Below are 94,134 nucleotides of genomic sequence, written 5' to 3'. Positions count from 1 at the left end.
GAATCAGCTTTCATAGGAATGTCTGATAAAATCAGACAGCAACGGCTAGAGTGAAAAATATTTTATAGACCATTATCTCTATTGCTACCGCCTTTTTTTAGCACTAATATCAAGCAATATCTGTGTTTTAGTTACCTATCATTACATAACTTATGAATTATCTGCTAGTAAATATTTTTACTTACAATGCTACGCTGTATTGTTACTATTGCAGTATTGGATTTGCGCAGTAATGCTTACTATAATAAAGCGAATTATTTTCCATCTTTATTATTTGTACAATTTTATCTCTTACGAGGAAGTATATTATGAAAAAGCTACTAACTACTACAGTTATGGCAGCATCACTATCAGTACTGAGCTTAACAAGTTGTAGTACTACTACTAGCGGTGGTGCTATCGGTGTCGATCGTCAGCAATTATTGCTAGTATCTAGCGAGCAAGTATTACAGCTTTCAGCGCAAAGCTATAACAAAAATATTCAAGAAGCACGGGCTAAAGGTGTACTTGATACTAATAAAGCTCAGCTTAATCGCTTAAAAGGCATCGCCAATCGCTTAGTAGGTCAAGTAGGCGTTTATCGTCCAGATGCAGCCAAATGGAATTGGGAAGTCCACACTATCAAGTCTGATCAGCTAAACGCTTTTGTTATGCCTGGTGGTAAGATCATGTTTTACTCTGGCATTATTGATAAATTAAATTTAACTGATGACGAAATTGCTGCCATTATGGGTCATGAGATGTCACATGCTTTACGTGAGCATTCACGTGAGCGCCTGTCGCGTGAGTATGCAACACAAACTGGTATTGGTGTAGCTGCTAGTGTATTCGGTCTCTCACAAGGTCAAGCACAACTGGCAAACTTAGCTGGTGACTTTGGCTTAAGTCGTCCACATAGTCGTACTCAAGAGAGTGAAGCGGATCAAATCGGTCTTGAGCTAATGGCCCGTGCCGGTTATAACCCACAAGCAGCTATTAGCTTATGGCAAAAGATGCAACGTGCCAGCCAAGGTGAGCCACCACAGTTTTTGAGCACTCACCCATCAAGTAGCAATCGTATTGCCCAGTTGCAAGCTTTGATGCCCAAGGTCACGCCGCTGTATCAAAAATCACGTCGCTAGTTGCTAACTATTTATGACTAATAGAGTAAACTGAGTAAGTCTAGCATTTGAGATATCCATAGAGTATGAATGACTGTTCATGCTCTATTTTTTTGCTTGAGTATTTTATATACTGAGGCATATCAATCAGCTATACGTAAAGTACAACCATTCCTAGCGTACTGCTACCTTACTTTAGCTCTATACTATTTAGGTTTTAGTATCTGTTATACTAAACGCTTAATTTTTTATAACTGTTTAGTGTTTAGATCATTGAGGTATAACTATGAATACGCCTACTGCTGCTGCTCTTGACTTAGTGCTACAGCAATTAAATCCTGAACACCTTGAATTGATTAATGAGTCAATGAATCATGCTGGCTATTTTGAAGGTAAAGAAAGCCATTTTAAGCTCACTATCGTCAGCGCAGTTTTTGATAATAAACGTCTAGTGGCACGTCATCAGCTGGTTTATGCTTCAGTCGCAGAATTATTAACTTCAAAAGGGGGTAATGTTCATGCGCTTGCTATTCATGCTTATACGCCTGCGGAGTGGCAGCGGCAAACTCAAAGCCCTACTAGCCCGCTATGTGCAGGTCAAAACTCATAATAGATATGACAAAATAATAGCATCTTTACTCTTAGTAGCTGCTAGCTAACCTCAATGCCTATAGAATTATCGCTTATAAACAACAGCTATTTTATTATTATACTTTTATCATTATATTTTTATATATTTCCAGCAGACTTCATATGGATTAGTGCATCATCGCTCTCATTCGTGAACTTTCATACTAAAGGATCAACACTTAATGAAACATTTGCACACTCTGTTGGCGTTATTGGTGATAGGCCTATTTATATATCAGAGCTACTTAGTGTTGAGCGCGCAGAAACGGCCGCCAAGAGTAATCAAAATTGCTAATCATATTCTTTACGCCTTAATTATTGCTTCAGGCGGCTGGATGCTGATGCAACTACTAAGTGTTAATGCTCCTATCCAATGGGTATTGGCCAAAATTGTTTTACTTATTGCTGCTATTAGCTCCAGTATAAAAGCCTTTAGTCCAAATGCCCTGCCGTCACAAACTAAAGTGGGGGTTTCTATCGCCACCATAGCTTATATAGGCATAGTAGTATTGGCTTATACCAAACCGGCTAACTTTTTTTAAATTACAAGTTTTAAGTTTTGGATCTAAATCAATCTATACTTAATGCTGTCGTGTTTTAGCATCGAGTTAGACTTCAAATGCTATATTTTTAGTATCACCAGCGCTTTAATTTTACTATCTTAAACACTTGTGCTAGATTATTAATATATTTCAAGCAAATACAATACCTTAGCCTTACGGAGCCCCTATGAAAAAACTTACAGCAGCAACGCTTTTGAGCGCAGCTAGTATATTTGGTCTCTCAGGCTGTGCAACTAGTGGCAATCTAACCCCACAATATGTACCGCCCAGCACTTATCAAAGCTATGACTGCCAAGCGCTCACTCAAGAGTACAATCGAGTCAATAGCTATGTTGAGGCTACACGTAATGAGCGCTCAACTTTATCATCCTCTGGGGTTGGCGTGGGTATCTCTGCAGGACGCTGGGGTATCTCCCCTAATATTAGCTTTGGCGTTGGCAAAAGCAACGATACTAAAGCACGCGATATTAAGTTATCACGGCTCTATGGTGAGCGTGATGCCATCATTCAATCTGCTCGTATTCAGCGCTGTAGCTTTGCCAATGGTATCAAGGTTTATGGTGAATAGAGTTAAACAATAGTCGATATTGAACGTTTAACATAAAAAAAAGCCAATACCTTAGTAAAGTATTGGCTTTTTTGTCGCTTAAATGCAGGCAATTAGCATCAAAAGCTATTTATGATGGCAAGCTTTGTATCCACTGTACGATCTGACCACTAGACAAAGCACCTGACTGCCGTGCTATTTCTTTACCGCCTCGAAAAGCCACCATCGTCGGTAAACTACGAATGTTATAGGGTGCTGCTGCTTGCTCATGTTTATCGGTTTGCAGCTTAGCCAGCACTACTTGCGGTAATTGACTCGCAGCCGTCTTAAACTGTGGTGCCATCATTAAGCATGGCTGACACCAGCTCGCCCAAAAGTCCACAATAGTTAGGACATCATTGTTTTGAATAACTTTATTGGCTGATTGCGTCGTTAGCTCATGCACGCTAGCTGTCAACAATGCCTCGCCGCATTTACCGCAGTTAGGATTAGCCGCTAGACGCTCAGCTGGTAACTGGTTAGTCGCTTGGCAATTATTGCAAACGATATGCAAGCTTTGCTCACTCATTGGGTAACTCCTATTTTAATTATTATTCAGTTCAGTTTATTATAAAGATTTATGGTTGTTAGCTTAAACTAGTTTCTGATGCACTCAGCAACTTTAAATAATAAGCTAGACATATCTAGACTAGCAATAGTAAAATGATTATTTATATCATATTAACTAAAGCTATAGAATCACTGCCCAAGTACATTGATAGGGACTTTTAGATAACGAGTTCCATTCGATTCAGGCTCAGGCAATTTACCAGCATCGATATTGACTTGTACTGAAGGGATTATTAATCGTGGCATCTCTAAAGTAGCATCGCGGCGCTCACGCATTTCTACAAACTCTTCTTCATTGATACCTTCTTTAACATGAATATTAGTCAATTTTTGTGCAGCAACTGTAGTAGTCGCACAGTGCTTACGACCTTGGCTAGGATAGTCATGGCATAGATAAATTACTGTATCATCAGCTAGGTCTAATATTTTTTGGATAGATTGATACAAAGTTCGAGCATCACCTCCTGGAAAGTCGCAACGAGCAGTGCCTACATCAGGGGCAAATAGCGTGTCACCCACAAAGACTGCTGTTTTACTGTCATCAGTAGCGATATAAGCCATATCAGCAGGCGTGTGTCCGGGCACATGCATAGCAGTGATAGTAATCTCACCTAAGACCAAAGTATCACCTTCTGCCGTTAAAATATCGAACTGACTGGCATCAGTGCGGAAACTAGTATCGAAGTTAAAAATTTGCTTAAATATTTTCTGTACTTGAGTGATATATTTACCCATCACCAATTCGCCACCTAAGGTTTGTTGCAAGTGGATGGCAGCAGATAAATGATCAGCATGCGCATGAGTCTCAATAATATAAACCAGCTGCCACTCTTGGCTACGCACGAATTCGATAACCTCATCGATTCCGGTGCTGCCAGTACTTCCTGACTTAGGATCAAAATCCAGTACAGGATCGATAACGGCGCATAGCTGCTTTGAGGTATCTGCTAATACGTGGGTAAAAGTCTCTGTGTCTTGATGTAAGAAAGAATGTACTTGCATGCTGTCCTCGCTGTAATCGAAACTTAGTGTTTAGTCTTAGGCTACTATCGCTAGCTTCTAATTATATTGATGGTCTGCCAATCTGCCAAGGTGTAATAGAGTTTGGCAGCTTTAGTTAAAGGTCAAACTCATAGTCAATATAACAACCTCTAAATACTTTATCAATTTATATAATGTAAATTTTGATAATTATATTGGGTATACTATATAATTAACTTTCAGCTCGCTCAGATTAGATAATAGCGGACGGTCAGCTACGGCAGTAATCGACTTGTAAATGTCCAAAACGCCCTAAATAACATAATAATTAGTATAAAATAATGATATTACTGTGACTACTTAAGGAGTCCGCTCTGACAACTACTACTTCATTAACGACCCCGTTGATCCCTACTGATACTGATAAAAGCGATAGCTTAGAATCAGCAAATATAGTTGACTTTGTTCCGTTAGATCTTGCTAAGCAAATGCAACAAGCTTCACAGCAAGCAAGCAAACTTCTGAAGTCATTATCACACCCTGATCGTTTGCTATTGCTGTGTCAACTAACCCAAGGTGAATATTGTGTTAGCGAGCTTGAGAGTTCAGTTGGTGTTGGACAGCCAAGTTTATCACAACAGCTTGGCATTCTACGTAAAGACAAGCTAGTAGCTACTCGTCGCGAAGGCAAAAAAATTTATTATAGTATCGCCAGTGATGATGCTTTAGCGGTATTGCAGCTCCTCTACGAGCGCTTTTGTTCAAAGTAAAATTGACAGCTAGCGGTGTGATTTGACCGCTGTTTTGTATGCTAAGCTTAACCTGATAACTGTTCAAGACGATGGTACTTTCTTATGACTAATGCTGCTAAGCGTCTGATACCGATTTGGTTGCGTCAATATCCACTTCCCGCCCTACCCACTGATTTGGTCGCCGGATTAGTGGTAGGGGTGTTAGTCATTCCACAAAGCTTGGGCTATGCGGTGTTAGCAGGTCTGCCGCCTGTTTATGGGCTGTATGCCGCTATAGTGCCCGTTATGGTTTATGCTTGGATTGGCTCCAGCAACGTACAGGCAGTGGGTCCTGTTGCCATCACCGCCATTATGACCGCTAGTGCTCTACATGCTTATGCGGACCAGGGGGCTCAGCAGTATGCATTAATGGCCAGTCTGCTAGCCTTAATGGTCGGTGCGCTGTTATGGATTGCAGGCTGGCTGAAACTTGGCTGGATTATGCAGTTCATTAGTCGCGGGGTCTCAGCTGGGTTTATTAGCGGTGCTGCGGTACTGATCTTCGTCAGCCAGCTCAAATACTTAACGGATATTCCAGTCGCTGGCAACAGCTTAGTTGGCTATATTTCGAGTATGATAAAGTATGCTCAGCAACTGCATTCATTAACGCTATTGATTGGGGTGGCGGCTTTTAGCTTGTTAGTCGCTAATCGCTATGCAAGCCAGTGGGTCTGGCGCTCGTGGCTATCGGTCAGCTACGCCAAATGGGCTGAGCGCTTGTTTCCTCTTATCCTACTCATCAGCGCGCTGTTACTGAGCTCAGTACTGCACTGGTCTGCTGCTGGGGTAGCCACTATTGGCGCTATTCCGCAGGGATTACCTAGTTTTACTTTGCCTTATACTCCAGACTTACGTGAGGCGCTGAATCTATGGCCAACAGCGGGTCTAATGGCATTGATTGTCTTTGTCTCCAGTAGCTCAGTTGCTAGTAACTATGCCCGCCTACGTGGTGAGATCTTCGACGCCAATCGCGAACTGACTGGCTTAGGACTGGCTAACCTAGCTGGTGGATTTTTTCAGAGCTTTGCGGTTGCTGGTGGATTTTCGCGTACCGCTATTAATGCTGACTCAGGGGCTAAAACCCCACTGGCCAGTCTAGTTACTATAATCGTGATGATTGCTGCTTTGATTGCTTTTGGCACAGCCCTTGCTCCCCTGCCTTATGCGATATTAGGCGCCACTATTATGGCCTCAATCATTGGACTGATTGATATTGCTACTTTTAAATCGGCTTGGCAGCGTGATCGTTTAGATGCTGCAAGCTTTATAGCTGCTTTTATTGGGGTGCTAATATTTGGCTTAAACACGGGCCTAGTGATCGGCTTGATGGTGTCTTTTGCTAGCTTGATTTTGCAGTCCAGCCAGCCACATGTAGCCGTCGTCGGGCAGCTGGCAGGTACTGGGCACTTTCGCAATATTAATCGTCATGATGTCATTACTTATCATAACTTAGTGATGCTACGCATTGATGAGAGTTTGTTTTTTGGTAATAGCGAATCAGTGCATCGTCACGTTATACAAGCGACGAAAAAGTATGCTGAGGCCAAGGAAATCATCTTAATTATGGCTGCTGTCAATCATATTGACCTCACCGCCCAAGAGATGCTGATCACCCTTAATCGAGAGCTTGCTGCGCAGAACAAGCGTCTACATTTTAGCTTTATTAAGGGGCCAGTAATGGACATTATTGAACATACGCCGTTGATCTCTAAACTATCTGGACAAGTGTATTTAAGCAATATGGACGCTGTTAATGCTCTAAAAGATATCTAAGCTATTTTGAACAGCTAATCACGGTTGTTTATCTGCTATAAAATAGCATTTTGATGAGCGATCATGAGCGAATCCTAAATTTAGTATCGCTCATCGCACCGGAAGATGAATGACTTAATATGACGCACTTGCTATAAGACACTTAATATAAACGACTCAATATAAACGATTTAGTATAAACAACTTAGCATAAGACAATAATTATAAGATAGGCGGCATCAAATATTCACTATAAAAGTAGCCTAGCCTATAACCAAGTTGTTAATTGAACTATATTCACCACGCTTAAGCTCAGTTATACTGTAAGCCTACAATTTCAAATTCTGTTTAGAGGTTAATACTCAAGTAACCGCTACTCAACACAAGCAACTGACATTACTTATGACTGATAATCTCACTATTTATAAACAAATCTATCCCATGCAATGCGCTAGAATTGCTGAGCTAGGCTATCGTTCAGTGATTAATATTCGTCCTGATGACGAGCATATCACTCAGCCAAGCAGCCAAGAGCTAGCCACTGCTACTAAGCAAGCAAACTTAGCCTACCATCATCTACCTTTTGACGATGAACGCTTAAGCTTACTTACTGTCGAACAGTTTGCCACTTATTATCATGCTTTTCCTAAGCCTATCTTGATGTTTTGTGGTACTGGCGCTCGCGCTAAACTGCTTTATCAAAGTGCATTGATGCAAGGTCTGCTCTAGGCTAAATCTATTACTGTTTTGAATCAATAATCCAAACCGAGGAATTTTTATGGCGCATAATATTAGTATCCAAGGACAAGTCACTCCTGAACAAGTTGCTATGCTGGCCGAAAATGGCTTTAAAACCATTATCAATAATCGCCCTGACGGCGAAGAGAGCAACCAGCCTACTAGCGCTGATATTGCTGCTGCTGCCGAAAAGGCCGGTATTGCTTATAAAGAGATTTCTTTTGCAGGAACTGGACTTACCCAGCCTCATGTTGAAGAGTTCGCTGACTTTTTTAATCAAGCCGAACAGCCAATCTTGATATTTTGCCGTACTGGTGCACGCTCAACAGGCATCTATGAAGCGGCCAAGCAGATGGATTTATTAGATGACTAATCTATTTAATGACTAAACTAAATAGTCTGTGCCTACTTTCTCTAACTACGCCTATCATAAATAATGATGGGCGTTTTTTATAGGCATTATATAAAACTGGCTTTTTTATGATCGTTGCCTCAAGAAGCGTTTTAGCCTTGATTGCAGTGGTTATCCTTGCTTGAACACTGGATTGCGGGGACTTGGCTGGGGGAGTTATCGAGGTAACAGGAACACCACCAGACTCTAGTCACCGCTCCAGTGGGTGAGCAAGATATGAGCGCAAAGCAAGATTAGCTACAAAAAAACCCCAAAAGTTGTATCCAACTTATGGGGTCAGTTAACGATATCGAGATGGTTTTTTAAAATAAGCTAACCCTGTTGAGAACTATTAATCTTACTGCATTACTAAGTATTCAAAAGCACTTAGTGCTGCTTTACTACCCTCGCCCATAGCAATATTAATCTGCTTAAACGGTACAGTAGTGACGTCGCCACAAGCAAAGATGCCTTTGCGATCGGTACGGCAGCGCTCATCAATCTCAATCTCACCAAAACGATTCATATCGACGAAACCTTTGATAAAGTCAGTATTAGGTATCAAGCCAATCTGAATAAATACCCCAGCTAAATCAACTTCTTTGATCTCGCTAGTTTTGCGGTTTTCATAGACGATAGAGCTAACTTTACCATCAGTGGCTTTGATTTCTTTGGTCGCCGCACTAGTAATGATTTCGATGTTGTTTTTTTCGCGGGCTTTATTGATTAACACCTGATCAGCTTTTAGTTCATCAGCATATTCAAATACCGTTACATGGTTGACGATACCCGCTAAATCTAGTGCTGCTTCGATACCGGAGTTACCACCACCAATCACTGAAACATCTTTACCTTTGAAGAAAGGGCCGTCGCAATGAGCGCAGTAAGCCACGCCTTTACCCGTGTTTTCTTCTTCGCCTGGAATATTAAGCTTACGCCATTGGGCACCAGTCGCTAGAATAATACTACGACTCTCAAAAGTCTCTCCGGTATTAAGATGAATGCTGTAGTTTTCGTCTTCGGTTTGATTAAGCGACTTAACATTGACGTGTTGCTTTATGGTGATGTTGTATTCACCCAAATGCTTGATCAAATTGTTCGATAAATCAGTACCATTAGTCAAAGGGACTGAGATCAAGTTTTCGATATCTTGAGTATCTTTAACTTGTCCACCGATACGATCAGCGACCATAGTGACTTTTAGGCCTTTACGAGCAGTATAAATCGCTGCTGCGACGCCAGCTGGTCCGGCACCAATGATAGTGACATCTTGCTGCTCAAGTTGCTCAGTATCTTCTGCGCTCGTTTCACCTAACAAATCTGGATACTGCTCTTGTAGTTTTGCGATTAGTTTAGAAGTGTCAATCATACCGTTAGCAAAAGGCTTACCGTTTAAGAATACCGCAGGCACACCTTGAATCTTATTGGCATCTACTTGCTCTTGAAACAATGCCCCATCAATCATCTCATTGCTAATACCTTCGTTCAATAAGGCAAACTGATTAAGTGCTTGTACTACTTCTGGGCAACTGTGGCATGACAAAGATACGTAAGTCTGAAACTGTAGCGGCTTGTTAAAACGCTTAACTAACTTTTGGATACCTTCATCCAGCTTTAGGGTGTGACCACCCGCTTGCAAAATAGCTAAGATCAATGACGTGAACTCATGGCCACCAGGGATACCACTAAACACAATGCCATTATCAACTAAAGTATCACCGATATGGCTACGCACAGCAAAACTAATAGGACTTGGCAAACTACTGTCGTTGGCTTCAGCATTAAAATTAATCTTGTCAGTAGTATTAGCGATACTAGTCAAAAACTCTATCAATTCAGCACGTTTAGCGTGTTCGCCTTTACCCAATACGAAGGTAATAGGACGAGTCATCTTTTCGCTATAGCTCTTAACTGCATCTAATAAGCTTTGGTCTATCATGGTAATTCCTATTTTATTATAGAGTAAATGTCATTAAAATTTTAAAAGGTAGTAAGTCAGTAGTTACTAAATATCAGCAGTTGCTCAATATAGGCAAGCTATTACCAGCTATTAATAGTTATCTACTAACTTTTGATACCTCTATTATCAAGGCTTTCATTATTTTGGGCAAGCTGAGAAATCCAAATATCAACTTTAGTAAAACTAATCATATAGTAATAAATATTTTGTATTTTAAATAGATACGGGGCTGTTATTAGTGTGTTGTAATAGCTTGCTGTAGATGGTTAGAGATAGTATCAAGGTGATTATTTCGCTACAATCAAAGGTAGCTACTTATTAAAAAGATGACCTAGCTCGACCAGTTTATTGTTGAAGTAGCTAATAGAACTCCATCTACATCATAAAGTGCTAGTACTTATACTAGTGCCACATAAAACAAGGATGACCTCATGAGAAAAACTGATACTTTTCACGATAATAAAGATATCATTGCCGAACTCAAACAAAAAGATAGCCACTTCGCGGTGCTGTTTGATGAGCATACTCTGCTTGATCAGCAAATTAATCAGCTTGAGAAAGATAGGGTTAAAAACGCCAGCCGTGATGATGAAATTGAACAAATGAAACGACGTAAATTAAAGCTCAAAGATGAGATTTATAAAATAATAGATAAAAATAAACTATAATCTCAATTCATTTAGAGCATAAAAATGCCCCATTAACTTAAGCTAATGGGGCATTTTTTAATATGCTAAACTTTACAGCGCAAAATGTGCTTTAACACGCTATAACTGGTTTAGATTTTACCAACTAAGTCTAGGCTTGGTTTTAGAGTTGCTTGACCAGCTTCCCATGCTGCTGGACATACTTCGCCGTCATTCTCACGCACATACTGTGCTGCTTTAACTTTACGTAGCATATCTTTTGCACTACGGCCGATGCCTAAGTCATGAATCTCTGCAACTTTAATAAGACCATCTGGATCCACTAAGAAAGTACCGCGCAATGCTGCGTTGTCTTCTTCGATCATGATGTTGAAACCGCGAGTGATTTTACCAGTGCCGTCACCAAGCATTGGGTAAGTTACTTTACCGATAGCGTCTGAAGAGTCATGCCATGCTTTATGGACAAAATGAGTATCTGTAGATACCGCATAGACTTCTACGCCTAAGCTTTTTAGCTCTTCGTAATGATTAGCCATGTCTTCTAATTCAGTAGGACACACAAAAGTAAAGTCATGTGGGTAGAACATAAAGATTGCCCAGCTACCTTTTACATCTTCTGAAGTAATAGTTTTGAATTCACCATTTACGAACGCTTCGGTTGAAAATTCTGGGATTTCTTGATTGATAATAGCTGCCATGATTAGATCCTTTATTATTAAGTTAATTGATTACCACTTGTCTAGTAGACTTGCTAATATTTACCTTAGTTAGCGGTTGGCCTAGCTAGGCTTACCAAACAGACTATACGCTAATTTTATGATTACTCTATTTAAAAGTTTCTATTCTGATGTTTGGTTTTATTAATGTTGTTAAAGCGTGTTGCTCATTATCTAATTATACGTAAACCATCTATGCCTACTGCTTTGTTCACTATAGAATAGAGAGACTATATAACCGCTAAAAAAAGTAAGTAAAAATCATAGTATTATTGGCTCTCTGTGTCACATTTTTAATTTTTGTTAAGTCTTACACTTATTATCTTTATCGAAAGCCCTTTATTAGAGGATTTATATGATCACTTTACGTCAGCTTGAATTTGCTTTAGCAGTCGCCAAACACCGTCACTTCAAACGCGCTGCTGAAGATTGTAATATCTCTCAATCTGCACTTAGCTTAGGCATAGCAGAGCTTGAAAAGCAGCTAGATACTCAAATTTTTGAGCGCAATAATAAGCAAGTACTGATCACCCCTATCGGACAAGACATCTTGACTCGAGCGCAGCGGGTATTTTCTGAGGTCAACGATTTGACCACTCGTGCTCATAGTCATCAGACGCCCTTGGCTTATCCTATGACTATAGGTATTATTCCAACGATTGCGCCTTACTTGCTACCTAAGGTGTTGCCTGCCTTACGCCAGCATTATCCAGAATTTCGTATGTCTATCATTGAACAGCAGACTGAACGTTTACTTGAGCAAGTACGCTACGGTCACATCGATACCGCTATCATTGCCTTACCTTATGCTATTGATGGGCTGCATAGCTTTGAGTTTTGGAGCGAGGATTTCTTTGCAGTATTTCCAAAAGACGATGACCATGCCAAACTTGAAACTATCGATTCTGACCAACTGGCTGCTGCTAACTTAATGCTACTCGGTGAAGGGCATTGTTTGACTGATCAGACCTTATCAGTTTGTCATTTTGATCGTGAACAAATGAAATCTAGCTTTTCTGATGCTAGTTTAAACACGCTTATTCAAATGGCTTTGGCCAATATGGGTACTACCTTAGCACCGCAAATGGCTCTCGAACAATTACATTTACAGAATCAAAATGCTGTAGCTATTCCGCTTGCCGAGAAAGGTCCTCATCGCCATATTGCCTTTGTTACTCGCTTAAACTATGCCCGTGTTGATGATGTCAATCTATTAGGCGAAGTCTTTAAGCAAGCGCTATACGATAGCGCTCATCCTCAATAGAGCAGTTAGGATGACTGATAACCATCCGTCACTAACATCGCTGAATACTGTTGGCTTAGAGAGTCACATAGAGAGACAAATGGTTAGCGACTTATATAAGCACTTTGTTCAGCACTTAGCGATTATCGATCCCTGTATTACCCCTGCCATTATTGAAACCCTGTGGCAGAGCATCATTGGCTATTATAGTGAACCGATTCGTGCTTATCATAATCTGACTCATCTTCAACAGTTATTCGAGCAATTTGAACAAGTAAAAGACAAGCTAAAACAGCCAAGTATTGTGGCTTTGGCACTTTATTATCACGATATGATTTATGATCCAAGCCGACAAGACAATGAGCTAAAAAGCGCGCTTTTTTTCAAGCAAGCCTATGCAAAGCTGTTGCCTAGCGACTTGATAGCGCGCATATATCAACTGATTATAATGACTGCCAGCCATGAGCTTAGCGATCAGACAGATACTGATGCCGCTTATTTATTGGATATGGATCTAAGTATTTTGGCGTCCGATTGGCTACAGTACGAGCATTATGCGCAAGCGATACGACGAGAATACGCCTACGTTACAAGCGCTGATTATCGTAGCGGTCGTACTTCAGTATTAGCAGGATTATTAACCCACCCTAGATTGTATTTGACTGATTATTATCAGCGTTTAGAGCAGCAAGCTCGACAAAACATTAGCCGTGAACTTGCGTTTTTTGCTGCCGTTTAATGAATGATTTACGATAGAGTAATTAAAAATCGCTTACTACCAATTAGTTGATAGTGATAACGTCCAGCTAATAGTGACAACGTCTTGAGACTTGCGCAACCTAATATATTATCAACAGCTAAAATAATCATTAATACAGGCGAAGCGTACTATCCAATCAAAGTAGGGTTAATCTAGCTTGCCAGCCTTACCGGCCAGCATCGTATGCCACTGCTTATACTCTGGCATCGCAGTCTCAACGGTTTGCCAAAACGCACGGCTATGATTAGCATGATGTAGATGGCATAACTCATGAACGATTACATACTCAGTGCATTCGATAGGAAAAGCTGGCAGATAGACCGACAGCCAAATACGATGGGCACGAGTATTGCAGCTACCCCAACGAGTATGCATTTTTTTGATGCGAGTCTCTTTAGCTTTAGCCTTAATGATAGGCTGCCATTTATCAAACAATTCTGGCATAACTTTAGCCAATTGCTGTCGATAGTAAACTAATTTTTCATGCTCATTAAGATTTAACGACTGTGCTTTGCCCCATAGTAAAATAGGGTGGGCAACTGTTGGATTCATAGAGGAGAGCTGCTGCTGGCGCTGATGACGTATAAGCAGCTGTTTATGCTGATCTAATGCCCAATCTACCCGCTTGTCTATAGCTTGCGCAACTTGCTTAGCACTAATAGCTACTGGTACTGAGACCGCTAACTGATAAGGTTTTAGACGAAAATTAATGTTCCTAACCTTCTTTTGACTTACTTTTAACTCTATATCTGCTGCTGCTAAACGCTCAATGAGAGCCGTTAGTAAGGACTCGCTCGATGCTGTTGTCATGACGTTTACCTCGAGCCCTTAATAAAGAATAATTAGAAACCAACGATGACTAAAAAATAGCTAGTAGTAAGCAATAGGAAACAATTAGTAAAAAGCAATTACTGTCAAATAATCAGCATAAAGCGCGCCTACTTACAGCGCTTGTAAATGATTATCGAAAGACATTTTATGTAATTGACTGTCTATTATAATTGCTCCTGCTGGCTTAGCATTTATCGCGCCATTTGCACACCTAATATTGACTGACAGAGTCGTTAGCTGCCCTTGCCCATCACTAACGATAAAACCTGGACGCCCCGCACTGGCATAAGTTTCGTCATTGGCACTGGTTTGACAGTCCAGTTCAGTATCGCTAGTCATAGTATTGCTAGATAACCCTGAACCTGATAGTAATGACGCTCCCGCACAATCTAACAAGCGCACATCATCAATCAGCTCGCGAGTGGTTAAGTCGTAGATCGCAGCACAGCCACCAATCGGAGTAGTGACGCATAGTAGATTATTTGTGCTATCAACAGCGACGCTAGCGATATATTGGTGAAAGCGTTGCCATTGATTGTTAGGCATAATTAACGGCTTAAATTCCCTATCACCACGCTGATGAGTGAGCACGAGCGGTACATTTATATGCTTTTCGCCTTGGAACTGGATACCTATTATTACTGTACCATCGTCATGCATAGCTAAGTGGCGAATGCTCATCTGCTTGTACTCAGGAACGATTTGCTCTAAAAGCACTCCATCATGGCGATTTAAATAAACTAATGAGGGGTGCATAGTGTCTAAATTGAGCTCTTCACGCGAGGCTTGCTCAGTTTTTATACCACCGTTAGCGATAATAAGAGTTTGGCTATCGGGATGAATAATCAGCTCGTGAGGACCGATACCATAAGAGTCAAACTCGGCTATTTTTTGATAATTATTATTAGCGTCATACACCCCAATCTTACCGTTTAAAGTAAGCGTATTGTTCTCAGTCACATACAGCTGCCTACCATCTAGACTATAACAAGCATGACCATAAAAATGCCGATCAGCTCCTGCCGTTATCGCGTGTTGCACTTGTCCAGTAGCAGTGTCCAACACCCAGAAACTTTCGCTAGGACGCCGCCCCATTACTACTACATCTCGACTAGAGTTATTAGTAGCATTAGCTTTATTAATACTACTAACAGCAGGTTGTACTACGATATCATGTACGCGTTCAGGCATAGTCGTCTGCCAGACGATTTGTCGCTCAGCATCAATACCTACTACCCCACAGCAGCTATCACTAGTAAGCGAGTTAATTTGTGGCATAGATGATACGCCACTCACCCAGCTAACTGGACGCGCTAGCATAGTGCTATGGATCGCGGTTAAATCCATACTGTCTTTATTGGGGCCACTTAGGCTAAGACTATCATAATTCTGATAAGCAGACGTCGCCTGTTGATAGGTGTATTGCAAACGCTTAAGCTGCGTCATATAGTCTGCTGGCGATGTTGCTGATAAAAACTTTGCTAAGGTTAACAGCTGAACATTAAGCCCAGTCCAGTAATCCTGTAAGCGCGCTTCTGGCAGACGTTGTTTACGATAACAATGATGAATGCCAACTAGAGCTACAGTACCCAGCATTATGCCTAGTACTGTACCTAAAGAGTTTTTTACAACGTTAGCCTCTAATGCTGGTCTGGTCTTAGAACGTCCATGCTTATTCATCGCTTTAACACCTTCAGTTATCGTCGCTAAAACTATCACTTAATTGCTAGGTGATAATTAGTATTTAATCACCATCATTACTATTAAAGCCAACCCGAATACCGAGAGTCGGAATCAACTGGCGTTTAATCAAACGAGTAATTTTAGTCAAACCGTCGAATAGTTGCTGCTGTGTTTTTTTATCCGCAGTCGCTAAATCCTCTGGCATTTGTGCTAATAAAGTTGTGGTGTCAGCCAATGCTGTTGCCAGCTCATTACCGACTTTACTATCATTATTACTGTTCAAGATGGCAGTCAATACCGGATCGGTTAATACTTTATTAAGCGTTGCTAGTTTGGCATTGATAATGGCTCGGCTTTGAGCAGCAGTAGCTGCTGGCAGGTGACCTTTAGCTTTTCCGGTTAAACCTAAAGGCTGATCGATAGCGTTAGTTTTCATAACTTCTAGCAATGACAGTAAGGAGTTAAACCATTGATTAAGACCTTGGTTACTAGTAGCCGTTTTATCAATAGCTAATAGCTGTGTGGCATTGTTCTGCCAGTCTTTTTCAATACTTTGTAAACGGGTACTTAACGCTTGGCTGGCACTAATCACATAAGCGCATTGGCCAGCATCTAAGCTGTCATTAGCATAGAGCACCTCTTCTAAACCTGGTACGCCTTGTACGATAGCGCTTTCATTCATCAACTGCTTAGCCGTCAAAGTTGGATTGGTGCTAATAAGATCAGCAACGCCACTATGTACTAGCCCACGCTCATCAGGATAATAATTGATATATAGATTGCTCATACTATCAGTTGCGGGACCAAAGTTAACCATCTCAGCACTAGCCCAAGCTTGAGCTAACACTAACCATTGATCACGCAGAGCTTGTAGTTCATCACTGCTGACAGGAGATTGTTTACAGTGCTGCTGAGCCAAATCATGCAGCACTGTGCTTTGTTTAGCGGCATCAGCATATGCTGGGATAACGATATTATTAGCGACGTGAGTCAGGTAAGCTTTTTGGCTTTCAGCACTAATAGCGACTGCCTTGATACTGACGCTCTGCTCACTGCTTGCTGGGTCATTTGCAGCTGTAGCAGCGGCACTTTGCTTGGCTACTTCTTGACTATTAACATCAGCTTTTTGATTGTCATCAGTCGGCTTAACACAGCTGATTAATAATCCAGCGCTGAGCGCGGATAGAGCCATCATTAAGGCGTGGTTCTTTTTCATAGTGTTCTCGGTAGTGGCCTAGTGGTTCTATTTATTGATAGCTAAAGCGGATAACTTTAACTCCATGAGCATAATCATTTATAGAATTACTTATTACTTGGTTACTTATTACTTAGCACTTAAGCGCTTTATAACGATTTCAAAAAGGCCTGTAACTCATCACGACCTTGCTTATCTAACTGCAAAACTTTTTGTTGTTGGCTTGCTGCTTCACCGCTATGCCAAAGCACTGCTTCCATTAGCGTGCGTGCGCGACCATCATGTAAGAATGTCGCTTGCGGATCCACTGTTTGCGCCAGACCGATGCCCCATAATGCTGGTGTGCGCCACTCATAAGAGTTGGCTAAGAACTCAACCTGTAAGTCTTTCGCCGGTAATTTACCAGCGATAGTCCGATCCGCTAAGCCGTCACCCATGTCATGCAGTAATAAATCGGTATAAGGGTAAATTACTTGTCCGTGTTGCTCAAGGTGATCATCGTCAGTTTTTGGCAACTGATATCTAGGGGTATGGCAGCTCTGACAACCCATATCATAAAAGCGTTTTTTGCCAGCTAATACTAATTGACTGTCGGCATCGCGGCGGTGTGGAACCGCAAGATTACGAGTATAAAACTCAACGAACTTCACCACTTCATCACTGACTTCAACGGCGGGTTTGCCATTACCTTGTTCATCAGCGCCAGTAGTCGCTTTTAGACAAGCGGTCTGCAAAGGCGTACAAGATTCTATCGGTCGAATATTAGAGGTTAAACCCATATCTTCATTAAAGGCACTTTGATTTTGGGTAATAAGTTTGGTTTGTCCAGCTTTCCAACCAAAACGTCCCAAGGCTTTTTGGCCGGTTTGTGGATCCATTACCCAGTTAAATTTGCCACTAATGTTATTGCTACTTTTATCAGCACTGACAGCTTGTTGTTTGATAGCAGCCTCAGGAATCTGATCTAATAGCCCAAGACCTATCATTGGTAAAGCAATACGTGGCGAAACCATCAGCTCGTCATCAAAAGCCCCGTAGCCAGGGTTCGTTAGCTTAAAGGTAGGTTGTCGCAGAGTTTCAATATGGCCATCAGCAAAAGTAACTGGTTTATCTGTCCATTGCACAGCAATACGAGCTTCAGCAGGAACGCCTTGGATAGCACGGTCTTGCAACTGACCACCATACATAGGATGCGCTACTTTTTCGATCATCGACTGCTGTAACTGCTGACGTTGCTCGTCAGTAGTGGCCGGCATAGCCAAACGAATCAGTAAGCTATCAGCATCATCTTCGCTAGTCATCGGCGCATGCCCACGACCATCTTTTACATGACAGGATTGGCAAGCAGCAACATTGAATAATGCTCCAATGCCATCACGACTGTCAGTACTAGCAGGGGCGATCACCCAAGGCTGCTTAAAGAACGCATTACCAATAAAGAAGTTACCTTTACGTGAAGCCGATAGGTTCGATGAAGGTTTTGAATAACTCTCAGAGCTGGTGATAGTAATACCAGTATCACCGCCTTGTTTAATCTCTTGCGGATCAAAAGTAGCTAGTTGCTGTAAGGGTACACCAGCCAGCGCTTCAATAGTTTGGCTACGCTCAATCGACAAAGCCGCAAACGAGCTTTTATCAGCGCTCGCTAAAGCCTCTTGCTTGGACGCGCTATCAGTTGGCTGACAAGCACTAATAGCTAGCACACACCCTAGCGCTAACGACAGCTTAGTATATTTATGGATTGATTGTTTTTTTGACATTAGGGTAGTCTTCATCATGTAACTGGGCGCTATGGATACTAGCTTAGGATGAGAGCTAAAGGAGTGCTTATCAGCCTGAGTAGATAAAGAAATAAAAGCTGACTGTAGCGCCTTTATAGAGCTCATAAAGATTACTTTAGCTTTACTATAGAACTATTAAAAGGGTAAAAGCACGCTACCAAATAGTATTGGCAACGTGCTTATTATACCTAAATCAGGCGGTCATGAAAATAATTCTCATTATCTAATAGCGACTTATCAGGCATTTATTAACCACAAATAAGATAGAAAATTAAGATCATTAATGAGCGAAGCTAGGTCAATAATACTGAGTTTATAATGGTGAGTTTATAATGGTGAGCCTGCATCAGCATCTAAGTTATCGATACCGATAGCACTAGCCGCATTTTCAATGCCTGCAGTCAGCTGCTGCAAACTACTAATACCATTCTCAATCCAGCCACGACGCTTATTTTGCTCCTCGCTTGAGATATTATGTTTGCTGGCCTGACCAACTGTAGCGATCATTTGATCAACTTTGATACCGTCTTTTTCAGCTTTTTCAACGATTACATTAAAGGCATTTTCTACGTTTTTGAAGTCTGCCGTCAGTTTATCAGCCGCATCTTTATGCTCAGTATCTATAAGATACTGCTTGATACCATAGCCACCAATTGACTTGCCAGCGACTGTCTTATAATTACCATTAAAGATATTTTGAATACCACGGGCATTATTAGCGTAGCTCAGATGAGTCAAATCACTAAAGCAGTCATGTTCATCTTCAGTCGAACCAGTGACAAAGGCGACTTGCATACGCTGAGAAGCCAATTCACCAAGAGCTAAACTACCCATTTGATACATAACCTGACGTACCGCATTGCCATTTTTACGCTCTATCATATCGCTACGTAAAGTATTTTCGCTTTCAGCCTGCCACTGAGCTTCCATGGCGCTTAAATCATCGACTAATAGTTGAGTTACCGCCTTCAAGTACTGACCACGGCGGGTACAAACATTGGCGTCTGTATTAGTAGTCTCACCGCTAGTGCACTGACCATCACTGGTAACATAATCAGTGAATGGACGCGTACCTGCCCCTTCACCAACACCATTAGTATCTTGACCCCATAACAGGAACTCAATCGCATGATAACCAGTAGTCACGTTAGCTTCGCTGCCACCAATCTCATTCATCTCGACTAATAGTTCAGGAGTAATAGTGCTAGTGTCTTGCTTTAGGCTGCCGACACTAATACTGTCACTATTGATAATATTATCTTGGCTATTATATTCACCCTCATAGCTGTCGCTCACATAATCAATTAACGCTTCATCAAGTGGCCACGCATTTACTTGCCCTTCCCAGCCATCGATATTGGCTATCTTACGCTTATCATTAGCAGTCACAAACCCCTCATCAAAACGAAAAACTTCTGTTTGTGAATAAGGTAGGCGTGCTGCTTTATAGGCCACTTTTGCTACTTCAAGATTAGCCTCAGTAGGCGTATCCACATATGTATTTATTGCGGTCTGTAAGAGCTTTGCCGTATCAAGAGAATCTTTATAGGCGGCGTGGGCCATATCAGCATAACTGATCAGTAATCTATCAATATTAGCTTGCTCAGCATTAGGTGTAGTTGCGCTATCCCCTACCTTTTGAGTCTGCGTTTGATTATCAGTCGCGACCGTATCATCAGCCTGCTTAGTACAGCCTGACAACAGCAAGATACCGGCAAGCGCCGCAGCTAAAGTTGTCGGCAAAATATTACGGTTGGGCGTAGTAGTGATAGTCATACATATCCTTGAAGAATTATAGAGAATAATTTAACACTCAGCTCATGATCATTGATGTTAATCATCCAAATTATAATGATATTGATAACGATTATCAACTATATATTAAAAGTCTGTAACTGGGCTCTCGGTGCCGTTGAATAGTCGACCGTAGCCAAGGCTATTTATGGAGGATCAAGCCGTACTAATCAATAGTAAAACCAAAAGACCGTTTAGAAAAAACAGAAAAAAAAGGCCAGCGCTATGCTGACCTTTTTTTAATTGCGTTTATTTATGGTAGTTTGATTATGACACTACTGTAAATAAAGCTGAATTAACGAACGCTCTGTGGAGAGTTAATCGTTAGCTCAACACGACGGTTTTGTTGACGACCGTTTTCAGTATTGTTATCAGCAACTGGACGTGACTCACCATAAGCTACTACATTAATACGGCTGCTTGGTACACCATTAGCAGTTAAGTAGTTAGCAACGGCATAAGCACGGTCACGCGATAGACCTTGGTTGTAAGCAGCAGCACCTTTACTATCAGTGTGACCTGCGATAGTGATAGTATTTTGGTTATACTCTTTCATAGTAGAAGCAAGTTTATTAAGCGTTGGTTTGAACGCTGAGTTTAAAGTAGCGTCATCGAATGAGAAAGTGATGCTACCAGGCATAACTAAATCGATATTACCGTTAGCGTTTGGCGTAACAGTTACACCTGTACCAGCCATTTGCTGTTCAAGCTGCTTAGCTTGACGTTCCATGTAGTAACCAACGCCAGTTCCTAGTGCTGCACCAATAGCGGCATCACGACCTGTTTTGTTACCACCTGTTGCTTTAGAAATAACTGCGCCGCCTGCTGCGCCTGCTAAAGTACCGATAGCAGTTTTGTTTAGACGCTGTTGTCCAGTACTAGGATCAGTAGTACAACCACTAAGGGCTAGGCCTGATGCTACCGCTAAAATCATAATTTGGTTACGCATAATTTTTCCTCTTAAGTGCAAAGTTAGCTTTATAATAAGTTTTGCTTGATGCTTGTTCTTTCTTTATGAAGGTTCTTTCATATCCGTCATTATTATCGCAATCTCAATCTATCTGTGTGTAATATTTTGTCACATCTATGTATGTAAAGTGCATGAAATCTTACAGCTAACGTGTTATTAAGGCTGTTGTAGATAATTATAGCGAGATCGGAGTAGCTAACAACAGCGCTAGTTGGTCTTTAGCTTTAAGGCAGATTAAATCATGGTTCATATTTGCTACTACAAGTCACCTTTAAGCAGATATTCTGTGGTTCGTTTCTGCTAAAATCAGCCAATCTATTTTAATAATAAATAACTATTAAACAGCCATTTAGAAAGCCATTGTAAAAAAAGGATTTTATATGAGCATCGCCTCTTCCGTTCGAAACTTGCATAAACGCTCACCGAAGCTTGGCAAAGCTGTGTCATTAGTCACTGCTGCAGGAGTCATCACTAGAAGCAGTTTTCGAGCGAGTGTGCCTTTATGGGTTATGGGCGCGACTAAGGTCATCACCGGTTCGCAAACTGCCGATGATCAAGTTATCAAAATCACCAATCGCTGGATCGGTAGCAATAACGACATGATAGACACTATGTTGCCGGATAGAGATTGGCGCATTAGTTTACCTGACGATGTCCATTCTGAAGGTAAATACCTGCTGATTAGCAATCATCAGTCTTGGGTTGATACTAGCATTGTGCAGTATATTAGTGCTAAACGCTTACCTTTGACTCGGTTTTTTACCAAATTTGAACTAATCTATATCCCTGTAGTTGGACAAGCCTTTTACTTTTTAGACTTTCCAATGATGCGCCGACACTCTAAAGAAGCGGTAGCTAAGAACCCAGCCCTAAAAGGTAAAGATATCATAGAGGCCAAACGCGCTTGTGCCTTACTGAAAAACAAGCCTTTTACTTTACTTAATTATCTAGAAGGTACGCGCTTTACCGCAGCTAAGCATGATAAGCAGCAGTCTCCTTATCGGCATCTACTAAAGCCACGCGCTGGTGGCCTAGCGCTAGCTATTAATGCCTTAGGAGAAAATATAGATGGTATCTTAGACATGACCATTGTTTATCCTGATGGAGTGCCTACTTATAGCGACTTGTGGAAAGGTAATATCAAGCGTTTGGGGGTTGATGTTCGGCATATTAAGATACCAAAAGACCTATTTGACAAAGTTGAATCAGGCAGCTATGAGGAAGATGAAGCTATCAAAACTCAGCTGTTTGACTGGTTAGACGATGCTTGGCAACAAAAAGATAAGTTGATTAGCAAGATGCTTACTGAGTTCGCAGACGACTCTACAGCTAAATAGACCTAAGGTTAGCGCTATTCACCTTCACTCTGCTATTTTGTGCTGAGGATTAGTGCTAGCAATGCTGAATGCTCACAGGGTTATTACTTCCCTGTGAGTCGCTTAATAATCAGTGCTAATAGGAGCAATACTGATAGCTGCTAGTAGGTAGAATCCAGTCGCTTCAGGCCGTAGATTTTACTAGCAACTCTGTGCAGAGTAGTGTTTTTTTAATATACAAACTTATTAATACTGTCCTATTCGTTTATAAGCACTGGCATATCTAGTTTTGTAGCGTTACTATTGTAGCCATAGCGCTTCATGTAGTCATAGTACTGCAATAGTAACATTCACTCAACTTAAGGTCTGACTGTGCCTGCCTCTTCTGCTCACTCGATTATTGACTCTAAGGATCTCCCTAAGCAGACAAGCGATCCGCTAACTAATAATCCTGTCGATTCCAGCGACAATGCTAAGCCTCCTCTAGCTCCTAAACCGAATTACCTTAAACTCAGCTATGATATTACGATGCTTATCGCTATCAGTATTGATCTGTTATTGATTAGCTTGGATGCTATTTTGATGAGCAACTTCAGTATTAAGGTTGCGAGTTGGCTGGCGCTTAGTGATGGACTCAACTGGTATCAGAATATGTTGCACATACCTTTACGTACTGCCGGTGGGTTTTTTACTATATTTTTGATTTTTGAGCTGCTAGTCCGTTGGGCTATTGCTATTAAACAACAAGTCTATTATCGTTGGTTTTTCTTTCCATTTATTCATTGGTATGAACTGCTTGGTTGTTTTCCACAGCTGCGTGCATTACGCTTATTTCGTGCGGTAATTATTGGTCGACGTCTATACCAATTAGGCTATCAAGTGTTGCCACAGCCTTGGATCGATCGTATAAAATTCTATATCAATTTGTTATTAGAAGAGCTCTCTGACCGCGTTATCTTGACTACTATTCATAACTATCGACAGCAGCTTACTGACTCCGCTATGCAAAAGTCGCTGATAGAAAATTTGGTTGATAGTAATCGCGATGATATGGAAGCCGTTTTGTTATCACTGTTACGCACGCAACTAGTCCCAGAGCTACAGAAGCTGTCAGGTAAATCACCAGCTGGTAATAAACTTGCTAGTGAGGTCGGTAATGCAATTGAAGATGGTATCGCTAATACCCCTGAGTTACATCGGTTATTACGCCTGATCCCTATCGCTGGTGGTTTGATTGAGTCACAATTGCAAAGTATCGGTCATAGTGTTGGTGAAAACGTGGTCTACTCGCTAAATGAACGCTTGCTGGATCCTGAGCTTGTTGATAGCCTGATAGTTAGCGTTGCGCACAGCATTGCTCATATTAATATTAACAATACGGCACTCGATACTTTGATAGCGAGTATTATCACCGATAGTTTGACCGAGTTTGAGGCACAAATAAAAGTACAGCAATGGAAATACCACGATATGCTTAAATTTTAGTTATCTGCTATTGTTTTAGCCGTCAATTGATTTAACATACTAGCGAAAACACCTTTAACAAATGATCGGCCTGATATAGCGTTAATAACCTAACTGAACTGGCTAAATTGGCCAAGCTGGCTGGTTATTAAAGCGCTACCAGTATTTTTAAGGACTGACTTTATGACGATTTTGGATACCGCCGAGCAAGCTACTCCTGCTTTGACTTTTTATGGCAAAATGCTTACTTTTTCTCGTCTGCAAATAACTACTAGCGATTTGAGCATTATTGATGCTCAATTGGGCGCTATGCTTAGCAACAAAACCAGTAATATCCCTGTCCTCATTGATAGCGATGTTGAGCAGGACTTGCCTGCTTTAGTAGAGCTCTTGTGGTCTTGGGGGCTACAGCCTATTGGCGTGGTAAAAGGACTATTAGAACAACAAGCCCGCAGCCAACGTTTGGCTGTATTCCCTGCTGATGGCAAACGCATCGAACGTATTTTACCTAGTAAAAAAACTGCTCTACAGACTCAAGTGGCTCAGCCTGCCGATAACACTACTGCTGTCGATAGTAGTACAGCCACTAGCGGCGCTGAACGGTTTACAGAGACAAATGCAAATACGCTAAATGCGGCGGTTATGACCCCAGAAACTCTAATAAGTGCAGAGCAAATCACTAGTCTTATCTATGATCAAATGTTGCGCTCAGGGCAAAGCCTGAACCATGTCGGTGGTGATTTGATCCTAACTAATAGTATCAATAGCGGTGCTGAAGCCATCACTGATAATAGTCTGCATGTCTATGGCCGCGCTCAAGGACGCTTAGTAGCAGGCGCTACTGGTGATAAGGATGCTCGTATATTCTGTCAAGCATTCAACCCTTCCTTAGTTTCTGTGGCAGGCACTTATTGCTTACGAGACAATTTACCAGCACATGTTATCGATAAGTCAGTACAAGTGCGCTTCATCGAAGGTGAAGGTTTAGTCTTCAAAGTTATGGAAGATATATAGCTTATAGCCTTTAGTGCCACATTGCTTAGCTGCTTAATCAATGTGACACGAGCTTTTACTTGGCGCTAAATCAAGTTCATTTGAGCACAATGTGCTACCACAAATTTTTAATGCAAACCTTAGTTATACAGATAGCTGATACCTGCAAAAAGGTAGTACAATAAAAATATTACTTTATGCTAATTATTTTATGCCGTTATTGATGAAAATTACTTATGTTGGGTAGTGACTAGCTATAAATTTTTGTTTATTTATGCTAGGCTTACGCTTTTAGAAAACATCTATACTGACTTTAGATTATCTGGCACTTAGCTATAATGAATGGCTGCCTTTTAGATAGCTATTCTTATAGAAAGCTGATGTTTATATTTAACTGTTTCACCGATTATTATATTGTCTTATTTAATAGACATCCCATTGATTAATAGGAGTGTGCCATCGTGGCGAAGATTGTTGTAATCACTTCAGGTAAGGGCGGTGTGGGCAAGACCACCACTAGCGCTTCTTTTGCCGCTGGTTTAGCACTACGTGGCTATAAAACAGTGGTTATCGATTTTGATGTTGGCCTCCGTAATCTAGACTTGATTATGGGTTGTGAAAATCGTATCGTTTATGACTTCGTTGACGTTATCAACGGTAATGCCCGTTTATCGCAAGCGTTAGTCAAAGACAAGCAATTAGAAAACTTATTTATTCTACCTGCTAGCCAGACCCGTGATAAAGATGCCTTAACTGACGAAGGGGTGTCAGAAGTCATGGCTGAGCTGTCAAAACAATTTGATTATATCATTTGTGATTCACCAGCTGGTATCGAACGCGGTGCACAATTAGCTATGTACCATGCTGATGAAGCTATTATTGTTACTAACCCTGAGATCTCATCAGTACGTGACTCTGATCGCATAATAGGTATCTTACAAAGCCGTACTAAAAAGGTCGAAGAAGGTCAAGGAACTATTCGTGAGCATCTTATCATTACCCGATATAATGCTGAACGTGCGGCGGCTAATGAGATGATGGACATTGATACTATCTCTAACGACATTCTAAAAGTACCCTTATTAGGTGTCGTTCCTGAGAGTCACTCTGTACTTGAGGCCTCAAACCATGGTGAACCAGTCATTCATTATACTGACTCAGTAGCTGGACAATGTTATGACGATATTGTCGCTCGTTTCCTAGGAGAAGAGAGACCACTGCGTCATATTGATGTTAAGAAAAAGAGTCTATTTCAGCGCTGGTTTGGAGGTTAATAATGAGTAAGAAAAAGGGATTTTGGAGTAATCTATTCGGTGCAGATGACACTAGCTCCGGTAGCGCTAATATGGCCACCGAACGTCTAAAGGTTATTGTCGCTAGTGAAAATCGTCTAAACAATCGCCTAACGGCTGATCGTATCGAAAAGATGAAACGTGAAATATTAGAAGTGGTTAATAAATATGTCAATGGCGTACAGATTGATGATGTTAATATTAATCACCGCTCTGAAGACAGCTTAGATGTATTAGAGATGAATATCAGCTTACCTGAACATAAAAAGTAACAGGCTAGCAGACCGCCTTTATAAGAAAAGCCCTACTCGTTATGTGTAGGGCTTTTTTTGTAGAGATTTTTAGCTGCAGCTTTCAGCCTTAACTATAAGCTAGCTGAGGCAAAACTCATTATTTCATGCGATTGATAAGCTTGTCTTTCATAAAGAACTGATGATATAGGGCAGCTCCTATGTGCAATACGGTAAAAGCTATAATCATCGGCCAAATAATATTAGTATGAATATCATTAAAGAATCGTGCAGCACTACGATCAGGAGTGACGAAGACGGGGATTTGAAACAGTCCAAAAATATCTACTGGACGACCACCATAAACCGACATCAATAATCCAGCTATGGGCATGGCAATCAATAACGCATAGAGAACGAAGTGATTTAACTGCGATACTAGCATTTGCCATTTAGGCATAGGTACAGGGGCTGGTGCTTTGGTCAATATACGATTGAGAACTCGTGCTATCATCCAACATAAGACGCTAATACCAAAAGCCTTGTGCAGTCCTATATATAGCTTAGTTTCGGTGTACTGGTATACTACCATTAGCAACCAAGTAACTAACAATAATAGAGCGCTGATCCAATGAAATATTCGACTGCTAACCGGCCACTTACTTGGCTGTATACTGGCATTGTTCATAAAATACCTTTTTATTAACTGGGCTTGTATTGGATAAAGGAATATTAAGCAGGTTTTTACTTAGAGGATTAGCCAACAGCCTTGTGACTATTTGGCTTAGGCATTGTAATCAATCAACTGCTGCAAGCAATTGATGAGCAATTTTATCCAAATCAGCTATTAGATAAGGCTGTTCATCAACCATTACCGTTTGGAATAAATAACTGAGTATATTCTCTTCTGTTAATTGTTGATAGTCGCCAGAGTTATTATCTAGCGCATTGCGCTCAATAGTAGGCTCTGAGCTTGTATAGCTTTGATAACTAGTATCAATAGTACTATCCGCAATACTATCCGCAGTAGACGTTTGCTGATAATTTTGTGGTAAGACTATATCTCGAACTTCAGAGATACACAACTGTATTTGGCGCAACTCTCCTGCAGTCTGTAAAGCAATGCGCTGCTTAGCAGTGTTACCTTCTAGAATAATTATTTTATCTACAGCTTGCTCAAGCATTTGCAGGTGAAAGACTGGTAGTTGTTGCTGTTGCCACCAATAACGATCAGTCCATTGCTGATGATTATTGATACTAAGAATAAGACTGCTGGGTATAAGCCAGTCAGGCTGATTCTGAGCAGGAATCAGGGTAACGTCTAACCTCCCTTTGTCAGTAGTCAATAGGCTGACGGCTTCAAATGAATGTTTTATGATCTGGTCCATAAGCTACTCACAATGAATTCAAAGGTTTCAATGGCTAAGGAGTTAACCAACAGTAATAAAGCTATCCTTGATAATCTAAGCTTACTTTATGACCTAGCAGTGACTTTATCTTTTCCAGCAGTAGTTTTTCTTGGAAAGGTTTGCCCATATAGTCATCGACACCAATCTTAAACGCACGCTGACGATGTTTTTCGCCCGTGCGTGAAGTGATCATAATAATATGAATATGTTGCAAGTGCTTGCTATGTCTCATTTGAGTGGTCACTTCAAAACCATCCATCCGTGGCATCTCAACATCTAACAATATCAAGTCTGGAGTAGTCTGTTGTAAAGTCTCTATAGCATCAACCCCGTCTTTAGCGATAAGTACTTTGATACCTTGACGCTCAAGGAAGCGTGAGGTAACTTTGCGTACCGTTACTGAGTCATCAACTACTAATATGGTAGGTTGTACTGTCATGCTAAGCTGATCAGCAGTAAGCACTAGATTTATCACTCGTCGCAACGGTGCATTTCTCATTAGCGCTATTAAGTCTAAGATGAACATTACTGAGCCATCACCCATGATAGTAGCCGCAGGTATACCAGCTATGTGTGATAGCTGACGGTCTAAAGGCTTAACTACTATTTCAATACGCGAGCCAGCAATCTGATCCACTTGTAGGGCAAGATTCTGTCCAGTGCGACTCTTAATGATAATCAAAGGTAAGCTAGTATTAGTAGTAACCAGCAGCTCATTAAACTTATTACCTGAGAGTATCTCGTTCAAATAACGAATGCGATAGTCGCGGTCTTCGATAGCTAGCGTCGCGGCTCCTGACTGATAGTAGTCATAAAGCTGCTCTGGATTGACTCTTACTATCCGCTCGATCTGTACTAGTGGAATAGCATAATAATGATCAGTTACTCGCACTACTAAAGCATCGCAGATGGCCACCGACAGAGGTACTCGCATAGTGAACTGCGAGCCCTGTCCAGGTTCAGATGATACGGATACTATGCCGCCTAGTTGACGAATCTCACTAATGACTACATCCATACCCACACCACGACCAGATATTTGGGTCAGTTTCTCAGTAGTGCTAAGCCCAGCATTAAAAATATACTGCATCACATCTAAGTCACTAAGCGTATCGTCGTTACTATCAATCAAGCCTTTGGCTATGGCTTTTTTACGTACTGCCTCAACGTCGATACCGCGACCATCATCAGTGAGATGAATGATCACTTCACTACCCTCGCGTAGTACCTCTAAAGTAATATGACCATTACGGTCTTTGCCAGCTTGTAAGCGCGTTTGCGTGTCTTCGATACCGTGATCAACTGCATTTCTGAGCATGTGCTCAAGCGGTGAAGTTATACGCTCAAGAATATTTCTATCCATTTCATCATCAGCATTGATGATAGTTAGATCGACAGATTTATTGAGCTCGTTGGCAGTTTGACGCACTATACGTTCAAGACGAGGGGTAAGACGTGTAAAAGGCACTATTTGCGACTTCATCAAGCCATCTTGCAGCTCAGTCTGGGTGCGCGATAACTGTAATAATAAGCTTTCACTATCACGAGTCTTTTCTAATAAAGTACTATTAATATCGACTAAATCCGAAGCCGATTCGCTTAAAGATTTAAACAATTGATTCAACGATGAATATTTATCCGACTCTAAAGGGTCAAAGTCTTTATTATCAAGCAGCTTTTCCTTGATCTGTGCCAGTATCTGCACTTCAAGCTCACCTTCCATACGGCGCAGCTGATCGGCCAAACGCTGAACGGTAGTACCCATCTCTTCGATACTAGTAGTCAAGCTGGTCATACCTATATCAATACGAGCACGGTTGATCGCTGATTCACCAGATAGATTAATCATCTGCTCGACCAAACTACTTGAGATACTAATCATCTCTGTACTACCATTGTTTTCGCCTTGCTCAGCAAAACCACCCGTCATTGCTGGCATCTGATCAATACTAGTAGCCGACTGTTGGGGCTTGCGCTTAGCTTTAGCAGCTATAATAGCGTCACGCTGCGCTTGCAATGAGTGATTAGGGATTTGCTTTAATCCCTCAGGATCGGCACTAAATTGTTTTAATACTTCAATCAATGCTGTTGGCCTATACGGATTAACTCGTTGCCTAAGAATAAAAATAGCGTCAACTATCCAGTCATAGCAAGCAGTAAGTAGCTGGGACAGCATCTTGGTAGTTGGCCGGCGCTGATTGGCCAGCTTTTCGTACACCGTCTCCATCTCGTGCGCCAAATCAGCAATACCATTGGCTGCTATCATACGAGCGCCCCCTTTGAGAGTATGCAAATTGCGCTGTAGTGATTGTAGAGCCTCAGTGTCTTGATCATCAGTCAAAAACTGCTGTAGCAAAAACTGCTGTAGATAGTTATTACTACTACTGATTAACTCATCAGCTTCTTCTAAATAAACCTCTAGAATATCAGGGTCGGGTTGTCCATTCGGCCATGAGTCAGCAATCAGCTGCTTGATACTGGTAGCATATTTTACCGTGTCTAGCCCTTGCCTATCCTTATCATTTACCATTAATGGCTCAATAGAGCACTGGCTTTTTGGCACTATAAGGTTTACTTCTGCTGGCTGTTCACTAGTAGCTTGCCCGACTTGCCTACTAATAGCATATAAGTTCTCAACTACTTGCGTATCAATCTTTAGCGACATACTGCCTGCTAAGGCATCGAGTAAACTGACCAGCTGCGCATGACCATTTAACAGGGCTTTACGCACCTGCGAATCAGTCGCTCTCATTGGCTGGTTATCAAGATAAGCGTACGCATTATCTAAAGCTGCGAGCAAAATGGTGAACTTCGGTGACTGTCCGGTCTTTGCGGTTAGTTGTACAATCTGCTGGCGCATCTGGCTAATGTAACTATGGATTCGCTGTAAATCATTAGCAGCACTTAGCGCATTTGCTGTTGGTTCTGATTGCGTAGTTGGTGCAGCATCTAACTGCCACTCAGCATCTAATAAAGCATCAATATCACCGTCTAATAAGTGAGTAATGTTTAATAGACGGTCATTGACTAGCGCCTCCTCCTCATAGTCATCGAGTATAGCTTGTAGAGAGGCCAAATCTTGATAGCCTTGTGGATCATCACTAACAGTATTGGCTTGCTGTTGTATGTTTTTATCGTAGCGACTCAAATAGCTGGTTATCAATGCCACCGATGGGGTAAGGGCCTGCAAATGCTGCGAAGTCATAGGTATATCACACTGTTGTAGCTGCTCTAAACTTTGCTCAATAGTAGCGCTGACCTCACTAATAGCTAGCAAAGCGCTAGAGCCAGAGGCCGCACGCAAAGTATGAAAGTCTCGGAAAATTTGATCGCTCACTTCAACCTGACTCTGCTGCTCATTAGCCTGCACAAAATCAGTGATCTGTTGTAATAAACTATGAGCCTCTTCGCTAAATACTTGGTAAAAGGCCTGCTCTTCCTTACTTTGCGGGGTGACTACTACAACTGCTTCCGCCATAATCTCGTTAACAGAATAAATCGTTTGTAGACTAGCATTATCATGGCTATCAGTCTGCTCATTAACGGTGATAATATCCATATCACTGACCAGTTGCGCCCTAGCTATTAGCCTTTGCTTACCCCAAGCATAGTAGCTAAAGTCTTGCGCTTTACTTTGGCTATAAGCATTAGCACAAGCGACCCATAGCAGCACGTCAGCTAGATAGTCTTCTCTATTTTCAGCAAAAGTAGTAAGCAGCTGTGGATAAGAGCCCAGCACATCCATAATTAACTGCTCAATATCTCTAGAAGCGCTAATACTCTGCGCTAATAACCGATTAAGCAGATGTTTAATTGATCCTGCCAGCTCGGCGCTAAAATTAGCACCAACCAGGCGTCCTGACTCTTTTAAGATATGAAAGCCACGACGAATATCTACCAGTTTTTTAAGTTCACTAGGGTCTTGACACCATAGCGTGAATAACGGCTGAATCTCAGCCAATACTTGCCCTAACAGCTCAGCAAGCTGGCCCGCCAAATGACTAATACTATCAGCATCGACACTCTGCGCAGACTGTTGTAGCGTATAGAAGTTTCGTCTAACTTCAGTCAATGCGGTTGTATCTTTTGGCTCTTCTGCCCAAATTGGGAAAAAATCCTGCAAGTCAGTGATGATCTCTGTAGCTTGAGCAATAAAGCTGTTACGACTAGTGTCATCTACTGGTGCCTTATGGATTGTTGCTTGCTCAGTATCGGACTCAGTAGCAGTTGTCTGCAACTCACCGCTGGCTACTACCTCACCACTATCACCATAACGCAAGACATCAGTAGCACTTTGATTTATCAACGACTTATCTAAATATTGAGAATCATCTATATAGTTATTATCATCTGGCGCAGCCAATCTTGCTGCTTCTAACTGTCCTATGGACGATAGCGTTTGGCTAATCTCAGTAATGGTACTATCGATAACCATCCGACGATAATATCCGCTCTGTACATAATAGATTAGTTCATTTCTGAGCAGCTGATGGGCAAAATAACCTAGACTTTTTGAGCGTGTTGTCAACAAATTGTGCTCAGCCACTGCTGCCAGCTGGCTCAGTTTACTGGCTAAATAGCTCAACCTTGGCAGATTGGCCATCATTAAAGTACTAGTAACATGTTGATAGTTCGCTGACATAGTTTCAGCAGCAACACTACTATGTTGCCAGCCATCGGATACTTGCGCTAGTTGCTGATCGAGTAGCGGCAGGAGCCATTCAAGCATCACAATTTTATTTGACTGGGTTTGCATAGGACTATCCTAACTTATTAAAACACTAATTATTGCCAGCTGTCTCTTTTAGCGACTGTATTTATGAACCAACAATACTGTTAATTTAACAACATTGACGACTTAACAAATAGCTCTAAGCGGTCGCATATTTGGTTGTTTAGCGCCTATATATACTGTCATAAAAGCTCTATTTTCTATCATTACAGTCTAGCTATTGTTCGATAACTTAAAGCCCGTAACCGACTGTTGCAATGTTCCTGCCATTTCATTCAACTCACCTACCGAACGGGCGGTCGCCATAGTGCCTGAAGAGATCTGTGAAATGATGTTTTGAATAACGTTCATGGTGCTGGAGATTTGACCAGCTGATTGCGCTTGCTGCTGTGCAGCATAGGAGATGTTCTGAATCAGATCGGACAGAGTATTAGAGACGCTTTGTACTTGTTCTAGGGCTTCACCTGTATCTTTTGCCAAACGCGCACCATGCACAACCTCTGAGGTTGTAGACTCCATCGACATCACTGCTTCACTGCTTCACTGCTTCACTGCTTCACTAATATCAGCTTGAATGGTTTTAACCAAAGTCTCGATCTGTTTTGTCGCTTTGGCTAAACGCTCAGCCAGACGCTGCACTTCGTCAGCAACTATCGCAAATCCTCGTCCAGCCTCGCCTGCCATCGATGCTTGAATAGCGGCATTCAGTGCCAAAACGTTGGTCTGATCGGCAATGTCGTTAATCGAGTGGACGATATCACCAATCTCTTGTGATGACTCACCTAAGCGTTTAACACGCTTCGAGGTCTCTTGAATCTGGTTACGAATAACGTTCATACCTTCGATTGAACGCTGTACTACTTCTGCTCCGTTATAAGCAATAGCAACAGAGCGCTCAGCGACAGTCGCTGATTCAGTAGCGTTAACCGTCAAATCCCCTTCTGCTAAATCCCCCAATTCATCTAGTAGGCGCAAAATAGCCATCTGGTTACGCTCATTTTCCTGTTGGATTTGGCGGGCACGTTCCGACTCTATTTCGGCCTCTTGACGACGACGTAAGGTTTCTGTTTCAATCAAATCCCGCTCACTACTACCCCGCTGTTTGAATAGTTGAGCTAAAGCATATACCGCGCACACCAAGCCTAATAAAAACACTACTGACGGTAGTACGACCGCTTGATTAAAATCACTTAGATACTGACTTACTGAATTTAGAGAATGGATCATCCATAGTAAGCAAGCCCCACTGACTAAGGCAAAAAAACCTAATAAAACTTTCCATTTATTATCGTTTTCTTCAGTAGCAAGCACAGGTTTATTAACCCTAAGTACAGCACTTTTCGTCATATCATTCATTGTGGTTATTCCTTTATATCGCCGCATCACTATAGCGTGGGTCTTGTGCTAATAAACTTGGCATAAAAATAAACCAACCCTGTTGGTCTTTTAGAAACTTGCCATGATTATAAAGAGCAAATGGCGAATGAATATCTATAGACTCAGCACAGTACTGTTGACGAGTAAACTGCTCAATACCCAACACTCGATCGACGATTAATCCGGAGAATAAGCTATGATGATCGATAACGATCACTTTACGTTGGTTCATTTTTGGCAACTGACTGGGTATTGATAATAATTTGCATAAGTCAGTCAGTGGCAACAAACGTCCACAAACATTAGCAACACCTAATAATCAAGGTTGCGCTAGCGGCATACGAGTGTACTCAGGCATTGTAAGCACCTCCGACACCTCCCTTATAGGGGCAACTAAGCGCTGACCACCAAGCTCAAATACCACCCCTCGCCAGTCATAATCTTGTCCGCTTTGACGGCCACTAAGACGTGCTTGAGCTAAGTCTGCTAGACGCAGTAGTTCAATGAACCCTCTAGAAGACACCCTTTACTCCATTACCATACGCATAATCCGCATCAATTCAGATTCATCAATAGGCTTAGTCAAATACTCTTTTGCGCCTTGACGTTTACCCCAAACTTGGTCAGTCTCTTGATTTTTGGTACTGATTATCACCACCGGAATATGGGCTGTAGTTTTGTCATGGGTTATTTTACGAGTAGCTTGAAAGCCATTCATCTCTGGCATCACCACATCCATCAAGATAGCGTCGGGCAAATGCTCAGTAGCCATTTGGTAACCTTGCTCACCATTAACTGCCTCCAAGACTTGATAGCTGTTTTTGCCAAGCATGTCACGAAATTTTGCTATTTCAGATGGTGAGTCGTCAATGACTAGAACCGTTGTCATGGGAATTCCTTAATTGTCGATGATATCTTTGAAGATATATAATTAAACAGCCCAAGGTATTTAATACCTGTCAATACTTAGGGGGTATTGAAGCTGGTAACCTTGGTGCTAGAAGAAGCAAACCGTTAACTATTGACAGTAATGATTGATCGCCTCAAACAGCTCGTCTCTACTAAAAGGTTTAGTCAAATATTCGTCAGAACCAACAATACGTCCACGAGCTTTATCGAATAGGCCATCTTTAGAAGACAGCATAATGACTGGCTTGCTGGCGTAAGCAGGGTTGTTCTTAATAACGGCGCAAGTTTGGTAGCCATCAAGACGTGGCATCATGATGTCGATAAAAATAAGGTCTGGATTAGTATCTACAATCTTTGCTAAGGCATCAAAGCCATCGACAGCCGTCACCACTTCACAGCCTGCTTTTTGTAGCAAAGTTTCAGCAGTACGGCGTATGGTTTTTGAATCGTCAATAACCATCACTTTTAAACCTTCAAAATTATTTTCCATTGTCTTTATCCTATGAACAATAGCTCATTTTTAATAGTATTTTTATTGACTATAAAAATTACTTATATTTGGTCAATAGCTTTTTTTCCGTAGCTTAAGACGAGTTGAAGCCGTTATTGTTAATAATATAGTTGCTGATCGTCACATTAATAATAGACTATAGTCCACTTATATCAACACAACTATAACATTTAATTGGTTCGTAATTTTAAGAGAAATTCTAAACTGATCATTCATATTATCTTAATATTCAAATACCTTAATAAAATAAGCCCCTCAATATTTGACCAATTGGCTTAATAGTAGTGGCGATTGCTAGTGACAAATCATTTCTACTTTGGGCAGTACTGACATAAACTGAGAAACTGAGAATATTTAATTGCAAATTGAAGTAGTCAGTTTGGTTTCACCCCTTGCGCTTTCCCTATATAATTAAATAACGTTTATGATAAGAGTAGTAGTGAAGATGAGAGTTAGTATGCTAGCTAGTAAAAAAACATCACCGCATCGCAAAAATAGCCTGCTGCTATTAAGCACGCTATTTATTGTCGGCTGTCAGCCAGCCGCTGATGAAGTTTCTACTACTGCTCCTAACAGTGAAACCTCGCCTATCGTCGCTGATGCTGAGACGGTGACTATGAGTCAAAATCATATTTTAAGTATCAAACCTTCACGTTATCAACCAAGTTTAGGGTTGCAAGGTGACATTGAACCCATAAAACAAGCTCGTCTTAAGTCAGCCCAAACGCTAATAGTGCAACAAGTATTAGTGACTGAGGGACAATGGGTGGATGCTGGAACGCCCCTATTCGTAGTACAGCGTCAGGCGCTTAAACAACCGGCTCAAAATAATGAGGTAACTGATGAAATAGGAGTCGGTCAGCCCTCGTCGTCTAAAGCAACCACCGCAGAGCTGATAACTGTCAAAGCGCCTATTACTGGCCGGGTAGATCGACTGAACATAGCAGCGGCTCAGCAAATAGAGGCTAATACTCCGTTGCTGCGTTTAGGGGATGATAATAATCTACAGTTCATCGCGACCGTGCCTATGCAAGCGCAGTCACAACTCTCTGTAGGCCAAAACGTCAACTTCACCAGAAAAGGTATGAATGATAAATTCACTGGACAAGTCAGTGAACTGCTAGTTAGTGATAGCCCTGATAAACTGAGAGTGTATGTGCATATCATCGATAATGAAGCCAGCCGTGGCAAACTCAAACCTAATGTAGCAGTGAATGGTCAGGTAGACTATGGACAGATAGAAGTAGGGACTATCGTTCCTGAAAGCGCTATTCATGATGTCGACTTGTCAGCGCTAAAAGTTGCCCCTTATCGACCTATCATGCCTTTGACAGCCAACGTCTGGATCATTCAACAAGACCAACGCCTCACTCGTCAACCAGTAGAAGTTATAGAATATGACCCTATCGCTAATCGCTATCTGATCGCTGGTATTAATAACGATAGCCTGATCTGCTTAGCAGAACTACCGCTGAAATCTGCTGGTAAAAAAGTCATCATTTCTTAACGCTGAGTCTATTATTATCAATAAAAGCAGCACTATTAATCGTCAAGCTATAGTGCTTAATAGCAGCAGCTGTAACATGGTGTAGAATTAGTAACAAACCAAGTCTTGTTTGCTGAGGTGTTAATTCGGCAAGATAGCAGTAACTCTGACTGTGGGATCAAAGCCTACAGCTGTATTAACAGCCAGATAGAAAAAAAACTACGATAAAAAAGCAAAAGATATAACCATAGCCAGTTGACTCATTAATTATTTTTATAGACGATACCGTTAATACTTATACTATTACTCACTACATTATAGGACCCCTTATGAGCAAGCAGATATTATTGATCGAAGATGATCCAGATTTAGCTGAATTGATCAGCGATTACTTAACTATGAATTACTATGACGTTCATCATGCTGGTCTTGGTCAAGAAGGTTTAGATATCTTAGATACCAAGGAGCGTGATATAGATCTAGTAGTTTTAGATTTGATGTTACCAGATATGGATGGTATGCAAGTTTGTCAGAAGGTTCGTGGCAATAAGAACAATATGACTAATAAAGTACCTATTATCATGCTAACGGCCAAAGGCGATACTACCGATCGCGTCCTAGGGCTAGAGATGGGTGCTGATGACTATATTTCTAAGCCTTTTGAGCCACGTGAACTGCTAGCACGTATTCGTGCTGTCATCCGCCGTCACGAGCAGCCTAATCAAGCAGAAAGCCATTCAGATAGCTTAACTTTTGGTCGTTTGAGTGTCTATCCTGATAGTCATGAAGTCACTATCGATGAGCAGCCAGTGCGCCTAACTACCCATCAGTTTCAGTTACTACATTATTTTGCCACTCATTCTGGCAAAGTGCTTAATCGTGAACAGTTATGGCAAGCGATGCCTAATGATGATAGCTCAGACAATATAGATCGCGCTATTGATGTGCACATCTCACGCCTGCGTGCGCTGATTGAAGATAATCCACGCCAACCAAAACGCATTATTACCGTACGTGGTGTCGGTTATCAGTTCGCTACTGATCAAGTTTAATAAATATTAAACTAAGGCTCAATAACCGCTATAATAAAGGTTATTAAGGACTAAAAATTGATCTGAGCTTATGATAATAGAGACTACTTAATGCAACAATTGGGGTTTCACTCTGTTTTTGCCAGACTATTTGCCAGCGTCATGCTGGCACTTATCTTATTTGCAGTAGCAATGGTATTGCTAACTCAATTGGTACATGACAAAGACGCTAGTATTCGCTCTGAAGTATTAGCGACTCAAATTTTAGGACAAATAGACCCTTTTTTACAAGAGCTCAATGTCTCAGTTAGTAAAGAAAATCGACTGCAAGCACGCTTTATGTTGGCAGTAGTGAAAAAAAGCTTCGATATCTTTGATGAGTCGCTACAAGCCAAAATGGGCTTATATGACAACCAAGGTAAGTTGTTGATGCAGACTGATAATAGCGATTTGCCATTAGAGCTGCCAGCAATGCCCTCTTTATTATCTCGCGTTTTTCCTTCCATTGTAGATACCCCGCCGACCCAACAAGCTCAGGTGTATAGTAGTACTGGCTACACTTTACTATACGAATCACGCTTGCCGCCCAAAAAGCCTGTGTTGTCTGCTGCACTAAATTTATTCACTGGTACCTTATTGCTCCTATTGATCATGTCGTGTGCGCTGTGGTGGATTGCCCGTTCGATGACTTGGCGTATCAATCAGATGAGTCAGCAGATGGGACAGTTAGGTGATGGCGACTTTAGCGTCCGAGTGAATGCTAGTGGTAATGATGAAATTGCCCTGCTAGCACGTGGTTTTAACCAAGCAGCGCAAAAGATTGAACACCTAATTAACGCTAATAACTTACTGTTAGCCCATGCCTCACATGAGCTGCGTACCCCTATTACTCGTATCCGCTTGCAAATCGAAATGATGGATATGCTTACTGAGCCACTGCCCAGCGATAATAAAGCAAAATTTGATAAACGGGCTCAAGCCATCAATCGTGACTTATCGGGTCTAAACGATTTGGTCGAGAGTATCTTGCTAGTCAGCCGTTTAGATGCGGGTCATGTGATGCAGCAAATAGAGACCTTAGACTTATACGACTTAGTCAATCAAGAGCGCCAACATTTCTCTGAGAGTACTTTGATTGGTGAGCATATCGTCATCGATGGTCAACCCGCTATGCTGACTCACCTGATTCGTAACTTATTGACTAATGCTATGCTGCATGGCGAGCCGCCAGTCACCATATTATTATATGGGGTGCAAAGTATCGATAAAGCCGATACTGTCCCTGATTACTTGATGCAGTCTTTATTATCTAACAGTTTGCTTGATTATAATAATTCAGATTATAGTCATTACGATGACTCGTTTACTGAAGCTGAGCCATCAAAACCTAGCGAATATGGGCAAGTTACTGATGTTGCTACTAGCAATAATCAACAGGCTAAAGATAACCGTGATAAGCTTAAGGCTGAGTCCCTAGAGTCTTCTATAGGCATCGATATACTGCCAGCACCTGTTATTTATTGCAATGGCGAGACTTTGACAGATGATATTGATATTATTGACAACAGCGATCACTCTGATGCTATTGACTATAGTAATGATGCTAGTGCCCAATCAGCTCTAGCCTCGCGATCAACAGCGTCACCGTCAACCTTGATAGATACGGTGATCTATGATGACGAGTCTATCAACAAAAACAACAGCTCAAATGACAGTATTAAGCCTAATCAAACTAATGATAAGTCGCTGGTGAAAGCACATAAAGCTGAAACTACCAAAGCACCAGAAGACACTACTAACATTCCTCGTAAAGAGAGCTTGTTTAAAAAGCACTTAAAAAAGTCCAAAGCTGAACCTATGCGCCCATTACCTAAATATGTAGTGCTGGCGGTAATTGACGAAGGTGAAGGGATTCCTGAAGCTAAACGAGAAGAAATCTTTAGCCCTTTTGTACGACTACAACAAAAGAAAAAAGGGTCGGGTCTGGGATTATCATTAGTCTCACAAATCGTCACTGCCCATCAAGGCCGTATTACAACTGATACTATCAATGGCTATACGCGGTTTTTGGTAGTATTACCGGTGCGGCACGATCCTGATTACAATTATAATGACCATGATAGCCATGACCTAACAGGCTAACCTATCCCTACTGCCAGTCACCAATCATCATATCCAAAACCCTACATAATATGCTATATTATTGCCCCCTATTATCTCGTTATTGAGAGTGACTGGTAAGCGGTTAGCTGAAACTTAGCTTAGGTTCACTGCACTATCAATAACTGTCCAAAAATCTACTGAATTTTGAGCCTGAAATGAGTGACATGATCGTCCTAAATGATGTGACTAAAAGCTTTATAAGTGATCGCTCCATAAAGGGTGCCGATGGTAAAGCGCATTGGTTTACTGCTGTTGAACCTACATCGCTAGCTATAAAGCAAGGTGAGATTTTTGGCTTGATGGGTTATTCGGGTGCTGGTAAGTCAACTTTGCTGCGCTTAATAAACATGCTTGAGCGTCCTGATAGTGGTGAAGTGATCATCGACGGTGTCGACTTGACTCAATTGTCTGCCAGTGATTTACGTATTGCTCGGCATAACATAGGGATGATCTTTCAGCAGTTCAACTTGATGTCCAATCGTACGGTATATGATAACGTGGCTTTTAATCTCACGGTCTCAGGCTATCCTAGTCGAGATATCAATAAACGAGTGATGCAGTGCTTAGAGATTGTTGATCTAATCGATCGGGCTGGTCACTTCCCGGCTCAATTGTCGGGTGGTCAAATGCAGCGTGTTGGTATTGCTCGCGCTATCGCTCCGAGTCCCAAAGTATTGCTAGCTGATGAGCCTACTAGTGCCCTTGATCCAGCGACTACTCGTAGTTTGCTGACTTGCTTGCGTGATATCAATGAGCAGTTGGGGGTCACTATAGTCATTGTCACTCATGAAATGAGCGTTATTCGGCGCTTGTGTCATCGTGCTGCCTTGCTTCATCAAGGACAGTTACTGGAAGTTGCCCCTATTCACGATGGCCTAATTCAAGCCACTACCTCAATCGGCAAAGCCCTAGTCGTTGAGGACTAATGAGCCAGGAGAAATAACGATGTTAACTGGCGCTGAACTATCCGCCTCGATAGAGAAACTGTTGACCTTGCGCAAAGAGATTTGGCAAGCAACCCTTGATACTTTTATTATGCTAGGTATCTCCACGACTGCTGCGATTCTTATCGGTGGTCTATTTGGGATATTCTTATTCTTATCTAGCGATAAGCAGTTTTTACAAAATAAAGCGCTATACGGTATACTGGGCGGTATTACCAACTTTATGCGTGCTTTTCCGTTTGTGATTTTGATGATCGCTATGAGTCCCTTTACTAAGGTCATCGTCGGTACGGGTATTGGTCCTTTTGCCGCCTCATTAGTACTGGCTATTGCTGGCTCGTTCTACTTTGCACGTTTGGTTGAGCAGAATTTACGTGAAGTCCCGCGTGGTATTATCGAAGCCACAGAGTCGATGGGTGCACGCCCCTTCACTATTATCAAAGTCCTCCTCAATGAGGCACGCTCAGGACTAGTACTGTCGGTAACTATTCTCTGTATTAGTCTGCTGTCTTATTCAGCAGCGGCAGGCATGATTGGGGGTGGCGGTCTTGGTGACTTGGCTATTCGCTATGGTTATTATCGTTATCAGACTGAGGTGATGGTATTTATCGTCATTATGTTGTCGGTGATGGTCATCTCTATTCAAGCCTTTGGTAATTGGCTAGCCACTCGTTTGGATAAACGTTAACTTGCGCTAGTGTTTCGCTACTAATGCATAATTCTTAACAGCTGTTGCCGATTAATACTAAGCAAAAAACCTTAATTTATGGCAGACTAGGCATAACTTTGTTATTCTTCAAGCATTTTGTTATATAGCGGCATTATGGCTCATGATTATGGTCATAATGTTGCTTTTTTAATGGCTAACTTATATGCATTTTAAGTAAGGCCTGTTTGTCCGTTATTAATCTTGATCAAAACTTTGTTATATTTACTCTATTTTCTTATTAAGGAACACCCATGAAATTAATAGATATTAGCCGTCAGTTGGCAACTGCTCTAGCAACTGTTGGCGTATCAGGTCTAGTACTTGTTGGTTGTAATAACTCATCAGCACCAGAAACTACTAAAGCACCCGTTACTGAAAGTGAAACTACAGTAGCCGCTACTAGCGACATCGATCCTGACCACAAAAAAATAATTATCGGTACTACTGAAGGTGACTTTGCTGATATGGTTCGTAACCAAGTCAAAGGCTCACTCGAAGCACAAGGCTATGAAGTTGAACTGATTACTTTTACTGACTATGTGCGTCCTAACTTAGCTTTGGCTGATGGCGACTTAGATATCAACATCTTCCAGCACAAGCCTTATTTAGATACTTTTAAAGCTGAGAACAAGCTTGATTTGATAGAATTATTCCAAGTCCCTACTGCGCCTCTTGGCGTCTATTCTGGTAAAAAAACCAAAATCGAAGAAGTATATAAAGGCATGAGTGTCTCTGCACCTAATGACCCGAGTAACTTTGCGCGCGCCTTAGTGATGATGAGTGAGCTAGGCTGGATCACACTAAAGGATGATATCGATCCTTTAACAGCGGCAAAGTCTGACATCGCTGATAACAGCAAATACGAAATCAAAATCGTTGAGTTAGAAGCCGCTCAGCTACCACGTGCTCGTGATGAAGTTGATTTTGCTATCATTAATGGTAACTATGCCACTGATGCTGGTATCAAATTGACTGAAGCTTTATATCAAGAGCCAAGCTTCGCTTATGTGAACTGGTCAGCAATAAAAGCAGCAGATGTTTCGAAAAAATGGGTTAAAGATGTCACTGAAGCTTATAACTCTGACACCTTTAAAAAGTATGCTAATGATACTTTCCCAGGCTACAAATTTCCAAAAATCTGGATGGGTAACGAGACCGCAGTTACAGCTACTGCTGCCAAGGCACCTGCTACTGCTGAAATTGCTGCTACACCAGCTAAGTAGAACTGCCTTACATTTTAGTGACTGAGATTTTAGCAGCTATACTTTTAGTAATAGAGTAGATACTTTTATAAAAATACCTTTATAAAAGTATCATTACAGCTAACCGCTACTAAAAACGCCCACTACCCATTGGTACTGGGCTTTTTTTTGTGCTGTGTTTAATACTAGTTAAATGCTTCGATAAACACTATCTATTACTGGCGAATGACGTTAACGCCTTGTTTGTCCTTTGTAGGGAAGTATCGCTAGCCCTTTAGTTTTATATAAATTCTTCTTATAGTGGATCAGTCGCATTTTTATTATAAAAAATGCTTTGCATAAGCAATAGCCTAAAATTAAAGCTAGCTATAAATTCGCAGCTACAACCATTTCGATCAATTGCTGGCTTTATAAAATCATAAGGATAATAAAATGAGTACTAAGACCTATAACATGCGCAGCGCCGGTCAAGCACAAATTCCAGTATTAGGCCTAGGCACTTGGCAATCAACAGGAGCTGACTGCGTTGAAGTGGTGAGTAAAGCCTTGCAAATGGGCTATGAGCATATCGATACGGCTCAAGCTTATGGTAATGAGAAAGAAGTCGGCCAAGGTATCAAGCAGTCAGGCGTTGGCCGTGATAAATTCTTTTTGACTACTAAAATATTTCCTGATGATTTAAAGTTTCAGCCCGAGAAGTTGTTAGCAGCAGCTAAAAGCTCCTTAGAAAATCTCGATACTGATTATCTAGATTTATTACTGTTGCATTGGCCTGATGATCGAGTGCCTTTGTCTGAGACTATTCCAATGTTGTGCGAGTTACAAAAACAAGGATTAACTCGTAATATTGGGGTTTCCAACTTTAATATTGCTCATCTACTCGAAGCTCAAAAATACGCTGATGTGCCAATTGTGGTCAACCAAGTCGAGTTTCATCCGTTTATTAAACAACATACTCTGCAGACCTTTTTAGCCAATCATCACATTTTGTTAGAAGCCTATTCGCCGTTGGCGCGTGGTGATGTTTTTGATAATGAAGTGATAAAAAGTATTGCTGATACTCATAATGTTACTCCAGCACAGATATCTTTGGCTTGGATCTTGTCAGATAAACACCGAGTAGCTATTCCAAAGACCGCTAATCCTGAGCATCTACAAGGCAATTTAGACGCTATTAAGGTACAGCTTAGTGCAGATGAACTGCAGCAAATCGATAGCCTTGCGCGTAGTGATGGGCGCAAGATTGAGCACCCAGACTATACTCCTGAATGGGACGATTGATGGTAACAGCCTGCTACTGCCAAAGTTTAGTACTGTAAATATTTTGATAAAATTTAGCTGATAAAAAAGCCACTGATAATATTATCAGTGGCTTTTTTGCGGCTTAGACTAACGGCTAACTTAGCTTAAGTGGTTTAAATAGCCTAACTATTGAGCCACTAAGCATTATTGTACAAGCGTCTTACTCTCATGAACTGGCTCGGCAGGATTGTACTGCTCAGAGGCAGCAATAGTAGTTTGGCGATTATTCTCTTTTAGTGATTTGGCGACTTCTGGTGGCATATAGTTCTCATCATGCTTAGCCAACACTTCACCTGCGACAAAAGTATCACCTTGCATTTTACCTGTAGCCACTACTCCAGAATTTTCAGCAAACAAATCCGGTAAAATACCTTGATAAGTAACGGGCACTGTTGATTTAAAGTCAGTAATAGCAAACTCTACATTTAATGGATTATCTGCTGCACGCTGCACACTACCCGCTACTACCATACCACCAGCACGAATACGCTTATCTTGTGGTGCGTCACCTTGGGCGATAGCAGTAGGATCAAAATAGTAATCAGTCTGCTGTCCAATAGCATACAGTACGAGTACTACTGCCACCGCCGCACCAGCCAGTGTAAAGAAAACCCACATGAGTTTTTTGCGCCGAACTGCGTTCATACTACTACCTCATTAATGCGTGACTACTGCACAGAAAATATCTTAGGCGTTACTAGTCGTTATAGTGCCAAGCACGCCTTTATGATAGCTATATGGTAACTTTTTTACTATAAATCAACAGCCTCTTACAAATACTACTAGTCTACTAAAAAAATCCTTAATTAATAATAAAATCAATAATTTGAGGGCTTGCTAGTAGTAGGTCTACGCTGTGCTTGCCTTGCTTGCTGAATCGTGAGCTGCTTGATAAGTGCTCGTCTTTGTTTACGACTATAGATAATGAAAATAAGCATCATACCAAAGGTAAGCGCCCAACATGACCAAACAAAAACACCATGCTTACCCATAGCAAAAAACTCAGATAAGCTATAAAAATAGGGTTGCATATTATACTCCTAAAACTTTATTCTTTTAGACGCTAGGCGACAATAACCTTGGCAATGATGCTATAGAAGCTTATTTATTTTGCTTACGGATGTACTCTTTTACCCAAGCTTTACCTTGATCACGATATAGAATCAAGGTATTAGTCCGATAAATCACTAAGGTCGCTACTAGTAAATAGCTGCCAATAATCATCAACAATAAGGGCATCCACATATCCGCAGACATCTTTGGCGCTTCGGTTAAAGTAAAAGTTGCGCCTTGGTGTAGAGTATTCCACCACTCAACTGAGTATTTGATAATGGGCAGATTCACCGCACCGACGATGGACAGTATAGCCGCCGCTTTACCACGGTTAGCGGTATGCTCAAAGGCGGCGAACAGTGCCATTACTCCAGCATATAGAAATGCTAAAATCAGCATAGAAGTCAGACGAGCATCCCAAACCCAATAGGTGCCCCAAGTTGGCTTAGCCCAAATAGAACCAGTAAACAGACTAATCACGCATAGTAAAAAGCCAATAGGCGCTAATGCTTGCGCCACTAAGTTGGCAGTCTTTATCTTCCAAACTAGATAAATGACTCCTAGTACTGCTAGGGCAAAATAGATGGAAATGGCGATGCTAGCCGCTGGCACATGGATAAAAATAATCCGATAGCTATTACCTTGTAAATAATCAGGTGGCGCAAAAGCTAAACCCCAAATGCTACCAATAGCTAGGCAGATAGCCGCTAAAATAGCGAGCCATTTGACCCAAGGGGCGAACATATGGAAGAATTGCTTAGTACCTACAGTGGTCAAGAAACCTTGCCAAATACGCTGCCATAGGCTGGGGGTTGATCTATTATTCAGGTTGGGCATGAGGATGGACCTATTGCACAGCGTGTGATTAAAAAAGATATAGTAAGGTGCCGTCTAAGTGGCTAATACTAATATCGACTTAACCTACCGGCGTTAAATACTGACAGGATATATAACTAATGATCTAACCAATCATTATAACAAAATTGGCGCTTTGCACCACGATGTTAATGCGTCCGCTAAGTGATAAGATGTTAAGAAAGTGCACATGCCTTAATTAAGCCATGACATTTTTAGGGTCAGCGCTATAACCCAAGGCATCACTAATACTGAGATAATACTACCGGCTAATAGCAAGGCTAAAATAGGTAATCCATTAAGACCAGTGGCAAATAAATCTACTGCGCCAGTGGCAAAAATCAGTACTGGTAGCTGCATTGGTAAGGCGATCAGTGGCACTAGTACGGCCCCGTTTTTCAGCGATAAGGTTAAGCTACTGGCTACTGCTGAGAGCATCAACAGCATAGGACTACCCACTATGATAGACAACATCAAAATACCGGCTTCAAACCAACTCAGCTGAAACAATGGCACCGCCAGCAAGCTCAGCAACGCCACAATACCGCTACTAAATAACCAATGAATAGCTAGACGAATAAGCACCCATAATGGCAACGACGCTTTGGCTACTACTAACTGCGCCAAAGTACCGTTATCGAGCGCCGGCTTAAACAAACCATCAACGCCCATCACTAATGACAATAGGGCGGCAATCCACACCGCTGACACTGCTAAACGCTTCAGTAGCTCAGGCTCACTACCGACTGCTAATGGAAACAAAGTAACAATGACCAGAAACAGTACTAAAGGATATAGCCACTGCACTGCGCCTTGCTGCTTGACTTGCCATTCGCGACGCCAAAGCTGCATAAAGCTGATACTACGTGGCTCAATACCCTGCACCGCTTTTAGCTCAGTCATATTATCGATATTGAGCACAGTTATTCTATTATCAGCAGTTGAGCTCTCTGCTAGTCGGCTATCTATCATAGTTTATCCTTGGAACTGCTACTGTTCACCCTAATCATGCCATGTACTCTGACAAATCAAGTACTTGGTTAGCCACGCCTACGGGTTGATGGCTAGTCATCACTATCGCTCCGCCTGCATCGGCAAACTCACGTAGCCGAGTCTCCATTCGGATCACCATATCAACATCAAGTGCCGTAAAAGGCTCATCGAGCAACCATAAGGGGGTGATTGCTGGAGTCAATAGATACAATCGAGCTAAAGTAATGCGCCGGGTTTGACCTGCTGACAAATGGCTTGAACTAATAGTTTCAAAGCCTTGCAACCCTACCCAATCTAGAGCCTCGTCAATATCAGCATGGCTAGGGCTAATACCATATAAATTCAGCAAAAACGTCAGGTTTTGTGCCACTGTCAAACTTGAGTTAATACCCAACTGGTGCGAAACGTATAAAGGCTGCACTGGTAGTCCTGCTAATCCTAAATAACTGACTTCGCCTATTAATACTGGCAATAGGCCTGCCAGCTGCATAAGCAAGGTCGTTTTGCCCGTACCATTTGCACCGATTAAATGACAGATATTACCAGTTGTTAAGCATAATTTGACTTGCTCACACAAAGGGATTTCCCCACGCTGAACGGTCAACTGCTCAAACTGTAGTATAGATGGCGCGCTAGTGACCATTGCAGATAGAGACATTACAGTTATCTAAACCTCTTATATTTTACTTGAGCGAGCAATAAATATTCACCATAAAAAGATACTATCTTGATGGCATAATACGCTATGCTCACTATCACATACAGTATAACAAATTGTCGATGACTATGACCCTAAAAGATACCCAAGACCTGACCCCAAAAGACAGCCCAGACTCTATGACGTCTAATTCTGTAAAGCTCTCAAATACCGATCAGCTCATTGAGGCACAAGTAGCCTTTATGCAGCACTGGTTACATCAACAAGCTCAGCCTTTAGCCCTACAAGCTTGGCAGTGGCTTGGCGAGCAACCGATGAGTCATTATGTCCGTGGAGAAGATTTACAGCACTTAATAAATGACTGGCTGTTGAGTCAACCGATGAGCAAAGTTGTGCGTGCTGATATTCGTGATATTTTGCAGCAAGTTATTTATCATCCAGCTAATGATACTGTGCCGTTGTCTGAACTGATTGACGATAGCCAAATCGATACCTTGGCCAATTATATTGGTAGTCATGAGCAGCAGCGCACTATGCTCATCCATACCTTGATAGGCAACGATACCTTTGCTGATTTACTGACCCAAACGCTCTATCATGCTATCAATGACTTTATGGAAAGTACTTTAGAAAAAGCTGGTGGCGTTGGTAAATTGATGAAAATGGGCCGCAGCTCTTTTGAAAAAGCCACCAATCGTAGTTTGGATGAAAAGCTGCAAACTTATCTCAATCGTAACATCAAAGATTTAGCTCGCCGTGCAGAAGTCAATGCTCAACAACATCTTTCCAATCAAGAGGTCGCTCGTCTGTTGACTAGCGGATGGGGGCGTATTAAGGATCAACCAGTCAGCCATATACAGACATATTTGAACGCCGATCCTGACACTGGAAGCATTCATCATATTGAAGCTAGTGTCCAGCAGAGCTATGAGCGCTTAAGAGTGTCGCCTTATTTGCATAGTTTAATCAATGCTGGAGTAGCGACTTGGTACGACAATCATCAAGCTGATACTTTTGCCAGCTTAGCGAGTAGCCTAAATGTCGATGAGCTAGCAGTGACACAATTGAGCACTGCACTGCTTCCTCTAGTACAAGACGCTATCAATAATCCTTGGGTCAGCGCCCATATTAGACAGATGCTGCAAGCCTTTTATAATCAGCCGACCATTAAAGAGAGTTTTAGTTTTCACAGCTGACATTACGGTTAAAGCTTTATCGATTAGCTAAAAAGCTATTGCCACAATAAGCCATACCATTATACTCAGTATCGCCCCAGAGCATTTGAGCGGTAGTAAACAAGCTTAGGCCCAAATATTTTTTTAGTTATACCAAAAAATAATAAGCGCCGGATAAGGGCGCTTTAGCTTGCTAGTTAACTGTTATTAAAATAAATTTCTTCCTAAAGCCCTTTATTAGCCAACGCTCTTAAAATGACAGACTAAAATTATGTTAAAAATTGCCTACTCTGAAGTTTTTCGTTATGCAGTACCTGAAAAGCATCGTTTTCCGATGCAGAAGTACACTATGATTCCAGAGCGTCTATTAGCAGAAGGAACCATCACTAGCGCTAACTTCTTCGCCCCTAAACGCTTGTCCGAAGAGGAGATCTTGACTACTCATACTGCTGAATATTGGTACAAACTAAAAACCCAAACCTTGAGTGCAAAAGAAGCGCGACCGATTGGCTTTGAGATGACCCCCAATTTAGTAGATCGTGGTCGACATATTGCTCATGCTACTTATGAATGTGCCTTATATGCCCAACAATATGGGGTAGCAATGAACGTCGCAGGCGGTACTCATCATGCCTTTGCCGATCACGGCGAAGGATTTTGTGTGTTCAACGATGTTTGTATCGCCAGCAATTTGCTATTAGATCGCGGGCAGGCGCAAAAAATACTAGTAGTAGATTTGGATGTCCATCAAGGCAACGGCAACGCCAGTATTATGGCCAACGAGCCCCGAGTATTTATCTTTAGTATTCACGGTGCCAAAAACTATCCATTTCGTAAGCAGATATCTGATCTAGATATTGAGCTGGAAAATGATACTGGTGATGAAGAATATTTGCGGATTTTAGCGCAGACTTTGCCCCGCTTGATAAAAGATGTCGCACCGGATATGATTTTTTATCAGTCTGCGGTCGATGTGTTAGCTACTGATAAATTGGGTAAGCTAGGATTAACCCAAAAAGGCTGTATGGCACGTGATGAGTATGTATTACGCCAAGCAAAAGCCGCTAATATTCCAGTAGCTATCGTCATGGGTGGCGGCTATTCAGAGGATATTGAAGATGTGGTTGAAGCGCATTGCAATACTTTTCGTATTGCCCAGCAGATTTTTTTTGATGAAGCACTTAGGGTCTATTGAACAGTTGATAGTGTTATCAATAACTAAATAAGGCAGTTTTTATATGGCAAAAATATTGATTGCTCTAGGTATTTTATTGTTAGTTATAGGCTGCATTTGGCTGATATTTCCTAGCGCATTTTCGTGGCTAGGCAACATGCCAGGAGATATTAAATACAAATCAGGCAATACTAGGATTTATTTCCCAATCGTCACTATGGTAGTGATAAGTGTAGTCGCCAGCATACTGTTAAATTTGTTTAAGCGTTGAGTGACTGGCCGTAGAGTACATTCTATACGGCGATTGCTAATTGATAACTACTATGCCACTACTGGCTAAAATCTCAACAATGTCACAATGCCACAATGCCATAAGCTAAACAACGCTTGCATGGCATCATGAGTATTCTCTTACTATAACAACGCTGTTATTCCCTGCCAGCCCGCTAATACCCCGTAATAACGAGGCAAATGCAAATATAAACATCAATAATAACTCTTCAGTGCTAGCACTGTCAGTTCTATTGCTAGCGGCTTAATTGATTTAACGTTGACGTAGGGTCTCGCCAATAATAGTAGCCAATTGCTGCGCTATTTTATCTTTGCTAGCTTTTTCAAGGGTTACTGCCTCATGTTCATAGCGCTTAGCAAAAAATACTTGCATAGCATTATCATCACTAGCAAAACCAATATCTTTGCGCGACACATCATTACAAGCGATTAGATCCAAATCTTTAGCCACCAACTTATCACGAGCATAACGCTCAACATCTTGCGTCTCGGCAGCAAAGCCCACTACAAATAGTTGTGGATGTGCCAAAGAGATAGTCGCTAAAATATCAGGATTTTTGACCAAACTTAGACTCATAGACTTTTGGGTCTTTTTGATTTTTTGCGGCGCAGCTTCTTCAGTACGGTAATCAGCAACAGCTGCTGTTGAGATAAAAATATCAGTAGCTAAGCTTTGCGGTTCAGCGGCTACTGGAGTATGTGTATCCGACTGCTCGTACTCATACTCATAATGGCAATCGCAGCTACCGTCTTGGTGAGAATGGTCATGCTGGTGTGCATGATTATGTTGGTGAGAATGCTCATGGCTATCATTATTATAAGAGCTGTTAGCCTGCATAGAGATATGGCTGCCAACGACACATTGCTGCGCAGCAATAAGCATATCTTCTGCGGACAGTACATCGATACGCGTAACGCCCAGTGGGGTCGGTAGAGCCACTTTACCACCAACGATTAAGATCACTTGTGCTCCTGCCTCAACACAAGCACGGGCTAATGCAAAGCCCATCTTTCCAGAAGAATGATTGGATAAATAGCGCACTGGATCGATAGCTTCGACAGTAGGTCCTGCGGTAATCACTATTGTTTTGTCTGCCAGTAGCTGGACGGTGGTTTGCTGCGCGCAAAACAAACGCACTGCATCCAGGAGCTGTTCAGGCTCAGGTAAGCGCCCTGCTCCTACGTCACCACAGGCCTGCTCACCACTAGCCGGATCGATAAGATAATAGTTCATATCACGTAGCGTCTGCACGTTTAGATTAACCGCTGGATGCGCCCACATCTGCTGGTTCATCGCTGGAGCAATAATCACTGGAGCGGTGGTAGCTAGACAGACGGTGGTTAGCAAATCATCTGCCATACCCATCGCTAGACGCGCTAAAGTGTTGGCCGAAGCTGGCGCTATGATAATTAAGTCTGCCCACTTAGCCAGTTCGATATGTCCCATCCCTGCTTCCGCTTGCTCGTCCAACAAAGAAGTGTGGACTTCGTTGCCAGTCAAAGCTTGCAAAGTTAGCGGGGTGATAAAAGCCTGCGCACCAGTAGTCATAATGACGCGCACCTCAAACCCAGCCTTAATCAAAAGGCGAGCAAAGATAGCAGATTTATAAGCGGCAATACCGCCTGTGATAGCGAGCACAATATTTTTCATAAGCGTGACATAACTATAATTAATAGAAGAGTAATAGAAAAAAGAGGGAAAGATAAAATTGCGCTTATAGTAACAATTATGAGATAAGTTAGGTAAGGTTTTACGCATTTATCTACTAAGACGGTGCATTTTTTCTATAACTAAGGGATGATAATGGCCATCAAAGACTGGCATGAGGATGATCGACCACGTGAAAAGCTATTAAAATTTGGGGCGCCTCATCTTACTGATGCGGAGATACTAGCCATATTTTTGCGTACTGGCACTCAAGCGCAATCCGCTATCGAATTAGCCCGCCATTTGATCAAACAGTTTGGCACTTTAGCTGAGCTGTTAGCAGCGCCCAAAGAAAGTGTGCTCGCCTGTCATGGCATTGGTCCTGCTAAATATGCGCAAATGCTAGCTTCGCTTGAGATGGGTACTCGTTATCTCAATAGTCAGCTCAAGACCGGCCAAGCCCTTGGACGTTCATCAGCAGTCAAAGACTATATTAGCACTCAATTGCGTAGTGAGTCTCGTGAAGTATTTGTAGTACTATGTTTAGATAACACCTTGAATTTACTTAACTTTGAGATTCTGTTTACTGGTGGCCTATCCTCCTGTTCAGTCTGTATCAAACATGTATTGCGCCATGCTCTTAATCATGGGGCCAGTCAGCTAATTATCGCTCATAATCACCCTCATACTGATGCTCAGCCTTCCACTGCTGACAACTTATTAACTTACGAATTAAAAAAAGCTTGTGATCTAATAGATCTATCATTGATTGACCATATCATTGTTGGACGTAATACTACTTTATCTTATGCCGAGAGCAGCTTGCCACCTTTTGATTAATATGTATTGACCCAGCTGTATTAACTACTAATAAGGAGCAACTGCTGATTAATACAAATAATAAGATCAGATAGACATTCTAGTTATAATATAGCTAGTAGAGTTGATACACACTTTCGACACAGAGTAGCATTTTCACTATTGCTAGTTAGCTCAACTAGTTTCATAGTAGTAGACATATTTATCAGTATTTCGTCTTAGTAAAGTATTATTTTGATAGCCATTAGTCTATAGTCAGCTATTGATCAGCCAATAACTATTAGCGAGTTTTATAAGCTAATAAATCATTATAAATAAACCATTATAAATAGCTCATTTAAAATTCATAACTAACTAAGTTTTGCTAAGGAGATCGTCATGGCGATTGGCTTATTTATTTTGGCAGTAATCATCCAGTTAGCCGTCGTTTTGGCCATCTTTTTGCTGTCGCTATCCAGAGTCACTGGCAGTATCGTAGCGCTAGTCACAGTAGTAGTCACCGCCATTATCAGTCCATGGTCGCTAATATTAGGTATTCCTATTGCGCTATTATGTTTAGTGCTATTGATCACTCCTCTGCGCCAATCTTTGCTCACTAAGCCAGTATACAAGACCTTAGGCAATGCGATGCCAAGTATGAGTGATACTGAACGCGAAGCCCTCGATGCAGGTACTAGCTGGTGGGAAAAAGAGCTATTTATGGGTGCGCCCGACTGGAATACTTTTGCTGCGTATCCTTATCCGCAACTCTCAGAAGAAGAGCAAAGCTTCCTCGACAATGAAGTGGAAACTTTATGCACTATGCTCGATGAATGGCAAATCCAACACCAAGATAAAGAGCTATCGCAAGAAGCTTGGCAGTTTATAAAAGCCAACGGCTTCTTGGGTTTGATTATTCCTAAAGAATATGGTGGTCTAGCCTTTACTTCTTATGCCCAGAGCCGGGTGATGAGTAAGATTGCCTCACGCTCGCCAACTGCTGCTGTCACTTGTATGGTTCCCAACTCTTTAGGACCTGGCGAGCTGTTGATGCACTACGGTACTGAGGCGCAAAAGCAGCGCTGGTTACCGGGATTAGCGATAGGCGATGAAGTCCCTTGTTTTGGTCTTACAGGACCGGAAGCCGGATCTGACGCTGGTGCCATTCCTGATACTGGTGTGGTCTGTTATGGGATGCACGAAGGTGCGGAAGTACTCGGACTACGGATGAATTTCTCTAAACGCTGGATCACTTTAGCACCTATCGCTACTGTGGTTGGTCTTGCCTTTAAGATGTATGACCCTGAAGCGCTGTTAGGAGATATCAATAAAACTGATTATGGTATTACTTGTGCTCTAGTCCCAGCTAACCACGAAGGGGTAATCACTGGACCGCGCCATAGTCCTAGTGGCTCACCTTTTATGAATGGTACAGTCGATGGTACTGATGTGTTTATACCCCTAGATTACATCATCGGTGGTGTTGAGAACGCCGGTCGCGGTTGGCGAATGCTGATGGAGTGTCTTGGTGTCGGTCGCGGTATTTCTCTACCCGCTCTATCTACTTCAGCGAGCGAAATGACTTATCTATCAGTTGGCGCATTTGCCAAAGTCCGTGAGCAGTTTAAGATTTCAGTAGGTAAGTTTGAAGGGGTGCAAGATGCTACTAGTCGCATTGCCAGTCAGACTTATATGCTAGAAGCTTTTCGCCACTTAGTCACTTGTGGATTGAACCAAGGCGGCACCCCTTCAGTGATGACCGCTATGGCCAAATACTACGCTACTGAGACTATGCGTGATTTAGTCAATGACGGTATGGATGTAGTCGGTGGTCGCGCTATTCAGATGGGGCCACGCAATTTCTTAGCAGTTCCTTATCAAGCAATTCCCGTATCTATTACCGTTGAAGGCGCTAATATTCTCACGCGCTCATTGATGATATTTGGTCAAGGTGCTATGCGCTGTCATCCTTATCTATTTGACGAGCTGCAACTGCTGCAAAGCGAAGATAAGAGCAGCGCGGTAAAGGAATTCGATACTTTATTCTTTAAACATTTAGGCTACACTTTTAATCGTGGCGCTAGAGCCTTTATTGCTGGTTATGTCGGAGGCAGCAATGATTATCCTAGCTTTGCCGACGGCTTTACTCGGCCCTACTATAAGCATATCAACCGCTTGAGTGCTAGCTTTGCACTAACTGCTGATATGGCCTTAGGTTTATTGGCAGGTGATCTTAAACGTAAAGAGATGCTCTCTGGCCGTTTAGCAGATATTCATGGACATTTATTTATTGCCACCGCTATTTTGCAGTTCTATCAGCATGGCAGTAAGTCTAAAGCCGAACGTTTACATGCTGAGGTCGCCCTACAGCACAGCTTATATACTATTCAAGAAGCCTTCATGGCCTTATTTGCTAACTTCCCTAATCGCATAGCAGCTACCGTAGTCAGCTTTGTCACTTTTCCCAGTGGTCGCATCTTTACCCCAGCCAGTGATGAGCTAAAATGTCAGCTTGGCGATACTTTTATGGATGACTTTGCAGAAAACCCATTCCGTGATTACCTCAAAACTATGGTCTATTACAATACTGAGCCTGATGATGTTACCGGACGCATGGAACATGCTTATCAGACGCTACTGGCAATGGAACCTTTATGGCAGAAGTTCAAAAAATCTGAACATAAAGGCAGCTTTGAGGGCTTAACTTTTGAAGATCATGTAGTACATGCCAGCCAAAGTGGCGAGATCACTGAAGCTGAGGCTGAGCAGCTCATTAGTTATAACGCTTTACGCTTTGATTCGCTATTAACTGACGTGTTCGATGAACATTTAGATCAAGTATTAGAACGCTTTAATCCACATAGCTTAGAGAACGCTGTAGATAGGCTTACTGACTACGCTGAACTTAAGAACAAAACTCAACTTAAAAACAATGTTCATCCAAAAACTAATGCCGCTGTTCAAAATAGTACGCTAGCTGGTCAAGCGCAGCAAACGACTACCGCAGGCAGCTCTACTAATAATGCGGCTGCGCCTATACAACAGCAGACAGGTGACGCCAATCCAGATCATGGCTATGAGACTGATGGCGATGTAAAAATGGTCGGCGAGCAAAGTACGGTTAAAGAAGTGACTCAGCAAGCTGATTTCAGCACTAATCAGCCTAAAAATGAAGCGTTTCATCATCGTACTCGTGATGCGGAATCAACGCTAAGCGAGCGCATGAGTTATAACCACAGTGAAAATCCTACCTCTGCTCAAATACCGAGCAATAATAGCAACACCGACGCTGCAACCAATGAAAAATGGCATGATGGTTTGCGCCGCGAGGAAGATCACCAAGCTTAGGTAAAGTTAACAGCCATGGCTAGATAACGGTTAAATATGGCAAAACTATTAAAGAGCAGTAAAAAGCAAGATTGTCGGCTATCGACAATCTTGCTTTTTTTATATATCCGCACATACTCTGCTGTTCTATTATCTTAGCCTTAAAGGTTTTATACCTTACTTGCTTAAACTTATTCATATATACATACACATATTAGTTTACTAATAAAGATAATCAGAATGTCTAACTATCTAATTTTATAGGTTTTAATCAACCACTCTATTTTAGCGGGTGGCTAGAATATTTTATTAACAGGGTAGTAATCCTCTTTAGCCAAAGCCTATCTATAAATAATATTCATAAAAAAATCTTGCAGTACCCCTAACAATTATTTTATATTGTCTGCGAAAATACGATGGTAAATGGCAACTAATAGAATGTTATAGACGTGACAGCAGCGATAGTAACGTTCGCATTGAATAAATGCGGCTTATACTAGCAAAAATTGCGTATACAAAAGGATGTAGAATATGTGGAAAGGAATGGGACTGACGGGCAAGATTATCCTCGCCATGGCGCTCGGTATCCTATTAGGTCTAATTATAAATCTTTTTAATCTCAATACCGAAGGTAGTTTTGTTTACACTTATTTGACTAATGGTTTTTTTGCTATTATCGGTGAACTATTTATCAACTCACTAAAAATGTTGGTAGTACCTTTAGTACTAGTTTCGTTAATTTGTGGGGTCTGCGGTATTGGTGATATTCGCCTGCTTGGTCGCATAGGTACTAAGACTTTCTTTATTTACATGGTAACTACTGCGCTGGCAATTACTACTGCTATCGGCCTTGGGGTACTGCTTGGCATCGGCAAAGGCATGAATATCCCTACAGAAGCAGCCTTTGAAGCGAAGTCAGCACCACCATTAATGGAAGTATTTGCTAACATTATTCCCTCCAACCCAATCAGTGCTATGGCTAATGGCGATATGCTGTCCATTATCTTTTTTGCGGTGTTATTGGGTATTAGTATCTTAATGGTTGGTAAACCCGCTACAGGCTTAGTAAAAAGCTTAGAGCTATTTAACGAAGTCATTTTAAAGATGGTCACTATTATCATGAACCTTGCTCCTTACGGGGTTTTTGTACTCTTGACTAATGCTATGGCAGACTTAGGGTTAGATTTGATCATCTCACTGCTAGGTTATGTAGCCGTGCTAGTGGCCTCATTGGCCTTTCACTTCTTCATTACTATGATGATTATCCTTAAGGTGTTCTCAGGGCTATCTGTCAAAACTTTTTTAGCTAAAATGCGCGAAGTTCAAATCTTTGCTTTTAGTACTTCAAGCTCAAATGCTACTATCCCGATTACCTTGCGCACAGTCACTAAGCGCATGGGGGTTGATAACTCAGTAGCCTCGTTTACAATACCTTTTGGCGCGACCATCAACATGGATGGTACTGCTATCATGCAAGGTACGGCGACCATTTTTATCGCTAATATTTATGGTGTTGATTTGGGTATTGCCGAATATCTGACTGTGATTCTGATGTCGGTATTGGCTTCTATTGGTACTGCTGGGGTACCAGGCGTTGGACTAATTATGTTATCGATGGTATTCGCACAAGTCGGTTTACCTGTTGAAGGTATCGCCCTTATTTTGGGTGTTGATCGTATCCTTGATATGCTACGTACCGCCGTTAACGTCGGTGGCGATGCTGTAGTTACGGCTATTGTGGCTAAATCCGAAGGTAAAATGAACTTAGCGATTTATAATGATCCTGAAGCAGGTACTAAAGAGGTCTTTGACGGTCATATCGATGAAGATAGCGAACGTGAATTCTCTGAAGTATTTACTGACGGCATAATGGGCAGTGAGTATGATAATATTGATCGCCGCGCTTAGATACTTAAACCTTAGTGCTTAATACTCAGTACTAGGAAGCTATTGCTAACCAAAACATTTCAGAATGAAGCATAAAAACCCTAGCTACTTTAAGCTAGGGTTTTTATTTGCCACTATCGTTATCGAGATACATTTTTTATCTATTATCGGCAATTATTTTTTGGACTTCTCAGCTGTTTATGTTGTAATAATGATATGAGACACCCTAAATGATAAATAATATTTCAGTACCACTCACAATGCATTTATAAAATTGGCAAAAACGTATTACTAACTTATAAATAACCAAACTACCGCAACAATATCGTTATAAATATTATTACAAACCTAGTGAACATCCCTGAACCGATTCGATGAAGGCGCAAAGGTACTGATATGAAGGTCATGCCAGCTAATAACTATTGCGTAATTCACACACAACTATTAATAAGCTTCTAAGAAGCTTATTAAAAAACTTACAATCAGGCTAAATTTAGGACAAGACTAGGATTATTCTAAATTCAGCTTGATAGGTGTACCTAGAGAGAAAAAGTTATGGAAATTACCTTAAACGGCTATTACACCCTGATATTTGCAACGCTAGTGCTGTTACTCGGCCGCTTTATGATTAAAAATATTAAGGTACTCGAAGACTTTAATATACCAGAGCCTGTAGTAGGTGGTCTAGTTGCAGCAATTATTGTTTATTCCCTCAATATTTTTTGGGGGTATACCTTCAACTTTCACCAAGGTCTACAGACTGCGACGATGCTGATGTTCTTCGCCTCTATCGGACTTAGTGCTGATTTTGGTAGGCTTAAAGCCGGTGGCACCCCATTATTAATTTTTCTCGCTGTAGTATCCGTATTTATTGTTTTACAGGATGTGGTCGGTGTCGGTATGGCAAGCGCACTTGGACTTGATCCTTTACTCGGCTTAGTGACGGGTTCTATTTCCCTAACTGGTGGCCATGGTACTGCAGGTGCATGGGGGGTAGTATTAGAAGAAGAGTACGGCGTTGTTGGTGCAACTACACTGGGTATCGCGGTTGCTACCTATGGTTTGGTAGCTGGCGGTATTGTTGGTGGTCCTGTTGCCCGCCGATTAATCAAAAACCTTGGTTTACAACCAACACCAGCTAATCCAAATCCGACTAAAGCTGAAAAAGTCGCTGGCGCGCAGTCATTATATAGCACCAAGCATGATGAAGATGGAGATCATCGAGAAGAAGAGATGTTTGAAAAGCCCGATAACATTCGTCTTATCACTGCCTCCTCTACTATTGAGACTTTAGCGCTATTCGCTGCCGCTTTGGCTATTGCCGACATCATGACCATCGTTGCAGAAGGCACTTGGTTTCAGCTACCAACGTTCGTTTGGGCACTAGCTGCTGGGGTGATTATTCGTAATTCACTCACTATCGTGTTTAACTTCGATATGTTTGACCGAGCGATTGACGTTATTGGTAATGCGTCTTTAAGTCTATTCCTTGCGATGGCATTATTATCTCTAAAACTATGGCAATTAACTGATTTAGCAGGTCCGGTATTAATTATATTACTAGTACAAACCATTGTTATGATCTTATATGCTTACTTCGTAACTTCTAGAATAATGGGCAAGGATTACGATGCTGCTGTATTGGCAGCGGGTCATTGTGGCTTTGGTATGGGTGCAACACCGACCGCTATTGCGAACATGCAGGCTGTCACCGATCGCTACTTACCTTCGCCAAAGGCGTTCTTAATTGTACCGATGGTTGGCGCTTTCTTCGTTGATATTATCAATGCTACGGTATTACAGATATTTACTAAAATACCGTTCTAATCATCAGCTAAAACGATTTCATTAATTTTAAAACCCCCAAGCCATGATGGCTTGGGGGTTTTATTTTGTAGATAAATAATGGGTTTAGTTATTGAGATATTTTAAAGAGTTAACCAAACACATATTTAGTGATCATAGCTAAACACACGACTACAATCATGGGTCGAATCAACTTACTACCGCCTTTCACCACCATATGTGAGCCAAAATAGGCGCCGATAGTTTGTCCGACCATCATCGCTAGCCCCACTTTCCACAGTACATTACCGCCTAAGATGAAGAATATTAGCGAGCCGATGTTAGTAGATAAGTTCAATACTTTTGCGGCCCCAGTGGCCTCAATAATTTGGCGACCACGCAAAGCTACATTACCTAGCGCAAAAAACATTCCGGTTCCAGGTCCCATATAACCATCATAAAAACCAATCAGTGGCGCAGCAACTTTTTGCCATTTACCCTCTGAGATACGCGGGGTAGTTTCTGCCTCACCTAACTTTGGCGCAAACAAGGTATAGATACCGATAGCAGCAATCAAAAAGGGTATTAGCTTTTCGAGCAAATCAGGAGGCGATAGCTGTACCGCGATTGAACCAATAATTGAGCCTATAAAAGCGGCAATAATGGCTACTTTGATACGCTGCGGCTTAACAACGCCTTTTTTGATCATAGTAATAGAGGCGGCTAGTGCCCCAGAAGCAGCTTGTAGCTTATTAGTACCTAAAGTTAATACTGGCGGAATATTGGCCAATAGCATTGCCGGAATAGTCAGCAGCCCACCGCCACCAGCAATCGCATCAATAAAACCAGCAAGTGCAGCTACTGCCGTTAGCATTAAAATAACTTCTAAAGAAAGTGATAAGTCCATAAAAATGGCCTTGTGAAGAAACACATGCTAGCAATAGCATATTGGTTATGAATGGCCTAGGTATCTGCGAGAAAAACAGCCGATAAAAGATAGGCAAAAAAAAGGATAGGTAATAAAAATGCTCTATTATAGAGTTAAAAAGGTGAAAAAAGCCAAAAAGGTGAAAAAGTCGCCTAGATTTATCTTAATTATATTTGCTCTATCACTAGACATAATCGTAGCACCGCTTTATATTCTATGAGGTTAGTGGTTAGCAATTTTGTATGTTACGCTATTTAAGCAGCAATCTATTGCTGCGTTAGTAACAGCAAAAGCGTGGTAAAGTGCTAGCTGGCCACTATAAAAATTTTAAGGAAAATATTTTATACCAGTTCATAATAAGGATGGCCCACCAGTAGTCATCACTAGCGATACTCTAATATCAGTGCCGCATTATTATTGTCTTTACTACTTGGTCGCTTGATAGACATGGTATGTCTTGTTTTCTAGCTTAAATTGATAGAATTATGCGCAACTTAAACCAATAGATCTAAGCATCAGCAAATGCTGAAACTTTTGCTTAGGTTCATTGAATACTTAGCAACTGAGGATAATATGGCACTACGAAGGTTCAAGGCATTTTTTGAATATGAAGCAGCGGGCGGAATTGTTCTAGCTATGGCTGCCGTTGCTGCCATGATTATTGCCAATACCCCTCTCAATGTTTGGTACGAGGCTTTTATTCATGCCCCAGTTGCTATCAAAATAGGTGCTTTTGAAATCGCAAAAGACGCCCATCATTGGATTAATGATGGTCTGATGGCGATTTTCTTTTTTTTAGTGGGTCTTGAGCTAAAACGTGAAGTGCTTATAGGCGAGCTATCTAATGTTAAGCAAATTATCTTACCCGCAGGCGCCGCCTTAGGGGGGATGATTTTTCCGGCTATTGTTTATATCATTTTTAACTATAATCACCCTGAATACTGGAAAGGTTGGGCCATTCCAGCAGCTACTGATATCGCCTTTGCTATCGGCATTCTAAGCTTGTTAGGCAATCGTGTGCCTAACTCTTTAAAAGTGTTCTTAGTATCAATTGCTATTTTTGATGATATTGGCGCTATTTTAATTATTGCCTTATTTTATACTAGTGATTTGTCTTTAGGCTCATTAGCGGTAGCTGGCTTATGTCTACCATTCTTGTACATACTCAATCGCCGTAACGTCACTAGCATTACCCCTTATATACTTATCGGTATTATCATGTGGATTGCGGTACTCAAATCTGGTATCCATGCCACTTTAGCCGGGGTGGTATTAGCGCTATTTATCCCGATGTTTGATCGTACTGATCCTGAGCACTCACCCTTAGAAGAGCTAGAGCATGACCTACAGAACACAGTTTCTTATGGAATTTTGCCCTTATTCGCTTTTGCTAACTCGGGTATCTCATTACAAGGTGCCGGCTTTGCTGATTTATTCCATTCAGTACCCTTAGGTATTGCCGCAGGCTTATTCATTGGTAAGCAGATGGGAGTTATGATCGCCTGTTGGATTATCTTCAAACTGGGCGTGTCCAAAATGCCTAACGGTATGAACTTTAAGCAAATCTACGGTGCCGCTTTATTATGCGGTGTTGGCTTCACTATGAGCTTATTCATTGGTGGCTTAGCATTCGAAGGTGGCGACTATGTGTTCGATGAGCGTTTAGGCATTATCATGGGTTCAATCGTTTCTGGTATCGCAGGTTATATCATGCTTAAAGTAACCCTAAAAGATGACATCAGTAATACCTCAGTAGATTTAACTCGTCATTAATATTTACATTGTTTTTGCAGAATTTGCATTACAGTAATAGATGGCTATGAGCATGCTTTTATTGAAGTTATGCCTGCTTAGTAGCCTCACCTTAATGAAAGACAGTTGTCATTATTATTGCGAATCATTAGCGCAAATTATTAGGGCTAATCAATAAAAACTACAGCTAGCGCTTAACGACTTAAACTTGATGATAAGAATACTTGATGAGTATAAATAACAAACGCACTGCCAAGGTCTGCAACGACCGAACCCATCATCAGCCCGTCTCTTGTTACCAGCGTCATGGGCGCACTACTACTATTGATGATCACAGTAATCTGCAAGTATTGCGGCGCATAAAACGTCATTTACTTCCTAAGAATTTTACTATCTCAGCTGATTTATTGGCTGAGATAGTAGCTGGCTATGATATCGGTGACCCTATTGCTGATCAACTGGCTATCGATGACGTGCGCTTTGCTAAGCCCTTACAGCAAGCGGCTAGTAATGGCAGTTTTGTTAGTAGCTTTACTGATGATCTCAATGCTAACCCCTCGTTTATGGCACTAGCCGAACAGTTCAGTCGTCACCCCGACTGGTACGATCCTAAGCTTGCTGAGATTGGCGCTATTGCTTATCGCCGCTATCCATTGATGCTAATTTGGTTATTGCGCAACGTAGCATTGATGGCCGGCTATAGTATTCCTGCCCTATCCTTACCACTTATCCAAACCGGTGCGCTGATGCATGATGCACTGCCACGGTTGATGCGCACTTATGCTTATATCTTGGCAGTATCTGAACATCCGCAGGCAAAAACTAGCGCTGAGCAAGCTCCTATTAGCCAAGTATTAGCTATAGGTTCTGAGGGCTGGCGTCAGTCTATTAAAGTCCGTCAAATCCATACTTTGGTACGCCAAAACTTGCTTAAAGGTCGGCTGACTGGAGCTGATGGCGTTATCTCTGATAGCTATCAACATCATAACGCTGATGGCAGTTGGAACACTGAGTATTGGGGTCTACCTATTAATCAGAGCGATATGATCGCCACTCACCTACAATTTTCACTATTGATTATGCGTGGTCTGCGTATCTTAGGGGCACGTATTAGTCCTGAGGAAGCGCAAGGTATCCTGCACCTATGGAATCTAGCCAGCTATTGGATGGGGGTTGATTTGCAGCGCCTGCCACAAAATGAGGCTGCCTGTTGGGAGTGGTTATACACTTACTTGTCGATTCAGCAGCTTGATTTTAAGATGGGTCAGCCACTAGCTAAAGCCTTGCATGACTTGCCACGCCAGCTGATGGGTGAGGACAACCGTCGTGGTCGCTTTGTAGAAATGGTCAATGCTAGCGTTACGCGCACTTTAGTCGGTGATGATATCGGTGACGGTCTTGATTTACCTAAGTCGAAGATACGCTACGGGGTATTGTCCTCAGTGCCTATACTATTCACTCTTGATACCGCTAGACAATATAATAGTACCGTTGCAGAAAAATTAGAACAATTTCGCGCTAAGCGTCAGGACAATATGAATTGGTGGCTAAAGAAAAACGATGATTACTATAAATAATCTTTAGCCGCTGTTTTTATGGCTCATTTTAGCTAGTAAAAGCCTATTCAATCTAGGAAAGGCAAAGATAAATAAAGTATTGATATAGAAAAGGCTTACTAGATAATGCTAGTTTTTTATACGATAATACCATTCGAGCTGACGATCAAACCCAGTCTCTAATAAGCTGGCCAGCACGCGCCCGGTCAAACCCCAAACTGTTTCCCCATCAACTTGCCAGCTGGGCGTCAATAGCGTAGCAATCTGTTCTGGCAGCTGATTTTGAGTACGATATTGCACCGTATATTCCACGGTCGGCTGAGTAATAAGCCGCTCAAAGTCGGCCCAAAAAATACGTGATATCTCACCAAGCTCCGGAACCAACACTAAGTCCGGTTCAATCAAGGCCACTATAGGACGGACACTCATCCCACTTTTGGAAGTTTGTATCGGTAATTGACCGATTATCTGTACTTTACTAGGCGGTAGCGCTGTCTCCTCACAAGCTTCACGTAAAGCAGTAACCACATTATTACCATCGCCAATCTCGTACCTACCACCAGCGCAGGAGACCTCACCAGCATGGCTATTCATATGTACAGCTCGGCGAGTCAACATTATTTTTGGGCGCAGCTCATGAGTGATAGCCACTAGGATAGAGGCATCGGCAATCGGAGTCTGATATAAGGTATTCAAAATACGTGCGCTTTGCGCTATGTCATTAGCTTGAGGCGATATCGATGTTGCGGTTGCTGCCAATAGCTCAAGCTGCATTCTCTCAGCCAGCTGTTTTAGCCTTGGCTGCTGAATATAGGCTGGCAGAGCCACTGCTAATTCATTAAAATCTGCAGAATACTGCGAGATTGTCATTAGAATCACCTTTTGTTTTTCAGTACTGGATTTTAGCGTATAAGTCTTTGCTATAGAGCACTCATCTTAGAGTGAAGCGGTCTTTATAGAGCTGCACTAGGTTTTTATGACTATTTATATGATAGTCTAAACCTTATGCTTAGACTAGCGGTTAACCTGCACAGTCATCAGTTACAAAATCACTACTGCTCCATACAGTAGCTATATTTTGCCTATAATGCGCTTATGATAGAAATATAAACCTTCTACTTATCTAGGATCTATACCCTAAAACTAAGCCTAGCAATAAGCGCTTATTTTTGCCTAAGTAAGGCATAATAATAGCAGCAAAAATTAGTTTATAGCTTTATCAGCGCTCAATGTTTAGCAAATCTGTGCTATCTTAAGCTAAATAGTATTAACTAAAAATAACCTGCACGCCTGTTAACATCCAATAATAAAATCTTATCCCCTTACCTCTATCAAAACAAGGCAGTTAATATGCGCTATTGTCTCGAATGCGGCCACGAAGCTGAACGCAAAATCCCCGCAACTGATAATATACCGCGTTTGGTATGTCCCAATTGCAACTATATTCACTACGAAAATCCTAAAGTCATTTGTGGCTCTTTGGTAGTGCATAAGCATAGAGTATTGTTATGTCGTCGGGCGATTGAACCACAGTATGGTTTATGGACTATCCCAGCAGGGTTTATGGAAAACGGTGAGACTATCGCCGAAGGTGCTGCACGCGAGAGCTTTGAAGAGGCAGACGCCGTAGTCACTAACCCACAGCTATACAGTGTCTATGACATTCCAGATATCGGCCAAATTTATATTATCTACTTGACGGATCTAAAAGATGGCGCTTATGGTATTGGCTCTGAAAGCCTGGACTGTGCCTTGTTTAGTGAAGAAGATATTCCTTGGGACACTATCGCTTTTGAAGCCGTACGTCGAACTTTGACTAGCTATTTTGCTGATCGTAAAAAGTATGATAGTCGTGAAGAGTTCCCGATTCATCAAGATCAAATCGCCAAGGATCAGAGCATTAAGCGCTACTAAGCTGCACTGCCAACCGTTTCTAGCATCAAACTAATTAAAGTAACTATAAAAGCCAGCGTCTTATCTAACAGCGCTGGCTTTTATGGTTTATTACTACTTTCTTATTATAAAAGCACTGGTCTAACAACGCCATTATTCATGAGCGTCGCCAAAACCTTTGCATCAGCCATAAGCTATAAAAAATCACCGCATAATTGATCACAAAGGCCACTAGCCCAACTATGCTAATGAGTTGATAGATACCTTTATCGCCCAGTTGTAGCCAAGGAACCCCCATAATATTAAAATAAAATGCAGCCATAGACATCATAAGGGTCAACAGCATCGATATTAAGGCAATACGGCTACACTCTATCTTTTCAAGCCCCCTATGCTGGCGCTGGCGAAATAGGATAATGACAGCAATATTGAGTACAATGACTATAAAAAGGGTTAATAGAAAACCACCTAGCATAAAGCCTGAGTAGCTTAAAAAATAAGGCAGCACCACATAACTAATGCCATAAGGTATAGCATAAGCCGATAAGCTTTTAAAAGACTGAGTATGCTCAGAGATCAGCATAGGATGATGGTTTGCCACGTTGCTTGCTACTCCTGTGTAGTCAACTTGCCTGCCTTGTACAGCGTATGACTATTAGTCTATCTGCTTGGTTAGCTGTAATCTGCGTTATCGCTATTAATAGCTTAATCGCTTACTAGTGAATAGTTTAATAGAAGCGTTGACAACTATACCTTAAGTTATCGATAGCACATAAAAAAGCAGATAATAGTTAACTATTATCTGCTTTTTATGCTTAAAGGCTATGGTTGAAAATGATGCTCTAACGGCTGGTATTAGCTTTTAATTTTACATACTTTAAAGCCTAAAGCGCCTACTTGCTGCTCTTTGTCGTATGGTGCTAGGACCGAGCGCACATGCTTCTGAGCTTGCAAGTACTGCTTAGCCACACGCTGTAAGTCAGCGATAGTTACTGCTAGTATCGCAGCACGCATCTTACGTTGCCAAGCCTCACCACGATTATGCAGATTGGCAAAACAGGCTTTAATTGCTTCGCCAGCTGGAGAGCCAGGCTTATCCATACCTGAGATGATACCTAAGATAGCCTCTTCTAACTGCTCATCGCTTTGTGGCTCATTCAGTAACCATTCAATACTGGCATCAAAATGATCAAAGGTCTCAGCACAATGCGGGTCACGATAGCTAAAGAACTTAAAGGCGCAAGCATTGGCATCGTAGCCCGCACCCCCACCATAAGCACCTCCACGCTCACGGATAGCACTATGCAAGTAGCCATTACGTAGATAAGGCGCTAGCACCATTAGCGCTGCGGTATCAGGATGGTTGGCAGCAGGTACCGTATAAGCACTAGCGTTATGATACACGTTAGTAGCCACTAACCAAGCAAGGTCTTCGACATCAACTATTGCCCCGCTTTCGATAGCTCTGACTGGGTCTTGTTCACCATCTAAAGCCGTATCTAAAATCAAATCGGCGAACTCAGCTGGAATATTAGCCTCAATGTTTATGGCTTCTGCCTCTTGTTGACTGCTGGCTTTACTTTCCTTCCAGCTATCCACTACTAAGTTGCTTAAACGCTCAGTTTGATCACCTTCACAGATAATAACGGCGTGCTTAGGTAAGCTGATCAAGCGTTGATGTAAGGCCATCAAACTAGTCGCTAATTGATCCCAAAGCTGATCATCGCTACTAGCACGAGTCAAAAAGTCTTTTAGCGCATTGAGAGCAGGTAGACCGCTACGCACATACTCTAACTGTGCTTGGCGACTCATGCCACGACTAGCTGTTTGTAACGCATAAGCGTGTCCAGCACTAGATAAACGTGACTGCCAAGAGGCCTGACGTGACTGTAATATCTCTTTGATACGGTCATGTTCAGTGAAGACACTATGCTCCATCACTTCTTTGAGCAAATCAATTGCTTCAGGCTTACGATTCAATGCTCGGGTAGCCATGACAAAGTAACTGCTAATAGCTTGGCTATCATCAATAGTAGTGCGCTGGCTTACTCGTGCAGTCACCCCTGAGGAGTGTGCTGCTTGCTTAGCTTGCAACTGATAAGCATCCAGTGAGTCAGTACCTAACTCTGATAACAAGCTCAAATAAATAGGCAACAGCGGATGATTAATCACGTCATTAGCCGGTAGCTCATCCGCATTTTCAGCATTAATAGCATCAGTTAAAGGTACAATCACTTGATAATAGTAAAGACCGTTAGTACCCGCTTCATATTCAAATAGGGTACTTTGTTGACCGCTTAACATGATTTGTTTTTGACGGCCTTGCTTAAAGCTAATATCAGTAGGTACGTCTTCTAGACCAACTTTAGGTAATAAGCTTAGATCATCTGGTGCCGCTTGACGCTGAGCTAAATCTAGCGCTTGTTGGCGTAGAATTTCGATATCATTAGCCGTCATATCCATAGCGATAGTATCTAGTCGCACTTGTTCAGCAGCAGCAAGACGAGCCGTTTTTTCACTATCAGGAGTCATGGTTACTCGTACCCGATGATTATTATCGAGTAGATGAGTCTTGATTAAGTTAGGTAACCACTGCTCATCTTTGACTTGCTCACGCAGCCACAATAAGTGTTCATCGACTTCCCAAACATCGAGAGGATTACCATCATGAATGGCCGTACTAAAGCCCTCAAGCAATAAGTTCAGTCCATAAGGCATACTATCACCGCCGATATGGCGCTGGTCAATCTCGATTTGATGCAATATAGTTTCGATTGTTTCATCATCTACAGGCTTACTAGCAACCTCAGTTAGTAAATCAATAATACCTTGCTCGACTGCTTCAGCATGTTCAGCTTCAGAGCCACGCAGACCGGTATAAAACACCATCTCGAAATGGCTATCATCAAGACCTAATAATGGACTTGGTGCTTTGCCTAATGGATGACTGTCGAGGTACGCGCGTAATGGCGAACCGGCATGCTCAATCAACACCCCTTCTAATAAGCGCAGTGCTAAACGCTGTTTGGGATCCGTAATCGAAGGTAATAGCCAAGCGATAACATGATGCGTCTGATCAGGGCCAGCTTCATCAGCTGTATAAGTATCAGTAGCAATAATAGGCGTAGTGAAGCGCTGCTCTGGACGTGACACGTGCTTCTTGCCAGTCTCAAACTGAATCAACGCATCTTCATGCACTTTTGCTTGGGTTTGTGCTACTGGAATATTACCAAAGCTCATTATCACACTATTAGAAGGATGATAATGACTCTGATGAAACTCAACCAACTCATTATGAGTTAAGTCTGGAATATCAGCAGGATCACCGCCCGAATTATAATGATAAGTGGTAGTCGGGAATAAATGATGGGCAACCGCATGATAAAGCTGATCAACCTCATCACTCATTGCGCCTTTCATCTCATTGAAGACAATACCTTTGAACTGTGGCTTGTCATCGCTATCTAACTCCACGCGAATGCCTTCTTGGGCAAAATCTAACGGATGAATATTAGGAAAAAATGAAGCATCAAGATAGACAGCTAATAAGTTAAAGTAGTCGTTTTTATTTTGAGTGGCATACGGATATGCGGTCCAATCAGCAGCCGTCATCGCATTCATAAAAGTATTGAGCGAGCGCTTGATCATCGAAAAGAACGGATCACGTACTGGGAATTTTTCAGAGCCACATAAAGCTACATGCTCCAACACATGAGCTTCGCCTTTGGAGTCCATTGGCTGAGTACGAAAGCCAACTAAAAACGCATTCTCATCACTAGGATGGGCCAGATGATAGTGCATTGCCCCAGTCTTCACATGCTGACTGATCAGCACATCCATCGATAGTGCCTCAATATGGCGGTGCTCAAGCAGCTCAAATGCAGGGTGCAAGGTTAAGTCAGCGCTAAATGCGGTGTCAGTCATAATAGTCCTTTTGGCGTACCGCTCAATAGCGGCAAATAAATGAAAATAATTTTATAAAAATATTATAGATAACTCTCAGTTGAAATCTTTTCGGCTTATGCTGCCAAGCCTATATTCTAAGGGTGATATTGATTGGCTAAAGTAAAAACAGGAATTGCCTAACGCTGTTAGATGGGGTTGGCTTACTTAGAAGTCAAGGCACTAAGCTATAAGGTACGACGCTACAGGGTATACAAAACCTATTTGGCTACTTATAGATTATCGATAAATTTATCAATAGATAGAATTGATCCTAGCACTAGCAAAGCTACTGTAGCTACTTAACAGCAGCCATTACTAGTGTTATAGTTAAGGTTACTTGCTAAGAGGAGTACACTCATGAGTTATCAACATATATTACTAGTCACCGACTTATTACCTGATGCTGATATCGTAGCTCAAAAAGCTAAGCATATCGTCGTTAATCGTCCAGGTTCTAAGCTGTCAGTGTTGCATATTGTCAAAGATACTATGGTCGGCTTTGGCTATGAGCTAGTGCCCGCCTCAAGTCTATACGATGAGATTGATGATGAACGCTGCCAAGAAGCGCGAGCAAAGTTGGCACAGTTCTTAGAGCGTAATGAACTAAATGCGGTAAACTCAGAAGTCACTACTGCCATCTCCAATAGTGAAGGCATCGTCACTTATTGCGAAAAAAACGACGTAGACTTATTAGTCATCGGTCGTCATGAGCGCCATGGTATAGCCGCTTGGATAAGTGGCGCTACAGCAGATAATATCTTACCCAACGTACCTTGTGACAGCTTAGTAGTCAGACTTAGTAAATCGGTAGCGAAAAAATAGCTAAGCCCAGAATCAAAACACTAAAAAAGCGCCCTATAGAATCTTATCTATGCGGCGCTTTTTTAACGGCTGCGTTTGAGCTATTTATAAGTTTAACTAGCTTGAATGATATCAATAAAGGTCTGCCAAATAGCGCTTTGGTGACGAGCTTTATGCCAGACTAACCACCAACTGCGCGCCAAATCTATGCCAGCTACTTTGACTGGTACTAACTTACCGCAAGCTAACTCGGTCTCGATGACGTGTTGCGATAGACAGCCCAAACCAATATCAGCGCTGACCATATGCTTGATGGCTTCTGACTGCTGAATCGCCATGATTACTTCAGCGTTGGGCAGGTGTTGTAATAGCTGCTCATCTATAATTTGCCGAGTCCCTGAACCCGGCTCACGAACTAATAATGGCAGCTGGGCTAATTGCTCAATAGTCAGCCGATAGCAGTTTTCGCCTTGATCATAAGCTGTCAGATCAGCCAACCATTTGCTATCACGCTTAGCAAATAGTATGAGCGTATCGGTTCGCCAAGCACGCTTCTCGATGACTTTACTATCTATGGGGCGCGGCATACCTTCGACTAAGGCAATATCTATATTAAGTTGCTCAATTTCGCTGACCACCTCTTGAGTATTGGCTATGTACATATTGACATTGGCATTAGGTAATACTTGATACAGCTTAGCTAGTAGCGGTGGCAATACATAATTGCCGATAGTAGTACTTGCTCCAATGTGAATCTGCCCTGCTTGATGTTTATGATAGTGCTCAAGGGTCACGGCTTGACCTAGTATAGCTTGCGCTTGTACATAAACAGCATGCGCATTAGGGTGTTGATTCAAGCGGCGCCCTACTCGCTCAAACAAGGGCATTTGCATGCGAGATTCAAGCTCACTCAAAGCGCTACTAACCGCCGACTGCGATAGATGCAGCTGCTCACTGGCACGACTGGTGCTACCGGTTTGATAAATACTGACAAATACTGCTAGCTGTTTTAGCGTAATTTTCGGTAAGGTTTGCGCTATAGTTTGCATTTTGCTTCTCTTTTTTATTTTTGAGTTTACTTATGCTGGAAAATTTTATTAGAAGGGCTTTTCTTGCCTATCTAAGCAGAATTTTTCGTCGCGTGCCTGTTACTTACCTTACACCAGCAAAAAATTTGTCACCTCATCGATGAGATAAATCCTCACTTATCTATAGTGCTTTAATATTAATCTATCTAACAAATCGATAGTTTGTATCTTATTAATCTATTTTTATTATAGATAAGCTTTGTTTATAATATCTACTTATCAGCTCAACGCTATAACTAGCATCATTAAAATAACAAACGCGTCAATAGGAAACTCATGAACGCTTTTACCCAAGCCGTTAGCAGTTATATTCCCCGGACCCACCATTTATTAGGACTTGTACTAGTATTAATCGGCAGCTTATTTTGTTTATGGTTCAATACTAGCTTGGATGTATGGAGCAATGGACGCATCATTGGTCTTTCATCCTTAACTCTAGCTATTTTGCTGGGTATGATTTTGGGCAATACTATTTATCCTAAGTTTGCGCCAAACTTATCTGAGGGGGTTAGCTTTGCTAAAGGGCAAGTTTTACGCTTAGCCATTATGTTTTATGGCTTTAAACTGACTCTAACAGAAGTCGCTAGCGTCGGTATGCCAGCCGTGATGAGTGATGCTTTAGTGCTGACTTCAACGTTTTTAATAACTTATTGGTTGGGTACTAAGTGGCTAAAAGTGGATAAGCAGACCACCTTGCTAATTGGTGCTGGGGCTAGTATTTGCGGAGCAGCGGCAGTGATTGCAGCCGAGCCAGTAGTCAAAGCTGAAGCGCATAAAGTCACTATTGCCGTTGCAACGGTGGTGGTCTTCGGTACTATCGCTATGCTGCTATACCCGTTTTTATATCATTTGGGTTGGCTACAGCCTTGGTTAACTGCGCAAGGCTACGGTATCTACACTGGCTCAACTATTCACGAAGTGGCACAAGTAGTCGTCGCTGGTAATACCGTTAGTCCTGAAGTCGGTGATACAGCCGTAGTCACTAAGATGATTCGAGTGATGATGCTTGCGCCTTTTTTATTGATATTGTCATTTGCCTTAACCAAAAGCGGCGGCGCTAACGGCAAAAAACTATCTATCATGAGCCGTGTCAAACAAGTAAAAGTGCCTTGGTTCGCTTTTATCTTTATCTTTATCGTAGTGCTGCATACTTGGCTGACTATGAGCGCAAGCTTTGAAGCTATTATGGTCAAATTCGATGATATATTGTTAACTATGGCTATGTTCGCCTTAGGCTTGACTACGCATTTAAGCGCTATCAAACAAGCTGGAGCTAAACCGCTAATCTTAGGAGCCATAATGTTTGCTTGGCTGATCATTGGCGGTGGCCTGATCAATATCGGTATTAGCTTTATCTAAACAGTCTGTAAGCATTAGCTTTTATTGCTAATAACCTTTATTACTACTAACAATTGTTACTGTCAACACTTGTTACTGCCAATCTAGTCGTTAAAAGTATAAAAGCCTAAGTTATGGTTACCATAACTTAGGCTTTTTGCGCTTAGGTGGTTTCAATAGAGGTTAACTAAGTTAACCTTAAAGCATTAGCTAAGTTACCCTTATCCTAAACCAGCAAATTGCACAGCAAAAAAAACGAACCCGTAGGTTCGCTTTTTTAACACATTATTCTCTAATTAAAAATTAGATAGCAACGATGTTATGAGCTTGTGGACCTTTTTGACCTTGAGTTACAGTGAACTCAACTTCTTGGCCTTCAGCTAAAGTTTTGAAGCCTGAACCAGTGATTTCGCTGTAATGAGCAAAAACGTCTGCGCCGCTTTCTGGAGCGATAAAACCAAAGCCTTTAGCTTCGTTAAACCACTTAACTGTACCTTTCATAGTATCTGACATAATTCTAATCCTAATTTTAATCTATTGATGGTCAAATGACCGATAATGCTTGCAAATAGCTACTGACGGTAAATATTAAAACGAAGGATTATAACTAATACTACGTGGTAATGATTTGGTGCAGAACTGCTCTTAAGCTTGAGCGTATTATAGGGGGGATCCAGAATTATGGCAAGTATTATCTAAACCTTTTGTGTAACAGCCTAAAAAATAATCAGCCTTGCCCCCTTCCATTCCTTGTATAGCCTCATCAATCCGATACCATTGACAGTACAGTTAAGCATCAGGTAACCGAAACAGGTAGATGGCGACCCCAGTACAGACGGTCGCTACCACCCAAGCCATCCATAACATATCCGCTGGCAACTTATAAAAAAGCATGGTTGTTGATATAGCCATCATCAGGGTTGCCAGAAATTTGGCATAGCGTGGTACGGCATGATTATTTTCCCAGTCACGCACGAACTTGCCAAAGAATCGATGATTAATTAGCCAAAAATGAAAGCGTCGTGAGCTACGTGCCCAGCATCCAGCGGCTAGTAATATAAAAGGTGCGGTCGGCATCACTGGCAGCACTACCCCGATAATACCAAGTACAAAAAATATCCAACCGGCTATAAGAAAAGTCCAACGAACCGTAGGGTTAGCGGACTGGTTGGTCTTGGGACGATAATAAAAAGCTTTTTTCTTTTCAATCATAAGTTTATTAACTACAACCCTATTAAGCAAAGATAACGATAAGAGGTGACAGCTTGCTATAAAGCTACTTTAGAAAGCTACTTTAAAAAACTACTCTAGAAAACTCAACTTAGCATGCAATAAGCCCCAAAATCACACAAGATTAGTTTTGCAGCTTTATGTGGTTTTTTGACGGCAAGATAGTTTCTGGATAACTATAGAAATAGTGAATTGATTACATTGAAAGTGATAGAAACTTGGACGCTAATGAGCCATACTGCTTATGTTGCTATATTATATATAGCCAGTTTATTTTTTGTATTAATAGAACAACTCCCTAATATAAATCATCAAGACCGTAAATATATAAGCAACGGTATGCACGAGGTAGGCTATGAAACTACAATTTGCGCTAGTACTATCTTTTCCTATTTTAATAGGGCTAGTTGGCTGTGATAAAGGCATTAGCACTATCTCCGGTAATGCCGTGAAGTGCGGTGACGAGAACTCGCTACAGCTAATTAAGACTCTATTAAAAGACAATACTCAATCTTATGTAAAAAACATCGCATCCAATGAGGGAGTAATGACTGACAGTGCAGCGTTGAGAGCTAGTGCTAGCCAAATTGATTTTACTTTGGCAGATGTTCGTACTTCAAAGACTGATCCCAATAGTACTAAAGTGTTTTGTGTTGCAGCGCTATCTACTACTCTGAATTCAGAGCTAGTTAATCGGGCTAACTTTGTCACTGATTACTATGAGCAAGCTAACCTTAGTGAGCTGGCATTTGAACAAGATATTGAGATGGACAACAACACTATAAGTTATTCCTTAGAATATGCGATACAACCTACTGATGACGGAACCAACATCTATGGTCAACTGCAAAATGGCACTGAGCTGTTTGATTTTATAGGGACAGCTATCGTTAATTCTATGCAAAAAAATTCTGTGCAATCCCTAAAATCTCAGCAACAAAAAGCCAAAGTAGCCACTAAGCTGGCGCAAAGCAAGGCGCAGGAAGATGAAAGGGCATTGGTGGCAGAAGCAACGGTTTTAGCACGTCGTGAAGCGGCAGGTGAGCTGGCTGAAGTGTCTGCTGAACAAGCCAAATCCAAAGCCACTATGGATTACAAACGTAGCGAGCTCAATAAACTATGGAATTCAGCATCAGATGAAGTAAAAGAGTCATTAGCAGAGGGACAAAGAGAGTGGGTTGCAGAGCGTGATGAGATTTGTGTTAACCGTGCTCGAGAGGCAGATCCTGCTTGGCAAGAATATGTGCGTACAGAATGCATTACTGAACTAATAGGCGAACGCTATTATGAAGTAAAAGAATATATAGATAATTATGAGTAGGGCAAAACCCTTAGATACTGTATTGGCTCACAGTTAAGTTCGACTAAGTCAGGTCAAATACAAGCCCTACCTGTTATCACAAAGCTAATAGGTAGGGCTTATTACTGAGTGCTTTTGCTACTAAGCCTCACTCCCCCCAATACTGGGCAATGACTTTTGGGAAGCAGTAATCTTTTGGCATTACAGTGATAGCGATTGGTACTAATATTGACTTAGTCACTCCACTAATGCTGTCGCACGCTGCTTTATCAGCAACGTTATAATAGATAACCCGCAAAGTGTTCTGAGGACAGAGATCTGAGCACTGGAAAGATTTCACGACTTCAGTCCCATGATGGTAGCCTATAACCCATTGCTGTGCCCCTTCGCTTGGTGCAGACTCTTTTTGCTCTGCTGCTTGAATGAGATCAGCATCAGTCATAGTGTCTTCGTTAGTAGGCGCAGTAACGCAAGCTGCTAGGCTTATTATTAAGGCGCTTAGGGCGGTTAATTTAGCAGTTAATAGCATCGGCATTATTTTCATGATAGTTACTCTCCAGTTATTTCACTACTGATCTCTTAGCTCTGTAGCAACTTAAGCCAGCTAACCCCCTTTAGTATATTATTATAGCGCGCAGAATACTGCACTATAGCGGCCAAGCCATTATTAAAATTTGTCATTAAAACCTGTGATTAATACCTGTCATTGAAATTCAGTGGCTATAACAGTTGCTAGCTGATGACTATAGCTTAAGCATAGCTGTCAATAAGCGCTATGCCATATAGAAAGTCATTAAGCTTTATATGCTTAATATAGTCTCTGTTAGCTAAGTAGCTATTGACTATTTAACCAGTTATAGTCGATAAAAAACCGCTCACAGTCTAAGCTAGGAGCGGTTTTTGCTTACTATATAAAGCAGTGTTAATAGATAGGTTCTAAACTAGTATCAATGCCATTATCGGAAATATTAGAAAATAACCAAAGACTGCTAAAAGTGCATACAAGGTGTTGACGTCTTTACCATCGATCTTCAGTCTAGCTAAAGTATCACCGAGCTTTAAAATAGAGATAGTATAAAAGTAAAATGCTAATAACAGCAGCACGGTCCTAATAGCAAATATAGCCAAAGAAGACGCTGCACCAAAAAATATCACTGTGCCAGGAAATAGAACCTCACCTTTGATGATCAAGACTAATAGAACAACTGCTACACCTGACGCTGAAGCATGAAAAAATATAACGTCGTGGAGGGTGGCATCAGCTTTATAAAAACTGTGTTCAATATTAAGTTTGTCACTAGTAAGGGCTTTGGGGACAGAGTCTCCAGTCATGATTAATTTATGACCTTTGACATTACTAGCGGTAATGAGGAAGACGAAGAATGTCAGACCGACCCAGAAGAATACATGTATATTTATAATAGTCATTACCCCTAAATCTGTGGAAACTCGATTTAAAAATATTTTCTGTCTCGATAAAGTTCAATATAATACTTAGTGATAGTAGAGCCTCAGCCCTTGTAAAAGTTACTGTTTACCTACTCATACTATCAGTACCATTACTTTGATTTGTAAAAAAGTGTGCCCTAGTAACGGCCTCAGCCATGGCTGCCTATGCTGCTAGTTGCTTTAGTGATTGGTCTATAACTGAGATTTATTTTTTACCGTAAAAAAAACCGCTCACAGTCTAGGCTAGAGCGATTTTGAATATTCATATTAGGGTTGTAAATGTTATATTATTTCGCTGTTAATCCTAGCTCAGTGGCTTCTTTTAGCCAGCTAGGAAACTCCTCTAACATATTCTCATACAAAGCTTCTTCGCTGATGTCATCCAAGTCATCTAGCTCAAAAAAGCTGCAATTATCAACAAGTCGTCCGGTCATATCATCTAATTTTTTTACAATGCCGTAGCTACTACCACCCAAACCAACAAACTGCCAAAATATCGGTAACTTTGCAGCGTCAGTCATAATTCTACTTATACCACGAGTGTCACGTACGCCACCATCGCTGATAAACAAAATATAAACGGGTACGTCAAGTCCGTCATCTTTATAAAACTGAGTGACTTTTTCCATCACCCCTGCTTCGTTATTGGTTCTCGATCCTAGCTCCCATTTGCGCCAGCCGCCTTGTACACTGTCGATAAAGCCTTCGTAATTATCTAGCCCAACCTCGCCTAGATATTGTGAATGCTCACCAAACGCCCAACAGTCTAACGCTTGGTCGTCATCAAAACTTACGGCTAATGGCAGTAAGCGATTGACCACCTCCTGTACCCGACCTTCTTTATATTGTCGATTCATTGAGCCTGTAGCATCTAATACTAAGGCAACTTTAGCCGTTAATTGCTGTAATTGGCGTTTCTCTAGTGAAACGCTAGCTTTTTTGGCAAGGTTAACTAACTTTGGTGCTTTTTGTAGCATGACTTTTTCTAACGATACTTTAGAGGTGTTTATCTTCGCTGTAGATAGCGTTTGATTGGCAGTAGTATTTTTATCTTCTACTACCTCGTCTGCTACATCACCACCGAAATACTGCACAATCGCAGCTAGACCACCATTAAAACCTTGCGCGACATTAGCTAAGCGCCAGACACCGTTTTTACGATAAAGTTGGAGTAACATACTGGCTTGCTGTTGAGCAAAGTCTGCAACTTGATAATGCGCTTGTGCTTTTTGTGTCTGCTGCCAAATGCCAATCTCTAACGATTGAATTTGATTAAGCGAAGTGTCAGCTGATAATACAAAAAACAAGCTATCGATAGTCGTAGGAAGTTTGGATAAATTAACGTCAAACTCAGCTTGGATGCCTTTATTTGCCGTTAGCTGCGACTCGTAATGGGTGAGCTTGATTTGCCCGCAAGGTGAGGTTGGCTGATTATAAAACACCATGTAATCATCATTAATCAGTTTTCCTGCTATGTCCAATGCAAAGCAGCTGATATCTATTTCTATTGGACTTTGACGAGTGAACTGTAAGGTGATTGGTGCAGTATCATCAATACCAAGATTGCTTAAGGGTAAGCGTTGTCCTATGGTTAGCTGGTTCATATTGTTCCCTAATATGTCATACTTGTTAAATGAAATTTTCATTTATATACGCATAATTTTACCTAATGGGTATATTTTTTGGTAAAATATACATAACTATATACTGGTACTTATTTATACTAGTATCAACTTATTTCGCTTAATGGCAGGAGGGCGATATGACTGATAAATCAACATTCGTCCTAAAGATATCTGGTATTGGTTTGGAAAATATTAAAGCTGGTGATATTGGTCGTCTGCTTAATGATTTCTGTAAGCTTTTAGGCGATGAACACTTATATTTCGATAATATTTATTCGGGCTCTGCAGTATTAAAAGTAAAAACAGAACCTGAATATTATGATACTAAGATTGAAAAACTTAATACCAACATTATTAAGCATAACTCAGCGTTAGATGATATCCATAAAGTAATGCGTCGATATTCACAACTTTTTACAGATATAGATGCCTCTATTTTTGCTAGTAGAACAGCTGTAAACGATGAAGATATGGATCTTATTCATCATATCGAATTCCGTAAACCTCTATCACATACTTTCGAACAATCTGAAACTTTCATTGGAAAGTTACTAAAGCCTGCCCATGGAAAAGACGACACTGATCACTTTACAATCTTACTTGGTAATCAGAAGACAATATCAGTATCAGTTCCTAAAAACTTATCTTACAATTTAGCTCCTTACTTAGAGTCATTGTGGCGATTTGAAAGTTTCGTTAAATTTAGTGGTACAGCATGTTATGAACTGCAGCAAAAATATACTTTGTCCTTAAAAAGCTTTGATGCGACTAGTTTCGAAATTATTGAAAATAACACTACAGCAAAATCTTGGATGAAAGATTTTATTGACTGTGGTGACAGTGGTTGGCAAGATAATGACGACCCTATCAATACATGGCTTGAGGAACGTCATTCATGATGGTTATGGTAGATAACAATTTTCTGATTAGGTTAGTTGACGATAATGAGACTTATCGTATCTTTATTCAGTCTCTTGAAAGAAGTGAAGTGTCCTTAGGCTTGCCAACCCCTGTTATTGCTGAATTCTTGGTAAGAGATGACAATTATGATCGAGCAACATTCTTATCGAAAGTAAACAGCTTTACACAAATTTTTGATTTTGATATGAAGTCAGCTTTAGTAAGTGCAGGTATTTTTCGCAATCTATTAGATGTAGGATATATTAAAGAAAATAATAGGGAACGGCAGACTATCAAAGTAGACATTCAGATTATTGCTATTACTATGGCAAATGAAGTTAGCAAGTTATACACTGCAGATAAAGGAATTACAGAAATAATTGATAAGCTTGAACTACCTATAGAAGTTATTAATTTTGAGCAAGATGAACTCCTAGGAATGACTTTATTTCAAAATTCACCACTTTAATAAAAAAAATTATATGTCATGGGTAATATAAGTTTGAGACTTTCTTGTATTTCTAAACCCTTTAAACCCTAACCCAACAAAGAACTAATCTCCACCTCTGCTCGCAAGCCATCAACTGCCATATTTATCCTATTTGATAACTCAATTTCTTCTTTACTATAATCATCCCTTTTAAACAGCGCCCTCGACTTCCTAGCCGCCTTAATATACGCACTATTCTTATACAGCGCCGCTGTGACCTCAGCATTGATAGCCGTGATCTCACTCAGATAAGACTCTAATGTACGGTTATTAGTGCTGAGCAACCTAACCGTATTTTCTAGCTTCTCTGAATTGTCTAAAATCGACTGTATCCTCCCTATCAGCACCTTATCTTGCTGCTCAAACTTGCTAGTATTGGCACGCGACTTAAAGGCCGAAAAAGCAATCATAGGTATAATCATAATAACCAACACTATCACATAGCTCAAAAGGCTCGTACCGCTACCGCCCAGAGCCAATAGTAAGAACCAAATTACCATTATCGTCAGTAGTCCCGCCATAATGCCAGTGAAGACGGTGAATGATGGAAACCAAGTTTTTAGCCGAGCGGCTTTAGTGAAGCCAAGACCATCGATAGTATCAACTTGGCTATCAATTTTATCCGTGCTTTTGATCGCCTCTATCACCGTCTTTACCGTAGCCGGATCAGTGACTAAGCGACTGCTAGTTTTTAGCTCTTTTAGGATCAAAGCTATGTTTTGTTCCAACTTAGCGATGCCAAGATTGATCTTCTCTTGCAGTTCAGTGACTTTATTAAAGATAAAGCTATATTGCTCATAAGTATTATCGTAGGAGTGTCTACTTTTTATTGAGTTTTCATGATTGCCTAAAGTCGCTACATACAATAGCGCGCTTTTAGAGCGACTCTCATAGTACTCTTCTCTATCATAATCGATATTGGAGTAGGTCTTTAACTGACGATATTTTGGCGAGTCCTGCACCCTGCTACGATAGAAAAAATAGCTAGGGATAGCCAGTAGCAACAGGATAATGAGCAGTTTGAAATAAATACTATCCATAAGCAGGTTCCGGTTTAAATGAGGTGTTATGAATAGTGGGGATTATTAATAATTGACTAAAAACATCATGACTCTCGACGTTTCTATGCGTAGGGTGCGCCGTGCGCACCATTAACAGGGTTCTAACTAACTATTGGTGCGCACAGCGCACCCTACAAAAGCTTAAAAATATGGCTTATTATAGATTTTATAATAAGCCACACTATTGATAATAATGCAGGCTTAACCTATAGAGCCTTTAACTCTTCCATCTGGGCGGTCATCGCTGTCAACTGCCCTTCTAACTCAGCCAGTTTTGCTTTCTCAGCTTCTACCACTTCGACAGGCGCTTTACTGACAAAGCCTTCATTACCTAGCTTACGGGCGATACCTTCCGCTTGTCCTTTTAGCTTGTCGTATGACTTGCCCAAACGAGCTAGCTCAGCGGTTGGATCGATCAGCCCTTTCATAGGGACTAATATGCGTAGCTGTCCAATCATGCTTGATGAGGATAGTGGCACCTCATCACCAGCTTTTAAGATCGTTAAGCTCTCTACTTTTGCTAATGCCTTAAACTGATTAGCGATACGGGCTAGGCGCTCATCTTCCGCTTGCGAGATGTTTTGTAATAACACAGGCAGGCGTACTGCATTGCCTAGCTTCATCTCGCCACGGATATTACGCACGCTCGCGATTAGCTGTTGTAACCATGCCATATCAGCTTCAGTTTGCTCGCTGATTTGTGTGGAGTCAGTTTTTGGGTAGCTAGCGATAACGATGCTCTCAGTAGCCTTGCGATCTAATAGCGGCGCAATGGTTTGCCAAATCTGCTCAGTGAGATACGGCATAATAGGATGAGTAAAGCGTAGCGCCGTTTCTAAGACATGTAGCAGTACATAGCGGATTTGCGCCTTGCGCTCAGCAGATACTGAGTCATCATTCAGGCTCGCTTTGGCAAGCTCAACATACCAATCACAATACTCATTCCAGATAAACTCATAGATATCGTGGCTGACCATATCGAGGCGATACTGAGCGAAATGCTGATGGATATTTTGGATACTAGAGTTCAGACGGCTCATGATCCAGCGCTCAGGTAACTCCCAAACTTCTGGGCGAGCCATTTGATCGATAGGCTTAGCAGTGCCTTCACTATCGACGCAGTTCATCAATACAAAGCGACTGGCGTTCCAGATTTTATTACAGAAGTTACGATAGCCCTCGACTCGTTTTAGATCGAAATTGATATCACGGCCAGTACTAGCTAAAGAGGTAAAAGTAAAGCGTAGTGCATCAGTACCGAAGGCTGGGATACCTTCAGGGAACTCTTTACGAGTTTGCTTTTCAATTTTAGCCGCATCTTTCGGGTTCATCATATTGCTAGTGCGTTTATTGACTAGCGTCTCAAGATCGATACCATCGATGATATCAATAGGATCGAGCACGTTGCCTTTAGATTTAGACATTTTTTGTCCAAAGCTATCCCGAACTAGACCATGCACATAAACGGTCTTAAACGGTACTTGCGGTGTGCCATCTTCGTTTTTGACAAAATGCATGGTCATCATGATCATGCGGGCTACCCAAAAGAAGATAATGTCGAAGCCCGTGACCAACACGCTAGTAGGATGGAAAGTCTCCATCACTTTTGCATCGGCATCGGCATCAGCCCAACCCAGAGTACTAAAAGTCCAAAGACCCGAGCTAAACCAAGTATCGAGGACATCCTCATCTTGGCGCAGTTTAATGCTCTGTGCTAAACTATATTTGCTACGCACTTCTGCTTCATCACGTGCCACATAGATATTGCCCTCTTCGTCATACCAAGCTGGGATACGATGTCCCCACCATAGCTGACGGCTAATGCACCAGTCTTGCAGATCGTTCATCCAAGCCATATACATATTTTTGTATTGCGCTGGCACAAACTCGATACTACCGTCTTCTACCGCATCAATGGCTGGCTTAGCTAGCTTATCTACTGCCACGTACCATTGATCGGTCAACCAAGGCTCAACGATAACGCCACTACGATCACCACGGGGCGCTTTAAGTGCGTAGTCCTCGATATCTTCTAGCCAATCCTCTGCCTTGGCTTGTTCGACTACTTGCTTACGGGCAGCAAAGCGTTCCACGCCAGCGTAAGGGCTACCATTATGGTCAGTTGGCGTGGCTTCAAGCTCAGGGTCACGAGTTTGCAGATCCGGATACACTTCCATATCCGCTAAGATATTAGCGTGTCCATCAAGAATATTAATCAATGGCAACTCATGACGGCGACCCAATTCATAGTCATTAAAGTCATGAGCAGGAGTGATTTTTACACAGCCCGTACCGAATTCAATATCGACATAATCGTCAGCTACGATAGGGATTACTCTTCCGGTAATGGGTAAAGTGATGGTTTTACCCACTAAATGCGCATAGCGCTCATCGCTAGGATTGACTGCTACTGCGGTATCGCCTAATAAAGTTTCAGGGCGAGTGGTCGCTACTACTAGATAGTTTTTGCCATCTTGAGTGGTTATATCTTTATCAGTGAAAGAATAGCGGAAATGCCATAACGAGCCTTTTTCATCATGGTTCTCTACTTCTAAATCCGACAAAGCAGTCTGAAACTTAGGGTCCCAGTTGACTAGACGCTTACCGCGATAAATCAGGCCATCATCAAACAGACGTACAAACACCTCTTTTACTGCATTAGACAAGCCATCATCCATAGTGAAGCGTTCACGGCTCCAATCAACAGAGCTGCCCAAACGACGAATTTGAGTAGTGATATTATCACCCGACTCTTCTTTCCACTCCCAGACTTTATCAATAAAAGCCTCACGGCCCAAGTCATGGCGCTTGATACCTTCAGCATTGAGACGACGCTCAACCACCATTTGAGTAGCGATACCAGCATGGTCGGTACCTGGTTGCCATAGCGTATTATCACCATCCATCCGATGATAACGAGTTAGCGCATCCATAATGGCATTATTAAAGCCATGACCCATATGCAGCGAGCCTGTGACGTTCGGCGGTGGCAAGGCAATAGAGAAGGATTGTTCTTTATCAAATGTCGGGGCAAAATAACCGCTTTCTTCCCAACCTTGATACATGCCGGCTTCAACATCGCTTGGACTATAGGCGTTTTCAAGTTGGTTTAAGGCCGCTTGGATAGATTGGGTTAAGTTGGTTTTGTTAGTGGGATTGCTCATAATAAAAAAGTCTTATGGTTAATAATGGAGGTGGTAAAGAATGGGTATAAAAAATTTAAAATAATTGATAAAGTGATTTTAACGCAGATGACAGAATTTTGTTAGCGCTTAGCTAATTTAAGCGTATAGATTGGCGAATATTGATGCTATCTTTTTATGATTTCTATCTATCCACCGTTGACATATCTCAAAGAACTGACTCTTTAAAGCTAATAATGTCTTAGCGTCATTATATCCTGTTTGCACATATCCCATGTGCACATCACCAGCAGCCTCATCTATACAATAAAGCACATTTGCAAAGCTTTTTACGTCTTCCAAATTATCATCATATTCAAAGAACTCTTCAAAAATGTAATGCAGCCCTGCCTGCCCATTCTCTAAAATAGAATAGTTTTCTGGTTGCACGGTATGTTTGTAAATTATTGAGCAAGTATAGATCCATTTAGCTTGCTCTGTAGTAATGCGTGGAAAGCCTAAATTAATAACTGTTTTTTGAAACAAGTCTTTTTTATCCTGTGAGTATATAGGGTCATCGTCAATAATTGCTAACATCTCATCATCATAGTGTTCATTATCAAGTAAGTAATGCGTGTAATCGAAAATCTGTTTATCACTTAATAATCCAAGCTGTAGCAAACTAGCAACCACTGCCATCTCAGCTTGCCAAGGCGTATAATTAATTAAATAGTTAGCTAAAGGTTGCATAATTTTTGCCAACAGTAGTAGGTGAATAGATATAGCTGAACAATCAATAACAGCAATCGCTCTAACTCTTTATATAATAGACTGCCATGATCTTATAAAATAGTTATCTATCTTAGCATTATCATTCTGAATAGTGAGCCACCTGTGTCCCAAGATACCGATCGTAAAGACAGTAATAAGCCTTTTAGCAGTGATGATACTACCAACACTACCGAAAACCTAAAAGATGAAGATTTTTCTGAAGGCATTAGTGACGAAGATAAAGAAACGATTAAAAAAGTCGCTAACGATGACAATGTCAGCGCGCCTAAAAGCTATGCCAGCATCTTAGTCGAGCAAGTCATTGATGCTAACGAAACCTTTAATCGCTCTTTAGGGTCGCTGTTTACTAGTGCTTTTACCGCAGGTCTGGAGATAGGCTTTAGCTTGTTTGTCATTTTGTCGGCCTTTGCACTATTGAGCGAAGTCCTGCCTAGCCATTACGCTATGGTATTGGCCTCGCTACTCTACCCACTCGGCTTTATTATCGTCGTTATCGGTCAGTCACTGTTATTTACTGAGCAAACCTCGTTACTTAGTCTACCGGTCCTCAACGGCATAGAGCCACTGCGAAAACTGCTGCGGCTTTGGGGTATTGTTATCGCTGGTAATGTCTTCGGTGGCTGTCTATTTGCAGCCTTAGTGATCGGCTTAGGGATCAATATGGAGCTGTTCAGCAGCGCTGATATAGATGCTTATGCGCAGCACGTATTAGATTTTGAGTGGTGGGTGATCTTTGGGAGTTCAATCTTAGCAGGTTGGATGATGGGGGTAGCGGCGTGGCTAGTGACTTCGGCGCGCGACACCCTAAGCCGTATCTTCCTAGTGTCCTTGATTACCGGTAGCATTGGCTTTTTGGGCTTGCATCACAGTATCGTGGGTAACATAGAAGTATTTTCGGCCTTAATATATGGCCATACAGTGAGCTTACTGAGCTACTTATATTTCTTAGGGATTGTACTAGTCGGTAATACTATTGGCGGCGTAGTATTCGTAGCTATTCTTAGAAACCGCACTTTTTTATTCGATTTTGAACAGAATAAACAGCAAGCTAAGGATGATAAAAGAGATAAAGCGGCGCGGATGAATTCACGGCTACGCTAGCAGCTATCAGGTATGGAAAGTAGTGAATGATCAGACTTGTCTAACTATCTAACTATCTAACTATCTAACTATCTAACTATCTAACTATCTAACTATCTAACTATAGTAACTACGTATCTGAATACTAACTCATAAAAAATGCCACAAGCTTAAGGATTGGCTTTGTGGCATCGTCGGTCATCATAAAATTATCGTTGCAGTGCATTAAGTAATTCTTATATTATTTACCACCTGATGCTTAAGAGTTAATGCTTGACGCTTATCACTTAAGGATTAATACTTATTACCGCTGTGCCATAAGCGATAGCTTCTACCATACTGCCAAGCTGGTTAATATTGCTGACTTCAAGACGTAAACCATAAATGTGGTTATAACCTTTAGCATGAGCTTGGCTACGCATACGCACTACTGCCTCACGACGTGCTCTATCTAGTAAGGTTTCATAAGTGGTTAGGTTTTTGCCAAATAGACTCATCACTCTAGCAATGATCATCTTAAAATAATCTTGGGCGATAACGACACTACCTAATACCAGTTCGCTTTGGCTATTATCAGCTAGTGCTGGTTGGTAAAAGCGTTCAGTAGAAACGATAACGTGGCTAACTTGTTGTTCAGAGATCGCAAGTCGTGCTAAATGTTGACGCTCATGACGGGAGCCAAAGAACCAACCGACCACAAACAATATAACAAGCGGCGCATAATTAAACAGCACTTGGGTAACAGAGTTATTCATGGCTTGTCTCTTATCATAAAAAGCATTAGCTGTTTAACTAATCAACTAGCCAAAAGGATTAAAACGCGGTAAATCTTCGGCAGCTGCTGGCGCTTGATCTTGCGCACTTGGGTACTGGCTTACTTGATCATAAGGAGCGCTGGGTGGCTGATAATGCGTAGCTTGCTGCTGCTGAACAGCTACTACTTTGACTGCCGTACCATAGACGAACAGCTCAGCGGCTCCTTGAGCAATGCTTGAGGTTGAGAAACGTAGACCCACTACCGCATCAGCGCCTAAAGCTTCCGCCTTAACTATCATACGATCGATGGCTTGTTGGCGAGACTCGTCTAACAGCTCAGTATAAGCCGTCAACTCACCACCAACGATGTTTTTTAGTCCAGCAAATAAGTCTTTACCTACGTGCTTTGAGCGCACAGTACTGCCATAAACCACATCTAAACGCTCAGTGATTTGGTAATTAGGCAAGTGCTCAAGATTGGACAGTTGAATATTACTCAATTAATAAACCTCATCGATTATATGTTTACAGAGTGCATCTAGATAAGCGTTTTCTGAACTTTTATTAGTATTGCCTAAGTCCATCGTTGCTACGGTTTTTATAATAAAGACATTGTCGTGCAGCCCATCACACTCAGAGTTACTAACATTGTAGCTAGTAATAACTTATTCATAGGTAACCTTGTGCTTGATAGGCGCGTCTATTAAGTGTCAGTAGCTAACTATTATTAACTAGTCATTAGTATGGAACAATAAAAACAACTCAGTTAAATTGCCTTCAATACTATTAGCCATCTGCGCCATTTTGTCTTCATCGCTACGCATCTGTAATAGCTCAGGGTCTTCATCGTCAATACCACTAAGTACAATCATAGGCAAAGTCAATACTGCCACATCTTCAGCGGTATCTTCGTTTTGAATCCAATCGCTGGCTTCATCACCGTACATTGCATCGACAAATCCAATCGACCAAGCAACGATATCAGATTCATCAGAGAAATCGAAGTCCACTTCTTCATTACCGACATCTTCACTAAACGGCAGCTCGATAGGTGTCTCATTTTTTAGCTCGTCCATAATGGACTTACGCCAGCGCTTAACACCGTCAACGACGTTTTCTGGAAGCTTACTCACTTGACCTTCAAACAATGCATCTAGCCAGTTCGGTAATGCAGGACCGATAATCGTAGCGGTTAAGAAACCATGCATAGCCACGCTATCCAGCACGTATTGGCTCTCTTGGTTATCCAAGTAGTCTAATAATTGGTCAAAGCTCATTGGATTACTCATATTACAGTGGTCCTTACATGCGTACAGTAGCGCTGCGAACTCAAGAATGAGCTTGGTTCACAACTTATCATCTGTCAAATGGGAAAATATTATTATAAAAGATAGATGGCAAAACTAGGTAAAATAACCGACTTAACACAGTAACTAGCTTAGCATAACTTAATTGTGATAAGGGATTATATAGTGACATCTATAGCTATTTTGGTAGTCAATATAACTACTTTGGTAGCCGATTTAAGTAAGATGCAAACCCTTTATCCTAGTCTTCCCAATCATCACCATCTTCGTCAAAGTTATCTAAATCATCAAGCTCGTCTTTTAGCTCTTTAGCCAGACGTTTTTCTTCTAATAGATTGTCGATCAAGCGTCTTTTTTCTAGGCTGCTTAAACGCGTGCGCACACTAGTCTCTGCTTCTTCAACCATCTTTGCATCATCATCATCGCTAAAATCATCGTCAAAATCATCGTCGATATCAGCATCGCTCATGGCAAACTCCTGTCAGTAGTAAAAAGGTAAAATACATAGATACCTATGCCTTATAAAGTCTCTATGAGACGTTGTCAATAGTTTTTGCATTTATCGTTATTTTGCTATTAGCACAGTGAGGCGCTGGTAGCTATTATTATCACTCATTACCAGTCATTAGTACTGCATTGCGTACATCTGCTAAACGCTGAATCATAGCATCATTACCACCTTCAAATACTGCACATTCGCGTTCGTATACCGTGGTTGGGCGCTTGAGACTATAGACTTTGACATGATTGGCAATTTGCTTAAGCCCCTCATTAGGTAACAAGATTAGCATTTGCTCCTTTTTTCCCACACTTTTGAGCAGTTGTGCCATGGCTTCGCTTTGTGCTTCGTCACTGACTCCAACAGTCACTGACAAGGCAAATTTTGAGAGCTCGATATGCTTGTCATGAATGATTTTATTCAGCATCAAATATAGCTTACCCAACATCACTCCCGCCAGCGCAACTTTAGCATGACTATTATTCGCTTTTAGTAATGCTACAGCCCCGTTATCTTCAAAATGAGGCTCATTAATAACACTAACCCCTAATAACAAAGGCAACTGTAACAGTTCCAACAAGGCTTGGTTAAATAGCTGGGTACATAATGCCAGATAAGGCACACGCATTTCAGGCGCTAAACGCTCTAGCATTTTATATTCATCATGGAATTTAACTTGCACGCTTACGCTATCATAACTGCGCGAAGCTGACAATTTGTTAGTAGCTATAGCGGGTTTTTGCGGCTTAGAAGGTAATTTTTGTAACTGATTAATAGTTGTGTCAGTAGCTGATGAGCGGGTATCAGCAGAGGCTAACGCCTGCTCCTCTACACTGCCAGTACCCTGTTGCGACTTTAGATAAGCGTTGAGCTCGTTATGAATGACCGCAGTATTAACAGCGGTACCCGTACTTTTTCCTTTAGTAGATATAGAGTTAGCACTGCTATTGGGTGCTTGATTATTAGGGTCTTCACTATCATAAATTTTGCTGTCGGCATCTCTAGAATCAGCAGCATTCAACTGCCGTCTGCTGTCTAACGAATTGGTTTTTGCATAAGTATTACGATGCAAATTGTCAATTTCGCGACTTAAAGCATTAATTTGCTGCTTAGTAGGACGAGCGATATAGCCGTAAGCCACTAATAGTAATAAGTGTAACAATAGCGAGCCGATGACGAAGGGCCACTGCATAGCTATAATCTCGCCTTTACTGATATCTTTTAAGGTTAGCGCCACACTACCAATTACCGCATCACCCTTAGTCGCCATCTGCTCAATAGTGTTGCCTTTCTGCATAGGAGCATTGCCTACCGGCACCAAAATCTCATTATTACTATCTTTGATCACTAAACGCGCAACGTCCTGCTCGCTAGTATAACGATTGGCGATCACACTGAGACTAACTCGGTCCTTATTCTCTAAAGACAGGCGTGCCTCATCGATCAACTGGGTGACCATTTGTTCGCCTTTGTGCGCCCGACTTTTGCTTAACTGTTGATCGGTACTGATCACCAATAACAAAGTTTGCAGACAAAAACTAACCAGAATAATAATGGCAAACAACCCTTGCCGCGGCGCTAAATACATCATGATAGAGTAGACTTATTTGAAGGAGAAAATTAAAAAACAAGACTTTCGCTTATTTTCCAGAAAAGTATGCTGCTTGTACTACTAGGGTGTGTTGAACACTCAACCACAGCAGTGACAAAATGACGATCTATTGTTCAAAGCCCTATTTTAACAAGCAAATAAGCGTACCTTATTATCATAACGCTTTTTTGTCGAGGGATTTACCTTTTATAACCAATAGTGTCTCATAATTAGTAACGGTTAATGTATAACCGCTTATAACAGCCATTATGATAAGCCAAGCTTACCAAACTATGGCAAAATTACTTCACAGCTCATCTATAGGCGCTACCTAGTAAAGCTGTTATTATTCCTAATCTTATCTGCGCATACAAGGGACAATTAAGCCATGGCAAAAAATACATCATACTCGTTACCAAAAGACAGCAAAGCCTGGCAACAGGCCGTCAATTCTATCGCGGAATTACTACCTGATGATATTAATTTGCATGATTTTGATGCGCTGCAATCTTTGCCTTTGTTTGCGTTGATAGTAGTACTGCCGGTAGAAGTACCTACTTTAGACATTCATCAGTATGTACAGTCTTGGGTTGACGAGCAGCCGAACTGGCATTTAGTGACTGTAGCCGAAGATAAAGAAGCCAGCTTTGTAGAGATTCCTATTGAGCATACAATGACTAGCCCAGCTTATGTAACGGCAGGCCTCCGTATCAATAGCAGTAACGATGATAATGCTAACAGTAGTAATGCAGACCCCACGAATCCACTAGATGGCTCGGCAGCAACTAAGACTACTGCCAAGCCGCCGTTTGTCTCTGCGCAAGTTTTTCGCTATCTGTTAGTGCCAGTCACCGATACGCTAATGCATGCCGGCAAAAAAATAGCCGCTGCACATATGATTGATGAGCAGCTGACTTCACGCTTACGCCATGACTTGGCAGAGCATCAATTGGCGCAAAACAATAGCCATTCTGCCAATACTCCAGCAAGCCCTACGCTCGATAACGCAGACTTAGTGGATTGTCATATTTTATCTATCGGCCATATGTTGCGCACCCATAAACTGGCTTGTTTCGACATGGACTCAACTTTGATTGAACAAGAGGTTATCGTTGAGTTGGCTAAGACCGCTGGGGTTGGCCAAGAAGTAGCCACCATCACTGAAGCGGCCATGCGCGGTGAGATCGACTTCGATGAGTCTTTTGCGCAACGAGTAGCGTTACTAAAAGGGGTTCCAACTTCAATACTCGATGAGATTTGTGCACGACTCAGCCTATCAACAGGTGCTCGTACTACTATCAGCGCTCTAAAAGCTTTAGGATATCACACCGTATTAGTCTCTGGTGGATTCACTTATTTTGCCCGCTATATCGCTGAGCAACTAGGCATAGATGAAGTCCATGCTAATAATCTAGATGTCAGTGAAGGTGAAGTCAGCGGTCATATTCAATTGCCTATTATCAATGGTGCCAAAAAAGCTGCTATCGTTGCCCATACTGCCGAACGCTTAGGTATCGCTATGTCACAAGTAGTCTGTGTTGGTGATGGCGCTAACGATTTACCAATGATGGCTATTGCTGACTTAGGGGTAGCTTACCGTGCTAGATCTATCGTACAAGCACGTGCTGATGCTTCGGTCAATGTCACGGGCCTTGAAGGAGTACTCTACGCCCTCGGCTATCCAGCATTTATTGCCAAACAGTCGTAAATACTTATAAGCTCAAGCAATAGTCGTCCTATCGAGCCTTGCTTCAGCTGACCACTACATGCTGTTATCATTCCCTACTTTATAAGCTGAGTCAGCGATTATGTCGTTCTCTCGGCTTATTTTTCACCCTTATTATGGTACAAGGAGTCGTCCATGACGGCATTGAAATCCCCACAGCAAGATGACTCGCTATTAGAGCCGTCAAAACCATCAACTGCAACTGTAATATCAACAAAGTCGTCAAGCTTGCCTCATGAGCCATCAGCCTCTAGTAAAGACAGCCCTAAGCAACTACTAGCTATATATGTTAAAGGCATGACTATGGGGGCTGCGGATATCGTCCCTGGCGTATCTGGTGGTACTATAGCCCTGATTGCTGGTATCTATGAGCGCCTGATCAATGCTCTAAGTAGCATCGGCCCTCATCTATGGTCAGTGTTCCGTCTGCAAGGCGGAGTCAAAGGCTTACTAGCCGTATGGCGTCAAGTTGATGCGACTTTTCTATTATTTTTATTGCTAGGGATTGGCACGAGTATTGTGACTTTGGCTGGTATTATTAAAGGCTTATTAGAGAATCAACCGCTATTGATTTGGTCGTTCTTCTTTGGCTTAGTAGTCGCCACTGTACTTATTTTATTGACCGAGATTACTCGCTGGACTGCAGCACGAATGGGTCTATTCCTAGTCGGTGCGATTGCGGCCATAGCTATTAGCAGTCTACCCTTACTGACTACTACTCCAAGTTTACCTTACTTGTTCTTCGCTGGAGCCATAGCGATTTGTGCCATGATACTACCCGGAATATCCGGCTCTTTTATTTTATTATTATTGGGCGCTTACGACACCGTGTTGGAGGCAGTACATAGCTTTAATCTAACTATTATCTTCACTTTGATGGCTGGCATGCTAACGGGACTGTTATTATTTACTCGGATGCTTAAGTGGCTATTGTCACGCTATTATCAGGCAACTTTAGCGCTCCTGACTGGCTTTATCGCTGGCTCCTTAGTAAAAGTATGGCCTTGGAAAACCGATTCTTTAGGGACCTTAGCCAAAGAAGCTACCCACAATGTAGCCCCTTGGCTATATCCCACTGGCCCTCACTGGTTAACCACTTTAAGCCTTATGTTAATAGGTGCCGTATTAGTATCGTTGTTATCTTGGTGGGGTCATCGTAGCAACTAATTCAAGCGATCTACTAATTAAAGTTAAGCTTAGTAGCTGTCAGTGCTAAGCTCGAATACTTACCTACACCCTCGTAAAAAAGCGCCCATTGCTGCTAAAAATAGACGTCAACGGTTGTCGCAAAGTCGCCTTTTAGCCTTTCGGTTTACCAGTAGAACTCTCATAATGGTGTTATTGAAATTCACCTTTTGCAGAGCGAGATGAATGATGCTTTTAACATTATTAGCTAGTGGCTACTTATCCAGCCTGTCCATAGCGACCTTGAGCAGTGGCGCTCTATTAGGCTATGGCTTGTTAATCAGTCTAATTATAGCTATTGCGCTCTCTTCGCAGCGCTGGCTC

At 41.6% G+C, this 94,134-nt stretch carries 81 protein-coding genes and 2 pseudogenes (1 of these 83 only partly in view); 42 read left to right on the top strand and 41 right to left on the bottom strand.

Going from position 1 to position 94,134, the window contains the following annotated elements:
• Positions 1-308: 308 nt before the first annotated feature.
• From KPY62_RS10790 to KPY62_RS10775, 4 genes are all read left to right on the top strand, one after another.
• The gene (locus tag KPY62_RS10790; protein ID WP_216581984.1) at positions 309-1,121 is read left to right on the top strand and encodes a M48 family metallopeptidase; all 813 of its coding nucleotides are present in this window, start codon (positions 309-311) and stop codon (positions 1,119-1,121) included.
• Between the two features lie 265 nt (positions 1,122-1,386).
• A complete protein-coding gene (locus KPY62_RS10785; RefSeq protein WP_216581983.1) occupies positions 1,387-1,710 on the top strand; it encodes a BolA family protein in 324 nt (107 codons plus the stop codon).
• Between the two features lie 202 nt (positions 1,711-1,912).
• Positions 1,913-2,272 (top strand): SirB2 family protein, encoded by a 360-nt coding sequence (locus tag KPY62_RS10780; RefSeq protein ID WP_216581982.1) that lies wholly within the window; start codon positions 1,913-1,915, stop codon positions 2,270-2,272.
• 187 nt (positions 2,273-2,459) lie between these two features.
• Entirely contained in the window at positions 2,460-2,861 is a 402-nt protein-coding gene (locus KPY62_RS10775) for a hypothetical protein (protein WP_216581981.1), read from the top strand.
• A 109-nt stretch (positions 2,862-2,970) separates the two neighbouring features.
• On the opposite strand, the gene KPY62_RS10770 is transcribed toward KPY62_RS10775, so the two are convergent.
• Together KPY62_RS10770 and KPY62_RS10765 are read right to left on the bottom strand one after the other, a co-directional pair.
• The gene (locus tag KPY62_RS10770; RefSeq protein ID WP_216581980.1) at positions 2,971-3,408 is read right to left on the bottom strand and encodes a thioredoxin family protein; all 438 of its coding nucleotides are present in this window, start codon (positions 3,406-3,408) and stop codon (positions 2,971-2,973) included.
• A gap of 170 nt (positions 3,409-3,578) precedes the next feature.
• A complete protein-coding gene (locus tag KPY62_RS10765; RefSeq protein ID WP_216581979.1) occupies positions 3,579-4,451 on the bottom strand; it encodes an MBL fold metallo-hydrolase in 873 nt (290 codons plus the stop codon).
• 383 nt (positions 4,452-4,834) lie between these two features.
• Between KPY62_RS10765 and KPY62_RS10760 the strand changes: the two genes are divergently transcribed.
• The 4 genes from KPY62_RS10760 (at position 4,835) to KPY62_RS10745 (ending at position 8,084) form a co-directional block, all read left to right on the top strand.
• Positions 4,835-5,200: an ArsR/SmtB family transcription factor gene (locus tag KPY62_RS10760; protein WP_416384038.1), complete on the top strand. Its 366-nt coding sequence runs from the start codon at positions 4,835-4,837 to the stop codon at positions 5,198-5,200.
• Between the two features lie 84 nt (positions 5,201-5,284).
• A complete protein-coding gene (locus tag KPY62_RS10755) occupies positions 5,285-6,994 on the top strand; it encodes a SulP family inorganic anion transporter (RefSeq protein ID WP_216581978.1) in 1,710 nt (569 codons plus the stop codon).
• Between the two features lie 381 nt (positions 6,995-7,375).
• A complete protein-coding gene (locus tag KPY62_RS10750) occupies positions 7,376-7,702 on the top strand; it encodes a beta-lactamase hydrolase domain-containing protein (protein WP_216581977.1) in 327 nt (108 codons plus the stop codon).
• Between the two features lie 49 nt (positions 7,703-7,751).
• Complete coding sequence (locus KPY62_RS10745; protein ID WP_201623550.1) at positions 7,752-8,084, top strand: TIGR01244 family sulfur transferase; 333 nt, start codon at positions 7,752-7,754, stop codon at positions 8,082-8,084.
• Positions 8,085-8,460: 376 nt separating this feature from the next.
• On the opposite strand, the gene ahpF is transcribed toward KPY62_RS10745, so the two are convergent.
• Positions 8,461-10,041 (bottom strand): alkyl hydroperoxide reductase subunit F, encoded by a 1,581-nt coding sequence (ahpF, locus tag KPY62_RS10740; RefSeq protein ID WP_216581976.1) that lies wholly within the window; start codon positions 10,039-10,041, stop codon positions 8,461-8,463.
• A 452-nt stretch (positions 10,042-10,493) separates the two neighbouring features.
• Here ahpF and KPY62_RS10735 point away from each other — a divergent pair, with 452 nt between their 5' ends.
• Positions 10,494-10,730, top strand: a complete 237-nt coding sequence (locus KPY62_RS10735; RefSeq protein ID WP_216581975.1) for a YdcH family protein — start codon at positions 10,494-10,496, stop codon at positions 10,728-10,730.
• Positions 10,731-10,840: 110 nt separating this feature from the next.
• On the opposite strand, the gene ahpC is transcribed toward KPY62_RS10735, so the two are convergent.
• Positions 10,841-11,407, bottom strand: a complete 567-nt coding sequence (gene ahpC, locus KPY62_RS10730) for an alkyl hydroperoxide reductase subunit C (RefSeq protein ID WP_216581974.1) — start codon at positions 11,405-11,407, stop codon at positions 10,841-10,843.
• 373 nt (positions 11,408-11,780) lie between these two features.
• Between ahpC and KPY62_RS10725 the strand changes: the two genes are divergently transcribed.
• Both KPY62_RS10725 and KPY62_RS10720 read left to right on the top strand, forming a co-directional pair.
• On the top strand, positions 11,781-12,689 hold the full coding sequence (locus tag KPY62_RS10725) for a hydrogen peroxide-inducible genes activator (RefSeq protein ID WP_216581973.1): 909 nt from the start codon (positions 11,781-11,783) through the stop codon (positions 12,687-12,689).
• A 10-nt stretch (positions 12,690-12,699) separates the two neighbouring features.
• Positions 12,700-13,407, top strand: coding sequence for a hypothetical protein (locus KPY62_RS10720; protein ID WP_228730664.1), 708 nt, complete (start codon positions 12,700-12,702; stop codon positions 13,405-13,407).
• A gap of 168 nt (positions 13,408-13,575) precedes the next feature.
• On the opposite strand, the gene KPY62_RS10715 is transcribed toward KPY62_RS10720, so the two are convergent.
• The 6 genes from KPY62_RS10715 to KPY62_RS10690 form a co-directional block, all read right to left on the bottom strand.
• Entirely contained in the window at positions 13,576-14,238 is a 663-nt protein-coding gene (locus KPY62_RS10715) for a M48 family metallopeptidase (protein WP_216581972.1), read from the bottom strand.
• A gap of 132 nt (positions 14,239-14,370) precedes the next feature.
• The gene (locus KPY62_RS10710) at positions 14,371-15,939 is read right to left on the bottom strand and encodes a DUF1513 domain-containing protein (protein ID WP_216581971.1); all 1,569 of its coding nucleotides are present in this window, start codon (positions 15,937-15,939) and stop codon (positions 14,371-14,373) included.
• Between the two features lie 64 nt (positions 15,940-16,003).
• Positions 16,004-17,158: an imelysin family protein gene (locus tag KPY62_RS10705; RefSeq protein ID WP_216581970.1), complete on the bottom strand. Its 1,155-nt coding sequence runs from the start codon at positions 17,156-17,158 to the stop codon at positions 16,004-16,006.
• A gap of 128 nt (positions 17,159-17,286) precedes the next feature.
• A complete protein-coding gene (locus KPY62_RS10700; RefSeq protein WP_216583331.1) occupies positions 17,287-18,915 on the bottom strand; it encodes a di-heme oxidoredictase family protein in 1,629 nt (542 codons plus the stop codon).
• Between the two features lie 330 nt (positions 18,916-19,245).
• Entirely contained in the window at positions 19,246-20,694 is a 1,449-nt protein-coding gene (locus tag KPY62_RS10695; RefSeq protein ID WP_216581969.1) for an imelysin family protein, read from the bottom strand.
• Positions 20,695-21,007: 313 nt separating this feature from the next.
• Complete coding sequence (locus KPY62_RS10690; protein ID WP_216581968.1) at positions 21,008-21,661, bottom strand: OmpA family protein; 654 nt, start codon at positions 21,659-21,661, stop codon at positions 21,008-21,010.
• A 401-nt stretch (positions 21,662-22,062) separates the two neighbouring features.
• Between KPY62_RS10690 and KPY62_RS10685 the strand changes: the two genes are divergently transcribed.
• The 5 genes from KPY62_RS10685 to minE all read left to right on the top strand — a co-directional run bounded on the left by KPY62_RS10685 (position 22,063) and on the right by minE (position 27,019).
• Positions 22,063-23,019 (top strand): acyltransferase, encoded by a 957-nt coding sequence (locus KPY62_RS10685; RefSeq protein WP_216581967.1) that lies wholly within the window; start codon positions 22,063-22,065, stop codon positions 23,017-23,019.
• A 351-nt stretch (positions 23,020-23,370) separates the two neighbouring features.
• Positions 23,371-24,483, top strand: a complete 1,113-nt coding sequence (locus KPY62_RS10680; RefSeq protein ID WP_228730663.1) for a hypothetical protein — start codon at positions 23,371-23,373, stop codon at positions 24,481-24,483.
• 162 nt (positions 24,484-24,645) lie between these two features.
• Positions 24,646-25,476 (top strand): septum site-determining protein MinC, encoded by an 831-nt coding sequence (minC, locus tag KPY62_RS10675; protein ID WP_216581966.1) that lies wholly within the window; start codon positions 24,646-24,648, stop codon positions 25,474-25,476.
• Positions 25,477-25,916: 440 nt separating this feature from the next.
• Positions 25,917-26,729 (top strand): septum site-determining protein MinD, encoded by an 813-nt coding sequence (gene minD / locus KPY62_RS10670; protein ID WP_216581965.1) that lies wholly within the window; start codon positions 25,917-25,919, stop codon positions 26,727-26,729.
• A 2-nt stretch (positions 26,730-26,731) separates the two neighbouring features.
• Positions 26,732-27,019 (top strand): cell division topological specificity factor MinE, encoded by a 288-nt coding sequence (gene minE, locus KPY62_RS10665; protein ID WP_201623563.1) that lies wholly within the window; start codon positions 26,732-26,734, stop codon positions 27,017-27,019.
• 118 nt (positions 27,020-27,137) lie between these two features.
• Here minE and KPY62_RS10660 read toward each other — a convergent pair whose 3' ends face one another.
• The 7 genes and pseudogenes from KPY62_RS10660 to pilG form a co-directional block, all read right to left on the bottom strand.
• Positions 27,138-27,665 (bottom strand): cytochrome b, encoded by a 528-nt coding sequence (locus tag KPY62_RS10660; RefSeq protein WP_216581964.1) that lies wholly within the window; start codon positions 27,663-27,665, stop codon positions 27,138-27,140.
• Between the two features lie 109 nt (positions 27,666-27,774).
• Positions 27,775-28,365 (bottom strand): hypothetical protein, encoded by a 591-nt coding sequence (locus KPY62_RS10655; protein ID WP_216581963.1) that lies wholly within the window; start codon positions 28,363-28,365, stop codon positions 27,775-27,777.
• 61 nt (positions 28,366-28,426) lie between these two features.
• Complete coding sequence (locus KPY62_RS10650) at positions 28,427-33,142, bottom strand: response regulator (protein ID WP_216581962.1); 4,716 nt, start codon at positions 33,140-33,142, stop codon at positions 28,427-28,429.
• 189 nt (positions 33,143-33,331) lie between these two features.
• Positions 33,332-34,153: pseudogene (locus tag KPY62_RS13800) on the bottom strand (methyl-accepting chemotaxis protein); the annotation flags it as partial.
• 334 nt (positions 34,154-34,487) lie between these two features.
• Positions 34,488-34,919: pseudogene (locus KPY62_RS13795) on the bottom strand (chemotaxis protein CheW).
• A gap of 102 nt (positions 34,920-35,021) precedes the next feature.
• Positions 35,022-35,384, bottom strand: coding sequence for a response regulator (locus KPY62_RS10630; protein WP_216581959.1), 363 nt, complete (start codon positions 35,382-35,384; stop codon positions 35,022-35,024).
• A gap of 129 nt (positions 35,385-35,513) precedes the next feature.
• Positions 35,514-35,894: a twitching motility response regulator PilG gene (pilG, locus tag KPY62_RS10625; protein WP_216581958.1), complete on the bottom strand. Its 381-nt coding sequence runs from the start codon at positions 35,892-35,894 to the stop codon at positions 35,514-35,516.
• 478 nt (positions 35,895-36,372) lie between these two features.
• Here pilG and KPY62_RS10620 point away from each other — a divergent pair, with 478 nt between their 5' ends.
• The 7 genes from KPY62_RS10620 to KPY62_RS10590 all read left to right on the top strand — a co-directional run bounded on the left by KPY62_RS10620 (position 36,373) and on the right by KPY62_RS10590 (position 44,731).
• Complete coding sequence (locus tag KPY62_RS10620) at positions 36,373-37,422, top strand: efflux RND transporter periplasmic adaptor subunit (protein WP_228730660.1); 1,050 nt, start codon at positions 36,373-36,375, stop codon at positions 37,420-37,422.
• Between the two features lie 308 nt (positions 37,423-37,730).
• On the top strand, positions 37,731-38,453 hold the full coding sequence (locus tag KPY62_RS10615) for a response regulator transcription factor (protein WP_216581956.1): 723 nt from the start codon (positions 37,731-37,733) through the stop codon (positions 38,451-38,453).
• A 90-nt stretch (positions 38,454-38,543) separates the two neighbouring features.
• Entirely contained in the window at positions 38,544-40,574 is a 2,031-nt protein-coding gene (locus KPY62_RS10610) for an ATP-binding protein (RefSeq protein WP_216581955.1), read from the top strand.
• A 176-nt stretch (positions 40,575-40,750) separates the two neighbouring features.
• Complete coding sequence (locus tag KPY62_RS10605) at positions 40,751-41,521, top strand: methionine ABC transporter ATP-binding protein (RefSeq protein ID WP_216581954.1); 771 nt, start codon at positions 40,751-40,753, stop codon at positions 41,519-41,521.
• Positions 41,522-41,540: 19 nt separating this feature from the next.
• Positions 41,541-42,227: a methionine ABC transporter permease gene (locus tag KPY62_RS10600; protein WP_216581953.1), complete on the top strand. Its 687-nt coding sequence runs from the start codon at positions 41,541-41,543 to the stop codon at positions 42,225-42,227.
• A 272-nt stretch (positions 42,228-42,499) separates the two neighbouring features.
• Positions 42,500-43,471: a MetQ/NlpA family ABC transporter substrate-binding protein gene (locus KPY62_RS10595; RefSeq protein ID WP_216581952.1), complete on the top strand. Its 972-nt coding sequence runs from the start codon at positions 42,500-42,502 to the stop codon at positions 43,469-43,471.
• 411 nt (positions 43,472-43,882) lie between these two features.
• Entirely contained in the window at positions 43,883-44,731 is an 849-nt protein-coding gene (locus KPY62_RS10590; RefSeq protein WP_216581951.1) for an aldo/keto reductase, read from the top strand.
• Positions 44,732-44,896: 165 nt separating this feature from the next.
• On the opposite strand, the gene ccmE is transcribed toward KPY62_RS10590, so the two are convergent.
• The 5 genes from ccmE to ccmA form a co-directional block, all read right to left on the bottom strand.
• On the bottom strand, positions 44,897-45,397 hold the full coding sequence (ccmE, locus tag KPY62_RS10585) for a cytochrome c maturation protein CcmE (protein ID WP_216581950.1): 501 nt from the start codon (positions 45,395-45,397) through the stop codon (positions 44,897-44,899).
• 173 nt (positions 45,398-45,570) lie between these two features.
• A complete protein-coding gene (ccmD, locus tag KPY62_RS10580; RefSeq protein ID WP_216581949.1) occupies positions 45,571-45,783 on the bottom strand; it encodes a heme exporter protein CcmD in 213 nt (70 codons plus the stop codon).
• 70 nt (positions 45,784-45,853) lie between these two features.
• On the bottom strand, positions 45,854-46,642 hold the full coding sequence (locus tag KPY62_RS10575) for a heme ABC transporter permease (RefSeq protein ID WP_216581948.1): 789 nt from the start codon (positions 46,640-46,642) through the stop codon (positions 45,854-45,856).
• A gap of 213 nt (positions 46,643-46,855) precedes the next feature.
• Complete coding sequence (locus tag KPY62_RS10570; protein WP_216583328.1) at positions 46,856-47,512, bottom strand: heme exporter protein CcmB; 657 nt, start codon at positions 47,510-47,512, stop codon at positions 46,856-46,858.
• A 154-nt stretch (positions 47,513-47,666) separates the two neighbouring features.
• Complete coding sequence (ccmA, locus tag KPY62_RS10565; RefSeq protein ID WP_228730659.1) at positions 47,667-48,311, bottom strand: heme ABC exporter ATP-binding protein CcmA; 645 nt, start codon at positions 48,309-48,311, stop codon at positions 47,667-47,669.
• 128 nt (positions 48,312-48,439) lie between these two features.
• Here ccmA and KPY62_RS10560 point away from each other — a divergent pair, with 128 nt between their 5' ends.
• From KPY62_RS10560 to KPY62_RS10550, 3 genes are all read left to right on the top strand, one after another.
• Positions 48,440-49,507, top strand: a complete 1,068-nt coding sequence (locus KPY62_RS10560; RefSeq protein WP_216581947.1) for a hypothetical protein — start codon at positions 48,440-48,442, stop codon at positions 49,505-49,507.
• Positions 49,508-49,757: 250 nt separating this feature from the next.
• Entirely contained in the window at positions 49,758-50,681 is a 924-nt protein-coding gene (locus KPY62_RS10555; protein ID WP_216581946.1) for a histone deacetylase, read from the top strand.
• Between the two features lie 43 nt (positions 50,682-50,724).
• Positions 50,725-50,931: a DUF2905 domain-containing protein gene (locus KPY62_RS10550; protein WP_216581945.1), complete on the top strand. Its 207-nt coding sequence runs from the start codon at positions 50,725-50,727 to the stop codon at positions 50,929-50,931.
• Between the two features lie 273 nt (positions 50,932-51,204).
• On the opposite strand, the gene coaBC is transcribed toward KPY62_RS10550, so the two are convergent.
• Complete coding sequence (coaBC, locus tag KPY62_RS10545) at positions 51,205-52,602, bottom strand: bifunctional phosphopantothenoylcysteine decarboxylase/phosphopantothenate--cysteine ligase CoaBC (protein ID WP_216581944.1); 1,398 nt, start codon at positions 52,600-52,602, stop codon at positions 51,205-51,207.
• Between the two features lie 153 nt (positions 52,603-52,755).
• Between coaBC and radC the strand changes: the two genes are divergently transcribed.
• The 4 genes from radC to gltS all read left to right on the top strand — a co-directional run bounded on the left by radC (position 52,756) and on the right by gltS (position 60,438).
• Positions 52,756-53,439, top strand: a complete 684-nt coding sequence (gene radC / locus KPY62_RS10540; RefSeq protein ID WP_216581943.1) for a RadC family protein — start codon at positions 52,756-52,758, stop codon at positions 53,437-53,439.
• A 357-nt stretch (positions 53,440-53,796) separates the two neighbouring features.
• Entirely contained in the window at positions 53,797-56,745 is a 2,949-nt protein-coding gene (locus KPY62_RS10535; protein WP_216581942.1) for an acyl-CoA dehydrogenase, read from the top strand.
• Positions 56,746-57,255: 510 nt separating this feature from the next.
• Complete coding sequence (locus tag KPY62_RS10530; protein ID WP_216581941.1) at positions 57,256-58,632, top strand: dicarboxylate/amino acid:cation symporter; 1,377 nt, start codon at positions 57,256-57,258, stop codon at positions 58,630-58,632.
• A 534-nt stretch (positions 58,633-59,166) separates the two neighbouring features.
• Complete coding sequence (gene gltS, locus KPY62_RS10525; RefSeq protein WP_216581940.1) at positions 59,167-60,438, top strand: sodium/glutamate symporter; 1,272 nt, start codon at positions 59,167-59,169, stop codon at positions 60,436-60,438.
• 109 nt (positions 60,439-60,547) lie between these two features.
• Here gltS and KPY62_RS10520 read toward each other — a convergent pair whose 3' ends face one another.
• On the bottom strand, positions 60,548-61,303 hold the full coding sequence (locus KPY62_RS10520; protein WP_216581939.1) for a TSUP family transporter: 756 nt from the start codon (positions 61,301-61,303) through the stop codon (positions 60,548-60,550).
• A 594-nt stretch (positions 61,304-61,897) separates the two neighbouring features.
• Here KPY62_RS10520 and nhaA point away from each other — a divergent pair.
• Together nhaA and KPY62_RS10510 are read left to right on the top strand one after the other, a co-directional pair.
• Positions 61,898-63,097 carry a Na+/H+ antiporter NhaA gene (gene nhaA / locus KPY62_RS10515; protein ID WP_216581938.1) on the top strand — a complete coding sequence of 400 codons (1,200 nt, stop codon included), beginning with the start codon at positions 61,898-61,900 and terminating at the stop codon, positions 63,095-63,097.
• Positions 63,098-63,303: 206 nt separating this feature from the next.
• A complete protein-coding gene (locus KPY62_RS10510; RefSeq protein ID WP_216581937.1) occupies positions 63,304-64,653 on the top strand; it encodes an oxygenase MpaB family protein in 1,350 nt (449 codons plus the stop codon).
• A 108-nt stretch (positions 64,654-64,761) separates the two neighbouring features.
• On the opposite strand, the gene KPY62_RS10505 is transcribed toward KPY62_RS10510, so the two are convergent.
• Positions 64,762-65,502 (bottom strand): NUDIX hydrolase, encoded by a 741-nt coding sequence (locus tag KPY62_RS10505; protein ID WP_216581936.1) that lies wholly within the window; start codon positions 65,500-65,502, stop codon positions 64,762-64,764.
• Between the two features lie 480 nt (positions 65,503-65,982).
• Here KPY62_RS10505 and KPY62_RS10500 point away from each other — a divergent pair, with 480 nt between their 5' ends.
• A complete protein-coding gene (locus KPY62_RS10500) occupies positions 65,983-66,546 on the top strand; it encodes an NUDIX hydrolase (protein ID WP_216581935.1) in 564 nt (187 codons plus the stop codon).
• 136 nt (positions 66,547-66,682) lie between these two features.
• On the opposite strand, the gene KPY62_RS10495 is transcribed toward KPY62_RS10500, so the two are convergent.
• Together KPY62_RS10495 and KPY62_RS10490 are read right to left on the bottom strand one after the other, a co-directional pair.
• Entirely contained in the window at positions 66,683-67,126 is a 444-nt protein-coding gene (locus KPY62_RS10495; RefSeq protein ID WP_216581934.1) for a hypothetical protein, read from the bottom strand.
• Between the two features lie 254 nt (positions 67,127-67,380).
• Entirely contained in the window at positions 67,381-70,449 is a 3,069-nt protein-coding gene (locus tag KPY62_RS10490) for an insulinase family protein (RefSeq protein WP_216581933.1), read from the bottom strand.
• A 378-nt stretch (positions 70,450-70,827) separates the two neighbouring features.
• Between KPY62_RS10490 and KPY62_RS10485 the strand changes: the two genes are divergently transcribed.
• On the top strand, positions 70,828-71,292 hold the full coding sequence (locus tag KPY62_RS10485) for a universal stress protein (RefSeq protein ID WP_216581932.1): 465 nt from the start codon (positions 70,828-70,830) through the stop codon (positions 71,290-71,292).
• Positions 71,293-71,384: 92 nt separating this feature from the next.
• Here the strand turns inward: KPY62_RS10485 and KPY62_RS10480 are convergent, their stop codons facing one another.
• Complete coding sequence (locus tag KPY62_RS10480; protein WP_216581931.1) at positions 71,385-72,320, bottom strand: LysR substrate-binding domain-containing protein; 936 nt, start codon at positions 72,318-72,320, stop codon at positions 71,385-71,387.
• A 315-nt stretch (positions 72,321-72,635) separates the two neighbouring features.
• Here KPY62_RS10480 and KPY62_RS10475 point away from each other — a divergent pair, with 315 nt between their 5' ends.
• Positions 72,636-73,718, top strand: coding sequence for a YeiH family protein (locus tag KPY62_RS10475; RefSeq protein WP_216581930.1), 1,083 nt, complete (start codon positions 72,636-72,638; stop codon positions 73,716-73,718).
• Between the two features lie 282 nt (positions 73,719-74,000).
• On the opposite strand, the gene KPY62_RS10470 is transcribed toward KPY62_RS10475, so the two are convergent.
• Positions 74,001-74,210: a cold-shock protein gene (locus KPY62_RS10470; protein WP_062533834.1), complete on the bottom strand. Its 210-nt coding sequence runs from the start codon at positions 74,208-74,210 to the stop codon at positions 74,001-74,003.
• 276 nt (positions 74,211-74,486) lie between these two features.
• Entirely contained in the window at positions 74,487-74,909 is a 423-nt protein-coding gene (locus KPY62_RS10465; protein WP_216581929.1) for a YbaN family protein, read from the bottom strand.
• Between the two features lie 373 nt (positions 74,910-75,282).
• Between KPY62_RS10465 and KPY62_RS10460 the strand changes: the two genes are divergently transcribed.
• Positions 75,283-76,248 (top strand): DUF1311 domain-containing protein, encoded by a 966-nt coding sequence (locus KPY62_RS10460; protein ID WP_216581928.1) that lies wholly within the window; start codon positions 75,283-75,285, stop codon positions 76,246-76,248.
• 127 nt (positions 76,249-76,375) lie between these two features.
• Here KPY62_RS10460 and KPY62_RS10455 read toward each other — a convergent pair whose 3' ends face one another.
• The 3 genes from KPY62_RS10455 to KPY62_RS10445 form a co-directional block, all read right to left on the bottom strand.
• Complete coding sequence (locus tag KPY62_RS10455; RefSeq protein ID WP_228730658.1) at positions 76,376-76,771, bottom strand: hypothetical protein; 396 nt, start codon at positions 76,769-76,771, stop codon at positions 76,376-76,378.
• A gap of 392 nt (positions 76,772-77,163) precedes the next feature.
• On the bottom strand, positions 77,164-77,655 hold the full coding sequence (locus tag KPY62_RS10450) for a hypothetical protein (protein ID WP_216581927.1): 492 nt from the start codon (positions 77,653-77,655) through the stop codon (positions 77,164-77,166).
• Between the two features lie 308 nt (positions 77,656-77,963).
• Positions 77,964-79,280 (bottom strand): VWA domain-containing protein, encoded by a 1,317-nt coding sequence (locus KPY62_RS10445; protein ID WP_216581926.1) that lies wholly within the window; start codon positions 79,278-79,280, stop codon positions 77,964-77,966.
• A gap of 158 nt (positions 79,281-79,438) precedes the next feature.
• On the opposite strand from KPY62_RS10445, the gene KPY62_RS10440 reads away from it, so the two are divergent.
• Together KPY62_RS10440 and KPY62_RS10435 are read left to right on the top strand one after the other, a co-directional pair.
• Positions 79,439-80,200, top strand: coding sequence for a hypothetical protein (locus KPY62_RS10440; protein WP_216581925.1), 762 nt, complete (start codon positions 79,439-79,441; stop codon positions 80,198-80,200).
• Entirely contained in the window at positions 80,197-80,670 is a 474-nt protein-coding gene (locus tag KPY62_RS10435) for a hypothetical protein (RefSeq protein WP_216581924.1), read from the top strand. Before KPY62_RS10440 ends, KPY62_RS10435 begins: the two co-directional genes overlap by 4 nt.
• A gap of 68 nt (positions 80,671-80,738) precedes the next feature.
• Here the strand turns inward: KPY62_RS10435 and KPY62_RS10430 are convergent, their stop codons facing one another.
• The 3 genes from KPY62_RS10430 to KPY62_RS10420 form a co-directional block, all read right to left on the bottom strand.
• On the bottom strand, positions 80,739-81,731 hold the full coding sequence (locus KPY62_RS10430; RefSeq protein ID WP_216581923.1) for a hypothetical protein: 993 nt from the start codon (positions 81,729-81,731) through the stop codon (positions 80,739-80,741).
• Positions 81,732-81,958: 227 nt separating this feature from the next.
• Positions 81,959-84,916 carry a valine--tRNA ligase gene (locus KPY62_RS10425; RefSeq protein WP_216581922.1) on the bottom strand — a complete coding sequence of 986 codons (2,958 nt, stop codon included), beginning with the start codon at positions 84,914-84,916 and terminating at the stop codon, positions 81,959-81,961.
• A 117-nt stretch (positions 84,917-85,033) separates the two neighbouring features.
• Entirely contained in the window at positions 85,034-85,624 is a 591-nt protein-coding gene (locus tag KPY62_RS10420; protein WP_216581921.1) for a hypothetical protein, read from the bottom strand.
• Between the two features lie 144 nt (positions 85,625-85,768).
• Here KPY62_RS10420 and KPY62_RS10415 point away from each other — a divergent pair, with 144 nt between their 5' ends.
• The gene (locus tag KPY62_RS10415; RefSeq protein ID WP_324033919.1) at positions 85,769-86,767 is read left to right on the top strand and encodes a formate/nitrite transporter family protein; all 999 of its coding nucleotides are present in this window, start codon (positions 85,769-85,771) and stop codon (positions 86,765-86,767) included.
• A gap of 266 nt (positions 86,768-87,033) precedes the next feature.
• On the opposite strand, the gene KPY62_RS10410 is transcribed toward KPY62_RS10415, so the two are convergent.
• The 5 genes from KPY62_RS10410 to KPY62_RS10390 form a co-directional block, all read right to left on the bottom strand.
• The gene (locus KPY62_RS10410; protein ID WP_216581920.1) at positions 87,034-87,501 is read right to left on the bottom strand and encodes a YbjQ family protein; all 468 of its coding nucleotides are present in this window, start codon (positions 87,499-87,501) and stop codon (positions 87,034-87,036) included.
• Between the two features lie 45 nt (positions 87,502-87,546).
• The gene (locus tag KPY62_RS10405; RefSeq protein ID WP_324033943.1) at positions 87,547-87,993 is read right to left on the bottom strand and encodes a YbjQ family protein; all 447 of its coding nucleotides are present in this window, start codon (positions 87,991-87,993) and stop codon (positions 87,547-87,549) included.
• A 240-nt stretch (positions 87,994-88,233) separates the two neighbouring features.
• On the bottom strand, positions 88,234-88,791 hold the full coding sequence (locus KPY62_RS10400; RefSeq protein ID WP_216581919.1) for a YecA family protein: 558 nt from the start codon (positions 88,789-88,791) through the stop codon (positions 88,234-88,236).
• 259 nt (positions 88,792-89,050) lie between these two features.
• Positions 89,051-89,278 (bottom strand): PA3496 family putative envelope integrity protein, encoded by a 228-nt coding sequence (locus KPY62_RS10395; RefSeq protein WP_201623306.1) that lies wholly within the window; start codon positions 89,276-89,278, stop codon positions 89,051-89,053.
• Between the two features lie 139 nt (positions 89,279-89,417).
• Complete coding sequence (locus tag KPY62_RS10390; protein WP_216581918.1) at positions 89,418-90,899, bottom strand: hypothetical protein; 1,482 nt, start codon at positions 90,897-90,899, stop codon at positions 89,418-89,420.
• Between the two features lie 388 nt (positions 90,900-91,287).
• Between KPY62_RS10390 and serB the strand changes: the two genes are divergently transcribed.
• From serB to aciT, 3 genes are all read left to right on the top strand, one after another.
• Positions 91,288-92,607, top strand: coding sequence for a phosphoserine phosphatase SerB (gene serB, locus KPY62_RS10380; RefSeq protein ID WP_228730656.1), 1,320 nt, complete (start codon positions 91,288-91,290; stop codon positions 92,605-92,607).
• A gap of 153 nt (positions 92,608-92,760) precedes the next feature.
• The gene (locus KPY62_RS10375; RefSeq protein ID WP_216581917.1) at positions 92,761-93,792 is read left to right on the top strand and encodes a DUF368 domain-containing protein; all 1,032 of its coding nucleotides are present in this window, start codon (positions 92,761-92,763) and stop codon (positions 93,790-93,792) included.
• A 204-nt stretch (positions 93,793-93,996) separates the two neighbouring features.
• On the top strand, positions 93,997-94,134 hold the start of the coding sequence (gene aciT, locus KPY62_RS10370) for an AciT family ciprofloxacin tolerance protein (RefSeq protein WP_228730655.1). It continues 270 nt past the right edge of the window; only the first 138 of its 408 coding nucleotides appear in the window; its start codon is at positions 93,997-93,999; its stop codon lies beyond the right edge, outside the window.

Origin of the sequence: Psychrobacter sp. TAE2020 (genome assembly GCF_018919485.1) — a bacterium.
In the GTDB taxonomy this organism is placed as follows: Bacteria; Pseudomonadota; Gammaproteobacteria; order Pseudomonadales; family Moraxellaceae; genus Psychrobacter.
Note: the sequence above shows the minus strand (reverse complement) of the source record. Positions and strands in the feature narration are given on the sequence as shown.

Excerpts from the sequence above, each read along its gene's own strand:
- KPY62_RS10475 (WP_216581930.1), top strand. The coding sequence starts at position 72,636 with ATGAACGCTTTTACCCAAGCCGTTAGCAGTTATATTCCCCGGACCCAC.
- KPY62_RS10705 (WP_216581970.1), bottom strand. The coding sequence starts at position 17,158 with ATGAAAAAGAACCACGCCTTAATGATGGCTCTATCCGCGCTCAGCGCT.
- KPY62_RS10605 (WP_216581954.1), top strand. The coding sequence starts at position 40,751 with ATGAGTGACATGATCGTCCTAAATGATGTGACTAAAAGCTTTATAAGT.
- KPY62_RS10435 (WP_216581924.1), top strand. The coding sequence starts at position 80,197 with ATGATGGTTATGGTAGATAACAATTTTCTGATTAGGTTAGTTGACGAT.
- KPY62_RS10790 (WP_216581984.1), top strand. The coding sequence starts at position 309 with ATGAAAAAGCTACTAACTACTACAGTTATGGCAGCATCACTATCAGTA.
- KPY62_RS10430 (WP_216581923.1), bottom strand. The coding sequence starts at position 81,731 with ATGGATAGTATTTATTTCAAACTGCTCATTATCCTGTTGCTACTGGCT.
- KPY62_RS10600 (WP_216581953.1), top strand. The coding sequence starts at position 41,541 with ATGTTAACTGGCGCTGAACTATCCGCCTCGATAGAGAAACTGTTGACC.
- KPY62_RS10780 (WP_216581982.1), top strand. The coding sequence starts at position 1,913 with ATGAAACATTTGCACACTCTGTTGGCGTTATTGGTGATAGGCCTATTT.
- KPY62_RS10770 (WP_216581980.1), bottom strand. The coding sequence starts at position 3,408 with ATGAGTGAGCAAAGCTTGCATATCGTTTGCAATAATTGCCAAGCGACT.
- serB (WP_228730656.1), top strand. The coding sequence starts at position 91,288 with ATGGCAAAAAATACATCATACTCGTTACCAAAAGACAGCAAAGCCTGG.
- KPY62_RS10750 (WP_216581977.1), top strand. The coding sequence starts at position 7,376 with ATGACTGATAATCTCACTATTTATAAACAAATCTATCCCATGCAATGC.
- KPY62_RS10735 (WP_216581975.1), top strand. The coding sequence starts at position 10,494 with ATGAGAAAAACTGATACTTTTCACGATAATAAAGATATCATTGCCGAA.
- KPY62_RS10560 (WP_216581947.1), top strand. The coding sequence starts at position 48,440 with ATGACCCTAAAAGATACCCAAGACCTGACCCCAAAAGACAGCCCAGAC.
- KPY62_RS10440 (WP_216581925.1), top strand. The coding sequence starts at position 79,439 with ATGACTGATAAATCAACATTCGTCCTAAAGATATCTGGTATTGGTTTG.
- ccmA (WP_228730659.1), bottom strand. The coding sequence starts at position 48,311 with ATGTCTCTATCTGCAATGGTCACTAGCGCGCCATCTATACTACAGTTT.
- KPY62_RS10690 (WP_216581968.1), bottom strand. The coding sequence starts at position 21,661 with ATGCGTAACCAAATTATGATTTTAGCGGTAGCATCAGGCCTAGCCCTT.
- KPY62_RS10595 (WP_216581952.1), top strand. The coding sequence starts at position 42,500 with ATGAAATTAATAGATATTAGCCGTCAGTTGGCAACTGCTCTAGCAACT.
- KPY62_RS10530 (WP_216581941.1), top strand. The coding sequence starts at position 57,256 with ATGTGGAAAGGAATGGGACTGACGGGCAAGATTATCCTCGCCATGGCG.
- KPY62_RS10575 (WP_216581948.1), bottom strand. The coding sequence starts at position 46,642 with ATGCCCAACCTGAATAATAGATCAACCCCCAGCCTATGGCAGCGTATT.
- ccmE (WP_216581950.1), bottom strand. The coding sequence starts at position 45,397 with ATGAACGCAGTTCGGCGCAAAAAACTCATGTGGGTTTTCTTTACACTG.
- KPY62_RS10510 (WP_216581937.1), top strand. The coding sequence starts at position 63,304 with ATGAGTATAAATAACAAACGCACTGCCAAGGTCTGCAACGACCGAACC.
- KPY62_RS10630 (WP_216581959.1), bottom strand. The coding sequence starts at position 35,384 with ATGACAACGGTTCTAGTCATTGACGACTCACCATCTGAAATAGCAAAA.
- KPY62_RS10655 (WP_216581963.1), bottom strand. The coding sequence starts at position 28,365 with ATGGACCAGATCATAAAACATTCATTTGAAGCCGTCAGCCTATTGACT.
- KPY62_RS10660 (WP_216581964.1), bottom strand. The coding sequence starts at position 27,665 with ATGAACAATGCCAGTATACAGCCAAGTAAGTGGCCGGTTAGCAGTCGA.
- KPY62_RS10755 (WP_216581978.1), top strand. The coding sequence starts at position 5,285 with ATGACTAATGCTGCTAAGCGTCTGATACCGATTTGGTTGCGTCAATAT.
- nhaA (WP_216581938.1), top strand. The coding sequence starts at position 61,898 with ATGGCACTACGAAGGTTCAAGGCATTTTTTGAATATGAAGCAGCGGGC.
- KPY62_RS10455 (WP_228730658.1), bottom strand. The coding sequence starts at position 76,771 with ATGAAAATAATGCCGATGCTATTAACTGCTAAATTAACCGCCCTAAGC.
- KPY62_RS10620 (WP_228730660.1), top strand. The coding sequence starts at position 36,373 with ATGCTAGCTAGTAAAAAAACATCACCGCATCGCAAAAATAGCCTGCTG.
- KPY62_RS10725 (WP_216581973.1), top strand. The coding sequence starts at position 11,781 with ATGATCACTTTACGTCAGCTTGAATTTGCTTTAGCAGTCGCCAAACAC.
- KPY62_RS10720 (WP_228730664.1), top strand. The coding sequence starts at position 12,700 with ATGACTGATAACCATCCGTCACTAACATCGCTGAATACTGTTGGCTTA.
- KPY62_RS10550 (WP_216581945.1), top strand. The coding sequence starts at position 50,725 with ATGGCAAAAATATTGATTGCTCTAGGTATTTTATTGTTAGTTATAGGC.
- pilG (WP_216581958.1), bottom strand. The coding sequence starts at position 35,894 with ATGGAAAATAATTTTGAAGGTTTAAAAGTGATGGTTATTGACGATTCA.
- KPY62_RS10505 (WP_216581936.1), bottom strand. The coding sequence starts at position 65,502 with ATGACAATCTCGCAGTATTCTGCAGATTTTAATGAATTAGCAGTGGCT.
- KPY62_RS10445 (WP_216581926.1), bottom strand. The coding sequence starts at position 79,280 with ATGAACCAGCTAACCATAGGACAACGCTTACCCTTAAGCAATCTTGGT.
- KPY62_RS10535 (WP_216581942.1), top strand. The coding sequence starts at position 53,797 with ATGGCGATTGGCTTATTTATTTTGGCAGTAATCATCCAGTTAGCCGTC.
- KPY62_RS10745 (WP_201623550.1), top strand. The coding sequence starts at position 7,752 with ATGGCGCATAATATTAGTATCCAAGGACAAGTCACTCCTGAACAAGTT.
- KPY62_RS10420 (WP_216581921.1), bottom strand. The coding sequence starts at position 85,624 with ATGCAACCTTTAGCTAACTATTTAATTAATTATACGCCTTGGCAAGCT.
- KPY62_RS10465 (WP_216581929.1), bottom strand. The coding sequence starts at position 74,909 with ATGATTGAAAAGAAAAAAGCTTTTTATTATCGTCCCAAGACCAACCAG.
- KPY62_RS10500 (WP_216581935.1), top strand. The coding sequence starts at position 65,983 with ATGCGCTATTGTCTCGAATGCGGCCACGAAGCTGAACGCAAAATCCCC.
- KPY62_RS10390 (WP_216581918.1), bottom strand. The coding sequence starts at position 90,899 with ATGATGTATTTAGCGCCGCGGCAAGGGTTGTTTGCCATTATTATTCTG.
- KPY62_RS10765 (WP_216581979.1), bottom strand. The coding sequence starts at position 4,451 with ATGCAAGTACATTCTTTCTTACATCAAGACACAGAGACTTTTACCCAC.
- KPY62_RS10650 (WP_216581962.1), bottom strand. The coding sequence starts at position 33,142 with ATGCAAACCCAGTCAAATAAAATTGTGATGCTTGAATGGCTCCTGCCG.
- KPY62_RS10715 (WP_216581972.1), bottom strand. The coding sequence starts at position 14,238 with ATGACAACAGCATCGAGCGAGTCCTTACTAACGGCTCTCATTGAGCGT.
- ccmD (WP_216581949.1), bottom strand. The coding sequence starts at position 45,783 with ATGCAACCCTATTTTTATAGCTTATCTGAGTTTTTTGCTATGGGTAAG.
- KPY62_RS10485 (WP_216581932.1), top strand. The coding sequence starts at position 70,828 with ATGAGTTATCAACATATATTACTAGTCACCGACTTATTACCTGATGCT.
- KPY62_RS10710 (WP_216581971.1), bottom strand. The coding sequence starts at position 15,939 with ATGAATAAGCATGGACGTTCTAAGACCAGACCAGCATTAGAGGCTAAC.
- KPY62_RS10520 (WP_216581939.1), bottom strand. The coding sequence starts at position 61,303 with ATGGACTTATCACTTTCTTTAGAAGTTATTTTAATGCTAACGGCAGTA.
- KPY62_RS10555 (WP_216581946.1), top strand. The coding sequence starts at position 49,758 with ATGTTAAAAATTGCCTACTCTGAAGTTTTTCGTTATGCAGTACCTGAA.
- KPY62_RS10425 (WP_216581922.1), bottom strand. The coding sequence starts at position 84,916 with ATGAGCAATCCCACTAACAAAACCAACTTAACCCAATCTATCCAAGCG.
- KPY62_RS10450 (WP_216581927.1), bottom strand. The coding sequence starts at position 77,655 with ATGACTATTATAAATATACATGTATTCTTCTGGGTCGGTCTGACATTC.
- coaBC (WP_216581944.1), bottom strand. The coding sequence starts at position 52,602 with ATGAAAAATATTGTGCTCGCTATCACAGGCGGTATTGCCGCTTATAAA.
- KPY62_RS10785 (WP_216581983.1), top strand. The coding sequence starts at position 1,387 with ATGAATACGCCTACTGCTGCTGCTCTTGACTTAGTGCTACAGCAATTA.
- KPY62_RS10570 (WP_216583328.1), bottom strand. The coding sequence starts at position 47,512 with ATGCAGCTTTGGCGTCGCGAATGGCAAGTCAAGCAGCAAGGCGCAGTG.
- KPY62_RS10400 (WP_216581919.1), bottom strand. The coding sequence starts at position 88,791 with ATGAGTAATCCAATGAGCTTTGACCAATTATTAGACTACTTGGATAAC.
- KPY62_RS10460 (WP_216581928.1), top strand. The coding sequence starts at position 75,283 with ATGAAACTACAATTTGCGCTAGTACTATCTTTTCCTATTTTAATAGGG.
- KPY62_RS10700 (WP_216583331.1), bottom strand. The coding sequence starts at position 18,915 with ATGATGAAGACTACCCTAATGTCAAAAAAACAATCAATCCATAAATAT.
- KPY62_RS10685 (WP_216581967.1), top strand. The coding sequence starts at position 22,063 with ATGAGCATCGCCTCTTCCGTTCGAAACTTGCATAAACGCTCACCGAAG.
- KPY62_RS10695 (WP_216581969.1), bottom strand. The coding sequence starts at position 20,694 with ATGACTATCACTACTACGCCCAACCGTAATATTTTGCCGACAACTTTA.
- KPY62_RS10610 (WP_216581955.1), top strand. The coding sequence starts at position 38,544 with ATGCAACAATTGGGGTTTCACTCTGTTTTTGCCAGACTATTTGCCAGC.
- minC (WP_216581966.1), top strand. The coding sequence starts at position 24,646 with ATGACGATTTTGGATACCGCCGAGCAAGCTACTCCTGCTTTGACTTTT.
- gltS (WP_216581940.1), top strand. The coding sequence starts at position 59,167 with ATGGAAATTACCTTAAACGGCTATTACACCCTGATATTTGCAACGCTA.
- ahpC (WP_216581974.1), bottom strand. The coding sequence starts at position 11,407 with ATGGCAGCTATTATCAATCAAGAAATCCCAGAATTTTCAACCGAAGCG.
- KPY62_RS10775 (WP_216581981.1), top strand. The coding sequence starts at position 2,460 with ATGAAAAAACTTACAGCAGCAACGCTTTTGAGCGCAGCTAGTATATTT.
- KPY62_RS10490 (WP_216581933.1), bottom strand. The coding sequence starts at position 70,449 with ATGACTGACACCGCATTTAGCGCTGACTTAACCTTGCACCCTGCATTT.
- radC (WP_216581943.1), top strand. The coding sequence starts at position 52,756 with ATGGCCATCAAAGACTGGCATGAGGATGATCGACCACGTGAAAAGCTA.
- KPY62_RS10480 (WP_216581931.1), bottom strand. The coding sequence starts at position 72,320 with ATGCAAACTATAGCGCAAACCTTACCGAAAATTACGCTAAAACAGCTA.
- KPY62_RS10470 (WP_062533834.1), bottom strand. The coding sequence starts at position 74,210 with ATGTCAGATACTATGAAAGGTACAGTTAAGTGGTTTAACGAAGCTAAA.
- KPY62_RS10410 (WP_216581920.1), bottom strand. The coding sequence starts at position 87,501 with ATGAATAACTCTGTTACCCAAGTGCTGTTTAATTATGCGCCGCTTGTT.
- KPY62_RS10395 (WP_201623306.1), bottom strand. The coding sequence starts at position 89,278 with ATGAGCGATGCTGATATCGACGATGATTTTGACGATGATTTTAGCGAT.
- KPY62_RS10590 (WP_216581951.1), top strand. The coding sequence starts at position 43,883 with ATGAGTACTAAGACCTATAACATGCGCAGCGCCGGTCAAGCACAAATT.
- KPY62_RS10615 (WP_216581956.1), top strand. The coding sequence starts at position 37,731 with ATGAGCAAGCAGATATTATTGATCGAAGATGATCCAGATTTAGCTGAA.
- KPY62_RS10375 (WP_216581917.1), top strand. The coding sequence starts at position 92,761 with ATGACGGCATTGAAATCCCCACAGCAAGATGACTCGCTATTAGAGCCG.
- minE (WP_201623563.1), top strand. The coding sequence starts at position 26,732 with ATGAGTAAGAAAAAGGGATTTTGGAGTAATCTATTCGGTGCAGATGAC.
- ahpF (WP_216581976.1), bottom strand. The coding sequence starts at position 10,041 with ATGATAGACCAAAGCTTATTAGATGCAGTTAAGAGCTATAGCGAAAAG.